Source organism: Blautia caecimuris (genome assembly GCF_024622975.1).
Taxonomy (GTDB): domain Bacteria; phylum Bacillota; class Clostridia; order Lachnospirales; family Lachnospiraceae; genus Blautia_A; species Blautia_A caecimuris.
The window spans coordinates 57,672-140,418 of sequence record NZ_JANJZT010000008.1 but is presented as its reverse complement, the minus strand read 5'-3'; the positions used below and the strand labels follow the sequence as shown (position 1 = coordinate 140,418).

The 82,747-nt window shown below is 44.6% G+C and carries 71 protein-coding genes, 1 rRNA gene and 1 riboswitch; of the genes, 14 read left to right on the top strand and 58 right to left on the bottom strand.

Annotation, left to right across the window (positions count from 1 at the left end; all coding sequences use genetic code 11):
• Positions 1–185, bottom strand: a 16S ribosomal RNA gene (locus tag NSA57_RS07435); the annotation flags it as partial.
• Between the two features lie 820 nt (positions 186–1,005).
• Between NSA57_RS07435 and cobI the strand changes: the two genes are divergently transcribed.
• Positions 1,006–1,698: a precorrin-2 C(20)-methyltransferase gene (gene cobI / locus NSA57_RS07430; protein ID WP_257464453.1), complete on the top strand. Its 693-nt coding sequence runs from the start codon at positions 1,006–1,008 to the stop codon at positions 1,696–1,698.
• Between the two features lie 738 nt (positions 1,699–2,436).
• On the opposite strand, the gene NSA57_RS07425 is transcribed toward cobI, so the two are convergent.
• The 6 genes from NSA57_RS07425 to NSA57_RS07400 all read right to left on the bottom strand — a co-directional run bounded on the left by NSA57_RS07425 (position 2,437) and on the right by NSA57_RS07400 (position 6,472).
• Positions 2,437–2,601 carry a helix-turn-helix domain-containing protein gene (locus NSA57_RS07425; protein WP_243873684.1) on the bottom strand — a complete coding sequence of 55 codons (165 nt, stop codon included), beginning with the start codon at positions 2,599–2,601 and terminating at the stop codon, positions 2,437–2,439.
• A 62-nt stretch (positions 2,602–2,663) separates the two neighbouring features.
• Positions 2,664–3,755: an ABC transporter permease gene (locus NSA57_RS07420; protein ID WP_147599636.1), complete on the bottom strand. Its 1,092-nt coding sequence runs from the start codon at positions 3,753–3,755 to the stop codon at positions 2,664–2,666.
• Positions 3,742–4,632 carry an ABC transporter ATP-binding protein gene (locus NSA57_RS07415; RefSeq protein ID WP_147599653.1) on the bottom strand — a complete coding sequence of 297 codons (891 nt, stop codon included), beginning with the start codon at positions 4,630–4,632 and terminating at the stop codon, positions 3,742–3,744. The genes NSA57_RS07420 and NSA57_RS07415 overlap by 14 nt, the downstream gene beginning before the upstream one ends.
• The gene (locus NSA57_RS07410) at positions 4,620–5,384 is read right to left on the bottom strand and encodes a hypothetical protein (protein WP_147599635.1); all 765 of its coding nucleotides are present in this window, start codon (positions 5,382–5,384) and stop codon (positions 4,620–4,622) included. The genes NSA57_RS07415 and NSA57_RS07410 overlap by 13 nt, the downstream gene beginning before the upstream one ends.
• The gene (locus tag NSA57_RS07405) at positions 5,371–5,904 is read right to left on the bottom strand and encodes an RNA polymerase sigma factor (RefSeq protein ID WP_147599634.1); all 534 of its coding nucleotides are present in this window, start codon (positions 5,902–5,904) and stop codon (positions 5,371–5,373) included. Before NSA57_RS07405 ends, NSA57_RS07410 begins: the two co-directional genes overlap by 14 nt.
• A gap of 397 nt (positions 5,905–6,301) precedes the next feature.
• The gene (locus NSA57_RS07400) at positions 6,302–6,472 is read right to left on the bottom strand and encodes a hypothetical protein (RefSeq protein ID WP_257464452.1); all 171 of its coding nucleotides are present in this window, start codon (positions 6,470–6,472) and stop codon (positions 6,302–6,304) included.
• A gap of 436 nt (positions 6,473–6,908) precedes the next feature.
• On the opposite strand from NSA57_RS07400, the gene NSA57_RS07395 reads away from it, so the two are divergent.
• Both NSA57_RS07395 and NSA57_RS19595 read left to right on the top strand, forming a co-directional pair.
• Complete coding sequence (locus tag NSA57_RS07395; protein ID WP_243873682.1) at positions 6,909–7,109, top strand: hypothetical protein; 201 nt, start codon at positions 6,909–6,911, stop codon at positions 7,107–7,109.
• Between the two features lie 183 nt (positions 7,110–7,292).
• Positions 7,293–7,493, top strand: a complete 201-nt coding sequence (locus tag NSA57_RS19595) for a hypothetical protein (RefSeq protein WP_330671311.1) — start codon at positions 7,293–7,295, stop codon at positions 7,491–7,493.
• An 84-nt stretch (positions 7,494–7,577) separates the two neighbouring features.
• Here the strand turns inward: NSA57_RS19595 and NSA57_RS07385 are convergent, their stop codons facing one another.
• Together NSA57_RS07385 and NSA57_RS07380 are read right to left on the bottom strand one after the other, a co-directional pair.
• Positions 7,578–8,156, bottom strand: a complete 579-nt coding sequence (locus NSA57_RS07385) for a GIY-YIG nuclease family protein (protein ID WP_022067001.1) — start codon at positions 8,154–8,156, stop codon at positions 7,578–7,580.
• A 55-nt stretch (positions 8,157–8,211) separates the two neighbouring features.
• Positions 8,212–9,078 (bottom strand): pyridoxamine kinase, encoded by an 867-nt coding sequence (locus NSA57_RS07380; protein WP_147599633.1) that lies wholly within the window; start codon positions 9,076–9,078, stop codon positions 8,212–8,214.
• A 103-nt stretch (positions 9,079–9,181) separates the two neighbouring features.
• Here NSA57_RS07380 and pdxR point away from each other — a divergent pair, with 103 nt between their 5' ends.
• Positions 9,182–10,546 (top strand): MocR-like pyridoxine biosynthesis transcription factor PdxR, encoded by a 1,365-nt coding sequence (pdxR, locus tag NSA57_RS07375; RefSeq protein ID WP_257464451.1) that lies wholly within the window; start codon positions 9,182–9,184, stop codon positions 10,544–10,546.
• On the opposite strand, the gene NSA57_RS07370 is transcribed toward pdxR, so the two are convergent.
• The 15 genes from NSA57_RS07370 to NSA57_RS07300 all read right to left on the bottom strand — a co-directional run bounded on the left by NSA57_RS07370 (position 10,543) and on the right by NSA57_RS07300 (position 25,826).
• Positions 10,543–11,184, bottom strand: a complete 642-nt coding sequence (locus tag NSA57_RS07370; protein ID WP_147599631.1) for a precorrin-8X methylmutase — start codon at positions 11,182–11,184, stop codon at positions 10,543–10,545. The genes pdxR and NSA57_RS07370 overlap by 4 nt on opposite strands.
• Positions 11,181–12,704: a cobyric acid synthase gene (locus NSA57_RS07365; protein WP_257464450.1), complete on the bottom strand. Its 1,524-nt coding sequence runs from the start codon at positions 12,702–12,704 to the stop codon at positions 11,181–11,183. The genes NSA57_RS07370 and NSA57_RS07365 overlap by 4 nt, the downstream gene beginning before the upstream one ends.
• Before the next feature lies 1 nt (position 12,705).
• Positions 12,706–13,749, bottom strand: a complete 1,044-nt coding sequence (locus NSA57_RS07360) for a pyridoxal phosphate-dependent aminotransferase (protein ID WP_257464449.1) — start codon at positions 13,747–13,749, stop codon at positions 12,706–12,708.
• Between the two features lie 100 nt (positions 13,750–13,849).
• The gene (cbiB, locus tag NSA57_RS07355) at positions 13,850–14,821 is read right to left on the bottom strand and encodes an adenosylcobinamide-phosphate synthase CbiB (RefSeq protein ID WP_147599628.1); all 972 of its coding nucleotides are present in this window, start codon (positions 14,819–14,821) and stop codon (positions 13,850–13,852) included.
• 25 nt (positions 14,822–14,846) lie between these two features.
• Positions 14,847–16,223 (bottom strand): cobyrinic acid a,c-diamide synthase CobB, encoded by a 1,377-nt coding sequence (locus NSA57_RS07350; protein ID WP_257464448.1) that lies wholly within the window; start codon positions 16,221–16,223, stop codon positions 14,847–14,849.
• A gap of 15 nt (positions 16,224–16,238) precedes the next feature.
• Complete coding sequence (gene cobK / locus NSA57_RS07345; protein ID WP_257464447.1) at positions 16,239–18,218, bottom strand: precorrin-6A reductase; 1,980 nt, start codon at positions 18,216–18,218, stop codon at positions 16,239–16,241.
• Complete coding sequence (gene cobJ, locus NSA57_RS07340) at positions 18,211–18,942, bottom strand: precorrin-3B C(17)-methyltransferase (RefSeq protein ID WP_022066992.1); 732 nt, start codon at positions 18,940–18,942, stop codon at positions 18,211–18,213. The genes cobK and cobJ overlap by 8 nt, the downstream gene beginning before the upstream one ends.
• Positions 18,935–20,092, bottom strand: a complete 1,158-nt coding sequence (locus tag NSA57_RS07335; RefSeq protein ID WP_257464446.1) for a cobalt-precorrin 5A hydrolase — start codon at positions 20,090–20,092, stop codon at positions 18,935–18,937. The genes cobJ and NSA57_RS07335 overlap by 8 nt, the downstream gene beginning before the upstream one ends.
• A gap of 13 nt (positions 20,093–20,105) precedes the next feature.
• Entirely contained in the window at positions 20,106–20,864 is a 759-nt protein-coding gene (cobM, locus tag NSA57_RS07330; RefSeq protein WP_022066990.1) for a precorrin-4 C(11)-methyltransferase, read from the bottom strand.
• Entirely contained in the window at positions 20,861–22,033 is a 1,173-nt protein-coding gene (gene cbiD / locus NSA57_RS07325) for a cobalt-precorrin-5B (C(1))-methyltransferase CbiD (protein WP_257464445.1), read from the bottom strand. The genes cobM and cbiD overlap by 4 nt, the downstream gene beginning before the upstream one ends.
• Positions 22,034–22,221: 188 nt before the next feature.
• Entirely contained in the window at positions 22,222–22,377 is a 156-nt protein-coding gene (locus NSA57_RS07320; RefSeq protein WP_257464444.1) for a hypothetical protein, read from the bottom strand.
• A 51-nt stretch (positions 22,378–22,428) separates the two neighbouring features.
• A complete protein-coding gene (locus NSA57_RS07315) occupies positions 22,429–23,190 on the bottom strand; it encodes a sulfite exporter TauE/SafE family protein (RefSeq protein WP_147599621.1) in 762 nt (253 codons plus the stop codon).
• Entirely contained in the window at positions 23,190–24,503 is a 1,314-nt protein-coding gene (locus NSA57_RS07310; protein ID WP_257464443.1) for an amidohydrolase family protein, read from the bottom strand. The genes NSA57_RS07315 and NSA57_RS07310 overlap by 1 nt, the downstream gene beginning before the upstream one ends.
• A gap of 15 nt (positions 24,504–24,518) precedes the next feature.
• On the bottom strand, positions 24,519–24,965 hold the full coding sequence (locus NSA57_RS07305) for a hypothetical protein (protein WP_022066985.1): 447 nt from the start codon (positions 24,963–24,965) through the stop codon (positions 24,519–24,521).
• A gap of 6 nt (positions 24,966–24,971) precedes the next feature.
• On the bottom strand, positions 24,972–25,826 hold the full coding sequence (locus NSA57_RS07300) for a DUF3100 domain-containing protein (RefSeq protein ID WP_408611628.1): 855 nt from the start codon (positions 25,824–25,826) through the stop codon (positions 24,972–24,974).
• 329 nt (positions 25,827–26,155) lie between these two features.
• Here NSA57_RS07300 and NSA57_RS07295 point away from each other — a divergent pair, with 329 nt between their 5' ends.
• Complete coding sequence (locus NSA57_RS07295; RefSeq protein ID WP_257464441.1) at positions 26,156–26,872, top strand: Crp/Fnr family transcriptional regulator; 717 nt, start codon at positions 26,156–26,158, stop codon at positions 26,870–26,872.
• 26 nt (positions 26,873–26,898) lie between these two features.
• On the opposite strand, the gene NSA57_RS07290 is transcribed toward NSA57_RS07295, so the two are convergent.
• From NSA57_RS07290 to NSA57_RS07280, 3 genes are all read right to left on the bottom strand, one after another.
• Positions 26,899–28,341 carry a L,D-transpeptidase family protein gene (locus NSA57_RS07290; protein ID WP_257464440.1) on the bottom strand — a complete coding sequence of 481 codons (1,443 nt, stop codon included), beginning with the start codon at positions 28,339–28,341 and terminating at the stop codon, positions 26,899–26,901.
• Positions 28,342–28,553: 212 nt separating this feature from the next.
• Positions 28,554–29,360, bottom strand: a complete 807-nt coding sequence (locus NSA57_RS07285) for an MBL fold metallo-hydrolase (RefSeq protein ID WP_257464439.1) — start codon at positions 29,358–29,360, stop codon at positions 28,554–28,556.
• A 124-nt stretch (positions 29,361–29,484) separates the two neighbouring features.
• On the bottom strand, positions 29,485–30,888 hold the full coding sequence (locus NSA57_RS07280; RefSeq protein ID WP_257464438.1) for an alanine/glycine:cation symporter family protein: 1,404 nt from the start codon (positions 30,886–30,888) through the stop codon (positions 29,485–29,487).
• A gap of 120 nt (positions 30,889–31,008) precedes the next feature.
• Between NSA57_RS07280 and NSA57_RS07275 the strand changes: the two genes are divergently transcribed.
• A complete protein-coding gene (locus NSA57_RS07275) occupies positions 31,009–31,896 on the top strand; it encodes a LysR family transcriptional regulator (protein WP_257464437.1) in 888 nt (295 codons plus the stop codon).
• Between the two features lie 3 nt (positions 31,897–31,899).
• Here NSA57_RS07275 and gnpA read toward each other — a convergent pair whose 3' ends face one another.
• Complete coding sequence (gene gnpA, locus NSA57_RS07270; protein WP_257464436.1) at positions 31,900–34,062, bottom strand: 1,3-beta-galactosyl-N-acetylhexosamine phosphorylase; 2,163 nt, start codon at positions 34,060–34,062, stop codon at positions 31,900–31,902.
• A 182-nt stretch (positions 34,063–34,244) separates the two neighbouring features.
• On the opposite strand from gnpA, the gene NSA57_RS07265 reads away from it, so the two are divergent.
• Positions 34,245–35,135, top strand: a complete 891-nt coding sequence (locus NSA57_RS07265; protein WP_022066976.1) for a helix-turn-helix transcriptional regulator — start codon at positions 34,245–34,247, stop codon at positions 35,133–35,135.
• Positions 35,132–36,016, top strand: coding sequence for an RluA family pseudouridine synthase (locus NSA57_RS07260; protein WP_257464435.1), 885 nt, complete (start codon positions 35,132–35,134; stop codon positions 36,014–36,016). The genes NSA57_RS07265 and NSA57_RS07260 overlap by 4 nt, the downstream gene beginning before the upstream one ends.
• Here the strand turns inward: NSA57_RS07260 and NSA57_RS07255 are convergent.
• The 3 genes from NSA57_RS07255 to coaBC form a co-directional block, all read right to left on the bottom strand.
• The gene (locus tag NSA57_RS07255; RefSeq protein ID WP_022066974.1) at positions 36,011–36,778 is read right to left on the bottom strand and encodes a type III pantothenate kinase; all 768 of its coding nucleotides are present in this window, start codon (positions 36,776–36,778) and stop codon (positions 36,011–36,013) included. The two genes, NSA57_RS07260 and NSA57_RS07255, sit on opposite strands and share 6 nt — an antisense overlap.
• A 17-nt stretch (positions 36,779–36,795) precedes the next feature.
• Positions 36,796–37,434 (bottom strand): ECF transporter S component, encoded by a 639-nt coding sequence (locus tag NSA57_RS07250; protein ID WP_147599613.1) that lies wholly within the window; start codon positions 37,432–37,434, stop codon positions 36,796–36,798.
• 94 nt (positions 37,435–37,528) lie between these two features.
• Positions 37,529–38,734, bottom strand: a complete 1,206-nt coding sequence (coaBC, locus tag NSA57_RS07245; RefSeq protein WP_257464434.1) for a bifunctional phosphopantothenoylcysteine decarboxylase/phosphopantothenate--cysteine ligase CoaBC — start codon at positions 38,732–38,734, stop codon at positions 37,529–37,531.
• Between the two features lie 480 nt (positions 38,735–39,214).
• Here coaBC and NSA57_RS07240 point away from each other — a divergent pair, with 480 nt between their 5' ends.
• Together NSA57_RS07240 and NSA57_RS07235 are read left to right on the top strand one after the other, a co-directional pair.
• Positions 39,215–40,267 carry a M42 family metallopeptidase gene (locus tag NSA57_RS07240; RefSeq protein ID WP_257464433.1) on the top strand — a complete coding sequence of 351 codons (1,053 nt, stop codon included), beginning with the start codon at positions 39,215–39,217 and terminating at the stop codon, positions 40,265–40,267.
• Between the two features lie 55 nt (positions 40,268–40,322).
• Entirely contained in the window at positions 40,323–40,886 is a 564-nt protein-coding gene (locus NSA57_RS07235; RefSeq protein ID WP_257464432.1) for a tRNA 5-(aminomethyl)-2-thiouridylate-methyltransferase MnmM, read from the top strand.
• 14 nt (positions 40,887–40,900) lie between these two features.
• On the opposite strand, the gene thiC is transcribed toward NSA57_RS07235, so the two are convergent.
• The 10 genes from thiC to trpS all read right to left on the bottom strand — a co-directional run bounded on the left by thiC (position 40,901) and on the right by trpS (position 49,567).
• The gene (thiC, locus tag NSA57_RS07230) at positions 40,901–42,205 is read right to left on the bottom strand and encodes a phosphomethylpyrimidine synthase ThiC (protein WP_022066969.1); all 1,305 of its coding nucleotides are present in this window, start codon (positions 42,203–42,205) and stop codon (positions 40,901–40,903) included.
• A 68-nt stretch (positions 42,206–42,273) separates the two neighbouring features.
• The gene (thiD, locus tag NSA57_RS07225; protein WP_257464431.1) at positions 42,274–43,068 is read right to left on the bottom strand and encodes a bifunctional hydroxymethylpyrimidine kinase/phosphomethylpyrimidine kinase; all 795 of its coding nucleotides are present in this window, start codon (positions 43,066–43,068) and stop codon (positions 42,274–42,276) included.
• Complete coding sequence (gene thiE, locus NSA57_RS07220) at positions 43,065–43,706, bottom strand: thiamine phosphate synthase (RefSeq protein ID WP_257464430.1); 642 nt, start codon at positions 43,704–43,706, stop codon at positions 43,065–43,067. The genes thiD and thiE overlap by 4 nt, the downstream gene beginning before the upstream one ends.
• A 63-nt stretch (positions 43,707–43,769) precedes the next feature.
• Positions 43,770–44,399: a thiamine phosphate synthase gene (locus NSA57_RS07215; protein ID WP_147599607.1), complete on the bottom strand. Its 630-nt coding sequence runs from the start codon at positions 44,397–44,399 to the stop codon at positions 43,770–43,772.
• On the bottom strand, positions 44,380–45,633 hold the full coding sequence (gene thiH / locus NSA57_RS07210) for a 2-iminoacetate synthase ThiH (RefSeq protein ID WP_257464429.1): 1,254 nt from the start codon (positions 45,631–45,633) through the stop codon (positions 44,380–44,382). Before thiH ends, NSA57_RS07215 begins: the two co-directional genes overlap by 20 nt.
• Positions 45,634–45,644: 11 nt before the next feature.
• Entirely contained in the window at positions 45,645–46,412 is a 768-nt protein-coding gene (locus tag NSA57_RS07205) for a thiazole synthase (RefSeq protein WP_173752467.1), read from the bottom strand.
• 148 nt (positions 46,413–46,560) lie between these two features.
• Positions 46,561–47,187, bottom strand: coding sequence for a thiamine biosynthesis protein ThiF (gene thiF, locus NSA57_RS07200; RefSeq protein WP_147599604.1), 627 nt, complete (start codon positions 47,185–47,187; stop codon positions 46,561–46,563).
• The gene (thiS, locus tag NSA57_RS07195) at positions 47,188–47,382 is read right to left on the bottom strand and encodes a sulfur carrier protein ThiS (protein ID WP_147599603.1); all 195 of its coding nucleotides are present in this window, start codon (positions 47,380–47,382) and stop codon (positions 47,188–47,190) included.
• 130 nt (positions 47,383–47,512) lie between these two features.
• A riboswitch (TPP riboswitch) is annotated at positions 47,513–47,619 on the bottom strand.
• A 105-nt stretch (positions 47,620–47,724) separates the two neighbouring features.
• Entirely contained in the window at positions 47,725–48,462 is a 738-nt protein-coding gene (locus NSA57_RS07190; RefSeq protein WP_147599602.1) for a peptidylprolyl isomerase, read from the bottom strand.
• Between the two features lie 100 nt (positions 48,463–48,562).
• Positions 48,563–49,567 carry a tryptophan--tRNA ligase gene (trpS, locus tag NSA57_RS07185; protein ID WP_257464428.1) on the bottom strand — a complete coding sequence of 335 codons (1,005 nt, stop codon included), beginning with the start codon at positions 49,565–49,567 and terminating at the stop codon, positions 48,563–48,565.
• A 417-nt stretch (positions 49,568–49,984) separates the two neighbouring features.
• Between trpS and NSA57_RS07180 the strand changes: the two genes are divergently transcribed.
• Positions 49,985–50,464, top strand: coding sequence for an S-ribosylhomocysteine lyase (locus NSA57_RS07180; RefSeq protein WP_147599600.1), 480 nt, complete (start codon positions 49,985–49,987; stop codon positions 50,462–50,464).
• Positions 50,465–50,647: 183 nt separating this feature from the next.
• On the opposite strand, the gene NSA57_RS07175 is transcribed toward NSA57_RS07180, so the two are convergent.
• The 6 genes from NSA57_RS07175 to NSA57_RS07150 form a co-directional block, all read right to left on the bottom strand.
• Positions 50,648–50,965 (bottom strand): HEPN domain-containing protein, encoded by a 318-nt coding sequence (locus NSA57_RS07175; RefSeq protein ID WP_257464427.1) that lies wholly within the window; start codon positions 50,963–50,965, stop codon positions 50,648–50,650.
• Positions 50,958–51,311: a nucleotidyltransferase domain-containing protein gene (locus NSA57_RS07170; protein ID WP_147599599.1), complete on the bottom strand. Its 354-nt coding sequence runs from the start codon at positions 51,309–51,311 to the stop codon at positions 50,958–50,960. The genes NSA57_RS07175 and NSA57_RS07170 overlap by 8 nt, the downstream gene beginning before the upstream one ends.
• 128 nt (positions 51,312–51,439) lie before the next feature.
• Positions 51,440–51,907, bottom strand: coding sequence for an SH3 domain-containing protein (locus NSA57_RS07165; RefSeq protein WP_147599598.1), 468 nt, complete (start codon positions 51,905–51,907; stop codon positions 51,440–51,442).
• A 79-nt stretch (positions 51,908–51,986) separates the two neighbouring features.
• Positions 51,987–53,405 carry a [FeFe] hydrogenase H-cluster radical SAM maturase HydG gene (hydG, locus tag NSA57_RS07160; protein ID WP_147599597.1) on the bottom strand — a complete coding sequence of 473 codons (1,419 nt, stop codon included), beginning with the start codon at positions 53,403–53,405 and terminating at the stop codon, positions 51,987–51,989.
• Between the two features lie 37 nt (positions 53,406–53,442).
• Entirely contained in the window at positions 53,443–54,480 is a 1,038-nt protein-coding gene (gene hydE, locus NSA57_RS07155; RefSeq protein ID WP_147599596.1) for a [FeFe] hydrogenase H-cluster radical SAM maturase HydE, read from the bottom strand.
• A complete protein-coding gene (locus NSA57_RS07150; RefSeq protein WP_022067954.1) occupies positions 54,477–54,737 on the bottom strand; it encodes a TM1266 family iron-only hydrogenase system putative regulator in 261 nt (86 codons plus the stop codon). The genes hydE and NSA57_RS07150 overlap by 4 nt, the downstream gene beginning before the upstream one ends.
• A gap of 622 nt (positions 54,738–55,359) precedes the next feature.
• Here NSA57_RS07150 and NSA57_RS07145 point away from each other — a divergent pair.
• Entirely contained in the window at positions 55,360–56,655 is a 1,296-nt protein-coding gene (locus NSA57_RS07145) for an L-cysteine desulfidase family protein (protein ID WP_257464426.1), read from the top strand.
• A gap of 30 nt (positions 56,656–56,685) precedes the next feature.
• Positions 56,686–57,909 carry a dicarboxylate/amino acid:cation symporter gene (locus NSA57_RS07140; protein WP_147599594.1) on the top strand — a complete coding sequence of 408 codons (1,224 nt, stop codon included), beginning with the start codon at positions 56,686–56,688 and terminating at the stop codon, positions 57,907–57,909.
• A 186-nt stretch (positions 57,910–58,095) separates the two neighbouring features.
• Here the strand turns inward: NSA57_RS07140 and hydA are convergent, their stop codons facing one another.
• The 6 genes from hydA to NSA57_RS07110 form a co-directional block, all read right to left on the bottom strand.
• Entirely contained in the window at positions 58,096–59,481 is a 1,386-nt protein-coding gene (gene hydA, locus NSA57_RS07135) for a dihydropyrimidinase (protein ID WP_257464425.1), read from the bottom strand.
• 142 nt (positions 59,482–59,623) lie between these two features.
• On the bottom strand, positions 59,624–60,148 hold the full coding sequence (locus NSA57_RS07130; RefSeq protein WP_257464424.1) for a hypothetical protein: 525 nt from the start codon (positions 60,146–60,148) through the stop codon (positions 59,624–59,626).
• A complete protein-coding gene (locus tag NSA57_RS07125; protein WP_257464423.1) occupies positions 60,145–60,963 on the bottom strand; it encodes a class C sortase in 819 nt (272 codons plus the stop codon). Before NSA57_RS07125 ends, NSA57_RS07130 begins: the two co-directional genes overlap by 4 nt.
• A gap of 137 nt (positions 60,964–61,100) precedes the next feature.
• The gene (locus tag NSA57_RS07120; RefSeq protein ID WP_257464422.1) at positions 61,101–62,642 is read right to left on the bottom strand and encodes a SpaH/EbpB family LPXTG-anchored major pilin; all 1,542 of its coding nucleotides are present in this window, start codon (positions 62,640–62,642) and stop codon (positions 61,101–61,103) included.
• A gap of 13 nt (positions 62,643–62,655) precedes the next feature.
• Complete coding sequence (locus NSA57_RS07115) at positions 62,656–74,994, bottom strand: SpaA isopeptide-forming pilin-related protein (RefSeq protein ID WP_257464421.1); 12,339 nt, start codon at positions 74,992–74,994, stop codon at positions 62,656–62,658.
• Positions 74,991–75,722 carry a sortase B protein-sorting domain-containing protein gene (locus NSA57_RS07110; RefSeq protein WP_257464420.1) on the bottom strand — a complete coding sequence of 244 codons (732 nt, stop codon included), beginning with the start codon at positions 75,720–75,722 and terminating at the stop codon, positions 74,991–74,993. The genes NSA57_RS07115 and NSA57_RS07110 overlap by 4 nt, the downstream gene beginning before the upstream one ends.
• A 430-nt stretch (positions 75,723–76,152) precedes the next feature.
• On the opposite strand from NSA57_RS07110, the gene NSA57_RS07105 reads away from it, so the two are divergent.
• Complete coding sequence (locus tag NSA57_RS07105) at positions 76,153–76,791, top strand: helix-turn-helix transcriptional regulator (RefSeq protein ID WP_147599592.1); 639 nt, start codon at positions 76,153–76,155, stop codon at positions 76,789–76,791.
• Between the two features lie 123 nt (positions 76,792–76,914).
• On the opposite strand, the gene NSA57_RS07100 is transcribed toward NSA57_RS07105, so the two are convergent.
• From NSA57_RS07100 to NSA57_RS07080, 5 genes are all read right to left on the bottom strand, one after another.
• Positions 76,915–77,901 carry a cytidylate kinase-like family protein gene (locus NSA57_RS07100; protein WP_147599591.1) on the bottom strand — a complete coding sequence of 329 codons (987 nt, stop codon included), beginning with the start codon at positions 77,899–77,901 and terminating at the stop codon, positions 76,915–76,917.
• A gap of 15 nt (positions 77,902–77,916) precedes the next feature.
• On the bottom strand, positions 77,917–79,335 hold the full coding sequence (locus NSA57_RS07095; RefSeq protein WP_257464455.1) for a sodium:proton antiporter: 1,419 nt from the start codon (positions 79,333–79,335) through the stop codon (positions 77,917–77,919).
• A gap of 235 nt (positions 79,336–79,570) precedes the next feature.
• Complete coding sequence (locus NSA57_RS07090; protein ID WP_257464419.1) at positions 79,571–80,383, bottom strand: TPM domain-containing protein; 813 nt, start codon at positions 80,381–80,383, stop codon at positions 79,571–79,573.
• The gene (locus tag NSA57_RS07085; protein WP_257464418.1) at positions 80,380–81,483 is read right to left on the bottom strand and encodes a TFIIB-type zinc ribbon-containing protein; all 1,104 of its coding nucleotides are present in this window, start codon (positions 81,481–81,483) and stop codon (positions 80,380–80,382) included. The genes NSA57_RS07090 and NSA57_RS07085 overlap by 4 nt, the downstream gene beginning before the upstream one ends.
• A 17-nt stretch (positions 81,484–81,500) precedes the next feature.
• Complete coding sequence (locus tag NSA57_RS07080; protein ID WP_257464417.1) at positions 81,501–82,712, bottom strand: SPFH domain-containing protein; 1,212 nt, start codon at positions 82,710–82,712, stop codon at positions 81,501–81,503.
• Positions 82,713–82,747: the final 35 nt, after the last annotated feature.

Here is an 82,747-nt window from a genome sequence, read left to right as displayed (position 1 = left end):
TTAGCAGTCATTTCTGACTGTTATCCCCCAGTGTGAGGCAGGTTACCCACGCGTTACTCACCCGTCCGCCACTAGGATTATAACGACTTCAACCGAAGTCTCTGTCAAAATAATCCCCGTTCGACTTGCATGTGTTAAGCACGCCGCCAGCGTTCATCCTGAGCCAGGATCAAACTCTCTGTAAAAGTGTGTAAGCAATTCAGCAATGCTTGCATTGGCTTAATTGCATCTCACCGATTGAGCCAAAGGCTCAAGAGGTTGTTCCACTCAAGATAACTACTAGCTATCTCTCGTTTTACTGTTGTTGGTTCATCGAACCGTTCTTTGAATGTATAAAAGAATTTTCGAGAATCGTATGTGTCTCACTGTTTAGTTATCAAGGTTCTTTGTTTTCTGTCTCTCAGACAGCTCGTTTACTTTATCACATCTTTTTTTGTTTGTCAAGAACTTTTTTCAAGTTTTTTCAAACTTTTTCGATGTTCTTTTAAGTAATTCGCTCTCTCGCTGACAGCTTGTTTACTTTACCACACTCAGAAAGGATTGTCAACAAGTTTTTTGACTTTTTTCAAAGTTTTTCAAGTTGTTTCTTCAAAAGAATCATTTCTTTGTGACAGCCAGATTAATTTACCACTTTCTTCCGCCTCTGTCAACTGTTTTTTTTATAAATTTTTAACACTAATTTTTTGCTCAATTGCAATATACCTTTTACCATCTAAAATAAAACTGTTAACTATAAATGAGCAAATATCGAATTTTGCACAATACAATTCGGAATATACGGACATAAAGGAAATGCGATACTTTATATGAGCATCCCATAAAGACAAATCATCGAGGAGTTTATGCACTTTTTCAAGCCTGCTTATTTATAGCTGCTAAAATAAAATTTTAAATTTCTTTGCCCATAAAGCTTTATAAAATCAAAGCACAATATCTCCAATTGCCAACCTGCTCTTTTTTTTGTATAATGGAAGAAATTTTGTAAACCACAAGGAGGAACAATTAATGAAAGGAACCTTATACGGTGTGGGCGTAGGCCCGGGAGATCCGGAGCTGATGACTCTGAAGGCAGTGCGTCTGATCCGCGAAAATAAAATCATAGCTGTACCAGGAGCGGAGCCGAAAGATACGGTTGCCTACAAGATTGCAGTGCAGGCAGTACCGGAACTGGCAGAAAAGGAACTTCTTCCCATTTATATGCCCATGACTCATGATCCTGAGGAACTGGAAAGCAATCATGCCAGAGGCGCAAAGACACTGGAAGCAGTTCTTAATAAAGGAGAAAATATTATTTTTCTGACACTGGGAGATCCCTGTGTTTACTCTACTTTTACTTACCTTCAGCGCCTCGTGGAAGCTGACGGCTATAAAACAGCTCTTGTCAGCGGTATTACTTCTTTCTGCGCTGCTGCCGCCAGACTGAATATTCCTCTTTCTGAATGGAATCAGCAGCTTCATGTAATTCCTGCTGTGCACCGTCTGGATACTTCGTTAAACGAACACGGCAATTACATACTGATGAAATCAGGCAAGAAAATGAATCAGGTAAAGGAAATTCTCGCGCAGAGTAATCGTGATGTACTTATGGTAGAAAACTGCGGCATGGAAAACGAGCATGTATACAGAAGTGTTGAAGAAATTCCCGACAGCGCAGGATATTACTCTCTGATCATTGCCAAAGAGAAAAAAGACTCTTAATTTTTATTACAGAAATTTTATCCTTTATTGATTAAAATCAAAATTTCTATAGCAAAAGCAGGAATATTCCCGGTTTACTGTTAGTTTTACGCTGATAAGGAAGTATTCACAATAACTTATCACTAACGCTGACAGACAGAGTGCAAACAGAAACAGAGAGCTAATCACTTTCAATAGTGGTCAGCTCTCTGTTTTTCTATCTTCACTTTGTTACGCGACAGAACGTCATTTTTGAGGGTAGAAGTATAAAATATCATCTAAGCGTTTTTCACCCTCTACTGCGTAACATACCCACCCCCAAATCAGCAGTTTTATAAAACAGGTGGATTAGACCGTTTTTGAATACTGCATAATTTCCGATGGATTTTCCGACATCGGTTTATCCGACATTGGAAAATCCAACGCAATAATATAAAGATATAAATAACTATAGAAATACTAAATATGGATTTAATCAAATACCCATTCCATTCCCTTCCTATCCTTTCCCTAATCCCTCTCCTTTGGAGCAAGGCAAATCGGCAGAGCCGCCGGAATGAAAAAGAATGGAACGGGAACGGCAATATAAAAATATTGTTTGTTATGTTATGCAGTAGAACTTTATTTTTAAGAGCGGGAGTATAAATCCCTTACCCCTGCTCTTATCTTCGCTGTAATGCCGCTCAACTCAGGCGAAAAGACTTTATCGCGTAACATTCCATAATGAATACCTAAAGCGATACTCGAATAATACCTGTATCAGTTGCGCTTCCAAGCGGTCTTGAATATCAGATAGTGACCTTGAAATACAGATAGATATTTCATATACCCTCTGTAATAACATACGACATTATGTATTGCTTCCGGCTCTCCTTCAACTACTTTTTCAATGGTTTCAAAAGGTATTCGCTTTTCGTTCTTCATGTTCCAACCTCTCCCATTCTTTTCTTAACTGTTTCAGTGCTGCCAGTTTCCAATAGTTTAAATTATACGGCTTCTTTTACTTTGTACTTCAGGAATCCAGTTATCGTACAAATAATTCCAATAACCAAACTTATAAGCAATACAATTTCCTCTGCACCATACACATCATCAAGACATCCATGCATCACAAGAAAAAGAGGGGTCGCATAAATAAATATTGCGCTCATTCCCATTAAGAGCATCCTGAGAATCACAGGCATTCCCCAACAAACCGCCGATACAATCACAGCTGTAAAAGAAGTATTATATTTAGCCGATATAGCCAATGTAATTGCACACAAAAGGAAAAATCCTTGCAGTCCAAATAATAATAGTCTAACTAAATATTGAGAGAAATTCACTTGATATACAGCTCGCAACATTTTCTCTCCAAGTACTATCCCTGTCATATTAGTAAAACCATCCATTCCATAAACCAAGCCGCACAAAATAAAATCCAACAAAACAACTACAATAAAGACAGTGGCAGTTAATAAAAATGCCGAAAAAACCTTTGCATAAACATCTTTCCGCCGCCCCTCCTCTGTTGTAAAAATAAGTGGCAGCATTTTTGTCTGCCCTTCTTTTGCAAATACCGTTGAAATGCTGCATATAACCACGATACTGCCTAAAACAAGTCCAAACTGCAATAATTCAACAAAAGCACGCCATCCTTTTACATACTCCAAAGTAGGAGCAATCCCCCTGTTTTCACACACTTTTCCAAGCTCGGATTCTTCCAACGCATACGTTTGCGTGGGAAGTATTTGTGCCTGCCAGTTTCCGTTTGTGAAGTACAAAGCAACAAAATCATTCAGATAATTTCCGTCTCTCCAGTTTGGCATATTCTCGCTTAACTTAGATGGAATCCCATATTTCTTGATAATCTGATCAATTTTTTCGTCTGTGATGATTCCTTCAAATTCTTCTGTAATTTTTCGGTTTACCTGTACTGCCTCATAGCCGGAATATGATTTTTCTCCAATCACTGCAAGCTCATCCCCAACTTCTGCGAACCAAAAAAATATCATCATTAACCCTATTACAGAAAGAACTCCCCATAAAAAAACTTTCTCATGATATAACTTGTAAATTTCCATTTTAAACAACCGCATTGTTTTTCCCTCCAAGCACCTGTGTGTAATAAAGGTATGCATCTTCCAATGTTGCTTCCGTAATTTCAGCGTTTTTCATAGGCTGTATATCAGAAACAATACGCAACTCCACGTTCTCGCCGCTGTTTCGTAAGTTGCTTACCACATATTTTTCATTCAACCCCTGTACCTCACATTCCGGAACAACGCATTTCCAGACATATCCCTGCACGTCAGCAATCACCTCATTCTCTGTTCCCTGCCGGATAAGTTCTCCGTTTTTCATCATCAGGATACAATCAGCGATATATTCAATATCTGATACAATATGGGTAGACAGCAACACAATCCTTTTTTTTCCCAAAGAACTAATGATATTACGGAATCGCACCCGTTCTTTAGGATCAAGTCCTGCTGTAGGTTCATCCAAAATCAAAATATCCGCTTCATTCAAAAGAGCCTGTGCAATACCAATTCTTTGGAGCATCCCACCAGAATATGTTTTGAGTTTTTTATTTTTGACATCCTTCAAGTCAACCAATTCCAACAATTCCTCTACCCTTCCTTTTGCATAATCTCTCGGAAGTGCTTTCAGAGCCGCCATATAATTCAAAAAACGAACTGCGGTAAAATCTCCGTAATATCCAAAATTCTGGGGCAAGTATCCCAATAACTGGCGATATTCTGCGCCCATATCCGATATACGGATATTATCACAGGTAATGCTTCCATTTGTCGGCTGTAAAATTCCGCAAATCAATCGCATCAATGTTGTTTTTCCTGCTCCATTTTCCCCCAACAAACCATAGACTCCATTTGTAAATGTGAATGTGAATCCTATGACTGCATCTTTCTCCTTATACCTTTTTTGTACATCCACCAGATTTAATTCATGCATAATATTTCTCCTTTTATCATTTCTACAAATAACTTTTTGAGTTGTAGGGCAAATACACTTCCCAATATAAAACAAGCAATTCCCCACGCTCCAAGTGATACCGCTGAAAATACTGTTGGAACCGCAGAGAAAACAGTATATCCTATCGCAAGAAAAACACTGCTAATAAAAAGAAAGTATCTGTTTTCCCGTCCGATTTCTGTAGACAGGATTCCTACTGACACAATATTAGACAGAAAAAATGCTGTCACCACATATAGTCCAAGCTGTAAAATACCAATATTCAGAGAACTTCCAATGTAGAAAATAATCAACAAAAATATTGCAAGATTTATGCTGCCGACAATTACCATATAAGCTGCAACACTCTGTTTTGTACTGAAATAGCAGCTTGCTCCCAACTCTGCCATTCTGCCCAAGAATAATTTATCAATTAAAAATACAGTGAGAACAGCAATTCCAGAAACACCAATCATACAGGCAATTATCATTGTATTTATGTCTGCCCCTGCTCGCTGTAGCAGCAGTAATATACCTATACAAAAACAAACAGCTATTGCATGTAAAATAAGAAATGACTTATCCATATATAAAAACTGACTGAATAAAATTTCTCTTTGATTTAATACCGGAATTTTTTGCTGTTTTAGCTCCATGGTCATAGAAGTAAGTACCTGTTGTTTTCTTGATTCCTGAATCGCAATTTGTTTGTCAGCCTGTAAAAAAAGCTCTTTGATTTCACGATTTTCCATTTCCGTCCTCCACCATTCTCTTTAAATGCTGTACACCCAAGCGAAACCTTGATTTTACAGTTGAAACACTACATCCCATCATCTTTGCTATATCCTTAAATTTCAATTCTTCATAAGTGCGCAAAATCACGACCTCCCTGTTTTCCGGCGATAGTTCACTTAACAATTTCTGCAAATAAATCGAATTTTCTGTGTTTTGTATGCTGTCATTTTGAATGGGAAGTTTTTCAAGCGTTTCCCTCTCATAAGAATGATTGCGTTCTTTTTGCATTCTAAAATAGCTGAAACACAGATTCCTTGCAATCGTCAGTAAATATCCTTTTAAGTTATATTGGCGATAAGCCGAACTGTATTTTATAAATTTCAGAAATGTTTCCTGTGTAATATCATAAGCATCATCCTCGCTCTGAACCATATACAAGCAGAATCGGAAAATATCTGCATAATACAATTCAATCAAGTCACTTAATGCCTCCTGATTTCCACTATAAACTTCTTGCATTAGTTCCTTATCTGTCATAGTGTTTCTCCCATCGTAAAACGTCTTACATACTATATAACCATTATAAATTTTAAAAAGTTCACAAGAAAATATTTTTAATTATTACGTTTAAATTTTACTATCTACCAGATGCTTCATTTTCCTCAAAATATAGGTGAGTGTATGAAATCTCTCGTTCAAAACAGCTCCGAAACTGTACAACAACATCATTTTGAGGGTAGACGGTAGTTAATACCTCCGCGATATGTAACACCCAAAACATCGGGTCTGCACCCGATGTTTTGACCGTAAATCAACCCGAAATCATGCTGTTTTCCTGTCCTCTGTCTGTACTTTTTTCCACAAGGCAGATGTGCTTCTTCGCTTCAAAATATCCCTCCATCTCCAAGCGGAAATGACGGCAAAAGCAGGGATACTATTCTCTAACATTTTCGCTGTCCAGCTTTCTTGCCAGACACAGAATCCGGCGTTTTACCTTTGTATCCACTGTCAGGGCGGTAATCCATTTTAACCGGCGTATCGTGTTTTCAAGATTTTCACACCCGAAAGCGTATAAGATTTTCTTTTCTTCAATGTTTAACTTCAAGTTCATACCTCCATCATGTTTATTATTTGCTGTTCTGCCATTTTCCCTACAATCCGTTCCTACCCAGAATTTTCCCAGCGTTTCTAGTTCCTTTAGTATGCCCCTGTCATGGCACTACTTCCCCAGGAACGGTATCACTTGCGGCCGGTCATTCAATTTTCAATGTCCTTGTGACACTGAAATCTTAACAAAATAAACCGGCTTCTTTGTAAATTTATCTATCATCCCGGATTTATGCGTCTGCTGACAGATATAGAGGTCAGCATTGACCGAATCGCAGATATGCGTATCCAAGATATAAATTTAGTTCTGAAAAAAGCAAGGCAATCCGTTATAGAGCAGCACCAGTCACGAAACTGACCGGACTACCGCCGAACCGGAAACACCGGCAGCGGACTTACTTAAAAATGTTCCCGTCATATTGCTGGACGCTCTCATGCACAAGGAAACAGCAGACGAAAAATGGGCCTTTACTATCTGCTGGGTATTTGGAATTGATTATATGAATCTTTCAGAAGATAACCGCATTACTCTTGCATGTGTATTCAAAAAATCTTCTGTACTTCCGGCAGCCACCAGCCAGCAAGGAAAATTGAAGCTGCTGTCCCTGTTTGGAAAGAAAAAGCCGAAAGAATGACGCAAAAAGAGCTACGTTTTCCGCCAAAACGGTTCGTAGCTCTCTTATATTGCATATCATGATTATCTAAGAGTCAGCTGCTATACGGAAATCTTTTTCGTTGAAAGAGATGTGCGCTATATCGCAATCAATGACGGTGCGGTAAAGAGGATTTTTTATTTATGCGTTGCCGGAAACGGACCTATGCGGATAGCGAAAACTCTGAAAGCTGACAAAGTGCTGACAACACGCGCCCATTATGCAAAGCAGAAAGAACTTACAGAAAAGGTAAAGGAAGAACAGCAGAAAGTAGATATTATATTTAACTTTGTGGGAGAAATTCATTTGCCGACTGACCTGCAGACGGAACAGAAAGAAGCCACTAAACAGAAAAAGACGGCATAGCCCTTGAACGGAGCTATACCGCCAAATTGAAAACTATACTTCCTTGTAACCGGAAGCTCTTGGGAATTTCCTGCTTTCATTTTATCAGCGCCTTACTCCGCCGCCCTTTGTCCTGTTATAGGATTTCTCTGCGCGGAAGATCCTGATCAGGCGCTTTTCTTTTTTATTCAGTCTTTTTTCCGAACAGGGAAGTATTCTTACGTAAGCCTGCCTTCCATACTTGATATCAGCGTATACATCTCCGTTTCCTTTTCCGTTAAAATGTGAATGAACTCTGTGATACACATGGATGGACTGTCCTACATAAACATCCTTATATCTTCGAAATCCCCGTCCTCTGGGCTGATTGTCATAAATAAGAATCACGTAGCAGCCGGGACCGTCCTGATACTTATAACCGGAAGTGCCTCTCCCGCCTCTCCAGGAGCTGATCCAGTTTTTTTCAAAGTCTTTCCAGAACAACATTCCTTTGGAAATAATCTTATTCCTTTTTCTCCTGTCCATGAAAAAGGATGCCACAGGCCGTATAATCGTAATAAATACAAATACTCCCAGAATCCCCAGAACCAGATACATAACTACCTGTCCGGGATCCGGAGATTTTATATTGATCTTTTCCGGTATCTTTTTCAGTATTTCTCTGATGTATTCTGATAAATCCATATCATCCCTTATCCTCTGAAGTATATTTTACGCTTCTCCCCATACACTTCTGTTTTTACAATAACTCTCCCAGATGTTTTTCAAAGCATACCCCTTCATTGCGGTTCGTTCCCTCAAGAACCGTATCATGAATTGCCCTGGAAATAAAATTTACTGCCTTTTTTACAGTTTCCGCAGTATCCGCTCCTTTTACCATGCCTGCGCTTAAAACTGAGGCAAAAAGATCTCCCGTGCCGGAATAGCTTCCTCCTTCTTTTTTTGCCGTAACCCATTCCCAGATACTTTCATTTACGATCAGATTTGCCATTTCCGCCTCTTTGTCTGCACTCTGCGTATAAAGATCAATTCCCGTGATCACTGCTTCTGTATGAAAGTTCTCTGCGATCTTCTGTCCGGTTTTCCGGATTTCAACCATAAATGCCTCTGTTTCCAGGCCGGACAAATACTTCCACCGGCAATGCATTTCTTCTTTTCCATAAAGAAGAAGCAGCGCTTCCGTAAGATTTGGAGTGATCATACTTGCCTTTTCTGCAAGCTGACGCATTTTTTCACAAAGGGCTTCTGTATAAATGGGGTATTCCATCCCATTGTCTCCGAGAATGGGATCTGTCAGTATTCTGGTATCTGAATCTGCAAATCTTTCTATAAATTCCAGAGCCATTTCCGCCTGAACATCCCCTGCCAGAAATCCAGTATAAATTCCGTCCGGACGAAAATCCATTTTTTCCCATTGATCCATAATCTCTTCCATATGGGCTGTATAATCATCATAGTAATAGGACGGAAATCCTGTCTGTGCACTTAAAACAGCAGTGGGAAGCGGACAGGCCTGTACCCCCATCACCGAGATCACGGGAATCGCCGCTGTCAGAGAGCATTTTCCCAGACCGGATAAATCATTTAAAACTGCAATTTTTTTCAAAGCTTTTCTCCTTAACTTGCATTTTCCTTTGCTGTGCTATAGAATATCATCAACATGTATCTCAAAAAACAACCAGTTTTGCTTATTTTCAGGGGGACAGTTTATGATAAATCAGCAGTCTGCAGCAAAAGAAAAGAAAAAAAATCAGATTTTTCATTTTTCACAAAATACTGACGGCCCCGAGCTTCTTTATCTCCAGGTTTACCACCATTACAGAAATCTGATCACAGCCCGGAAGCTTCTTCCCGGAAGCCGGATGCCTTCTCTGCGTAAATGTTCTCAGGAGCTTCAGCTAAGCCGCACAACAGTGGAAAACGCTTATCTTCAGCTTGCCGCAGAGGGCTATATTATTTCCAAAGCCCAGAGCGGCTACTACGTCACTGATATTGCCACAAAAGAGCCTTTGCCCCGCCAGACGGAAAAGCCTTCTCTTCCTCCCTGCAGGTATGATCTTTCTTCTTCCGGCGTGGACCGGGAAAGCTTTCGCTTTGACCTCTGGCAGCGATATCTGAAAAGCGCTCTCCGGCAAAACCAGAGGCTTCTCACTTACGGAGAGCCTCAGGGGGAAGCAGATTTTCGTCAGGCTCTTTCCGACTATGTTTACCAGAAGCGGAATATTGCCTGTTCACCTGATGATATTGTAGTTGGCGCGGGAGTCCAGAGCCTTCTGCAGATTCTCTGCCCTCTGATCCGGGACAAAAAAACCGTTTCCTTTCCCACTCCCTCTTTTATTCAGGGCAGCACCGTATTCTCTGATTTTGGTTTCCAGGTCCGATACCGTAACAAGGACAGCGGAGTTATTTATGTTTCTCCTGCCCACATGACAAAATGGGGCGAGATCATGCCTGTTTCCAGGAGACTGGAGCTGATCCGCTATGCCGCAGAGCATAAAAGCCTGATCATTGAGGATGATTTTGAAAATGAATTTGTGTATCTTCAAAAGCCCACGCCTTCTCTGTTCAGCCTTTCGGGAGGACATGACGTTGTTTATATCGGTTCTTTTTCCAGGCTTCTTCTGCCCTCTATCCGGGTAAGCTTTATGATACTTCCCCCGGGACTTTCTGAGACCTACCGGAAAAAATCCGAATATTATAATCAGACTGCTTCCAAAGCAGAACAGATCGCCCTGTGCCAGTTTATCCGGGACGGTCATCTTTCCGCTCAGACGCGGCGGTTGAAACGGCTGTATTCTGCCAAGCTGAAAGAGCTTCTCACAGCTGTCAGAGAAACCTTTGGCCCAGACTGCAGCATCCAGATCGGAGCCGCCGGAACCAGTCTTGCCCTTACGCTTCCCTGCCAGGCAGACGGCGCATCTGTAAAAAAAGCAGCGCGACTTCTGGGACTGCGCCTTACTGTTCTGAAGGAAGACCAGTCTGCCATCACGCTGCTGCTTTCCTGCTCCTCCATGCCCACAGGAGACTTCCGTCCTGCCTGTGAGCTTTTGAAGCAGGTGATCCATAGCTTTTAATCTCTCCGGTTGTCGATCATGTAAAGCAGGGCATTGCAGATACAGGCTGCAATATTGCTTCCTCCCTTACGTCCCCGGGCCACAATATAAGGCGCTCCTGACTCCATGATCAGCTCTTTGGACTGCACCACATTCACAAAGCCTACGGGAACTCCGATGATCAGCTCCGGATCCAGCTTACCTTCCTGGATCAGTTCATAAAGACGCACAAGGGCTGTAGGAGCATTTCCAATGGCAAAGATCAGTTTTTTATTCAGGGCCGCTGCCTTATCCATACTGGCAGTGGCTCTTGTTGTACCGTTCTTTTTTGCCATTTCCGCCACATCCTTGTCCGACATAAAACAGTAAACCTCGCCTCCGTACCGGGCAAGGGCACGTTTGTTGATTCCTGATTTTGCCATCTGGGTGTCCGTTACAATACAGGCGCCGTCTTTTATGGCTGCCATTGCCTTTTCGATTACTTCAGGAGAAAAACAGAGATTGTCCGCATAGTCAAAGTCTGCGCTGGTATGAATACATCTTTTTACCACAAGCTCTGTTCCCGGAACCAGTTTTTTATCTCCCAGCTCCTCTGTTATGATCTCAAAGCTTCGTTTCTCGATATCCATGGGCTTTACATTTTCAAGCTGCACCTTCATGTTTCTGTTCCTCCTGTTCCTTCTTCCAGAATCTCATATATTTTTTTCATATCCAGGTGTTTCCGAAGCTCTGCTGCCAGAATATCATACTGGGTTTCCTTAAAAGCAGCAAAGTCCACGCCCTCCATCTGAGATACGTCAATGCCTTTTTTCTTTCCGGCTGCACGGATCAGGGCAAGAGCAGATTCCTCTTTGTCAAAAATCCCATGCACATAGGTTCCGCACACATTTTCAAAAACAGTTCCTTCTGTTTTTTCCTGTCCCGTAACTCCGTCTCTTGTCCAGGTACTTGCTTTTGCTCCGGACTTCCAGGTACTTTCACCCATATGGATCTCATAGCCGGTAAACTCCACACCGGTAAGAGGCTGATAATCCCCTTCCATATCCAGATATTTTCCGGTTACCTGGGTTCTGGTTTTCTTTTCCGCAAATACTGTATCCATTGGCAGAAGCCCCATTCCTCTCATGGTTCCTCCCGCTTCTACTCCATAAGGATCGCTTAAAGATTCTCCAAGCATCTGATATCCGCCGCAGATACCAAAAACAAGGGTGCCCTTTGCCGCAGCCTTCAGGATAAGAGCCTCCATTCCGCTTTCCCGAAGCCACTGAAGATCCTCCATGGTATTTTTTGTTCCCGGAAGCATGATCACATCCGGATTTTTCAGATCAGAAGCATGCTTTACATAGCGAAGAGACACGCCGGGAATGCTTTCCAGCGGATTAAAGTCTGTAAAATTGGAAATTCTCGGTACCCGGATCACTGCAATATCAATCTGTCCGATTTCCTGATTTCTGTCAAACCTGTCTGTAAGACTGTCCTCGTCCTCCACCTGAATATCAAGATACGGAGCAACGCCTACCACCGGAATCCCACATTTTTCTTCCAGCATTTCCACGCCCGGATCAAGAATGGTTTTATCGCCGCGGAATTTATTGATGATCAGACCTTTTACCATTTCCCGTTCGTCCGGTTCCAGAAGCTCTACCGTTCCGTAAAGCTGGGCAAACACACCGCCTCTGTCAATATCTCCCACAAGGAGAACCGGCGCCTTTGCCATTTTTGCCATGCCCATGTTTACAATATCTTCTGTTTTCAGATTGATCTCCGCCGGGCTGCCTGCGCCCTCGATCACAATAATGTCATTTTCCGCAGCAAGGGCTTCAAAGGCCTTCATCACATCCGGCACCAGTTTTTTCTTATATTTAAAATAATCTCTGGCGCTCATGGTTCCAAGCACCTCGCCGTTGACGATCACCTGGGATCCCACATCGTTGGTAGGTTTCAGAAGAATGGGATTCATGAGAACAGAAGGGGCGATTCCTGCTGCCTCTGCCTGCATCACCTGAGCTCTTCCCATTTCAAGCCCTTCCTCTGTAATAAAAGAATTCAGCGCCATATTCTGTGATTTAAAGGGGGCTACCCGATAGCCGTCCTGCTTAAAAATACGGCACAGCCCTGCGGCAAGAAGACTTTTTCCCGCGTTGGACATTGTACCCTGTACCATAATTGCTTTTGCCATATTATTCTCCCTCCAGACCTTTTTTCAGAGCTTCCAGAAGCCTTTCATTTTCCTGATGCGTGCGAACCGCAACCCGGTAAAAGCCCTCTGTCAGACCCGGATAATTGCTGCAGTCCCGGATGATCACTCCGTTTCGGATTCCTTTTTCAAACAATCCTGGCTCTCCCCTGAAAAAAATATAATTTGCCTCAGAAGGATACACGGTAAATCCCAGCTCCTCCAGACCTTTTTTCAGGCAGGGCGCCTCCTCAAATATTGTTTTTCTTCCTTTTTCTACATAGGCATTTTCTTTCAGGGCAGCAATCCCTGCCATTTCTGCCATAACAGAAATATTCCAGGGCTGAGTCACCTGAGCCATCTTTTCCAGAAGCTCTTCGTTTTCGCTGAGGCCATAGCCCAGCCGGATCCCCGCCATGGCATAACGCTTTGTAAACGCTTTCAGAATAAAAAGATTATGATATCTGGAAAGCTGCGCTTTCAGAGAATATTTTCCCGGCTCCTTTACAAAGTCAAGAAAACACTCGTCCACCACCAAAAGGATTCCCAGCTCTCTGCAGCGCCTCAGCACATGAAAAAGAAATTCCCTGTCTGTAAGGATTCCCGTGGGATTATTGGGATTGCAGAGAAAAACCATGTCCAGATCTCCGTGAAGCCAGTCAATAAAACTTTCCTGCATACAAAAGCCGTCTTCCTCTCTGAGAAGCACATGCTCCACCTGACATCCCACACTTGTAAGAGCCTGTTCGTATTCAGCAAATGTGGGCACAGGAATCAGGGCCTTTTTGGGGCGTACAGCCTGACAGAGTGAAAAAATAAGCTCTGCAGCTCCGTTTCCGCAGATAATATGCCGGGGATCCATATCCTCGTACTCTCCCAGCGCTTCTCTTAAAGGCGCATAGCCTACCTGGGGATAGTCTCCTGTTCTGTCCAGGCTGTCTCTGACTGCCTGTTTTACACTTTCCGGGGTGCCAAGAGGATTGCAGTTGGCTGAAAAATCCATGCAGTTCCGATAAGTATATATGTTTCCTCCATGTACGTGTTTCATGTTTCTGTCTCCTGTATGTCAATTCATCCCTGTTTCCATCTGTCTGCTGCAGACTCCGCTCCGGGATCCTGTTCTTTACAGTTCCCGGAGTTCCATATGGCTACAGCAGAATCTGCAATGCCAGACGCAGACCGGCACAGATCACAAGGCTTAATACTGCCGTGGCGTACATCAGCCTGTTTGCCCTTCTGATATCCTCTGGTTCTACCGGACGCAGACTGTCTCCGATGGTGGGCTTTTCATATAATTTTCCAAAATAATATGCATTTCCTGCCAGCTGGATTTCAAGAGCTCCTGCCATTGCCGCCTCTGTCTGAGCAGAATTGGGGCTTGCATGGTTCCTTCTGTCCCTTTTGTAGATTTTTGCAGCATTTTTCCCGTTCATTCCGGAGAAAAAGGATGCTGCTACCATCAGCCATCCGGAAATTCTTGCAGGAAGATAATTGGCAAGATCATCAAGCTTTGCCGCACATCTTCCAAAATAAAGATATTTATCGTTTTTGTAGCCAAGCATGGAATCCATGGTGTTGATGCCTTTATAAAGAAACATCACAGGGGCACCGCCTGCGGCCATGTAGATCATAGGAGCGATCACACCGTCAGAACAGTTTTCTGCCACGGTTTCCACAGCAGCCTTTGTAACCCCTTCTTCTGTAAGGGCTTTTGTATCACGTCCCACGATCATGGAAACCGCATATCTGGCTTCCTCTATGGTTCCGTTTAAAAGCCGGTCATGTACCTTCATGCTTTCATCCTTTAAGGATTTTGTGGCAAGGAGCTGATAACACCAGAAGGTTTCCACAGCGCATCCCAAAGCCGGAACATTCCGGTACAGAACAGATAAGATCACTGCCGGAATCCCAAAGGATAAAAGGCAGACCAGAACTACTTCCAGAAAGCCTCCCAGAAGCTCTCCTTTTTGGGTTTTGGGAAATATTTTTCTGATTCCCTTTTCAAGTACGGCAATCAGGTTTCCGATCAGGCACACCGGATGGTACAGCCATCTTGGATCGCCGATCAGAAGATCAAGTAAAAACCCTGCTGTCAGGGCAATGGTATGATAAAACAAAATTTCCTCTTCCTGACACGGCGCCTGTTTATTGGCTGTGTCTCTGTTTTTTATATTCCAGACATTTTTTCAGAAACGCCTCCGGCACCTTCTGGTTTCCGTAATAATAAAGATGAGGAAAACCGGCCATCAGGGTGTCTGTTCCATGAATACAGTCCCATCCTCTGGTGCCTTCCGGCTTTTCTGCGCGGAAATCCTTTCCGCAGGTTTCTGAATCAAAATAGTGAAATTCATGAGCAGGGATCCTGCCAAGGTCTTTTTCTCCCAGAACCGTCTTTTGCTGGCTCAGCATAATATACCCGAACCGGGAAAGCCCTGGTGTGCGGAATACTTTTCCCGGGATCACACCTGCCATTTTGCAGAATCGTCCTTCCATATCCTCCATTTCCTCATGAAGGTACATAAAGCCTCCGCACTCTGCCATACAGGGCATTCCTCCGTTTACGGCATCCCTGATCTCAGCTTTTATACACTGATTCTGTTCCAGCATTTTTCCGTTCAGCTCAGGATACCCACCGTACAGAAGAAGCCCGTCCAGATTTTCAGGAAACCTCTTATCATGTATGGGCGAAAACGGCACAAGCTCCGCTCCCATTCCTTTTAACAGGTTAAAATTGTCCTCATAAAAGAAACAAAAAGCCTCATCCTCTGCCACCCCGATCCTTACAGGCTGCTCAAGAGTATATTCTGCTGTAAGAGAAACCTCTTCCATCGCCGGCGCGCTTTCTGCAAGCTTCAGGATCCCGTCTATGTCCAGAGATTTTTCCAGCACTTCCGCAAGCTTCAGAAGTCTGCTCTTCAGCTGCGGAATCTCATTCGGAAGCACCAGCCCCAGATGCCGGCTTTCGATCACACAGTCCTCTGCCTTCGGCACATAGCCCAGAACAGAAATCCCAAGCTCCTGTTCCACCAGAGCTTTCATTCTGGGATAAAGCATAGGCGACATCTGATTAAAGATCACTGCCTTTATGCAGCTGTCCTTCCGGTATTCCAGAAAACCTTTGATATAAGCTGCCAGAGAAACACTCATGCCTTTGCTGTTTACGATCAGGATCACAGGAGTACTGGTTGATCTTGCCAGGTCATAGGCGCTTGCCTTTGTGGTGGTTCCGCCTACGCCGTCATAATATCCCATAACTCCTTCCATCACAGAAATGTCACAGCCGGAAGCGTTTTTCTGAAAAATCCCTCTGGTGATTTTTTCTGATGTAAAAAAGGTATCCAGATTTCTTGATTTTGTTCCGATCACCCGGCTGTGAAACATGGGATCAATGTAATCCGGACCACATTTAAAGGAAGCTGTTTTCAGTCCCCGGTTTACAAAAGCCTGTAAAAGTCCGCAGGTGATCAGCGTTTTTCCGCTTCCGCTGGCTCCTGCTGCCAGAAGTATTCTCGGTATTTTCATGGATCGCGCCTCCTTTTATTTATGAGCATGAATGGTGATCACATAAATCGGATTTTCTCCCATCATCATGTGATAGCGTCCCACTGATTTTGACCGGGAAACTGCCAGCTGGACAACCTCTGTTTCCCAAGAAACAGAAGCATCCTTCCCTTCCAGTTCGCGGATGCATTCCATTGCTTCGCCTACAGTTTCCAACGTAATACAGTTGATCACCATGCGAACCTGCGGATTTTTTTTCAGAAGAAGCCTTACAATTTCCTTCAGGTTTCCCGAAGAACCGCCGATAAACGCATGAGTAGGAGCAGGAAGCTCTTCCAGCGCCTCCGGCGCGGTTCCTGCAACGATCTCCATATGATCAAGAGCAAACTTTTGTCTGTTTTCCTGAAGAAGCCCAAGAGCATCCTCTTTTTTCTCCACAGCATAAACCCTTCCCTCATAAGCTCTCAGCGCCATTTCCACGGAAACCGAGCCTGTTCCTGCCCCTACGTCATAGCAGACAGAATCTTTTTTCAGCTTCAGTTTTCCAAGAGAGACCATGCGGATCTCCGCTTTTGTCATGGGAGCCTTTCCTCTGATAAAAGTCTCATCCGCAAGCCCGTGGGTGGAAAGCAAAGGTTCCGCCTGGTCATTATATGCGCACACTACGCTCAGAGCATCTCCCTGATACTCTGTCAGCTCACAGGCTTTTTTTACAAAAATCTTTTCGTTTTTATAGGAAAGATTTTCCCCCACATAGAGAAGTACATCTCCCATTCCGTAGGAAGTCAGCTTACGGGCAAGCCTGGCTGTTCCGTCAGCGGTTCCCAAAATGGCAAACACCTTTTTGTGATTCCGGATCAGGGACACAAGATTGCAGGTCTTTCCGTGGGCGCTGACAATCTTTGCATCCTCCCAGGAAAGACTGATTTTTGCCATAAAATACACAACTGAGGAAATCCCGCAAATCACCTCTGTGTCTGTTCCCAGAAGGTCAAGAAGCTTTTTTGCTCCACTGTAAAATCCCACGTCGCCGGAAAGAGCAATAACAATCCTCTCATATTCCGGATGTTCTGCAATGTACTGTGCAATCTCACTGCTTCTGTACTCATAAAAAACATCCTGATGAGAAAGGCGCACGGCATCTGCCATTCTTCTTGCCCCGATAATAAGATCTGCTTTTTCCACAGCCTCTTTTCCCTGAATGGTAAGGGTTTCCCGGCTTCCCATGCCAATTCCCAGAAGGGTAACGTGGGGCTTGTATGTAAAACCAAATTTTTCTGCCAGCATACGTCTGCACGCTCCGGGAGAAATTCCTGTATCGCCGGAGGGTCTTCCTATGATCACAGGAACTGCTCCGCAGGAAATGGCTGCCTGGATTTTTTCCGGAAATCCTCCTGCTTTACCGGAATCCTTTGTGACAAGATAACGACAGTCATACTGTCTCAGCATTGCACGGTTCATTTCCTCAGAAAAGGGACCCTGCATGGCAATGAGATTTTTCCCCTCAAAGCCCAGCTCCCTGCAGGCTTCTATAACTGAAGGAAGGGACAGCACTCTTGCAAAAATCCGTTTCTGGTAGTCCGGAATTTCTGTAAATGCTTTCAGTTCCTTACTTCCTGTGGTAAGAAGAACTTTCCCCTCTGTTTCTTTCAGATACCGGACAGCAGCCTCTGTGCTTTCTACGTAAACTGCCTGCTGATGCTCACTGTCGTTTCTCAGCACCCGTATACAGGAAATCTCTGTATTGCTGCAGGCTGTACGGATATTCTCCGTCACCTCCGCCGCATAGGGATGAGTGGCATCCAGTACAAGCTGAGGCCTTTCCCTTTTTAAAAGCTCCTCCATCTCAGGCCGGGTAAGACGTCCGGCACGCACATGAAGAAACTCTCCCTCCTGAAGAGATTTTGCTCCGTATTCTGTGGCAACACAACCAAGAACCGGGATCTGGTTTTCCCCAAGGAAGCGGCAGAGTCCATAGCCCTCTGTCGTACCGGCAAACACAATGACTTTATACATTCCGATATCCTCTTGGAGTCACCATTTTTCCATTGATCACTTTTGTCTGGGAATTTCCCACAAACACGGTGGTAAACATATCTACCTTTGTATCACGAAGCTCTTTCAGGGTCATAAGATGGTATTCCTCGCCCTCTCTTCCAATCATGGAAACAGTACCGCACACGGTTTCCGGTGATTTGTACTGCATCATCAGATCGCAGGCCTTCTGAAGATAATCGTGACGTTTTCTGCTGGAAGGATTATAGAGACAGATTACAAAATCTGCCTGGGAGGCTCCCAGAAGACGAGCCTCGATTTTTTCCCATGGCGTCAGAAGATCGCTTAAGCTGATCAGACAGAAATCATGGATCAGCGGCGCGCCAAGGACTGCGGCTCCGCCAAGGGCAGCCGTTACTCCAGGAATAATTTCAAGCTCTACCTGAGGATATTTTACTCCAACCTCGTACATAAGGCCTGCCATTCCGTAAACCCCTGCGTCTCCGCTGCAGATCATGGAAACCACTTTGCCCTTCACAGCCTCCTCAAAGGCAAGAACACAGCGGTCCACTTCTTTTTTCATGGGAGTGGTAAGAAACTCTTTATCCGGAAAAGTATCCTTTACAAGATCCACATAAACGGTATATCCGATAATGGCATCGCTGGCCTTTAACGCTTCCATGGCAATTCCTGTCATCTGGTCGCAGCCTCCCGGCCCGATTCCAACTACATAAATTTTATTCAAAATGTACCTCCCATTCCCGGAGCGCCAAAGCAGTGGTAACACCGTCCCCTCCGGATTTTCTTTTTATCAGTTTCCCCTTTGCCGCGCCCAGCACAGCGCTTCTTTCACAGACATTGTCTGCGCCTGTTACAGATTTTACAAAGGCTGAGGGAGTAAAATCTCCCTGTACCTTCATAAGCTCTTCTCCCTCAAAGGTAAGAAAAGGGAGCTTTTTCTTTTCTGCCAGAGCCAGAAGTCCCGGCTCGTGTTTTTTTATGGAAATGCTTGCAAGCTGCTCCACTGCCTGGGGAAAAATATCTTCCTGTTCCAGACAGCTGTCCGCCGCTTTTTCAATTCCTTCCGGCTCCTTGTTTTTACGGCATCCCATGCCCAGGGTGACAGTCTTTGGGATCACCTGGACCGTGGACAAAAAGGGAGCGCAGGATTTGTGGATTGCAACTGCAATGCCAAGCTTTACTGCCTGTTCTCCGGCGCTTTCCTCTGCTGACGCTTCTTCTGCCGCCTTCCCCGTTTCTTGCTTTTTTGTAACCTCTCCAGGTGATTTGCCTGTTCTGTTTTTCTCATCCAGGCTCACAGGAACGCCTTTCCTGTCACAGAGGATTAATCCCTGAGGCAGTTTTCCCGTCCAGGGAAATTCGCTGTAAAAACCAACCTTTTCTCCTGCCAGAACCGCAGCAGATACCTCCTTTGCAGCTGTCATGTTCATAATATCACAGCCGTTCTTTTTTGCAAAAATATCCACTGCAAAACGTTCATGAAGGTCGGTTGCAGTTGTTACCACCGCCTGGGCGTTGAGAATCTCTGACGCTGTTAGAGCAAGCTCATTTGCTCCTCCAAGATGTCCGGATAAAAGAGAAATCACAAATTTTCCGCACTCATCGATCACAAGCACTGCCGGATCTGATTTTTTTGACGCCACATACGGCGCAATGCTTCTCACTGCAATGCCGCAGGCTCCCACAAATAAGATCCCGTCATCGGCAGAAAAACGGCTTTCCGTCCATTTTAATACAGATTCCTGAATGGAATCCTTTAAATATTTACTTTTTGACGCAAGCAAAACCCTGTGTCCCTGTTTCTCAAATTCTGTTTTCAGCCGGCTGGCTGTTTCCAGTCCGGTAAGACTGAAGCAGATTATGGAAAGCTTCATGTTTTTCTCCGTTTTATTTTGTGGCTTTTCTGAATTCTGTGGTAAATGAAGGATCGTATAATTTGGAGCGGTCATAATCCGCTGCGTTTACCGCGTCTCCAATGATCATCAGAGCTGTTTTTGTAATATTGTTATCTGCTGCTGTTTTTGCCAGAGTTCCCACGGTACAGATAAATTTCTTTTCGTCCGGCCAGGTTGCCTTATAGACAATGGCAGCCGGAGTATCTTCCCGATAACCGCCCTCGATCAGTCTTCTTGACAGCTCTTCCAGCATTCCGGTGCTTAAAAAGATCACCATGGACGCCTGATGAGCCGCAAAGGACTGAATGCTTTCTTTGGACGGAACCGGAGTTCTTCCTTCCATCCTTGTAATGATCACGCTCTGAGAAATCTCGGGAAGTGTGTATTCCAGATTCAATGCGCTTGCCGCGCCGCAGAAAGAGCTGACGCCCGGGCAGGAATCATAGGCAATTCCTTTTTCATCCAGAATATCCATCTGCTCCCGGATCGCTCCGTAAATGCAGGGATCGCCTGTGTGGAGACGAACCGTTGTCTTACCTTCTTTTTCCGCCTTTTCCATAACAGAAATCACTTCTTCCAGCGTCATCTTTGCGCTGTTGTAGATGGTGCACACATCCTTACTGTATTCCAGAAGCTGGGGATTTACCAGAGAACCTGCGTAAATGATCACGTCAGCCTCCTCCAGATACTGTTTTCCTCTCACTGTAATAAGGTCCGGCGCTCCCGGGCCTGCTCCAACAAAATGTATCATCTGTTTTCTCCTTTGGATATTTTTTTAATTAATTCTGCCGCATGTTCTGTCTGTCCCAGATATCCGTATTCACTGGAAAAAATCACAGCTCCCAGAAGGATCTGGTCATAGGAACGGTGGTCCAGATAAAACTGGATCCGGTCCGTGATCTCTTTCATGGTTTCCTTCAGAATCCCATGTCTGTCCAGAACAGCAAGCGCCTCGTCTGTGGTATTGCAGTTGAGAATCTCCTTTGCACAGCCAAGGTCAGCCCCCGCACGGATGGCCCCTGCTGAAAGAACCTCCATTCTCCCGTCCGCACTGTGAGAATGAGTATTCATGATCCCTGCTGCAACCTTTACAAACTTGCCGATATGGGAAATAAAAAGAATGCCCTTCACTCCTATATCCACAGCCATATCAATGGTTTCTCCCACATAATTGCTACATTTGATATTTTTTTCAAAAGGAAGCGTCATATGCTCCCTTAAAAAATCCGCGCCGTAGTTTCCCGGAGTTGCCAGAATATACTCTTCGCCCATTGCCGCATGCTGGCTCATTTCTATTCGGATGCTGTCGATCAGCGCCTTTTCACTCATAGGCTCCACAATTCCTGTGGTTCCCAGAATAGAAATACCTCCCACAATCCCAAGTCTGGGATTAAAGGTTTTTCCGGCAATTTTTTCTCCTTCAGGCACAGAAATGGTAATTTTCAGTCTGCCTTCATAATCAAATCTGTCTGCGGCCTCCTCCGCAGATCTGAGGATCATGGCTTTTGGAACCGGATTGATAGCAGCCTCGCCTACTGCCTGTTTCAGTCCCGGCTTTGTCACCCTTCCTACACCGGCGCCTCCGTCAATGACAATCCGGGGCTCAATGGCTTCGCCGTCCAGCTTTTCCACCGTAGCATACACCAGAATCCCGTTTGTAGTATCCGGATCGTCTCCGGCATCCTTTTGAACAGCACAGGTCACTGCGTTTTCTTCTTTCTGAATGTCAAGAAGTTCCAGATTCAGAAGAATTCCCTTTGGCGTCATGAGACTGATCTCACGGATCATTTTTCCTCCAAGAAGGATTTCTGCAGCGCCTTTTGCAGCTGCTGCCGCACAGGAACCCGTAGTATAACCAAAGCGAAGTTTTTTATTATTTTTTGTGATATAATAATCTTCCAGACCGGTTTTATGAACCATAAATTTCCTCCTTATCAACGCTTTTCATTATATAATTTTGCGTGTAAAAAGTCAATTTTTCTGACAGCTTTCCGGGAATATATTACTGCTGATAATGACAGTACATAAAGGGAATCGCAGCCCACAAGCAAAAAGGATATACCCTCTTCGCCCGGGAATATATCCTCCATAACCGTTGTTGTTTTCTTTTATTGTAATTTTATTTCTTCTATCTTGCAGCGGTGCTTTTTTGTTTCTTTATCATAGCCGATTCCCACCAGAAGAACCCTTCGGACTGCTGCTCTTTGATGCTCAGGCGCATTGCCGATAAAGCGGAGCGTATAGTTTTTCCCTGATCTGCTCAATGGCTTCCTCCGGCGTGTTTATTTTCACAGCCCTCTGCGCCTTTCCGTCATTTAAAAAATCCCTGTCAGCTTACACACTGCAATTCCCACAGAAAAAACTGCAATTCCTGTTTTCAGAAGCTTCTGATTGATCCTGGATGCATTTTTGCTCCCAAAATATACACCGACTCCATGAGTAAGAAGAGCGATCAGCAGAACCGGAAGAAGCTTTTTGATATCACACTGGGCAAGATATCCTGTCACTGCCGGAATACCGATAAAGACAGAGTTAAAAAGCGCCACTCCCACTGCGGTCCGTACTGAAATTCCCATAACCACCAGAAGCGGCATCACAAGCACCGGGCCTCCTGCCCCCGACATAGAGCAGATGGCTCCGGTCACTGCCCCGAGAAGTAAGGTTACAGGCAGATTTCTTTCAATGGAAAAGCCTTTTTTCTTTTTATCCTCAGGCTTTCCATCCTTTCTTACAAGAATGGAGATTCCGGAAAGAAGCACCACCAGATAAAGAATCACTTTTACCTGTTCCTCGGGAATGATCAGATTCAGCTTTACTCCCAGTATGGCTCCGATCAGACTTCCGATACTGAGCTTCAGCCCGAATTTTACATCAAGGTTTCCTGCCTTTTTATAATTCCAGGAGCCCAATGCGCCGGATATAATAAAAGCTGCAAAGCTCAGCGCCAGCCCCTCTGTAACGCTCATTCCCAGACCTGCAGTATAAAACATGGGAAGCAGAAAGCCAGCCACGCCGCAGAGGCCTACCAACGCGCCTACCACAAGATTGGCAGCCGCTGTCATCAGCCAGATACCCATTACAGAACACCTGCCTTTTTCATATACTGATTTGCCTCAAACAGGATTTTTTCCTCATCCAGAGTTTTTATCTCTCTGTTTTCCATAAGAATTTTTCCTCCTACGATCATCTCACTGACATCCCCTGCCTCTCCGCACTCAAACATAGTGTGAATAAGATTTCCACTGGGGATCAGCCGCGCTGTCTCCAGACAGATGCCGATCATGTCAGCCTTACAGCCTTCCTCGATTCTTCCGCACTGTCCCATCTCATCTACAGCGGCTGCCCCGCCCTCGAACATCATTCGGAAAAGCAGCTCTGCAGGCATAACTTTTGGGTTATGTTTGGGAACACCATGGTAAATATTCATAAGAGAACGGAAGATCCTCATTTCATTCCACAGGCTTAAACCTCCGTGGGCTGCTCCGTCACTTCCAAATCCCGGTATGATTCCCCGGTTTACCAGATCAGGCGTATCCGGAACTGCTTTTCCGCAGTTACTGAACGGACAGTGACAGATTTTTACCTTTTTTTCTCTGATAAGCTCCTTTTCTTCTTCCGAAAGAATCAGACTGTGAGCGCCCAGAAATCTTTCTGAGAGCACACCCTTTTTTTCAAGGTATTCATAGGGACGGATTCCTTCTCTTTTTATGATCCCGTCTACCTCTCCCTGATATTCGTTCATATGAGCCTGAAGCATTGCGTTTCTTTCCCCGGCATGAGAAGCAGCCAGCTCCACCAGCTCATCCGAGCAGGAGTTTAAAGCCCGGAGCGCATAATAAACCTTCAGGTTTCCTTTTCCGTTCCAGGTATCATAAAGCCGGTCTGTCTCCTTTACCGCCTGCCGGGCATTCATGGAAATGCTTTCCGGAAGACCGGCTTCATCCATTGTGGAAACGGAAAGACAGCCTCTCAGTCCGCTTTTTTCATAAACCTCTGCCGCCGCGTACATATAATAGCTGCCTGCATCCACAAAGGAGGTGGTGCCGCACCGGATCATCTCCAGAGCTGCTGTTTTTGCGGAAAGTCTCATTTTTTCCGGTGTCAGGGTACTTTCAAAAGGAAGCATGACTCTTGTCCAGATAATCGGCTTTGCATCCAGAACCAGCCCTTTTAAAAGCTGCTGGCCTGTGTGCATGTGACTGTCTGTAAATCCGGGCATAAAAAGCTTTTCTTCTCCCCGGATCACCTTCTGCGCCTGAACCTCCTCTGTTCCTTTTTCTGATACAAAAAGGATCCTCTCCCCTTTTATGCCGATATCCATTCCTGTTTTTACTGTTTCATAATCAGTCATTACAACTGTATTTTTTATCAGAAGATCACATTTTATCATAAACATCTGCTCCTTTTAAATTGCGCCTGTAAGCTTCAGAATCAGGGAATCCCAGATACAGGAGCCAAGGAAGGTTCCTGTCATTACCAGAAGACCTACCAGAAGGATCTTCGGCCCCTGTTTCACAAAGGTTTTCAGCTGATCCCCGATAGCAAGTCCGGCATAGGCTCCCACCATGGTAAACGGCGCTGTAAAATTGATCTTTGCCGCAGCATCGATCACAAAAGTCCTTACCGGAGATAAAGGACAGGCAGCCAGAAGACCAATGATGGCACAGTAGGCAACAATGGGAAGCTTCAGAGGGATCACCTTTGTACAGACAACTGCAAGCATGGAAATAATTACCAGCACCGCCAGCCCGGGAAGGGACTCCATAAATCCCACGTCGTATCCGATAAAGTTTGCAAGTCCGGTACCGCAGGCACCGATCACCAGAAGAAACAGCCATTCTATGTATCTCATATCCTCTTACTCCTTTCCAGCCTTCTTTTTGCGTCCAAAGTGACCAAGCTTTGGTTCCAGTATCTGATACAGTTTGTCGCAAAGGGGAATCGCAATAAACATGTTAATGTAAATTCCTGTTATTCCTGCCATGGTTTCTCCCACGCTGGCAAGCGTTTTAATGGATTCTGCAAAATCAGGATACATGGCGCAGAGAGACGCGCTGGAGCTTGCCATCATGATTCCCGCACCCACACCTGATGCCAGTCCCATTGCCTCAGGATGAAAAAGTCCGGTCATTGCCACTGCAGATGCCAGGATTCCAAAATAAATGGTTCCCACCATTCCGCCGACAATATAAATAGAAAGACTTCCTCTTGCCTCAGCAGAATCTGCGCCGTAAATATTATTGATCAGCGCCATATGATACTCACGGTTAATGGAAAAGCAGGCTCCCACCGCCTCTCTTTTCATTCCCAGAAGAATAGCAACCGGCAGCGCAAGGAAGATCCCAAAAAGGTTTCCGAAGCCATGGAGCAGAACTGCAGGACCGGCGCTTAAAATTGTTTCGATATTGGCTCCTGCTGTAATTCCAAGCTTTACATTAAAAGGCGCAATTCCAACCACCACCAGCTTGGAAGCTGCTTTTACATGTTTGTTTTCTACGATCTTCAGTACCTGAGGACCGCTTACCACGCCCAGAATAATGGCATAAAAGATTGGGAATAAAATAAACATCCCTGTTCCCACTGGAATTTTGATCTGACCGATATTATCTGCGATCAGAACAAAAAGAAATGCCAGAAGGTAGATTTTCCATTCTGTTCTGATTCTTTGTCCCAGTGACTCATAAGCAAAATTTTCTTTTTGTTTTTTCACGATTTCTCTTACCTCCCGTTCCGTTTTTTGTTATTTTTATCTTATCGAAAAGGGCTGACAGAAAAAAGGACATTTGAGGTGTTTTTGTGATTTATGAACAGTTTTTTAGAAAATGGGAAGAGGAAAACGGTAGAAACGCTCACATCTTTGTGCTATAATTTTTCTAACACACAGAGAGCGACGAACTCTTATTTACAGAGAAGATAATAAAATGATTTTTCATTATGCGTGAAAATCTTTATGCGCCATGCACTTTTACTGGTATTTATAGAAATATATTTTTTTACACTTCTATTACTTCTTTATGGAATATACGCAAAAGGAGAATGTTTATGACAGTGGAAGATCTGGAAAAAGAAATCCCCGGTCTTATAGAATACACAGAAACCATGCCTGAGGAAATACGAAAAAAGGCCTTTGTCAAGGTTTGTCCTCCGGGAAAGCTGATCCACCAGAAGGACTGTGAGCTTCAGTTTTTCGGCATTGTTGCAAAAGGTGAAAACCGGGTCATTAATGAATTTGAAAATGGAAAAATCTATATGATCGAAACAAACCGGGCCATTGATTTTATCGGGGAGGTAACCATTCTGGCGGAAATGCCCCGCACTTCTGTTACCATAGAGGCTGTTACAGAGTGTACGGTAATCTATATTTCCCGAAAGGATGCAGAGACATGGATCCGGAACGACCAGCATATTCTCCGGCTGATGGCAAGAAGAACTGCTTTTAAGCTATACCGCTCCTCCTACAACAACGGCCTCAAGCTTTATTACCCTCCAACCTTTCTGCTGGCAGATTATCTGGTAAGAGCATATGAAGGTTCTCTTTCTGAACAGACAGATGCTGTCTTTCCGGAAAACGGCGCTTTTATTCTGCAGAAAATACGGGAACGCCTCAGTGAAGAGCTTGGCATGAATATCAAAACACTGGACCGCACCATCCGGTCCATGCAGAAAAACGGATATTTTAATCTGACAAAAGGGAAAATATCCTTCGGATATGAAGAATACATAAAAATGAAAGAATTTATTACTACAGCAAAGGGGTGATCAAAACCCCTTTGCTCTTTTTTTAATCAATACAAAATAATCGGATATCCGCTTTCAATTGTATTGTAGATCAGTGCTGCCTGATCTGTGGGAAGGTTTACACACCCGTGGCTGCCTGCGCCGGTTTTATATCTGTTGCCGCCAAAAGAAGACTGCCAGGAAGCGTCATGAAGCCCCTGCCCGTAAACAAAAGGCATCCAGTAATTTACCTTTACATCATATCCGTAAACGTCACTGGTCAGATTAAAAGGACTTGCCTTATAGGGGATGGGCCACGCTCCGCGGTAGGTTTCCCTGTCCGGTGTGGGAGCGCCGCTGACAATATCGGTTTCTGTTACCAGTGCTCCGTCCTTATAAAGCCACAGATGCTGATTGTCCAGGCTGACTTCTATGTAGCTGCCTGCAAGATCGTCTTTTCCGTTTCTCTGAAGTCCCCGGATACTGTAAACAGGCTCTCTGGAAATGGCTGTTCCTGTTTTCAGATCTTCCAGAAGCTGTTTCAGCTCTGCCTCCTGATCAATGCGGAAGCCATACTCATTTCCGGATACGGTAATGTCGTTTCCGTAGGAGGTGCGGAAGGTACGGGGCACATAAATCGTATCATAATCTGCAGCCAGCTGCTGTACCCAGGCTTTTGCCGCAGCCTCATCAATGCTGATCTTTTCTCCTTCGATTTTGATCCAAGAACTGATCGCAGCAGAATCCAGAACCTCCGTTGCCGGGCCAAAGGTATAAGTAACTGTGGTGCTTCTGTATTTTTTCAGCTGACCGTTCAGCGAATCCAGCTTTTTCTGCAGTTCCTCTGACACTACGGTTTCCGGCTGAACATAAACAGAGGGGCCCATTTCTATTTTAATCTCACTGCCCAGAAGATCTTCCGGAAAAGTGGTATCAAGAATCTGATCTACATGGCTTATCAGCTGGCCTTCGTCAATCTGATCTCCCTGCACGTCCTTTACCATAACAAATTGCTGTTTCAGCTCTTCGTAGGAAATTGATGCGCTGACAGAAGCTGTTCTCTCTTTATTGTTAAAGTGAGAAGCAGAAAGCGCTGCTTTTTCCTTTTCCTGATCCTTCTGTATCTGATACCCGATACGGAAATTCACCGGCTGCGCTATGATCTGTCTTTCTGCATCTCTTTCCTGTTTAATAGCTGTCAACTGGGCATTCAGAACATTTTCATCCAGAGAATATCCCAGTTCCTTCATGGACGTGCGGTAAACCTCTTTTCCGTCCTCATAAAAGGTCAGTTCCCTGCTGTTAAAAGCATCCATGATTTTTTTCTGAGCCTCATCTACAGTAAGTCCGGATACTTCCTGCTGATAGATCCGGATTTCCCGGCCCAGAGTATTTTTGTCAACCACATATATGTAAATAAAAAATCCTGCTGTAATGGCAACTGCCGCAGTCAGGCATATGGCAAGAATGATCTTCAGTGTTTTCCTGCTCAGTCTGATTTTTTTGTTCATAATCCCTGTTCCTCTGCATCTTCTGTATTTAAAGCCTATGATTTCTTCCCGGCATTCTATTCCCTTCAGGACAGAATCTCCAGTTTTTATTATAGTATAACAGATACTACCTGTCTGTAATCTCTGATTTTACCCTGTCTGTCCCGGTTTTTTGGTACATATGCCAAAACGTCTTACGGGATAGCAAGCTGTAAACAATAAGTGTACAGAGCTTACATTACCTGTACGCCGCTTCTAAGTCTCACCAGCTTTTCACCCATAACCGGCTTCATCAGGGCAAAGGCCTCGTCTCCGGTACAATGTCCTGTATAAAAAACCGTCTCATACTCTGCCAGCTCTTTTGCCGTTTCCAGGATCAGGCTTTTTTCTTCCTCTGTATATGGTGTTTTTTTCATCATGTGAAAGCCGCTGATCACCCTCGCAGGCATTCCGCCATAAATTTCCCGGTATCTGTCCAGTATATTTAAAATGCCGTTATGAGCGCAGCCGGAAACCAGAACCTGTTCCTTTCCCTCTTTTATGACCAGGCACTGTTCATGATCAAAGGTATCCTGCTGCTCTTTTCCATTGATTTTCCGGGTAAGAACCAGATTGCTTTGGGGAAAACACCGTCTCCCTGTAATGTTGGAAAAAAGCGAAACTTCCCCGTCCAGAACCCTGTCTCCCCGGATCATTTCCACCTGAGGCAAATCGGGGATCCGTCTGTCAATGCCAATATATCTTTCTCCGTGATAAAAATCCCCTGTGGCTTTTTGCTGCATATAGATTCTTGCATGACGATTCTTTTCTGTAAATGTAAGAATCCCGCCTGAATGATCATAATGACCGTGACTTAAAACCACCATATCAACAGAGCTGAGATCCACTCCCAGCTTTTCTGCATTCTCTGCAAAGGCTCCCGTAGCCCCTGTATCTGCCAGGATTTTATGTTTCTCAGTTTCTATATAAAGAGAAAGCCCATGTTCAAAAGCGCAGCCTTCTTCTTCCTGTGTATTTTCCATAAGAGTTATGATCCTCACAAGTTTTCCTCCCCTGATTTTTTTATCATTATACACTATTTTTTTTAAAGAAAACAGACAGACCACTGTAAAAATGATCTGCCTGTGTTTTATGTACTGCTGTTTTTCTGTTAAAGCCCCTGATTCAGGCTTTTTTCTTTTTTTCATAGTCTTTCAGAGCATCAATGGCTTTTTTGGACATTGGGAACAGAATAAAGATATTAAACAATGTCATAAGACCGACTCCCACATCTCCAAGGTCCCATACCACGGTATAGGCAGCCAGTCCTCCCACAAACAGCATTACCAGGGCAACGATCTTGTAGGCGGTCTGAGAAAACCAGTTGTCGCCAAAAAGATACGCAACGTTTGATCTTGCATAGAACAGGATTCCCACAAAAGTGGAAAAACTGAACAGCCATAAAGTAATGGCAATAAATACTACTCCGAACGTACCAAGATGGTAGCGCATTGCCTCCTGGAGAAGATCCATTCCGGTAAGCCCCTGCGTGAGAGTTTCCGGTGTAAGAAGCATGATCATAGCCGTACAGCTGCAGATCAGAATGGTGTCAATAAACACTCCGAGAGCCTGTCCCAGACCTACCTTTGCCGGATGATCCGTCTCTGCTGTTGCAGCCGCGCAGGGGGCGGAACCGGAGCCTGCCTCATTGGAAAACAATCCTCTCTTGATACCATTCATAAGAACAGCGCCAAATCCGCCTGCCACAACCTGACGGAAACCAAAAGCCTCCTGGAAGATCCTTCCGATCACAGACGGGATCATGCGGAAATTGATCACGATCAGAAGAACAGTGATCAGAAGATAACAGCCTGCCATGATGGGAACCATAACATCCAGAACCTTTACGGTGGCATTTTTGCGAAGAACGATCACCGCTGCCAGAACCACCAGGGCAATAGTGCTGTATAAAGGCGGAATATGAAAGGCATTCTCAAATGCAGAAGATACAGAATTACTGATCACCTGACTGATTCCGCACCAGCAGATCAGTCCGGAAATGGCAAACAGTACAGAAAGGCCACAGTATCTTCTGACCTTGCCGCCTCTTTTTTCCTGAAGATATTTATGTATGTAATAGGCCGGGCCTCCCCGGTATCCTCCGTACAGAGGATCCTTTTCTTTATAAAGCTGCGCCAGTGTTCCTTCGATAAATGCGGTCGAAGATCCGATGAGGGCTGTTACCCACATCCAGAACACAGCTCCGGCTCCGCCTGCAGAAATGGCTGCCACCACTCCCACCAGGTTTCCCATTCCCACTCGTGTGGCAGTAGAAACGATCAGGGACTGCATGACTGACAGAGAACCCTTTTCTTTTGTTTTTTTGCCTGTAACCGCTTTTACCATATCCGGAAACAGACGAACAGGAAGAAACCTTGTGCGTACCGTAAAATAAAGCCCGGCCGGTATCAGAATGATCACAAGAAGAGAAAGCGGAAGCTCTCCTCCTCCGGGCAGGGGCAGTACGATCAGATCTCCCCATAAAAAATTATAAACACTCTCAATTATTTTAACAATCCAGTCTCCCATAACCCCTCCATTTTTGTTGAATAGTCATATGATTCAGTATATAATAAATTGCATAATTTGAGAAATTGATAGTTTTAATAAAAAGTATTGAAATTTTTGATAATAACACAGGAGGTTTTTATGGAAATCAGAAATCTTGAAAGTTTTATTCAGGTGGCAGAGCTTGGCAGCTTTACAAAGGCTGCAGAAAGTCTGGGCTACACCCAGTCCTCAGTATCCACTCAGATCCGTCAGCTGGAAAAGGAGCTTGGCATCCCTCTGTTTGAACGGATCAACCACAGAGTCCGGCTTACAGAAAAAGGAAAAGAGATTCTGAATCTTACCCATGAGCTTTTCCGCACGGCAGAGGCCATAAAAAAAACAGCGGACAATCCGCTGACTCTTTCCGGCCACATCCGAATTGCCACTGCTCCTTCTTTATGTCACTGGCTGTTCCAGAATAATTTTGAACAGTTCCACCGGCATTTCCCTGATATCTCCCTGGAGGTCATCAGCACCAGCACAGAAGAAATGTTCCGGCTTTTAAGCCAAAATGAAATTGATCTTGTGTACACTCTGGATCACCATATCTATGACAGAAACTATGTGATCGCCTATGAGGCTCCTGTTTCCTGCCATTTTTTCTGTTCTTCAGCTCATCCTCTGGCATCCCGGGAATCTGTTCCTGTAAAACAGCTGATCCATGAATCCTTTATCCTTACAGAAAGGAATACCAGCTATCAGAAGCTTCTGGATCAGCACCTGACCAGTCTTTCTCTGGAGATCACTCCTTTTCTGGAGCTCAGCGATACCAGCCTGATCACACAGATGCTGCAAAAAGGGTTGGAAGTCTCTTTTCTGCCGGATTATGTGGCGGAAACAGCTATTCAGGAAAAAAAACTCGCCCGTATTCCCGTGCCGGATCTGAATATCGAAATCTGGAAACAGATCCTTTACCACAAAAACAAGTGGATTTCGCCGGAAATACAGGCGGTTATTGATTACATGGGAAGGGAGGTCTTTCAGTAAGACTTATCCGATCTCATACCATTTGATTTCATTTGCTTCCATGTGAAGATCAAAGCTGCTGCCGTCTCCGCGGAAAACAGTAGTATCCTGAGGCTCATAAGTGTTATTAACCACACAGTATTTGCCATTTTTCACATAGGCGTGAACCTCTACGTTGTAGTTGGTGGAATACCAGCAGTTCAGCTCTTCCTCTGCAGATGCGGACCAGAGCACTGCGCGGTAAAGCACACGGCTGTTCTCAAAGCTGTACGGCAGACCGCTGATGTAAACGCCGCGTCCCTTTCCAAAGGTATTTACTGCCATCTGTACTTCTTTGTCCTTCTGGATCAGGATCTCTGTATCCGGAAGTGCAAAGATGTTCTTTTTGCCCTCTCCAAAATCCACTTCTCCGGTACAGTCCTTCAGGATAAAATGATCTCTGTGCTCGTCCCAATTGTACTTGTCTGTATTTAAGTTAAAGCCTCTCTCTTCTTCCACACCGAGAATGTCGTCAAGCTGGAAGAATTTACCCTGCCACTGATGAGCACCCGGCTCTCCTACGCCGATAAAGCCGCCGCCGTTATAAACAAACTCGCGGACTGCAGTGCTTACTGTCTCATCGATCCAGTATTCTCCGCCGCTCTGGGCAGTATCTGCGTCACCGACATTGATCACAACGTCAAAATTCTTAAGAAGCGCCGGATCTGCCTTGATGTCCTCGAAACTGATAAAGGAAACGTCAAAAGGAGCGCCGCTTAAAGCCTCAATGATTCCGAAGTAGGAATAGTTCTGTTTGTAGTAAAGGCCATGATGGACCATATGATTACCCCATGCACGCATTTTACCCCAGCAGTTTAAGACAGCCACTTTCTTTACGCAGTACGGAGTGACACCCTGGATATTGTCGTAAAGAGTACGGAACTCCTGACACACTTCTTTAATATAATCCACAAAATCCGGGAACTGAATGGCAAGCTTCAGATATCCGCCATAACCGATTCTCTGGATCGGGCTTCTCAGAATGGCTCTTCTTGCAGTTACCCAGTTTACTTTTGCTTCTTTTACCGGATCTCCGCCTTCATGGAAAGTATCCGGGAAGAAATACGGAAGGAAACGTCCCTCTGTATATTTTACATGCTTGATATCGCTGAAAAGACGAAGTGTTGCGCCGTTTCCAACGCTTCCAACTACTGCGTCAAGTCCAATCTGGGCAAATTCATCCATAAACGGCTCCATGCCGATCCAGTGATCGCCCATGAACATCATGGCTTCCTTGCCATACTCATGAACAATATCTACCATCTCTTTTGCAAGAAGGGCAACCTCTCTGCGCTGGAATGCCTGGAACTCACGGAATTCCTTAGAAGGGATGCGATATGTATTATTCATATATCCCTGGTCGATAATGTATTCCGGACGGAACGGATAGCCTGCTTCCTTTTCAAACTGTTCCAGGATATAAGGACTTACTGATGCAGAATACCCGTACCAGTCCACATATTTTTCTCTTGCCATCTCATCAAAGATCAGAGTAAACTGATGGAAAAATGTAGTAAAACGCACTACGTCCACATACTCATGGGTTTCCAGGAAACGGCGGAGACGTTTCAGAGAATACTCTCTTGTGGCAGGCTGACGCACATCAAAGGTCATCTGCGGCTCCACATCCTTCCAGTCATTGACAACTGCATTGTACATATGGACCGGATCCCACATAATATATGCAAGAAAGCTTACGGTATACTGATGAAAAGGAACTGCCTGAATCCTGACATTTCCGGTCTCTTCATGATAAGACCATTTTTCGCATGGAACCGGCTGTCCTGTGGTGCGGTCCATAACCTCCCACCATTTGCGGATATCATCTCTTGTATTTACAGCAAGCATATCCGGGTAAAGATGATCCATCAGGTGAATTTCCAGAGATTCTTCCACTGCTGTGTGGATGGATGTCATAATATACATCTGCTGGATCTCTTCCGGATGCGCTTTTGCCCAGTCGTTATCCTTACGTGTTGTGTAATAAGTTGCATAGATCTTGGATCCGGTATCCTTCAGTTCCTGAGGAAACTCTGTTCCGTCACAGTCACGGATGGCATCTGCGCCCCACTCTTTCATAATATCAAGTGTCTCTCTGATCACGTCCAGATCTGTAGGAATCGTGACTCTTCCTCTTTTTTCTGCCATGTTCATACCTCCATATAATTTGTGCAAAAAACTCCCTGTACATACGCTTAGTTTTTTCATTATGATTATAGAATAATAATTCCTGCACATGAATTCAATTCTCTTTTTGCTTTGTTTTTTAGAAATCTTGCTGTAAGAATTTTTTTATGATATGATAACAGAAACTGCGGAAAGGAGTTTTTATGAGCAACCAGTCTCTTCATTTTTCATCAGAAACAGAAACTTCCATGAATGCTGTACTTATTTCAGCCTCAGCCTCACGCTATGAGGGAGACTGGTCCAGCATCCCCCATTCCCACACTTTTACAGAACTTTTTTATGTACGGGAGGGCAAAGGAAGCTTTCTGATTGAAAATCAGATTTTCCCTATTGAAAAAGACGATCTTATTATTGTCAATCCCCATCTGAGCCATACGGAAATTTCCAACGGAATCTCTCCTTTAAGTTATTTTACTGTTGGAGTGGACGGAATTTCCTTTTCTTTTAATGACCACCGGGATTTCCAGATCTTTAACTGCAGAAAAAAACAGGCGGATCTTCTTTTTTATTTTAACGCGATTTTCCAGGAGCTGGACAAAAAGGCAGAAGGATATGAAAGCATCTGCATGCATCTTCTGGAAATCCTTACCCTGCAGCTGAAACGGCTTACAGATTCTGCCTTTGAAGTCATTTCTTCTCAGCACCCCAGCCGAGCCTGCGCTGCTGTAAAACGGTATCTGGATTCCAGTTACAGCGAATCCATTACTCTGGATGATCTTGCTGTTTTCAGCCATCTGAACAAATATTATCTGAGCCATGAATTTACAAAATACTATGGAATTTCTCCTATCAGTTACCTGAACCGGAAACGAATCGAGGTGTGCAAAGAACTTCTGGAAAATTCCGATTATGGAATCTCAGATATTGCTCACCAGGCCGGCTTTTCCTCTCAGAGCTATCTGTCCCAGAGCTTCCGCAAATACTGCGGTATGTCTGCCGGAACCTACCGGAAGCTTATAAAACAGAATAAAAAGCAGATTACTTCTGACTCCGGTGCCCAATATACAGAAAAGGAAGCAGGAACCTCTCTATGAATCGATCAGTGACCTACCATATAACAGAAGCAGATGCCAGCATGCAGATTCTGGATTTTCTGCGTTCAAAAGGTTTTTCCAGACATATCCTTTCTTCCATGAAGGCAGAAAAAAACGCCATTTCTCTCAATGGCGAAAAAGCAGGAGGACGTACCTTATTAAAAAATCATGATATTCTGAACATCCTGGTTCCGGAAACAGGATCCACAGAGCATATAATTCCGGTTCCCATGGAGCTTTCTGTTTTATATGAAGATGAAGATATTCTTGCTGTGGACAAGCCTGCGGGAATGCCGGTGCATCCTTCCATGGGAAATTACGAAAATACACTGGCAAACGGCGCTGCTTTTTATTTTGAAAGCAGAAATCTGTTCTGCCCCTTCCGCTGCATCAACCGTCTTGACAGAGATACCTCCGGCGCTCTGATCCTGGCAAAAAATCCTTTAAGCGCCGCCATCCTCTCCACTCAGATGAAACGCCGTGAGATCCGCCGCACCTATCTGGCAGTGGTAAAGGGAATTCCCCCGGAAAAAGGAAAAATCTCCGCACCCATTGCAAGGCTTGGAGATTCTGTAATTCAACGATGTGTAGATTTCGACAACGGCGAATCTGCAGTTACCTTTTATGAAAGGCTGGATACCAGAAACGGTCACTCTCTTCTGGAGCTTCATCTGGAAACCGGGCGTACCCATCAGATCCGCGTGCACATGGGATATCTGGGCTACCCGCTTCCGGCAGACTATCTGTACTGTCCGGACTACAGCCGGTTCAGCCGCCAGCCTCTTCACTCCGTACAGATAGAATTTTCCCATCCCATAACCGGCAAACGGCTATGTTTCACAGCGCCTGTGCCTCCGGATATGGTTCAGGGATTTTTATGATCTGTTTTTTTCGTAGATCACAAGAAGTCCCTTCAGAAGAAGATCCGCATCCCAGATCATTTCTCTTTTGCAGTGAGGAATGATCTTTTTTGACATTCCCCCGGTAGCGATCACGGTTACATCCTGTCCCAGATACTCTTCGATCCTGTCCACAATGCCGTCCACTGCCGCCGCGTTTCCATAAAGGATTCCGCTTTTCATACAGTCCACTGTGTTTCTTCCGATCAGTCGTTTAGGCTCTTCTATACTGATGCCGCTTAACTGGGATGCCCTTGCCGTAAGAGCGTCCAGCGAAACCCTTACTCCCGGAAGGATCATGCCTCCCATAAACCGTTTCTTTTCGTCTACCACGGAAACAGTTGTGGCTGTTCCCATATCCACGATCACCAGCGGCACCGGATAAAAGGTCATAGCTGCCACTGCGTCAGCCACCCGGTCAGCTCCCATTTCACTGGGATTATCAAGCATAATGTTAAGGCCTGTCTTCAGCCCGGGACCAACCACCATCACATCCTTTTTCAGGATCTTTTCTGCAGCAAGTCTGGCTACATTTGTGATCTGGGGAACAACAGAGGAAATAATACATCCCTCAATTTCCTGCCCCTTAATGTGATAAATATCAAGAACTGTTTTCAGATCAATGGCATATTCCAGTTCTGTTTTTGTACGAACAGTAGAAAGACGTTCCACAAAATATATCTTTTCTCTGTCTATACATCCCACTACAATATTTGTATTTCCAATATCAATCGCTAAGATCATTCTTGTTCATTCCTTTATCAGATACTCTGTTTCACCGCAATCTGAGATGCCGGGATCAGCCTTGCTCTGGAAAGCGCTGTTCCCACTGCTCCGGTGATCATTGTAGATGCCGCCATTTCGCAGACTGCATTAATACCCACAAAAGCACAGCAGAACAAAAGTACGTTCTGCCCTCCGATCAGCTCTCTGATATATTCTGTATTTCCGAACAGTCCCACAAGCGCTGTCATAAAAAATACAGTGTTTAAAAACGCTGAGAAGAAGCCGGTTACTGCGCAGGACACATAAATATTTGCTTTTTTCCGTACTGCTCTGAAAATATATCCGATACAGATTCCGGTAAGAAGCCTTGGCAGAAACCTCTGAAGAAAAGCAAGCACAGGGCTGATGCCGAACAATACCGCGCCCATAGCGCTGGTTCCTCCGATTCCGATACACTGTCCGAAGCTGGTCAGTCCGAAAATGGCTCCGGCCACTGCCCCGCCTGCGGGACCAAGTACCACGGCGCTGACAGCCACCGGGATCACATTAAAGGAGATCGCCAGAGGCCCGATATTCAGATAGCCCAGAGGGGTGTATGCCATAAGCAGAAGAACCCCTGACATCAGTCCCAGTACAGTAAGCTGTGATGTTGTGAATTTCTTTTTTGTTTTCATTTTTTCCTCCTTGTTATCGTTCCCTCCTACAGGGATACAATACGGTGCGGAACTGCGGGCGGTAAGTGTATTTGCCCGCTTCCTGATAAACGGGTTACACTTCCCTTTCTTTGCAGACAGAAAGGATTTTATCCAGAATGGCGTTGGCTGCATCCTCCTTGCTCATCAGCTGAAGTGATACGTCCTCATTCTGTGTAATCAGGGTCAGGATATTGGTATCCCCCTGGAATCCGGCGCCGGCCTCTTTTAAATTGTTGGCTGCCACCATGTCCAGATGTTTTTTCTCAAGCTTGGCCCTGGAATTACCGATCATATTCTGTGTTTCCATGGAAAAACCGCATAAAAACTGTCCCGGATGTCTGTGCTCTCCCAGATATTTCAGGATATCGTCTGTCCTTTCCAGCTCAATGCTCATTTCTCCATCCTGTTTTTTTACCTTTTCGTCAGCTACGTGAAGCGGACGGTAATCTGCCACTGCCGCAGCCTTGATAATAATATCCTGTTCCTCACTTACTGATGTGACTGCCTCAAACATGTCCCTTGCAGTGACAACAGGAATCATTTTTACAAAGGGCGGAGCCGCAATGGCGCAGGGACCGCTTACCAGCGTAACCTCAGCTCCCCGCAGCATGGCAGCTCTGGCCAGGGCATATCCCATTTTGCCTGAGGAGTGATTGGTAATATAGCGGACCGGATCAATGGCCTCCTGAGTGGGACCTGCAGTGACAAGAACTTTTTTGCCCTTTAAGTCCTTCTCACAGGCAATTTCTTTCAGGATATACTGTAAAAGGATTTCCGGCTCCGGCATTTTGCCTGCTCCCGTATCTCCGCATGCAAGATATCCCACAGCCGGATCGATCACTTCATAATCGTAACGGCGGAGAATCTTCAGATTATCCTGGAGAATGGGATTCTCGTACATATTGGTGTTCATGGCAGGAGAAATATACTTTTTACATTTACATGCCATGACCGTGGTGGTCAGCATATCGTCTGCGATTCCGTGTGCAAGCTTTCCGATCACATTGGCGCTTGCAGGGGCGATCATCACCACATCTGCCTGTTTTGCAATGGACACATGCTCTACCTGAAACTGAAAGTTCCGGTCAAAGGTATCCACCAGACATTTGTTTCCGGTGAGAGATTCAAATGTAATGGGATTGATAAAATTCGTAGCATTCTCTGTCATTAGTACATGAACCTGCGCGTGCAGCTTTTTCAGCGCACTGGCAAGATATGCGATCTTATATGCGGCAATACTTCCGGTTACACCCAGAAGTACTGTTTTTCCCTTTAACATTCCGGTTTCCTCCCTTTCATGGCCTGAACAGACCAAAGCTTTTTACCTGTCCATTTATTTTACCAATCCCTTCTTTTAATTGCAATGGATTTTTCCTGTGTTTATATTTTTATACACCCTTGATGGTGGCATTTTGTACTGTATATAACGGATTCCGGCATATATATCAGTCTCCCTTTTGGCAGCTCGGGCTTATCTCTGCTCTGTCACTCTGTATAAAAAAAGTGCCAACCATTACCTGGCAGTAACTCTTTTATGGAAAATAACTCTTCTGTAATTGACCTTGGGTGTGTTTTTTCTTATAATAAATGCAAAACGATAAATGAGGAAATACCGGATTTTAGCACGGAAAAATAAACGGACACCAAAAATTGCCGGAACCGATCTGTCTATGATACGTGGATAAACAGAAATTACTTTGTGCGTTTTTTGAATTTGCTCATTTACAGTACAGAAATTTTTTACAAAGGAGACTTCACAATGAAAGACTATACCGAATATATCATTCAGCAGGCGCAGAAACTTCTTTCCATTGACAGTCCTTCCGGATACACAGAACATGTATCCCAGTGGCTTCTGGAAACCTACAGAGAAATGGGATATGATCCGCAGCTTACCACAAAGGGCGGCGTTCTGGTGCAGATCTCCCGGGGCACAGAGGAAAATACAGAGGATCCTGCAAAGGGACCTGTTATGCTGATGGCACATACCGACACACTGGGAGCCATGGTTTCTTCTATTACCGGCGAGGGTCGGCTGAAACTCAGTCCTTTAGGAGGAATGAATGCAAATAATGCGGAAGCAGAAAACTGCCGTATCGTTACAAGAGAGGGAAAAACCTATACCGGAACTTTCCAGTTATGCAACGCCTCCATTCACGTAAACGGAGAATACAATGATACAAAAAGAACCTACAAGGACATGGAGGTTCTTCTGGACGAGCTGGTAACTTCTGCCGAGGAGGTAAAAGCTCTTGGAATTATGACCGGAGACATTGTCTGCTTTGATCCCAGAACAGTTGTCACTCCTTCCGGCTTTATTAAAAGCCGTTTTCTGGATGACAAGCTGAGTACTGCCATTCTTCTGGGCTATGCCAAATATTTAAAAGATGAAAATATTACTCCTGACCGCAGGATCTACCAGCACATTACCGTATTCGAGGAAGTGGGACACGGCGGCTGCGCTTCCATACCGGAACAGGTAACAGAGCTTCTGTCCGTGGATATGGGCTGTGTAGGGGAAGGTCTGGAATGTACGGAATGTCAGGTTTCCATCTGCGCCAAGGACAGCCGGGGACCTTATCATTATGATGTTGTTTCCGGACTTATCCGGGCTGCCAGACAGGCGGATGTGGATTTTGCCGTAGATGTATACCCGTATTACGGTTCTGATGCAGATGCAGCTTTAAGCGCGGGAGTGGATGCGCGCCACGGTCTTATCGGTCCGGGCGTATACGCTTCTCACGGATATGAAAGAAGCCACAAAAAAGGTGTGGAAAATACCTTCAATCTTCTGAAAAGCTATCTTGGATAATTTGGGGAACCTGTATCTTTCCCTGACAACCAGTTATTAAAAGGAGACACATTTTATGGATTCCTGTCAGATCACGCAATGGTGCGCCCGGTTTATCCGGGAACAGGTAAAACCCGGAGATCTGTGTATTGACGCCACCATGGGAAACGGAAACGACACCCTGCTTTTAAGTACACTCTGTAAAGAAAACGGACAGGTACTGGCCTTTGACATTCAGGAAATGGCTCTTACTAATACCAGAAATCGCCTGCAGTGTGCAGGCGCTCCCGAAAATTATCAGCTGATCCTTGATTCCCATATCAATATGGGCAGCTATGCTTCTCCAGGATCTGTCAGCTGTATTGTATTTAATCTGGGCTATCTTCCAGGAGGAGATCATTCCCTGTCCACAAAGGCCGAAACCAGCATCCAGGCTCTGGAGCAGGGACTCTCTCTGCTTCAGAAAAGCGGGCTGATCTCCCTTTGCATTTACAGCGGAGGGGACTCCGGATTTCAGGAACGGGACCAGGTTCTTGCCTGGCTTTCTGCTCTGGATCCCAGGAAGTATCTGGTGATCCGCAGCGATTATTTTAACCGTCCCAATAATCCGCCCATCCCTGTTCTTATCATAAAGCTGTAAGCCCGCTCCAGGTCTTAAAGAATATCAATATATTCTCCGTTCAGAGCCTTGTTCATGCTTCGTACCGCGCAGAATTTCCCGCACATGGAACAGGTATCCTCATGCTCCGGAGCTCTGTCATCCCGGATGCTTCTGGCAGTGTCCGGGTCAATGGAGCACTCCCACTGTTTTTCCCAGTCAAAGGTTCTTCTTGCATCTGCCATGGCATCGTCCATGTCTCTTGCATGAGGAACTTTTTTTGCAATATCCGCTGCATGTGCCGCGATCCTGGATGCGATGATCCCCTGCTTCACATCCTCCACATTGGGAAGGGCCAGATGCTCTGCAGGAGTTACGTAGCAGAGGAAGGCAGCTCCTGCTGAAGCTGCAACGGCTCCTCCAATGGCAGAAGTGATGTGATCATAGCCCGGCGCAATATCCGTAACGATCGGTCCCAGAACATAAAAGGGCGCTCCCATGCAGATGGACTGCTGCAGCTTCATGTTTGCCTCGATCTGATCAAGAGGCATATGTCCCGGTCCCTCAACCATAACCTGCACATCCTTTTCCCAGGCTCTCTTTGTCAGCTCACCCAGACGGACCAGCTCCTCGATCTGGCATACATCGCTGGCGTCTGCCAGACAGCCGGGCCGGCAGGCATCGCCAAGAGAAATCGTCACATCATATTCCCGGCAGATATCCAGAATCTCATCATAATACTCATAAAAAGGATTCTCCTCCCCTGTCATGCTCATCCAGGCAAAAACAAGAGAACCTCCTCTGGATACAATGTTCATTTTTCTTTTGTGTTTTTTGATCTGATCAATGGTCTTTCTGGTAATTCCGCAGTGAAGAGTCACAAAATCAACGCCGTCCTGTGCATGAAGCCGAATCACGTCAATAAAATCCTTTGCAGTCAAAGTAGAAAGGTCTCTCTGATAATGGATCACACTGTCATAAACAGGAACGGTCCCGATCATAGCCGGACATTCCCGGATCAGTTTTTTGCGGAAAGGCTGTGTGTTTCCATGAGAGGAAAGATCCATAATAGCCTCAGCTCCCATGTTCACTGCTGCCATTACCTTTTCCATTTCAATGTCATAATCCTTACAGTCTCTGGAAACTCCAAGATTCACATTGATCTTTGTACGCAGCATGGAGCCTACTCCATTTGGCTCAATGCAGGTGTGAAGTCTGTTGGCGCAGATAGCCACCTGGCCTTTTGCAACAAGCTCTCTGATTTCTTCCTCTGTGCGGTACTCTTTTGCTGCAACCTTTTTCATTTCCGGAGTGATAATCCCACGTCTTGCAGCCTCCATCTGTGTTTTATATTCTCTCATAAAGCGTTTCCTTTCCGTGTCTTTATTTTTGTAATACTGATTTTATTCATTTATATCTATTTTCTGTTTTACAGATTTGCCATATAAAAAGCGTGATCCAGAGGGCCGCTTCCCTTTCCCAGGTCCAGTCCGGCTTCCAGAGCCTTTGAAATATATTCCTTTGCTTTTCTTACCGCCTCTTCCATTTCCATTCCCTTTGCAAGATTGGATGCGATCGCCGAAGAAAGGGTACAGCCTGTTCCGTGGGTATTGGGATTATGGATTCTTCTTCCTCTGATCCAGATCTTCTGTCCTTCCACGCAGAGAAGATCGTCTGCATCACTGATACTGTGGCCACCTTTTAAAAGAACTGCCTCTGCGCCAAGATCACTGAGCTTTTCTGCTGCCGCCTCCATATCCTGTTTATTCTTTATCTCACAGCCGGAAAGAATTTCTGCCTCCGGAATATTTGGCGTGATCAGAGACGCAAGGGGAAACAGCTCTTTTATCATCATCTCTGCCCCGTTATTTTTCATCAGGGAGGAGCCGCTGGAAGCCACCATAACCGGATCCACCACCACGTTTTTTGCCTGATAAAACCGAAGCTTCTCTCCAATTACCTGAATCAGTTCTTTTGAAGATACCATGCCGATCTTTACTGCTTCCGGGTAAATATCTTCGAATACCGCATCCAGCTGGTCTCCCAGAAATTCCGGCGGCACCTCCATGACAGAGCGCACGCCTGTTGTATTCTGGGCAGTCAGGGCCGTTATGGCGCTCATGGCATACACGCCGTTTGTGATCATGGTTTTAATATCTGCCTGGATCCCGGCGCCCCCGCTGGAATCACTTCCTGCAATAGTCAGAGCTGCATGAACGCTCATAGATTTAAAACCTCCTGTATTTTTTTCTTCAGAAGAGCCGTTTCCTTCTGTATATCCTGAGCGGAAAAAATCCCGGATACTACGGCTGCCCCTGCCATTTTCCCTCCCGCAAGCTCTTCTATATTCTGCCTGGTGATCCCGCCGATGGCCACTGCCGGAACAGAAACCGCGCTGCAGATTTCTTTTAACTGATCTCTTGTAATACGAATGGCATCCTGTTTGGTAGGAGAAGGAAAAACAGCTCCCACCCCAAGATAATCCGCGCCCCCCTGTTCTGCTTTTTTGGCCTGCTCTGTAGTTTTTGCAGTGGCTCCTATGATAAAATCCTCCGGAACTATTTTCCGTATGTCAGAAACCGCCATATCCTCTTTTCCTACATGTACACCGTCCGCTCCGCTTAAAAGCGCTGCCTTTACATTGTCGTTAATGATCAGAGGAACATGATAGCTGTGGCAGAGCTCTTTTATTTTTTCTGCTTCCGCCACAAGCCGACTTTCCGGCAGATCCTTTTCCCGAAGCTGGATCATGGTCGCTCCGCCCTTGAGAGCATCTTCAATCTGTTCGTACAGGGTCTGCCTGCCCGTCCATTTTCTGTCTGTCACTGCATAAAGAAGAAGCATATCTTTATGAAATTTCATGTTGATCTTTTGTCCTTTCCCCTTATTCAGAATACAAAGCTCTGTAAAAATATTGTTTCTCTTTTATTCCTGTCTTTTAAACTCCTGCAAATAATCCTCCGGATCTTCGCAGACCATAAGCCCGCTCATAACACAGGCTCCTGCTGCCCCGGCCTCTCTTACTTTACTGATATTGGCAGGAGAGATACCGCCGATTGCATAAACAGGAACGGAAACACCTGCACATACGTTTTTCAGAAAATCCAGTCCCCGCCCGGGCAGTCCCTTTTTACAGTCCGTATCAAAAATGTGCCCTGCCGTAATATAAGTACATCCCAGTTTTTCTGCCAGTACCGCATCCTCCACAGAATGGCAGGAGGCTCCCAGAACCCGAAAGCTTTGCCGTTTGCCGGGTTCCATTTTCATGAGAACCGGAAGCGGAAGATGGAGACTGTCACATCCCAGCTCCAGAGCTGCCTCCGGAAAGCTGTGCAGAATACAAACGGTTTCCTGTTCCCTGCATATGTTCAGAATTTTTTCCGCAAGCTCCATATATTCCTTTTCCAAAAGCTCTTTTTCTCTCACAACCACCGCTGCCGGATGAGCGGCTGCGATCTTCCGCATCCTGGTAATAAAGTCTTCCCGGCAGAGCTTCCTGTTTGTGATACACAAAATATCTGAGTTCCTGTTTTCTTTATACATATACATAATCATTCAGAACCGGCTGAAGCCCTTCCTCTGCAATGTCTCTGTACATCACATCCAGACTTCTGCTGTCATCAATTTCAAACTGTTCATCGCCTTTTTCTTCCTCTGATTCCCTGCCGTTGTATTTGCTTTCGTGATCGCCGATCCCTGTGGACACCCCTGCTGAGATCTTTGTTGCGGCAATCTTCACAATGCCGTTCCGAAACTCTGCGCTTTCCCTGGATGATACGGTAATTCCGGCAAACGGAAGAAAAATACGATATGCACAGATAATCTGACAGAGCTGCTTTTCATGAACATCCAGAGGATTGATCTTTTCATTGTTAATAATAGGACGAAGTCTCGGACAGGACAGAGACATCTCTGCATGAGGATATTTTCGCTGAAGATAATACACATGAAGCCCGGTTGCAAGAGCATCCTTACGGAAATCGGAAAGCCCAAGAAGAGCTGAGAAAGCCACTCCTCTCATGCCGCCCCGCAGAGCCCGCTCCTGAGCGTCAAAACGGTAGGGCCATACCCTTTTGTGCCCCATCAGATGAAGCTGTTCATACTTATCCGTATCATAGGTTTCCTGAAATACGGTCACATAGTCTGCGCCGCACTGGTGAAGATAAGCATATTCGTCTGTATTTACCGGATAGATTTCCAGTCCTACCATACGAAAATATTTCCGCGCAAGCTTACACGCCTCTCCAATATACGTTACGTCACTCTGACTGCGGCTTTCTCCTGTAAGGATCAAAATCTCCTCCATACCGCTGTCTGCAATGATCTTCATTTCTTTTTCAATCTGCTCCATGGAAAGCTTCATGCGGCTGATATGGTTATAGCAGTTAAATCCACAGTACACACAGTAATTTTCGCAGTAATTTGCAATATACAGAGGCGTAAAGAGATACACGGTGTTTCCGAAATGCCGTCCTGTCTCCATGCGGGCCCGCTGGGCCATTTCCTCAAGAAACGGCTCTGCCGCCGGAGAAAGCAGAGCTTTAAAATCCTCCACGGAGCAGGTTTCATGATTCAGCGCAGCCCTTACATCAGAAGCTGTGTAAGCCGAATAGTCATAGCTTTTCATCTGATCCATAACGTGACCGCACACCTGGGATTCAATCTGTTCCATCCCGGGCAGATATTCCATATGATTTTTCCGAAAGGAAGGATCTGTCTCCAGACGGTGCTTTTTTTCCAGAGCTTTTTCAGAAAGATACTCAGAATCTACAAAAAACTGATTTTCCACTTTACTCACCTCTAATCCCTTAAAAATCCTGTCAGCGGATCAGAAGCAGCTGCTCCTCTTGTAAGCACTCTTCCAATCCCTGCAAGATATGCCTTTCGTCCGGCTTCAATGGCCTGTTTAAAAGCAGCAGCCATCAGAGGCAGGTTTCCCGCTGTGGCAAGAGCTGTGTTTGCCATAATTGCCGCCGCGCCCATTTCCATTGCCTCACAGGCCTGGGAAGGCTTTCCGATCCCTGCATCAACAATAATGGGAAGGTCGATCTCATCAATAAGAATCTGGATAAAATCCTTTGTTGCCAGACCTTTATTTGAGCCAATAGGAGAGGCAAGAGGCATCACTGCCGCTGCTCCTGCATTTGCCAGATCACGGGCAGTATTCAGATCCGGGTACATATACGGCATGACCACAAATCCTTTATCCGCCAGGATCTCTGTTGCTTTTACGGTTTCCTGGTTGTCCGGAAGCAGATATTTGGAATCACGCATGATCTCTATTTTTACAAAATTACCACAGCCCAGTTCTCTGGCAAGACAGGCAATCCTCACTGCCTCCTCAGCATTTCTCGCCCCGCTGGTATTGGGAAGAAGGGTCACTCCTTCTGGAATAAAATCCAGGATATTTTCCTGGTCCTTTGTGTTTGCCCGGCGTACTGCCAGTGTAATAATTTCTGCTCCGGCGTCCTTTACTGCCGCCTGGATCAGCTTCAGGGAATACTTTCCTGAGCCGAGAATAAAACGGGAGTTAAATTCATGTCCCCCTATGATCAGCTTATCATTCATTGTCCGTTTCCTCTCTTTGTGCATTGTTCTTCCACTGTTATTTGCGCAGTTAAATATCTCACGATTTACAGTGCGCTTTCCCATTGACTGCTGCTGTCTGGAATAAGCTTTGATTTATTACTGTTGCTGTAAAATTGTGGCAGCAGCATTATTTTCCGGCAAGTATGCGCAGGACTGCATGAGCCTGGTGGGCTGCGCATACCATCACTCTGGAAGCCACAAGGCTGTGCTGCTCTTTTACCTCGCTGGTTTCATCTCCACAGAGATAAAAACGTTCTGTGATCTTTCTGGTACGGATATCATTGGCACTTCCCATTCCTGCCATTCCCGATGCGGCTACCAGATATTTTTCCCGCATGCTGCACAGTACCACATCGGTAAGCATGGCTTTGCTTTCTGCATCATCAAAGGCCTCACAGATAATATCTGCCTCCTCTAAAAGCTCTTTTGCATTGTCCCGGGTTATTTTTACATTATGTACTTCCGTGTTCAGATACGGCGCGATCTCTTTGAGATTCTCCTCCATTGCTTCTGTTTTGCTCTTTCCTACCTGTGTAGCCTTATACTGCTGCCGGTGAAGATTACTGACATCTACATAGTCGAAATCAATCAGGATCAGCTTACCAATCCCGGCTCTGGCAAGGGCTTCGGCAATGTGAGAGCCAAGCCCTCCCAGACCACAGACTGCCACCACTGCTGAAGAAAATTTCTCCTGCAGTTCTTTTCCGTGACGCATCTTAAATGCCTGTTCCATTTCTTCTCTGGTTGGAATCATTCAGCCTCCTCCTACAAAGCTCACTACTTCAACGCTGTCTCCATTTTTAAGAACCGTGTGGGAATACTCTGCCTTTGGCACAATTTCTCCATTTTTTTCTACTGCCACACGCGGTATCTGATAGCCTGCGCCTTCCAGATATTCTGTCAGAGTTTTTCCCTCTGCCTCCAGAAGCTTGCCGTTGATCTTTACCATATTTTCACCTCTTTTCAAGCAGAAACCAGACTGTTCCGCCCCGCATTTCAAAATCCCATGGAAAAGGAACTGCTTTCCCGGTAAATAAAAAACGAGAAACTACCAGCTTCGGTAATTTCCCGTTATACATACACTTATGCTCAGGCATCCCTACGTTGGCATTATCCAAATCAGGTTATCGGTCGAAGGTCATACCTTCCTCTCAGCCTGTCATACAAGCTCCCGTCTGCTTTATTTTGTTTTATTGTTTATCATAGGTTACTGTTCCCGGCAACCTGTGAACAGTAATTATTATATACTTCTGTACTGTAAATTACAAGGATTTTATTTTTACCCTGTATGTCAGTCAACAATGGTGATGCTTTCGATCACCGGCTGTTCTTCTGGTTTGATGGTTCCGTTGTCATCTGTGGGTTTCGCATCCTTACAGATTGCATCCACAACGTCCATTCCCTCTGTTACATGGCCAAAGCCTGCATAATCTCCGTCCAGGAAGGTGCTGTCCTCATGCACGATAAAGAACTGAGAGCTTGCACTGTCCGGATCCATAGCTCTTGCCATGGAAATTACGCCTCTTGTATGAGAAATATTATTTTCCACACCATTATTGGAAAATTCGCCTTTGATATTTTCATCAGAGCCGCCGGTTCCATTTCCCAGAGGATCCCCGCCCTGAACCATAAAGCCGTCCATAATACGGTGGAAGGTCAGTCCGTCATAAAAGCCCTCCTGAGCCAGTTTTACAAAATTGGTCACTGTGACAGGAGCGGTATCTGCATCCAGCTCTACCTGGATCTCGCCGTAATCCTTCACATTGATCTGCGCATGATGGATTCCTGTCAGCTCTTTACTGGTATCAAGAACTGCCTCTTTTGTATCCTTTGCATCGGAAGCTTCCTCTTTATCAGAAGCTTCCTCACCGGTACCGTCGCTGAATCCCGCTTTTTCTGCCATCTCGTCACTGACTGTCTTCTCGCTGCCGCTCTCTGTCTTTGTATCTTCTGTTTTCTGTCCGCATCCTGTCATCATACCTGCTGTAAGGACTACTGCACAAAGTACTGCCAGAGTTTTATGTTTCATTTTTATTTTCCTCCTGATTCTGCTGTTTGCTGACAGAAAACCTTCCTGTGACTTTCTGTCAGATTATGTTCATATGCCGGAGTTTCTCTTTCCCTTTTTCTTACCGGATCCTGTCCGGAAAACCAACTTTCCTCTGAACCTTGCGCAGAGTTTTGGTAGCAAAATAATTAGCCTTTTCTGCATTTTCTTTGATAATGGAATCAATATATGCCTTATCCCTGGAAAGACGGGCAAATTCATCCTGAAGAGGTTTGAGAACAGAAATAACAGACTCTGCAACCGCCGGTTTCAGCTCACCATAGCCTTTTCCCTCAAATTCTTTCACTGCCTCATCCGGAGTTTTTCCTGTGCAGGCACAGTAAATCTCAATGAGGTTCTTTACGCCCGGCTGCTCGTCTCTGTAGCTTACGTAGCCCTCGGAATCTGTTACCGCGCGCTTAAATTTACGCATAATGGTATCCGGGTCATCCATAAGATAAATGCTGGCATTGGGATTTTCGTCAGATTTGGACATTTTTCTGGTGGGATCCTGAAGGCTCATGATCTTTGCTCCCACCTTGCCAACATATGCTTCCGGAACAGTAAACACATCTCCGTAAATGTTATTGAAACGCTCTGCAATATTTCTGGTAAGCTCCAAATGCTGCATCTGGTCAATTCCAACCGGAACCACGTCTGTCTGATACAGAAGTATATCTGCTGCCATCAGAACCGGATAAGTAAACAGACCTGCATTGATATTATCCGCATGCTTTGCAGATTTATCCTTAAACTGAGTCATACGGTTCAGCTCGCCCATGTAAGTAAAGCAATTTAAGATCCAGGCCAGTTCAGCATGACCGGAAACATGGGACTGATAATAAATGCAGTTCCTTTTCGGGTCAAGGCCTGCTGCAATATAAAGAGTCAGAAGATTGCGGGCGCTTTTGCGAAGCTCTGCCGGGTTCTGACGAACAGTGATCGAATGAAGATCTACCACACTGTAAAAGCACTCATATTCATCACTTAAAGTCAGCCAGTTTTTCAGAGCGCCAAGATAATTTCCCAGTGTGAGATTTCCTGTTGCCTGCATTCCGCTGAATAAAACTTTTTTATCATTTATCATAGTCTATACCTCTCTTACTGACGCATTTTGGAAAGATTCTGCACATTCTGAATGTCTTCCTTATTACCGGAATCATGATTTCCTGAAACAAAGGCTGTCCACGTTCTGCAGTTTCCGGCTCCGGAAGCTCTGTGAATGCCTTCTGAGCCTTTCCTTTATGCACATCTGAATTGTATATTAGTTTATCATTCTGTAGAAATAAAGTCAATTACTTGTCACCTGGAACCTAATCTGTTAAAATAGTCACAGGTCACTATCCCGCAGGGTGTTTTGGCGTATATATGCCAAAATCCCGAGACATACAGGGCAAAATGCCATCACTAAAGACAATTTAAAATGCATTTTGACCAGGTTACTGCAAAGGTCGTGAGCAGTAACTTAAAATATAGGAAGTATAAAAATCCAGGAGGAAAAAACATGAAAAAAATTGCGAGCTTTACCATAGACCATATTAAGCTTCAGCCGGGAATCTATGTTTCCAGAAAAGACTATCTGGGCGATCAGGTGATCACCACTTTTGACATTCGTATGACTTCCCCCAATGAAGAGCCTGTTATGAATACTGCAGAGCTTCATGCCATGGAACATCTGGCAGCTACTTTTCTCCGAAATCATACAGAATTTGGACCAAAAGTCATTTACTGGGGTCCAATGGGCTGCCGCACCGGAAATTATCTTCTGTTGGCAGGAGATTACGAATCAAAGGATATTGTGGGACTGATAACAGAAATGTTTGAATTCATCCGGGACTTTGAAGGAGAAATCCCAGGCGCTTCTGCAAAGGACTGCGGCAACTATCTGGATATGAACCTGAACATGGCAAAATATCTGGCAGATAAATATTTAAAAGAGGTTCTTTACGATATCAAAGAGGAACGGCTGGTTTATCCGGAGTAAATTAGAATAAAGAAATTTTCGAGGCCAGTTTTGTACAATAAACTGGTCTTTTGTTATATAAGTGCAAAATAGATTTACTTTGTTATTATAAGACAGAACCGAATTTATCCTTTAAGTAGTTATTGATCTTATTTACAATATACTCGGCATTCTCTACCTGCTGTTTCGATTCCGCTTTACTTGCTATATAAAAATCATCATAATCTGATGCATTACGAATTTGGTCTGCATTGACAATTTTCTGGTAATCCTGAGAAGTAAATATTCCATCTCCTTTAAAAATAAAGAGATAATTGAACTGTTTAATCCTCCGTTATGAGTGGCAACCTCTACTTTTTCAGTTGCCAAAAGAGCCTTTACACTTTTTTCAATTGCATAAAAAGCTCTGTTATTTGCAGATTTATATGATGATTTTTCTAATAAATCTTTTGCTTCTATTAAAAGCTCTTCAGCCCGATCCATTCTCACCTTTGCAAGAGCCATATAATATCCTTCATCCATATAACACTCTCCCTTCCTGTTTTATATTACGAAAATAATCATACCAATCGTTTTTGTCTATATATTCCTCATATGGAAGGCATACAAAATTTACAACCGCAAAGTATTTCATTGCCAGCTCCGTTGCAATATTGGCTAAAACACTGCCGTATTTTTTTGCCTTCAACCGATCACTTTTCAGCAGCAGAGCAATATCAATATCTGAATCCTCCGTATAATCCCCTCTGGCGCAAGAGCCATAAAGTATAATTTTTACCACATCAGATCCCATAGCCTCTGTTATTAAGTGAACTGTTTCTTTTTCTACTGCCTGTATCACTTGCTCATTCAAACTGATATTATACATTCTTTACCACCTCCCGGAACTTTCTTAATTTAATTATAGGACAAATATCCAGGAATAACAATATTTAAAAACCAGAGCTTTTCTCTATTCCAAATAGAAAATATGCTCTGGTTTTTCTTCGCTTTTTTTTACTGAACCGGCGCGGCAGTTCCTTCTGCCGCAGGGGTTACTGCCGGAGCCTCAGTGGTCACATACTGGGCGCTGACATACCCTTTCTGTCCATCAAGGTCTACCTCGATCCACTGGCCGTCTTCACTGACGCCTGTGCCGGTAAGCTGATCGCCTACCTTGGTGCTCTTGATGATATTTGTCTGATCTGTTGTTACACAGTCTGTACGGATATTCGCCTCATTGTTTGCATAATATGTAACATTTTTCTGTATGATCTTGACGCCGCTTGCTGTCTGAGAGGTCTGCGGCACCGGTGTTGCTGTCACAGCCGGTGTAGGTGTTGCTGCCGGTGTGGGCGTTGCAGTAGGGGTTGGGGTTGCTTTTATCACAGTCACGGTAGAATCCTCTCCTCCAGTGCTGTATCCGCAGCCGGATGCAACAAGAGTAAGACCTGCCAGTGCAATCAGTAATCTGGATTTCTTCATAAGAATTTTCCTCCTTTATAGCATACCACCATGATACCCCATTCCGGGTGGATTATGCAAGCCTTTTTTGCTTTTGACCTCAGAAACGGAAATCTCTTTTTCCCTGTTCAATCTCTTTGAGATTCCTTGCGCAGATCTCTCTTGTTTTTTCTCTTTCCACCTTCTGAAGCTCTTTCTCGATCACCTTCAGGCCTTTCTCTCTTGTATCCGGGGAAGCATAATCCTCCAGATATTCTTTCAGCGTCATCAGGGCATTGGGATGACAGCAGTTGGCGATCTGCCCGCTCTTTACAAGAGACATGAAACGGTCTCCTGTGCGTCCTTCCCGGTAACAGGCTGTACAGAAGCTTGGAATATAACCCAGCTCCAGAAGCCAGTTTACGACCTCATCCAGAGTACGTCTGTCGCTGACATCAAACTGTGATGAGTTGTCTTCCTCTGCCTCTTCCTCTGCATAGCCTCCCACAGAGGTTCTGGAGCCTCCGCTGATCTGGGAAATACCAAGATCCAATACCTTTTCTCTGCATTTCTGAGACTCTCTGGTGGAAATGATCATTCCTGTATAAGGAACTGCAATGCGGATCACGGCTACGATCTTCTGGAAAATCTCATCCGGAACTGCATTGGTAAAGTCCTTTGTGTCAATATCGTCAGCCGGACAGATTCTTGGAACACTGATGGTGTGAGGGCCTACTCCAAACCGGGCTTCCAGATGCTCTGCGTGCATCAGGATTCCCACAAAGTCATAACGGTAGGTTTCCAGTCCAAAAAGCACTCCGCAGCCAACATCGTCTATTCCGGCTTCCATAGCCCGGTCCATGGCCTCTGTGTGATATGCATAATCACTTTTCGGTCCTGTGGGGTGAAGAGCCTCATAGCTTTCTTTATTATAAGTTTCCTGGAAAAGAATATAGGTTCCGATTCCCGCTTCTTTCAGCTTCCTGTAATTTTCTACTGTCGTTGCTGCAATGTTTACATTCACACGGCGGATGGCTCCGTTTTTGTGTTTGATGCTGTAAATGGTTTTGATACTTTCCAGAACGTATTCAATGGGATTGTTTTTGGGATCCTCTCCTGTCTCCAGAGCAAGACGCTTATGTCCCATGTCCTGAAGGGCGATTACCTCCTGGCGGATCTCCTCCTGAGTCAGTTTTTTACGGCGGATGTGTTTGTTCTTTGCATGATAAGGACAGTAAACACAGCCGTTGATACAATAATTAGAAAGGTAAAGAGGCGCAAACATAACAATTCTGTTTCCATAAAATTTCTGTTTGATCTCTTTTGCCACATGATACATTTTATCCACCAGCACCGGATCATCACATTCCAGAAGAAGCGCTGCTTCTCTGTGACTTAATCCCTTACAGTCTCTTGCTCTCTCGATCAGCCCTTCGATCAGCTCCGTATTATTTTTATTTGCTCTGGCATATTCCAGAGAATCCAGAATTTCCTGATGATCAATAAATTCTGTTGCCTTTGTTGATTTCGGATTATACATAAGTCCTCCTTCTGCTGCCCTGAAGCAGCCTGTCCTTTTATTTTTTATAATCTCCCCGGTCTGTTACAATACAACAGCCGATTGTCTCCATTCTCTTTCTTAACTGTTCCACACACTCTGCGGCCTCGTCACCTGTGGAAATTTTTCCGTCATAAAGCATATATTTTTTTCTCACAGAAAGAGGTGACAGATTGGGCATGACTACGTTGGCTCCGGAAAGTATCCCAAGCTCTCTTCCGTCAGGGGCAATGGTGCCAAGAGCAGTGGTTGCCGGAAGAAGCGCCCGGGGCAGCATCAGCCGCACAAGAGCCAGGTAAAACAGCGTATCCTCAAGGGTTCCGTCCTCTCTGCTCCGAAAAGGAGTATCCTTATGAGAAATAAAAGGCCCGATGCCCACCATTTCCGGATCCAGTTCTTTTAGAAACAGAAAATCCTCTGCCAGTGTCTCTGCCGTCTGTCCCGGAGACCCCACCATAAATCCTGCTCCTGTCTGAAATCCCAGCTTTTTAAGCGTTCTGAGACAGTCCTTCCTGTGCTGAAGAGATAAGGGTTCCGGATGCAGAATCCGGTAATGCGTCTCGTCTGCAGTCTCATGGCGAAGAAGATAACGGTCTGCTCCGGCCTTCCAGAATGCTCTGTACTCTTCCTCCGTTCGTTCCCCCACGGAAAGTGTCAGGGCACAGTCCGGATATTGTTTTTTGATATGACGTACCAGCCCGGCCAGCCTTTCCCCTGTAAAATATCCGTCCTCGCCTCCCTGAAGTACAAAGGTACGAAATCCCAGCTCATAACCCTGTTGACAACAGGAAAGGATATCCTCTTCTGTCAGACGGTAGCGCTGGGCGGCATGATTGCTCCTTCTTAAACCGCAGTAGTAACAGTCGTTTCTGCAGTAGCTTGTAAATTCGATCAGACCTCTTATATAAACCTGATCTCCATATATTTTCTGCCGCACCCCCCTTGCCAGCCTCCGGGCATAAAGATCTGTCTCTGTATTTCTGTTGGATAGCAGTGTCAAAAATTCTTCCCTGGTCAGTTCCTGTGTATGGTGCAGCTTGTCGATCAGTTCTTTCATAGCTCTTTCTCCGGCATTTTTGAGTATACGGTTTTGCTGGTAATGCCTTCCAGCATTCCAAGCTTTCCGGACAGCGCGCTGATCTTTTCCTGGGGAGCATCCAGTATCACACTGATCACAGACACTCCCTTCGGACGATAAGGCACTCCCATTCTTCCTACTATATATTCTCCATATTCATGGAGCAGCCGATTCAGTTCCCCGCTTTTGGAACGGTCTTCCACAATAATGGCGATCACTGCAATTCTTGTATCCATAAAACATCTCCCTTCCTGTCTGTTTCCGCCAGATACAGGCTGTCATATTTCCCATGCATCCGCTCCCAGCCTGATAAAAAATAAAACGGTGTCCTTCTGGACACCGGAACATATACAGAAAGACCGCAGTTTCTGACTGCAGCCGTATCTCACTGTTTTTTACATTCTCTGACGCCCATTCTTCTCAGGCTTTCCTTAAAAGTCCGGTACTGTTTCAGCATACCATATCTTTTCGTCAAAAACAACTAATTTTTCTGTAAATTCTCGTTTTTATCGTCATTATGTATAAGTTCTGTCACAATTCTCCCACGATTATTCTGTGGAGCACCTGATGGATCGGACTCCGTAAAATACTGTTTTTATATAGTGTCAGCCACCTTCTGCGCTGCATGTGCCGGTATTTCAGATCTATATGCCGGCACGCCTTGCAGGGTCTTATCTGTGAAACGTTTCCGGCATTCTGTGTTTCTTTACAAAATTCCCGGATTTTATACTATACTCGGCACACAATTTCTATTATAATGAAAAAAACGTTACTTCATACAGTAACAGGAACAACACCTGAAGTTTCAGCGCCGTTCTGAAATGATCAGGAATCTATCTACAACATCGGAGGAAAAATATGGATTCTGCATTATATGCCAATTATCTGGCTATCCTGCATCATGAACTGGTTCCTGCTCTGGGCTGTACGGAACCCATTGCCATTGCCTATGCTGCAGCCAAGGCGCGGCAGATTCTGGGTGAATTCCCGGATTCCGTTGAAATGCATTTAAGCGGAAACATTATAAAAAACGTAAAAGGCGTCACGGTTCCCAATTCCGGAGGACTGAAAGGAATTGATATTGCAGCGCTTCTTGGAATTACAGGAGGCAATGCGGATAAAGCTCTTGAAGTTCTTGAGGGCATCCGTCCGGAACACATCAGACAGGCTCAGGAGCTGGCTGAAAAACACATCTGTTCCTGCACCCTTGCAGAAGGTGTTTCCAATCTTTATATCTGTGCAAATGTAAGAAAAGACAGCCACTATGCGGAAGTGACCATTGTTGACCAGCACACCAACATCACCAGGATCGTCAAAGACGGCCAGGTTCTTTTTTCCGGAGAAACCACAGAGAAAAAGCAGGAGGAACCTCCTGTTGACAAATCAAAGCTTACGGTAAAAGACATTCTGGATTTTGCCGATCAGGTAAAGATCGAGGACGTCCGGGAGCTTCTGGAACGTCAGATCCGTTTAAATACAGCAATTTCCCAGGAAGGCCTGGACAATAATTACGGGGCGCAGATCGGCAAAACACTGATGCATGTATGGGGAAAAGGAATTACTACCAGAGCCTGCGCAAGAGCTGCCGCCGGAAGCGATGCCCGCATGGGCGGCTGTTCCATGCCGGTTGTGATCAATTCCGGAAGCGGCAATCAGGGCATGACAGTTTCTCTTCCTGTTATCACCTACGCGGAGGAATGGGAAGTTTCCAGAGCAAAGCTTTATCGTTCCCTTGTTGTCAGTAACCTGGTTGCCATTCATCAGAAATATTATATTGGAAGTCTTTCCGCATACTGCGGAGCTGTCAGCGCTGCCTGCGGAGCCGGAGCTGGAATCACTTACATGTACGGCGGAACCTATCAGCAGGTTTCCCTGACTATTATCAACACGCTGGGAAATGTAGGCGGAATTGTATGCGACGGCGCAAAACCATCCTGCGCTGCAAAAATCGCCTCTTCTGTTGACGCTGCCTTAATGGCTTTTCACATGAGTATCCAGAATAAAAGCTTCCTTCCGGGGGAGGGGATCATCCGGGGCGATGTGGAAGAAACCATAAAAAGCATGGGATATATCGGCCGTGTGGGAATGAAGGCCACTGATACGGAAATACTGAATATTATGATCGACCGCGTAAATGTAGATCAGGACTGCTGATTCTTACCTTAAAGGAGGATATTTTTACTTATGAAAGAAAAAAACAGTTTTTTTACCAGTTTACCATTTAAGCTTCTTGTAGGAGTTATTCTTGGTATTGTATCCGGAATTATCCTGAATACAACAGACGGCTCCGGCATCACTTCCGGTATCCTGAATGTGGTGGTCACTCTGAAATACGTGCTTGGACAACTGATCAATTTCTGTGTGCCTCTGATCATTATTGGTTTTATTGCACCGTCTATTACCAAGCTGGGCAACAGCGCTTCCCGGATGCTTGGCGTTGCCATTGTGATCGCCTACGTCTCTTCCATTGGCGCGGCCTTTATGTCTACAGCAGCCGGATATGCAATGATTCCTCATTTATCCATTGCCACTGACGTAGAAGGGCTGAAACAGCTTCCGGAAGTAATTTTTGAACTGGAGATCCCGCAGATCATGTCTGTTATGAGCGCGCTGGTCTTTTCCATTATGATCGGACTTGCCGCAGCCTGGAACAAATCAAAAATGATCACAGGGGTTCTTGAAGAATTTCAGGCAATTGTTCTCTCTATTGTTTCCAAAGTGATCATTCCGGTTCTTCCCTTCTTTATTGCCCTGACCTTCTGCAGTCTGGCATATGAGGGCTCTATCACAAAACAGCTTCCTGTATTCCTTCAGGTAATTGTGATCGTGCTGATCGGACATTTTATCTGGATGGCTCTGCTTTATGTTCTTGCGGGGATCTATTCACATGAAAATCCCATGGATGTGGTACGTTACTACGGTCCTGCTTATCTGACCGCAGTTGGAACCATGTCCTCAGCAGCCACCCTTGCCGTTGCTCTTCAATGCGCAGGGAAGGCAAAGCCGCTTCGGAAGGATATGGTACAGTTTGGTATTCCGCTTTTTGCAAATATCCATCTTTGCGGTTCTGTTCTCACAGAGGTATTTTTCTGTATGACGATTTCCAGAATCCTGTACGGCTCTCTTCCCTCTGTTGGCACCATGATCCTTTTCTGTCTTCTTCTGGGCGTATTTGCCATCGGTGCTCCCGGTGTCCCCGGAGGAACGGTTATGGCATCCCTTGGTATCATCACCGGCGTGCTTGGATTTAATGAAACCGGCACTGCCCTGATGCTTACTATTTTTGCTCTTCAGGACAGCTTTGGCACTGCCTGCAACGTAACAGGGGACGGCGCTCTGACCCTTTTCCTTACGGGCTATGCCAAACGCCATCACATCCAGGAACAGAATATCCACGTTGATCTCTGATCCGTATTCATAAATAAAAACTGCAGAAGTCCGTTTCTTTTCTGAGACGGGACTCTCTGCAGTTTTTATGATTCTCACTGTATTCTCCTGTAAAACCTTTCTTTTTTATAAAATGTATTTCCTAATTTATGATTTCAGAGCATTCTTTTTCCCCTGGTCTGCATTTTTATAACGGCTTCTGACTTTTTATTTTGATGATTCCAAAGTATTCTTTCCTCTTGGGATAAAGGTTCCCAGTTTTTCTTCTTTCAGTTTTCCATTCTGTACTGCATGATGACCTCTCAGGAATACGTCGTCAATGGCACAGTGAAGAGCAAATCCTTCAAAGGGATTATTATCCGTATTGTATGCATGAGTTTTAGCTGAGATCACACTTTCCTTTTCCGGATCCAGAACAACAATATCCGCATCACTGCCCTCCCGGATCACGCCTTTTTTCGGATATACCCCATAGAGCTTTGCGGGATTTTCGCATAAAAATCTGCACATCTGGGCTTCCGTGATCTTTCCGGTACGGACACCGTAGGTATACAGAAGCGTTCCTCTTGTCTGTACTCCCGGAAGTCCGCCGGGGATCTTTGTAAAGTCATCCTTTCCCATAGCCTTCTGTTCCAAAGTAAAACTGCACTGATCTGTGGCAACGGTCTGAATGTCCTCTTTTTTCAATGCATCCCAGAGACAATCCTGATCCTCCTTTTTGCGGATAGGGGGCGCGCACACATAAACGGCTCCGCCAAAATCCGGTCTGGAATAGGCACTGTCGTCCAGAAGAAGGTACTGAGGACAGGTTTCCGCATACACCGTCTGTCCTTCCTTTCTGGCTTTCATAATCTCTTCATAGGCTTTGCGGTTAGTAAGATGAACCACCATAACAGGAGCATCCGCCTCTTTTGCGATCACGAGAAGTCTGTGGACAGCCTCAGCCTCCATGGTATCCGGACGTACCAGAGGATGATTTTCCGGGCCTGTTCTTCCCTGTTTTTTGGCTTCATCGATCAGAGCGTCGATCACTCCGGCATTTTCACAGTGAACTCCGGCAAAGCAGCCGCACTCTCCCAGTTTTTTCAGGATCTTATAAAGATCACAGTCATTTACGATCATGGCAGGATAAGTCATGTAAAGCTTAAAGCTTGTAATCCCCTCATCGATCATATCCTGGACTTCTTTTTCCGTCTGCTCATTCCATTCTACAATGGACATATGGAAGGAATAGTCGCAGGAACATTTTCCGTCTGCCTTTCCATGCCATTTTTCCAGGCCTTCCTTCAGCGTATGGCCGCCCTTGTCCTGAGAGGCATAATCAATGACCAGAGTTGTTCCACCCAGAATGGCTGCCCTTGTCCCTGTCTCAAAATCATCTGCAGTTACTGTTCCGGCAACCTCAAGATCAAAATGCGTATGCCCGTCAATAAAGCCCGGGAAAAGCAGTTTTCCGGTTACGTCAATAACCTCTGCATCCTCTGCAGGCAGATTTTCTCCTACCCTGACAATCTTTTCACCGTCTATAAGAACATCCTGATCGAGTATACCGGAACCTGATACTATCGTACCATTTTTTAGTAAATATTTCATAATCAAACACCCCCGATTTCCCTTTCTTTTATTCAATATACCATTATTTTTCCCCTGCTTCAACTGTTTCTGCGCAGGTTACTCAAAACTTTTTCATGCTTACACGGGAGTTTGCCTGCTTCATAATCCTCCAAAATATTTACTATTTACTTTCTCCTGCAGATAAATATCCCAGCATGGCTGCCTGAAGCTGAGAGTTGCTTCCATCAAAAACCCATTCACCATCTTCTTTGCGATAATTCACCAGAACCTCAGCATCCTCTGTCTCTGTTTTTTTCAGCTTTTCCTTAAAAACTTTTTCAGTATATTCATCATCTTCCTGTTTTTTCATCGTTTCAAAGATTGCCTCATCCATCACAGAAAGATAGTCTGCATTTGTTATCTGTACCAAAACTGTAGCTTTATCATCCTCCACCGTCTCTTCCTGAATCTTATACTTCATGTTGGCATAAGCTGCTTTCATGGCGTTTTTCTGAAGGACTGCACTATTCTCATAGCTGTCCCCGTCAAAGTCCGCCCCAACCAAGTCTGATGCCTTTTCATACTTCCCATCTTTCATATAAGCAAGGTAACTCTCTGTTATCGTTTTTGGAGTATCCTTTCCCCCGCATCCTGCAAGCGCAATAATTACCAGAAATCCTAGGAATACTGTCAATTTTTCTTTCATTCTGCTTTCCTCCTCTTTTTTCTTCTGTATACCCGGATCACCAGTATCAGAAGCAGTATCCCGGCTACCACAGCCAGATAATTTTCCCACTTTATAACTTTAACTGGCGTATTCTCAACAGCTTCTTCCACATATTCTGTCCGCACGCCGCGTACCAGCAGACGATGGCTGTTGATTCCATAAGGGGTACATGTAAGAAGCGTAACGTAATCTTTCCCCTTTTCCGGCTTTAAGTACTTGGTATTATCAGGCTCTACCACTTTGATCTGATCTACTTTATATGCCAAGATCCTGTCAAAAATATGGATATAAAACTCATCTCCTATTTCCATTTTATCGAGATTTGTAAATAGCTTTGCTTCCGGAAGTCCTCTGTGTGTGCTGAGGACTGTGTGATTATTTTTTCCTCCGATCGGAAAAGCAGTTTCCTGTAGGTGTCCCACTCCCTTTTCCAGTACCTCTGTGTCCACTGTGTGATAAATAGGCAGATTAATATCCACACAGGGAATATCCAGTGTTCCCATAATCCCTCTGTCAATGTTCAACACTTCCATATAATTATCCGGAATCACCACGCCGCTTCCGGGGACAAACGGATCTCTTACCTCTGTACCACTGAGACTTTTATTATATTCTTCTGCCTTAGCCCATTCTTCTGCAACCATATCCTGATTATAATAGGCTGCGCTGTCCTCGTATCTTGCAACCGCCTCCGACTGATTTAATCCAGAAAATATGCGAAGTGCCAGAGGATAAAGGATTATGGCAACTCCTGCAATGCGGAGAAGAAGCGTCAAAATTTTTCTAATGTTCATTATATCCTCGCGTTTCTTATATCTGTCCCGGTAAACTGAATGATATCCAGCTAAGCTAAAGGGAGGGGGAACTTTCCCCCTCCCTTGGTTCTGCCGGATTTTTATTACTGACAGACTAAAATTTTATTCATGATTTTTTACTTTGCAGCTTTATTTTTTCCACCTTTGGAGATTACGTAAGATGCGATCAGAAGAACTGCACCTGCTCCCAGGAATACCAGAAGACCTGTACCACCGGTAAACGGAAGCTCATAGTTGTCCTTAGCATTATAAACCACATACATATCCTCAGGATTCATATTATGGCTTGTAGCAGATACTGTTACTTTAAATGGATCAAGAAGTCGATTGTACTTAACACCATCTACTGTTGGAGCTTTTGTCTCCACAATCCAGTAATCAGTACTTCCATCAGTTGGCTTCATACCTGTCAGGTCACCATAGCTTAATCCTTCAAAGAATGCAATACCATCTTCACCAGAGGTAACCACATATGGCTTGCCATCCCTCTGTACTGCTCTGGAAGTATCTCCAGCTTTTGCCTCTTCTTCGCTGCGGTAAATCATAAATTCAGCGCCTTCCAGTTTCTTGTTATGATCTGCTTTGTCTACTTTTTCAATCTTTACACCGCCGGTATGAACTTCCGGAATATCAGACTGTGGTAAATACTGATTTCCATTCCAGTTAATGTAATCAAGAGATGCCTGGTTAGGAATTGCAGTGCCAAGTTCAGCATCCTTATTCAGCTTTGTAGCAAATGTTGTTACAACCTTACCGCCTGCGTAGTCTTTTAATTTATTAAGTCCATCTTTGGTCAGAGTCCAGGTAAGGTCTCTATTATTTCCTGGTTTATGAGGTTCTTCTGTCAGATCCTTGGCTTCAAATGTATAATCCACATCCTTTTCCAAAGTTGTTGTTGTCTGTTTATCAGCAGTTCTCAGAGCTACTGATATGTCCTCTACAAAATCAAGACGGGGATCCAGTTTATCCATAATTACATATTTTTTCGGAGTCTGATTCTCTCCCGCAACGTCTTCCGGTATATCTGAAAGAATGATCCAGTTAAATGGAGCATAACGATCTACAGTTGCGTCATTGTTTTCTTCTTTAACAACATCCTTTTCAATCTGTGGACCATCCTGATAAATCAGATTCTTTGGATATACATGGATATCATACAGAGATTCTGGTTTTGACGTATCATTCTTATACTCCTGATTATAGGTAGGTACAGAGATCAAAACCGGAGCCATCTTTTTGTCCACACGAGGATCCTCCTGCTCGGACAGCCGGTAAGTACCTAACGAAAGATTACCAAAAGTAATCTCTCCGTTTTCACCTGTTGTCAGAGTCTGTACCTCAAAACTGTCGTCACGTTCTGCTGTAGCAGGATCAAGCTGTGTTGTTCCGTCATCTTTTACCTTTTCCAGGTCAAACTTAATACCTGCCATAGGCTTCAGATCTTTCAGATCCTCATGATCCGAAAAATCAATGACATTGCCGTGGGAACGATCCCCTTTTTCTTTTAAAGCATTGTACTGATCTGTTGTTTCCACCACATACTTATGTACGGTAATACTTCCTGTTTGTGGAGCAGCTGCCACAGGCGCCGCTGTCATCAGGGATACAGCCATCCCCAGACTAAGTAACCACGCGCTTACTTTTTTGAATACTTTCATACTCTTTCTCCTTTCATTCTTCCTGCATTTCTGCACGTTTTCCTTTGTTTTTCTTTTTACGACGCCTGTTTACAAGCTCTGCCAACGCCAGAAGTACACCTCCTCCCGCGGCATAATCAAGCATACCTGTTCCTCCTGTAAACGGCATCTGCCTTGCTTTGCGGTTCATTACCTGATACTGGTATACAGCGTCCTCTTCCGCTTTCTGGAAAGCCGGAGGCTGTGCACCGCCTGTAGGCGTAAATATTATATGTTCTCCCGGTTCAGCCTCGGAGTTCACAGTGAATCTCCACTGGCCTGCCGGCAATACATATCCTTCTGGTGCTTCTGTTTCTTTTAGCTGGTACGTTCCATTTGGAAGGATTCCGAAATCTACAATTCCATCTGCCCCGCTTGTCTTCGGAGAAAGTCCATGCACTTCCTCCCAGCAGCTTCCATCTGTTCCGGCTTCCTGGCTGTGCTCATGCTCTTCCTTACATGTATATAACCGGAAAACTGCACCTGCAAGAGGCTGACCGTCTTCTCCGATTTTCCGGAATGCAAACGGAACTTCTGCGCCTTCTGGAAGGTTAATCAGTGGATGTTCTGCGTCAATGCCTTCCACTTCTACTGTAATGGTATCTGATCCTGTATCAGAATTTTCTGTATCAGAAACATCTTTCCCAAAGGAGACAGAGAACGGATAGTGTGTATCATCTACCTGATATCCATCTGCTGTTTCAAGCTCTTTTACATAGTAATTACCTGCCGGCAGAAGGGTCTTCTCCATACTGCCACTTCCATCTGCTTCTATGCGGATAAGCTCCACAAGCGTATCTTTTTTAAGGCTTACGCCATCTGCAGCACCTGGAATGTCCTCCGCGGCATAAACTCCAAACAGAACCTTCTGGTACAATTCTTCTGCCTCTTCTATTTCCAGTCCGAAAAAGCTTTTGTAAAGATTCAGATCAACTTTCTTTTTTGCATTGGTAAGGCTGACCAGTTCTACCGTATGCACATGGCTGCCTTCCTCCGGCGCTCTGATTGTCACATCACGGGGTGTGCTGTCAAGAACGTATCCATCGGGTGCTTCTACTTCAACTACAGTATACGTTCCAAACGGAAGTTTCCTGCTCTCCGGCTTCTCGCCACTGATCAGGGTATCTATTACTTCTCCTGGCTGGTATGTACTGTCGCCTATAGTAACAGTCTCCTTTGCACGAATTTCAACCTTTGCACCATTCAGCTCACCCTGGGTAAATACCGGACGGTTCACCTGATATTTATTCTCCTCGATGGAAACCTCTACCTGTGTGAAGAGCTCACCCTTCTTTTCCAGACGGATCACTCCGTATACCGGCTCATTGACAATCGGATTCTCTTTTGAAGAAATGATAATCTTCTCATTTCCATTATCGTAGACTACTTTAAATGGATACCGTGTCTCATCCAGAAGATATCCATCGGCTGTCTCCAGTTCTCTCACATAATAGGAACCCTGAGGCAGCTTCAGTTCAGGATTGGCAAATCCGTTTTCATCCACTCCAAATACACCGACCAATGTATCGGGCTCGATCTGCACCTTACCGCTTGTTATGGTTCCCACCGTGTATACACCGAATTTTACCTGTTTCAGCTTTTCTGAAGTATTCTCATCACTGAACTTCTTGTATAACTGAAGGTTCACGCTGGCGTGCTGATTTTCCAGTGATACAAATGCCGGCTCAATCTGAGTTGTTGTTTCGGTCACTTCAACTTTATGACGCTGCGTGTCCAGGATATAGGATGGCGGCGCTGACAACTCCTGATATTCATATGTACCAAGCGGCAGTCCCGGACTTGTCTCACCCGATTCCAGACGCACAATCAAGTCTCCCGGCTGATACGTTTTTCCATCAAGCTCTATTTCTTCTGTTGCATAAATACCTATCTGTGCTCCTGAAAGCTGCTGCTGTTCCCACACCAGCTCTTTAAGGTTTGGATAAGATAGATCATCTTTGATCTCACTTAACATCTCACCTGTCTTTTCAAATCGGATATATCCCTTTTCTTTTTCATTGGGGATATAGAGTGCAATAGTCGTTATCTCTCCCCATACAAAACTGTGTGCAGTCTCATCAAGCTGATAACCTTCCGGAGCTCTCGTTTCTTTAAGATAGTATGTTTCGCCCTTATTCAAGGCATCTGTATCCGTGATCTTTACCTGACCATTCTCTTCTGTAACGTACGGTCCTCCGATTTTCTCTGTCAGTGCAGAATCCTTATAAAGATCAAACTGTGCGCCTTCCAGATATTTATTCGGATTGTCTTTATCGTACTTCACGATATAGATACCCGGCTCGTTGCCTGGATAATTCATGACAGTAAACTCTACAATCTGCTCGTTCTCACTGATACGGCATCTGAGTCTGAGATTCGTATCAAGTTCATAGCCCTCCGGAGCTTTTGTTTCACGAACGATATACCAGCCATATGGCAACAGCTTGCTTGTTGCGGTACCATCCTCTCCCGTAGTAATAGAATCTACCGGTTCGCCATCTGAACCGCTCTCTGCATAAATAGCAAACTGTGCTCCGGCAAGTGCTTTGCCTGCCGGGTCTGCTTTTTTAATCTTAATCTGTCCCATCACTATCTTATTTTTGTGCGTATAGGTGTAAATATCATTCACACCTGTTCCGTCTATAACGACTGTACCTTCCTGTCCGTTGAGCTGTGTTCCATCCGGTGCCTGTATCTCCCGGATGGTGTATGTGCCAAGCGGCAGCTCACGGCTCTTGGCTCTGCCAAACTGGTCTGTTATGACCGTATCTACAACCTTGCCGCTTTCTTCTATAATCTGGAATCTTGCATTGCTCAGATCTATTTTTTCTATTTGGCTTCCATCTTCGGATACAGCTTCCTTATGGATCTCAATCCATCCGGTAAGCGGTTCGTTGTAAAGGTTATGCAGATAATAATAATATGTTCTTCCGTTCTTCTCGCCTTTTGTGATATGTACAGGAGAATCCTCTTCCTGCCAGTCAGTCGATATGCCACTGCCAGAATCTGTCATCTTCACATTGTCTTCTGAAGGCTTCGGAGGTTTTGTCTCATCAATATCATCCTCCACATCCAAAAGATCAACGAGAATTGGCTCCATGAGACGATAGCCTTGCGGTGCTTCGATCTCCCGAATCACATATAGATCACAGAGGAGATTCTCGATTTTTCCGTAACCATTTTCATCCATCTCAAATTCCTGGATAAGGTCCTCTTCAAAATCTGTCTTTTCCTGCCAGTCAGGTGTAAACTGATACAGGCCGAATCTGGCTCCTGCAAGCGGTCTTCCGAATTCATCTCTTTTTTGAATGGCAATCTCTGCTCTTGGCTTATAATTAATAAAGTCAAATTCATACTCCCGCTTATCATCTGTAATTTCAATCGGTACAATCTCTTTAGACATCTCGTAACCGGCACTGCCACAGCTTAACTCTTTTACATAGTACCAGCCATTTGGCAGATCATCTGTTTCGTAGCGAGCAATACCACTTCCATCAATCGCCGTAGCAAATTGAGCAATTTCCTTATCGTCATCTGTTTCTGGTTTTCCATCTGTTCCATAACTGAACAGACCAAATACAACACCATTGACCGGATTTCCATTTTCATCTGTTTTATGGATAATTATCTCTCTTTGCTTTGTATTCTCGATCTCATATTCAAAGATCATTTTGTCCTTTGTTGGTGTAAACCGCCATACCTTCTCTGAACCATCTTCATTTACCGGAGGGTCATAGCCTGCCGGCGGGGCATATTCTACCATTACATATTCCTGCCCAAGTTCCAGAATATTTCCTGTAGATGCCTGTCCCGTTTCATCTGTAGTCAGATAGATCGGAGAAAGCTCCTCAATATCTCCACTGCCTTCCTCCTGATACTTCTGGTATTTCTCATATTCCTCGGCAGTAAAAATTGCAAAAATCACGCCTTCCAGAGGTTGATCTGTTGCGCTGTCCTTCTTTACAACAGAAATGCTTCCTTTATATGCTTCATCCTCAGCCTCAATGGCAACAAGCGGGATATTCTCTTTAAATGTCACCGTGTACACTTTGTCATTTACTTTGTATCCATCCGGCGGTGTGATTTCTTTCACATAATAGGTACCATACGATAGTTTCTTTGATGTGACATGCGGAGCTTTTGTTACCATATCATATCCATCCATATGAGAAGTCGGATCTATATCCCCATTCTCCAGAAGCCTTGTATAAATGCCATAAACAGCACCTTCCAGTATCTCTCCTGTTTCCGCATCCTTCTTGGTAAGCTGAATTTCTCCCATCAGAGGTGTATTTGGTACTTCCAAAGTAATTTCCGCTCCACCTTCAGGACTGTCTTTGCCTATTTCTACATATTTCTCAAAATCGCTGTTTAATTCATATCCCTCCGGCGCCTCCACCTCTCGAATACGGTAAATGCCATACGGAAGATTCTCAAAAACTGCGTATCCGTCATCTGCGGACGTTGCCCGGTAATATACTCCAAACTCCGTACTATATGCCTCAAACACTGCGCCCGGCAACACCTTTTTAGTTTCTGAATCAACCTTACGGATTTTCAGTGTTCCCTTTAAAATCTCATTGACAAAGGTAAATGTCAGGGTTTCCTCTGTAGAATCCTTATTGATCGTAACTTTCTGTGACGGATTTTCTGCCAGTTCATAACCTTTTGGCGGCTGTGTCTCCACTACCTCGTAACTGCCTGCCGGAAGAAGCCTGGAGACTGCCTCTCCGTGCATATCTGTCACCAGAGTATCCACTTCTGTTTTGCTCTGTCCATCTGTTCCCTCCAGACGGTAGACCTTAAACTCTGCTCCAACCAAAGGCTTGGGATCCTTCTTATCTCCGTCTGTCTTTTTAATACGGATCGGCATCAGAATCTGCTCATTTTCGAATACTGCTTCCTGCATTTCTACCAGTGTTCCTGCACCAGCTTTTACCTCAACTGTTTTTGATGGCTGGTCGCTGATATAGTAACCATCCGGCGCCTTTGTTTCTGTTACTGTATACATTCCAGGTTTCAGCGCATCTGTCTGGAAAGCTCCGCTCTTATCTGTCTTATAGACCTTTGAATAACCATCCGGACCTGTCACAGTAAATTCGGCTCCTGCAAGTGTACTGCCTGTTGCCTTGTCCGTCTTCACCACGCGGAAGTAACCTTCCTGTGGCTGCGGATAATCTTCCGCTACAAGCGGCTCTGCTTCCTTCCAGTCCTTATCAACTGTCACTGCCATAATACGATTATTGAGCTGATAACCCTCCGGTGCCTTTGTCTCGCGTATATAATATGTACCATAATCAAGCTGCTCAAATCTTGCCAGACCGTCTGCTCCTGTCTTCTGCTTCTCAATGGCATTCTGCTGGTTCTGTGCATCCTCGCTGGATTTAAATATCGTAAACTCTGCTCCGGGAAGAATCGTCTCCGGCTTCTGGGCATCGACTTTTTTAATCACAAATCCACCCTTTTTTCGTGCATTCGTTGCCGTAACCGTCACAAGCGGCTCTGCTTCAGAAAGTTCCGCCTTATATGTCTGCTCAGAAAGCTCATAACCATCCGGCGCCTGAGTTTCTACCAGAGTGTATTTTCCGTAAGTCAGTTCCTTTGACATCGCCTCGCCCTGCGAATTAGTCGTAAGCTCATCGACTCTTTCACCACTCTCATTTCGCACTTCAAATACTGCTCCTGCAAGTGGGATAGTTCTGTCCGTCTCGTCTACTTTCACAAGCTTGATATTACCTTTTATCAGCCTGTTATCAATCACAAGCGGCTCTGCTTCATATATAATATTACCATTTCCATCGTCTTCTTTAGTGACTGTTACTTTGTGCGGCGTACTGTCCAGAATATACCCTTCCGGAGCTTTGATCTCTGTTACTGTATATGTCTGATTTCCCGCAGGCACCTCAACTGTTACCTCACCATTTTCATTTGTAGGATCAGTTGTAGCAATAAGGGCTCCTGTTTTCTCATTACGGATTTCAAAAACAGCTCCTGCGAGTGGTTTCTTAGATCCCTCCTCCTGCTTTTTAATTTCGATTGCAAGCTTCTGTCTGCTATTTTCTATTGTCAGCTCTACTGTGGGCATCGTATCATCTACATGGACAGGAATTTTTTCTGTCAACATCTCATATCCCGGAGGAGGTGTCAGCTCATAAATGTCATAATCTCCCGGATTGCTGAGAAGTACTGTGGCGATACCGCTTGCATTTGACTTAAACGTCACGATCGGGTCTGCGTTCTGCGGAGACTTGCCTTTTTCAAATACTCCAAAGACAGCTCCTGCAAGTAAATCTCGTGTTTCGCTGTCACGTTTGTATATTCGCAGTCCATAGTTCGCCTTTGTGTTTTCGATTGTTTCCACATATACCGGATTTATCTGGTTCAGCTCAAACGGATACGTTTTTCCTGTTGCTGATCCATAACCTGCCGGAAAACGAACTTCTTTGATATAGTATTTGCCATAAGGAAGAGAAATCGGACCAATCTTACCATCCAAGTTTGTGATAAGCTCGTCGCCCACCTGCTGGTCTGTGTCTTCACGATGAATAGTAAAGACAGCTCCCGCAAGCGGTTTCTGGTTATCTTCACTGTCAACTTTTACAATTGTCAGCTCGCCTTCCAGTTTTCGATTCGGAATATCCAGCTCAATCATCTGCTGATTCTTCTCAACCGCAAACGGAATCAGTTCTTTGGAAATCTGATAGCCCTCAGGTGCTTTGATCTCCCTCAGGAAATATTTACCGTAAGGTATGTTATTGTATTCGCCTGTACCGTCCATACCAATGGTGATTATTCCTACTTTTTCATACTGGTCAGATCCTGCATCTTCGTAGCTCTGCGGAGGAACGCCCTTACGAATCTCAAATTCTGCACCTGAAAGGAGCTCTCCATTTTCCTGATCCATCTTTCTGATTCGAAGATTGCCCATAACAGATTTATTATCACAATTTACTGACAGCCTTTTTGCCGTAATTGTCTTTCCATCCGAACCATATTCATTCTCAAACTCTTCAAGGGTATAGGTATAAATTGTCGGATCCAGAATATATCCCTCAGGTGCCTGAATCTCCTGCACAGAGTAAGAATCTGCTCTCGGAAGATTTTCTACCCGCACGCCATCCGGCGAATCAGTAGTTGTTACCCGAATCGGATCATAACCATCCGGCGTAATCTCAAATACAGCTCCTGGCAGATAAGTACCTGGATGTTCTGCATCTTCCTTTATCAAATTCAGAGAAATGTCTATCTTTCTTAATTTGTTCGGAATTTTAATAGTCGCTGCACTTGGGGCTTCTTCTACTGTAATAGTTACTCCGTCAGGATTTATTCCAGCCTGCGGTTCTTGGAATGTCAGGATTCCATAATCAATACTGTAAGCCAGATAAACAGGTTCCTTTAAAATTTCATAATCGGGATTATCCACCGAAATCTCTTCAATTTTGAACCGATTCTTATCTAAATACACAGTCCAGAACTCATTCAATGCAGTAATATCTACATCTGCATATCCACCATTTTTCGCCTGTGTTTTTACAGTTACTGATCTCTCTGTTCCTTCATCCGTAATGATAAATTCTGCATCCAGCGGTTCTCCGTTTTCCCCGACCTTGCGAAGTTTCATTTCCGGTAGTCTTGCATTGCTCACAGTATGAGTTAATTCCCGCCTGATAACAATACCGTTCTCTGTTATTTCATCGAATCTACTAATCTCATATGTCGTTATTCCTCCAGTAGTATAGTACCCTGGAGGTGCCTGAAGCTCCTGTACTTGATAATATCGAGCATAAGGTAATTCAATCTCTACACCATCCGGACTATCAGTTGTGGTCACTTCAATCGGATCTTCTGATGGTGTATGTCCATCTTCTAACGGTGTAATCCGAAAGACTGCTCCAGCCAGGTATTTGTCTGGGTTATCTGTATCATGCTTGATCAATGTAAGACGGATAGGGATCTTTTTGTTGACTACCGTGATTGTAAGAGTATTTTCATCATAGGTAACCTGATCCTTATTTCCAGTTTGACCAATCATCATTACATCTATTGTATAATTATCAGCCGAATCTTTTATTAACCATAAAAAAGCAATCCTTCCTTCGACCACCTGATACTGCGGATCCGTTTCTGTTTCATAAACCTGAAGTGACATACGAGTCTGCTTCGGTGCATCTACTGCAATCTGTGAAATCAAATCCTGAAAATCGTACAGTCCTGTCTCTTTATCCGTTTTTACAAAATATGTCTTTTCAAATTTACCTGCTACTGGAGAAATTCCCTCTACCGCTATTGAAAACTCCGCCTCTACCGGTTCTCCGTCATCGCCAACCTTACGCAGCTTAAATTCTGTTTTTTGAGGAATATTTTCTACATCTATCTTCACAATCTGAATTGCCTGTGTAGAACCTGCTTCTATTTTGATCGGATAATGCGTGTTATTCGGTTCATATCCCGGTATCTGAGCTGCCTCAACCACGTAAGGATTGGCTCCCAGACGATCCAGAGGGATTGCCCGACTGACTGCTTTACCATTGGAATCCGTCACAATAGATTCAATAAGCTCATCATCTCCGGACATAATATTGAATCGGACATATGGCAACGGCTTTTTATTTTCACTATTACATTTGCTGATCTCTACCTGTACTTTCTGTGCAGGATTGGCAATCGTAAGCGGAATGATCTGCTCATGTTTTTCGATTGCCACCGGATAGCCTTTTATAGATGGATCATATAAGTCATTGCCTCCATTTTCTACATCATTCAGATAACCATCTGGCACCTTTGTCTCACGAATAACGTAATTGCCATACCGCAAATCCTCAAAACGGGCAATTCCGTCTTTTCCTGTCACTTCTGTTTTAAGTACTGTATTCAGATCATCTGCTCTGTAAATGGCAAATTCTGCACCTTCCAATTTTTTATCCGGATTATCCTTATCTACCTTCAGAATCTCTACAGAACCTTTAACAGGAGGATTTTTAAACATCACCTCGTAATTCAGCTGATCTGTTGTCAATGAAAAATACTTTCCTGTATTCTCCGGCAAAACATGATTCTCACCCGGCGTTGTCTCTTCCAGATAATAGTGTCCCTGCTGCGCATTCACACTGGGATTGACAATAGGCAGATTCTTAAATACAACCGTACCCGTTTCATCTGTAACCCCACTGGCCAGCAACGTTTTTTTGTCATAACGATTATACAGCTCGAAAGTCGCTCCCTGTACTGCAAGATCCGGCTCATCTGCATCTACCTTTTTGATGGTCACACGTCCAAGCAGCTCTTTATTCGTTACTTCAAAATAAGCCGTAATTTCATTTCCCGCATTGTTCTTTGTAACATCTACCTTCCAGTTTTCTCCTACCACCTGTGATTCAACATTCAGGAAATCAAAGGTATAATCAAGCAACTCTGTTTTCTCAAACTGAGGTGGTGTATATGTCTCTTTGATACGATAGGCGCTGTCTGCTGTCAACCAGTCTGAAGTGGCTTCTCCTTTCTCATCCGTTGTCAACTTCTCTACTGCCAGTGCCCCTTTATAGATTGTAAATTCAATTCCAGATAATGGCAGCCCATCCTGATTCACTTTCTTAACTTTGATTCTGCCTCTGTACGGTTCATTCGGTACCTCGCGTTTCAGTAAATATTCTCCTGATGACTCTGCCCCATTCTCCGTACTGATCACAAAAGGATGACGACCTTCTATTTTCTGATAACCTTTTGGTGCTTCAATTTCTTCTATATAATAGGTAACATCTGCAAGCAATTCTGTTGTCTCTGCGATTCCCTTACTGTTTGTAGTCAGCGTCTGCAGTAAGTCTCCATCTTCATCTGTAATCTCAAACACGGCACCTGCCAGCGGTTTTTTGGTATCTGTTCCATATTTATATACCTGAAATCTCGTATCTAATTTTTTGTTCGTAATCTCTATAACAATCTCAGAGGATTCTGTCTGTATATACTTCTCATCAATCACAATTGGTTTATCCAGAAGTTTATATCCCGGTATAGTTTCCTCCTCCACAAGACGAAGTTCTCCTCGAACAATAACTTCCTTTTTGTAAGTACCAGGAATTTCTACTGTACCATTACGATCTGTCACAAGATTAGACTCTATGGTATACCAGGTATCTCCTTTACGCTGTTCCAGACGAAAACGTACTCCCTGTAGCGGAAGTCCATCGCTGCCTTTTTTCCTGATCTTCAAATGCAGTGTAAGCTCTTTGTTCGGCACACGCACTTTGTTCAATGCAGCCTCTGTAACTGTTGACTTACTGGCATCAATAACTATTGATCGTACAGTATCATCCAGTTCAAAACCCTCCGGTGCAGATATTTCCTGATAATATACAAGCGTATTATGCTTATAAGTATGTGAAGACGTCGCTGTACCGTCAGAACCGATCGTAAGAGTCTCACAATCACTCGGGTCGCTCAGGTCTGTACCCACTTTAAAGGTACAGCCAACTCCGTCCAGGATCGGATCTCCGGTACGCTCGTTATATTTCTCAATCATCAGTCTTGCAGATTTCACTGAGTTTTCAAACCGAAAAATATTCTTGGACTGATCTGTACTGATCACAAGCTCCTGTCTGTTATCCGGAGATTCCGGTACAAGGTGTCCCTCCGGTGCAGATACTTCTTCCATCACAACCGTAGTGCCCGGTGCAAATGTAACTGTTGAAGTAAATCTACCCTCACCATCCGTTACTGCTGTATAGGTTGTCTCAGGCTTTTCTTTATCCCAGTACTTAAACTTTGCACCGGAAAGCGGCTGACCAGTTCCGGCCTCCACCTTTTCCAGGGTAACCGGATACCTTACACGGTCATTAACAAAAGTTACGGTACCGGTACCGCCAGTTGTGAATGTAACAGTTTTTATCTCATCACTTTTTATCAGATGCGGCGGTACTTCATGCTCCTGTACATAAATTGTATTCACACCTGAATTTTCCAGGCGAATCTCTGTCTCTCCTTTTTCATCTGTAGGCTTTGTAACCTGGTTCAGATTTGTCTTGGATGTTCCATATTTGAATGTAACACCGGAAACCGGAGCTCCAGTGTCATCTGTCTTTTTAATCTTTACACGGGATACCGTGACCACATTTGCCGTACACGAAACAGAAAGTGAGGGCAGTGTACCGGATACAATCACTGTCTGCTGTCCTGAACCCAGGTAGTACATCATATCTGCATACTTGCTCGGTGCTTTTGCATAATCAAATCTAACACTCCTGATATCCATAGCAGGATTTAATTTAAATTGAAACCGACTTCCAAATCCCCCATATTCAAGCACGCCGCCAGAAGGTAACGCTTTGCTCAATCCCCACGGACTAAGTGATCCTGATTTCAGTTTAATTGTATAAATCTTATTCGGATCACTTTTGTCCTGATAAAGAGTTGTATTTTCAAACACCGGCTTAGTATTGAATTCTTTTATCAGACGTTTAATTTCTGCTTTTCTTGTATCTACAACTGAATTAAGACTGGCACCTGCACCGCCTCCGCTGGTCTGCCGATGCCATGAAATATTGGACACACCCAGTTCTTCCCAGATCAGTTCCTGAGCTGCCATAAAATACTCTACCTGCAGCTCATTCGTACTCCAGTGTCCCGGATACTCTGCCCCAAAATAAGCATACTCCAACATGCGCTTTGCTTTTGCCGGATCATTTTTAAAAGTTGGATGCTCTGTCAAGGGTTTGTTATGCAGTGTATACCATTTCGTGATGTCATCTACATCCGGCTCAATACAGTAGGCAACATGCAGCTCAGAAGTACTGGCATCTTTTCCGTATATCCATGGATAATTCCGATTGGAATGATTAACCCCCTTATACCTATAGGAAAGATATACTCTGCCGCCGCCATAGGTCATTGTAGACCACTGGACAGGATTTCCCGGAGCATTTGCCGCTAACTCAGTATCACTTTCCGTTCCGTCAGAAAAGACTTCCTCCTGTTCCCCATCAGAAAATGGCTGTTCTTCCTCTGTAATTTCCGTCTGAAGCTGTTCTTCACCTTCTTCCGTCACCTCATTCTCTGATGACGTATCTTCCGGCGGAAGCATCTCTTCTTCAAAAGATATCTGTGGATCTGTCACTGAAGAATCCTGTGTTTGCTCTTCTGACACAAAATCATCATTCTGCTGAATTTCCGAACCAACATCTTCAGAATCTGAAATATCATCACTGAATACTACCGAATCCTGTTCATCCGCTCTAACAGCAAAAGCGCTCATATCTACGCTGGTAAACAGAATTGCCATTACCAGAACCCAGGATATTATCTTTTTAAAAACGCTTCCTTTTTCCTCTAAAATCTTTTTCATTCTGACACCTTCCTTTTTCTCCTTATCACAATACATACCACCACTGCAGACATTCCAAGCAGAACTGCAAATCCTGTGATCTGTGATTCATCCCCTGTTTTTGCCCCGTCTTTCTTCTCTGTACTTAAGTGACTTCCCGGAACATCATCTCCGGAATACCCTGGAATATCTGGAGTTCCTGCAGGTTTAGGAGTTGTTGTTTCCAGCGGAACTGTTGGCTTTCCCGGAAGAGATGCCTTGGGATTTATTTTTATATGAAAAAAAGGTCCTTTGTTAATATCATCTATAATTTCGTAATAGGGCAGATGCACCAATGACGATGTAATAAAACCATACTGTGAGGACTCCTCTGCCCGTATCAGATACACACCTCTGTCGATTCCGGAAAAAACGAGTTTTCCATCTGCATCTGTCTTCATACTCATAAGAGGATCTGTTGTAAGTTTTTTTTCAATCTGGGCAACTGCTTTCTGAGAAGCTTCTGCTGTCTGTGGATATTCTGATATCCCATAAACCGGATCAATAGTTACTTCTCCATATTCAGTAACATCTCCCACATCATAAAGAGCCAGAGCTACCCCTTTCCAGTCAGAATAGGGACTTCTTAAATCCTCCAGCTGTACCTCAATATAACAATCGGCAGCATATATCTCTGTTGTAAAAAACAAGAGGCATACGCCGCCGATCAATCCACATAACCTCCTGATTCTCTTTTTCATACCTTCCATAATCTCTCCTTTCTTAATACAGTTCTTTACAGTAAGCTCTACACGGGATGGCATGTCCATATTATTCATTTTTTGTGCAAATTGCCTTGATTCTCTCATATTGCATTGTTGTCTGTTGTTTTCAGTATATTAAAACAAAGTTTACTTAAACTATTTTATTTCCACTATTTTCCAAATTCATTATACCCCCCCCCCCGCATTTTTCCGTCAATCATTTTCTTATAAAAATACAAATTTCTTATTTTTTTTCCATTTGTTTTTAAATTTATACATATTTTTTATTTTTACCAGACACCCCAAATAAATATGGAATTTCTCAAATTACTCAAAACTTCTTGAGGCTTACACAATTTTTTTCGCAAAAAAACTTTTTATTTATATCCTATTATGTTAATATAAAAGAAAAAAGCAACAACGGAGGAGGTAAACTATGGGACGGCTTACTGTACTGAAACAGATTGCTCACGATATTGCCTGTCAGTTCGGCCCTGACTGCGAAGTAGTCATTCATGATCTGAAAACAAAGGATCCGGAAAATTCTATCGTGTATATTGAAAACGGACATGTGACAAACAGAGGGATCGGAGACGGACCTTCCAATGCGGTTTTTGATGTGATCCGGCATAATAATAACAAGACACAGGATGAGCCCCGGGATCACGCCGGATATCTGATGAAAACTTCTGACGGCAAAATTCTGAAGTGCAGCACCTCTTATATACGTGATGATGACGGCAGTCTCCATTATGTTTTTGGGATCAACTATGATATTTCCAGACTGACCATGATCGAAAGCGCAGTTCATGATCTGGTCACTCCTGTCAACACAGAAGAAAAGCCAAAAGAAATTACCCATAATGTCAATGATCTTCTGGATCATCTGATTGAAGAATCTGTTGCTCTGGTAGGCAAACCGGTGGCTCTTATGAATAAGGAAGACAAGGTAACTGCCATTCAGTTCCTGAACGACTCCGGGGCATTTCTGATCACTAAGTCAGGAGACAAGGTCGCAAATTATTTTGGCATTTCCAAATACACCCTGTACAGCTATATTGATGTCAATAAATAATCTCCCGGCCAACGCAGCGCTTCACCTGTCTGCATTTTCAGGTTATTTTAAGAAAAAAATCTCATACATCAGCCGGGCTTTTTCTCTGCCGCAAAACGCTGAATGTATGAGATTTTTATGTTTTTATTTTCCGATCATTCTTCTGATCACATCAATGGTTTCCTTGATGCCATAGTTTGCGCTGTTGATACACAGATCATAATTTTCCGGTTTTCCCCATTTCTCACCGGTATAAAACTGATAATATTTTCTGTGCTGTCTGTCCATTTTTTTCAGGAACCTCACTGCCTGCTTCAGGTTCATGTTTCTGACAGCCATAATATGTTCCACACGAACCGAAAACGGAGCACTGATAAACAAACTGATATGAGGGATATGATTGTTTTTCAGGATCATATCTGCGCAGCGTCCCATAATAATACAGTCTTCTGTTTTTGCCAGATTACAGATGAGATCGCTCATATTAAAAAATACTGCATCCTGTTTTGGAAGGCCGTGATAACGGTTAAACTCCCGGAATCTGGTTTTCAGGCTTCCGCCGCTTTTTTTCGTATATTTGTTAAAATCAACAAAGTTTTCCGCGTCATTGACTGCATCCTTATCTGCCTCCAGACGCTTCATAACCTGGTCAAAGATTTCCACGTCATAGTAATTGATCTTAAGATTGTCCGCCAGTTCAAAACCGATATCATTTCCGGCACTTCCCTGAGTACGGCTGATGCAGATCACAAGATGGTCATTTTCTGACAGCTTTTCTCTTTTTGCCGCCAGATTCAGACGCACTCTCTCATCATCCAGGATATCCACTTTGCCGAATACGTCCGGCAGCTTCTCGATCTCCATAAGGATCTCATTATATTCTGTCATCATCCTGGATTTTTCTTCTTTGTTTTTAATGGTGCGGGCCATGTTGCTGATAAGAGCAAGCTCACTTCTCAGAAGATGTCCGTCCGGCTTTGTATACATCAGCATGCTTAAAGTCCGGACCGTTCTCTCTCTTCCTCCTGTAAAGGTCCGGCCAAGAGAAGATCCTACACATTCATAAACCGCTCCGTCCAGATCGTAAATCCGGTTGGCAAGCTCTGTATATTTTTTCTGATTGTCTTCCATATCTGTCCGCCCTCCTTACAAAAAGAATACAAAAGTATCTATGATAAATACAGGTACAAGGAACGCCAGGGACCAGAGCATATATCCGAAGAAAGAAGGCATATTCACACCGTTCTCATCAGAAATGGACTTCACCATAAAGTTCGGCGCATTTCCGATGTATGTATTGGCTCCCATAAATACTGCTCCGCAGGAAATCGCAGAAAGCAGCTTTGCCGGAACTGTTCCCAGAGATGTGGCGATTCCGCTTGTGATTCCAAGGGTTCCTGCTGTTGTGAGAAATACCAGGTAGGTAGGAGTATTATCCAGAAAACTGGAAAGCGCTCCTGTTGCCCAGAAAAGCTGGGACGGCTGGGTAAGACCAAGCTCAGGTCCTACTGATTTCAGAAGCATCAGAGCCGGCTGCATAGTAATAAAGATACCGATAAAAAGAACTGCAACCTCCTTGATCGCACCCCAGGTAAAATGGTTTCTTCTTCTGATCTCCTGTTTTGTTGTGCGGAAGGACAGCCATGCTGCCAGAAGGATCACTGCGATCTCGATCAGCGCCGGGAAACTTAATGTAACCTCTCCGAAAATATGGATTCCTTTTACGTTTCCTGCCCCATCCTGAAAAGCCGGCATTCCCGGAAGCACTCCGCTTAAAATAACCGCACCTACGATCATGAGAAGGAATACGATATTGTGCAGACCATCGATTCTGAACTCTGTACCGGGTTTGCTGATATCCGGCTTACGGCCCTCTGCAATATCCCGGCGATATGCCCATTTATCCAGATGATAAAATGCAAACAAAAGAATAGCCATATTAAAAAGAAGCATGGGAAGAAGATGAAGGCTCCAGAAAAAAGGAACGCCTCTCATAAATCCCATAAGAAGCGGCGGATCACCGATCGGTGTCAGACAGCCTCCCATGTTGGATACCATAAAAATAAAGAACACCATAATATGGCTTTTGCGCTTTCTCCATGAATTCATTTTGATCACAGGACGCACCATAAGCATACTGGCTCCTGTGGTACCGATACAGCTTGAAAGCAGTGTCCCAAGAGCAAGAAGACCTACATTGATTCTCGGCGAACCGGCAAAATCCCCCTCCATGGTAATATTTCCTGATACGCAGAAAAGGCCAAACAGAAGGATAATAAAGGTCAGATAATCATTGACCGTGCATTCCAGCACTGTTTCCACTGTTTTTCCTGCTCCGTATACTGCGATAAACGGAAGCACCATGGCCGCGATCCAGAATCCGACCACCAGCGGCTGATGGGCTTCCCACCATTCGCCTTTTACAAGCGGCATTACTGCTATGCACAGAAGAAGTCCGGCAAAAGGAATACAGAGCCACACCGGAACCTGCGCTGCCGCCTCACCGCTGCCCGCTGCCCATACGTTGGCCGGAAGGGCCAGAACTGCAGCCAGGACAACACTCATAAAAGTAAGAATTTTTTTCAATTACGTCACCCCCGGATAAGTTTTTTAACAAAAAAATTATAACATATGAAAGTCAAAAATCAATTGTGCATGTATGCAATTTATATGATATATCACCCTGTTTTTTGTGCATTTTTCATGGGATTTTGACAATTTTTTTGCGGATTTGCTCATTCTTTTCTGTCTAATATACAAAGAAGAAGTCCACCTGACTCCTTCTTTGTATAAATTCCTGTTAATAATTTCTGCCGGATCCGGAAAAGCTTTCTCCTCCGCTTGTAAACGAGTCGGAAGAACCGTTATTTCCGCCTTTATTTTCCGGTTTTCTCCTTCTGGTCACAGCTCTGCGTATATACATGTCTCTCATCTGACTGAACTGTGTTTCCTCTGCCTCTGCATACAGATCTGCATTTGTCTGGATCACATTTGTCTTCATCCGATTCTTCTGATACCAGGATGCTGCAAAAGCCGGCACTGCGCCTGCAGCTATGGAAATCAGAAGCCACTTCAGAAGCGAAAGGGTCAGAGGCGTATCAGAGATATCCATGGGGCGGATCTTTTTGCCCTGACTGACACGGGAAAGTCCCTGCTCCAGATCCTTTACAATACTTTGATACGCGCCCAGAGTATCGTCCTTTTTCAGCTTCTCTGTGCAGTGATCCAGCATCCTGTCCTGGATTTTTTCTGTAAACTGATCCTGGGCCTTTCCCCGGAATACAATGGTGATATTCCGGGCATCCGGCTGATGAAACACACATAATCCCTCATTGCTTTCTCCGTATCCCACCTGGTTCATCTGCATAAAACGGGCAGCATACTGACGATAATCCATCTCCTCTCCCACATTGTCTGTAATAAGAAATGCGGTCTCAAACTGATAGGCTTCTTCAATCTCTGCAAGCTCTTTTTCCAGTGCTGTTGTTTCTTCCTCATTTAAAATCCCATAATTGTCATATACCTTTGCCTGTACAGATACCGGCAGCCACATGATTCCTGCCAGACATAAAAGTACAGGCAGAAAACCCGGAAGCTTATGTAATTTTTTCATCCGATCACCCCCGCCAGCATAAGTATCACAAACAGAACAAAAATGACAGCAGCAGAAAATATATGATATTTCATCCAGTACCGGATCAGCAGATCTTTTCCTACCGGAAGATCGCCGATGATTTTTCCTGTCTGTCCGTTCATGGCAAAGGAATAAGTTTTTCCATTCCATTTTGTATTCAGAAACCACACCGGAAGAAGCGCATATTTTACCTGACCTTTTCCTGTGATCCTGATATCCTCCTGCACAGGAATCACCGTATCATATCCGATCACCGTATTTCGCACTGCCCGGCGCATACTTTCTTCCATTCTTGCATGTACGCGGTCTGTCAGCTCATCCGGTTCTCTGTCATACCTGTCTGCCATATAACCGGACAGATAAGAAAGCTGAAAAGGTTCCAGTTCCTGGTAATCGTAGGGTTCTATCGCTTCCATCATCGTATCGTCAATCTTTTCCGAACCATCCACCGGAATCCGGCAGAATTTCATGCTCCCTTTTCTGACAATATGGTAAAAGCTTGTTTCCGTACATTCATATTTTTCTGTTTCCCAGAATCTGACTCTGGTTCCCTGATACTGGAAACGGCCGGAGGATTCCAGATCGTACATCCAGAAAGGCACATACACTGCCTTTATTTCTTCCAGATGATTTTCGTCTTTAAAAACAGAAGGAAGAAGCGGTTTTTTCAGATAGTGTTTTTTCAGGGCATCCAGAGCGTCCTTTTTTGACTTTTTAAATGGTATCACATAATCCGGCCGGTAAATATCCTGAAACTGCTCCGGCATGATCATCGAATTCATGCAATAGGGGCACACAAGCGCTCCTGCTGTTTTTTCTGCCACAAGCTCTGCTCCGCAGGAAGGACAGCTCCATACAGAAATTTCTCCTCCGTCCGGATTCCAGGATTCCGGGTCAAATCCCTCCCAGTGCCCCCTGGAATCCTCTTCCTTTAAAGGCTCTTCCTTTTGTTCTTCCAGCTCCTCCAGCTCTTCCACTGTATATGAATTTCCACAGTACTCACAGGCCATTTTCTGTGTTTTACTGTTAAATTCAAGACCGGCAGAGCAGTTGGGACATTTGTAGTTCAGGATCTCCATCCTTTATCCCCCTTCTCTTATGGTCTTGGCCTTCCGCATTCAGAGCAGAATTTCCCTTTGTTTACAGTGCCGCAGGAACATACCCAGGGTCCGGACGGTCTCGGGTTTCCACATTCGGAACAGAATTTTCCTCTATTGACATTTCCGCAGGAGCACACCCAGCTTTCCTGCTGTACCGGAGACTGTGCCTCCTGCTGTGCGCTTCTCTGAGACGGATCGTTCCGGGCCATGGCAAAAAGCTCTGACGGATTCACTCCGCCGGCATTTGACGCCATATTCATACCGGCAAAGGCCATGGCCGGGCCTGCATTCTGATTGGACGCTGCGGCCTGCATGGCTGAGGCCTGGGCTCCCACCATATGGGCAGCCGCCATAGCCGGATTTCTGAACACTGCATTTTTCTGCAGTTCCTTCAGCATTGCCTCATCCTCTTCCGATGCCTTTATGCTGGAAACGCCCAGAGATACAATACGGATTCCTCTTAGCTTTTCCCACTTTTCAGACAGAATCTGATTCAGAGCATCAGAAAGCTCCATGGTATGTCCGGGAAGCTCACTGTAGCGGATCCCCATTGCGGAGATTCTGGCAAACGCCGGCTGAAGAGCAGTCATAAGCTCGCTTCTCAGCTGTCCGTCCAGCTCCTCTCTTGTAAATTCACTTTCCACATTGCCGCAGACATTTGTGTAAAACAGAATCGGATTTGCAATACGGTAGCTGTATTCTCCAAAGCATCTGACGGAAATATCAATATCCAGTCCCAGGTTTGCATCGATCACTCGGAACGGCACAGGCCCCGGTGTTCCGTATTTGTTTCCTGTCAGCTCTTTTGTATTTATAAAATATACCCTCTGATCTTCCGGAGTTTCTCCGCCGAACCCGAAGCGTTTTCCGATCTGGTCAAACACCTGAACGATCCCGTCCTCCAGGTCACTGCAGAACAGGGACGGTTCTGTAAAGCTGTCATAAACATATTCTCCCGGTTCTGCACATACGTCCACTACCTTTCCCTGTTCTACAATGATCATACACTGTCCGTCATTTACTGCAATCACGGAACCGTTGCTGATGATATTTTCAGACCCGTGTCTGTTTGAGGAACGCCGTGAAGTTTTTTTGCGGGATTTTGATACAAGTGTATCCGAAGACATGGATCCACAGTAAAAATACTCTTTCCACTGGTCCCCGAAGACTCCTCCCGCTGCTCCTTTTGCTGCTCTGATCAGTCCCATAATGTTCTCCCTTCTGTCAATCCATTTTCTGCTGT

Excerpts from the sequence above, each read along its gene's own strand:
- NSA57_RS07095 (WP_257464455.1), bottom strand. The coding sequence starts at position 79,335 with ATGAGTGTTGTCCTGGCTGCAGTTCTGGCCCTTCCGGCCAACGTATGG.
- NSA57_RS07145 (WP_257464426.1), top strand. The coding sequence starts at position 55,360 with ATGGATTCTGCATTATATGCCAATTATCTGGCTATCCTGCATCATGAA.
- NSA57_RS07165 (WP_147599598.1), bottom strand. The coding sequence starts at position 51,907 with ATGAAGAAATCCAGATTACTGATTGCACTGGCAGGTCTTACTCTTGTT.
- coaBC (WP_257464434.1), bottom strand. The coding sequence starts at position 38,734 with ATGTTAAAGGGAAAAACAGTACTTCTGGGTGTAACCGGAAGTATTGCC.
- NSA57_RS07175 (WP_257464427.1), bottom strand. The coding sequence starts at position 50,965 with ATGGATGAAGGATATTATATGGCTCTTGCAAAGGTGAGAATGGATCGG.
- NSA57_RS19595 (WP_330671311.1), top strand. The coding sequence starts at position 7,293 with ATGCGGATAGCGAAAACTCTGAAAGCTGACAAAGTGCTGACAACACGC.
- NSA57_RS07275 (WP_257464437.1), top strand. The coding sequence starts at position 31,009 with ATGGAAATCAGAAATCTTGAAAGTTTTATTCAGGTGGCAGAGCTTGGC.
- NSA57_RS07335 (WP_257464446.1), bottom strand. The coding sequence starts at position 20,092 with ATGAAGCTTTCCATAATCTGCTTCAGTCTTACCGGACTGGAAACAGCC.
- NSA57_RS07305 (WP_022066985.1), bottom strand. The coding sequence starts at position 24,965 with ATGAGATACATAGAATGGCTGTTTCTTCTGGTGATCGGTGCCTGCGGT.
- NSA57_RS07365 (WP_257464450.1), bottom strand. The coding sequence starts at position 12,704 with ATGGCAAAAGCAATTATGGTACAGGGTACAATGTCCAACGCGGGAAAA.
- NSA57_RS07395 (WP_243873682.1), top strand. The coding sequence starts at position 6,909 with ATGCACAAGGAAACAGCAGACGAAAAATGGGCCTTTACTATCTGCTGG.
- NSA57_RS07150 (WP_022067954.1), bottom strand. The coding sequence starts at position 54,737 with ATGGATACAAGAATTGCAGTGATCGCCATTATTGTGGAAGACCGTTCC.
- NSA57_RS07315 (WP_147599621.1), bottom strand. The coding sequence starts at position 23,190 with ATGGGTATCTGGCTGATGACAGCGGCTGCCAATCTTGTGGTAGGCGCG.
- hydA (WP_257464425.1), bottom strand. The coding sequence starts at position 59,481 with ATGAAATATTTACTAAAAAATGGTACGATAGTATCAGGTTCCGGTATA.
- NSA57_RS07130 (WP_257464424.1), bottom strand. The coding sequence starts at position 60,148 with ATGAAAGAAAAATTGACAGTATTCCTAGGATTTCTGGTAATTATTGCG.
- thiD (WP_257464431.1), bottom strand. The coding sequence starts at position 43,068 with ATGAGCGTTCATGCAGCTCTGACTATTGCAGGAAGTGATTCCAGCGGG.
- NSA57_RS07295 (WP_257464441.1), top strand. The coding sequence starts at position 26,156 with ATGACAGTGGAAGATCTGGAAAAAGAAATCCCCGGTCTTATAGAATAC.
- NSA57_RS07090 (WP_257464419.1), bottom strand. The coding sequence starts at position 80,383 with ATGAAAAAATTACATAAGCTTCCGGGTTTTCTGCCTGTACTTTTATGT.
- NSA57_RS07370 (WP_147599631.1), bottom strand. The coding sequence starts at position 11,184 with ATGAAGGTGCAGCTTGAAAATGTAAAGCCCATGGATATCGAGAAACGA.
- cobI (WP_257464453.1), top strand. The coding sequence starts at position 1,006 with ATGAAAGGAACCTTATACGGTGTGGGCGTAGGCCCGGGAGATCCGGAG.
- NSA57_RS07190 (WP_147599602.1), bottom strand. The coding sequence starts at position 48,462 with ATGAAACATAAAACTCTGGCAGTACTTTGTGCAGTAGTCCTTACAGCA.
- NSA57_RS07415 (WP_147599653.1), bottom strand. The coding sequence starts at position 4,632 with ATGCATGAATTAAATCTGGTGGATGTACAAAAAAGGTATAAGGAGAAA.
- thiC (WP_022066969.1), bottom strand. The coding sequence starts at position 42,205 with ATGAGAGAATATAAAACACAGATGGAGGCTGCAAGACGTGGGATTATC.
- hydG (WP_147599597.1), bottom strand. The coding sequence starts at position 53,405 with ATGTATAATCCGAAATCAACAAAGGCAACAGAATTTATTGATCATCAG.
- cobK (WP_257464447.1), bottom strand. The coding sequence starts at position 18,218 with ATGTATAAAGTCATTGTGTTTGCCGGTACGACAGAGGGCTATGGACTC.
- NSA57_RS07125 (WP_257464423.1), bottom strand. The coding sequence starts at position 60,963 with ATGAACATTAGAAAAATTTTGACGCTTCTTCTCCGCATTGCAGGAGTT.
- NSA57_RS07140 (WP_147599594.1), top strand. The coding sequence starts at position 56,686 with ATGAAAGAAAAAAACAGTTTTTTTACCAGTTTACCATTTAAGCTTCTT.
- gnpA (WP_257464436.1), bottom strand. The coding sequence starts at position 34,062 with ATGGCAGAAAAAAGAGGAAGAGTCACGATTCCTACAGATCTGGACGTG.
- NSA57_RS07410 (WP_147599635.1), bottom strand. The coding sequence starts at position 5,384 with ATGGAAAATCGTGAAATCAAAGAGCTTTTTTTACAGGCTGACAAACAA.
- NSA57_RS07250 (WP_147599613.1), bottom strand. The coding sequence starts at position 37,434 with ATGAAAACAAAAAAGAAATTCACAACATCACAGCTTACTGTACTGGGA.
- cobM (WP_022066990.1), bottom strand. The coding sequence starts at position 20,864 with ATGATACATTTTGTTGGAGCAGGCCCGGGAGCGCCGGACCTTATTACA.
- NSA57_RS07265 (WP_022066976.1), top strand. The coding sequence starts at position 34,245 with ATGAGCAACCAGTCTCTTCATTTTTCATCAGAAACAGAAACTTCCATG.
- NSA57_RS07100 (WP_147599591.1), bottom strand. The coding sequence starts at position 77,901 with ATGGAAGACAATCAGAAAAAATATACAGAGCTTGCCAACCGGATTTAC.
- NSA57_RS07290 (WP_257464440.1), bottom strand. The coding sequence starts at position 28,341 with ATGAACAAAAAAATCAGACTGAGCAGGAAAACACTGAAGATCATTCTT.
- trpS (WP_257464428.1), bottom strand. The coding sequence starts at position 49,567 with ATGATAAATGATAAAAAAGTTTTATTCAGCGGAATGCAGGCAACAGGA.
- NSA57_RS07425 (WP_243873684.1), bottom strand. The coding sequence starts at position 2,601 with ATGAAGAACGAAAAGCGAATACCTTTTGAAACCATTGAAAAAGTAGTT.
- cbiD (WP_257464445.1), bottom strand. The coding sequence starts at position 22,033 with ATGGTTCATAAAACCGGTCTGGAAGATTATTATATCACAAAAAATAAT.
- NSA57_RS07240 (WP_257464433.1), top strand. The coding sequence starts at position 39,215 with ATGAAAGACTATACCGAATATATCATTCAGCAGGCGCAGAAACTTCTT.
- hydE (WP_147599596.1), bottom strand. The coding sequence starts at position 54,480 with ATGAAAGAACTGATCGACAAGCTGCACCATACACAGGAACTGACCAGG.
- thiS (WP_147599603.1), bottom strand. The coding sequence starts at position 47,382 with ATGGTAAAGATCAACGGCAAGCTTCTGGAGGCAGAGGGAAAAACTCTG.
- thiF (WP_147599604.1), bottom strand. The coding sequence starts at position 47,187 with ATGATTCCAACCAGAGAAGAAATGGAACAGGCATTTAAGATGCGTCAC.
- NSA57_RS07360 (WP_257464449.1), bottom strand. The coding sequence starts at position 13,749 with ATGAAACACGTACATGGAGGAAACATATATACTTATCGGAACTGCATG.
- NSA57_RS07280 (WP_257464438.1), bottom strand. The coding sequence starts at position 30,888 with ATGGGAGACTGGATTGTTAAAATAATTGAGAGTGTTTATAATTTTTTA.
- NSA57_RS07080 (WP_257464417.1), bottom strand. The coding sequence starts at position 82,712 with ATGGGACTGATCAGAGCAGCAAAAGGAGCAGCGGGAGGAGTCTTCGGG.
- NSA57_RS07115 (WP_257464421.1), bottom strand. The coding sequence starts at position 74,994 with ATGAAAAAGATTTTAGAGGAAAAAGGAAGCGTTTTTAAAAAGATAATA.
- NSA57_RS07180 (WP_147599600.1), top strand. The coding sequence starts at position 49,985 with ATGAAAAAAATTGCGAGCTTTACCATAGACCATATTAAGCTTCAGCCG.
- NSA57_RS07255 (WP_022066974.1), bottom strand. The coding sequence starts at position 36,778 with ATGATCTTAGCGATTGATATTGGAAATACAAATATTGTAGTGGGATGT.
- NSA57_RS07350 (WP_257464448.1), bottom strand. The coding sequence starts at position 16,223 with ATGAAAATACCGAGAATACTTCTGGCAGCAGGAGCCAGCGGAAGCGGA.
- NSA57_RS07170 (WP_147599599.1), bottom strand. The coding sequence starts at position 51,311 with ATGTATAATATCAGTTTGAATGAGCAAGTGATACAGGCAGTAGAAAAA.
- NSA57_RS07120 (WP_257464422.1), bottom strand. The coding sequence starts at position 62,642 with ATGAAAGTATTCAAAAAAGTAAGCGCGTGGTTACTTAGTCTGGGGATG.
- NSA57_RS07110 (WP_257464420.1), bottom strand. The coding sequence starts at position 75,722 with ATGGAAGGTATGAAAAAGAGAATCAGGAGGTTATGTGGATTGATCGGC.
- NSA57_RS07105 (WP_147599592.1), top strand. The coding sequence starts at position 76,153 with ATGGGACGGCTTACTGTACTGAAACAGATTGCTCACGATATTGCCTGT.
- NSA57_RS07385 (WP_022067001.1), bottom strand. The coding sequence starts at position 8,156 with ATGGATTTATCAGAATACATCAGAGAAATACTGAAAAAGATACCGGAA.
- NSA57_RS07405 (WP_147599634.1), bottom strand. The coding sequence starts at position 5,904 with ATGACAGATAAGGAACTAATGCAAGAAGTTTATAGTGGAAATCAGGAG.
- NSA57_RS07205 (WP_173752467.1), bottom strand. The coding sequence starts at position 46,412 with ATGAATGATAAGCTGATCATAGGGGGACATGAATTTAACTCCCGTTTT.
- NSA57_RS07215 (WP_147599607.1), bottom strand. The coding sequence starts at position 44,399 with ATGATTATGTATATGTATAAAGAAAACAGGAACTCAGATATTTTGTGT.
- thiE (WP_257464430.1), bottom strand. The coding sequence starts at position 43,706 with ATGAAATTTCATAAAGATATGCTTCTTCTTTATGCAGTGACAGACAGA.
- NSA57_RS07310 (WP_257464443.1), bottom strand. The coding sequence starts at position 24,503 with ATGATAAAATGTGATCTTCTGATAAAAAATACAGTTGTAATGACTGAT.
- NSA57_RS07260 (WP_257464435.1), top strand. The coding sequence starts at position 35,132 with ATGAATCGATCAGTGACCTACCATATAACAGAAGCAGATGCCAGCATG.
- pdxR (WP_257464451.1), top strand. The coding sequence starts at position 9,182 with ATGATAAATCAGCAGTCTGCAGCAAAAGAAAAGAAAAAAAATCAGATT.
- NSA57_RS07085 (WP_257464418.1), bottom strand. The coding sequence starts at position 81,483 with ATGGAGATCCTGAACTACAAATGTCCCAACTGCTCTGCCGGTCTTGAA.
- NSA57_RS07235 (WP_257464432.1), top strand. The coding sequence starts at position 40,323 with ATGGATTCCTGTCAGATCACGCAATGGTGCGCCCGGTTTATCCGGGAA.
- NSA57_RS07420 (WP_147599636.1), bottom strand. The coding sequence starts at position 3,755 with ATGCGGTTGTTTAAAATGGAAATTTACAAGTTATATCATGAGAAAGTT.